The 111,513-nt window shown below is 67.1% G+C and carries 119 protein-coding genes (2 of these 119 only partly in view); 55 read left to right on the top strand and 64 right to left on the bottom strand.

Annotation, left to right across the window (positions count from 1 at the left end; translation table 11 throughout):
- Positions 1–689, top strand: the 3' portion of a protein-coding gene (locus ACYVN4_RS07130; protein WP_460718489.1) for an NADP-dependent oxidoreductase. 223 nt of this gene lie to the left of the window's left edge; 689 of the gene's 912 nt are visible here — the last part of the coding sequence; the start codon falls outside the window, past its left edge; its stop codon occupies positions 687–689.
- Here the strand turns inward: ACYVN4_RS07130 and ACYVN4_RS07135 are convergent.
- Positions 686–1,546, bottom strand: coding sequence for an AraC family transcriptional regulator (locus ACYVN4_RS07135; RefSeq protein ID WP_460718490.1), 861 nt, complete (start codon positions 1,544–1,546; stop codon positions 686–688). The two genes, ACYVN4_RS07130 and ACYVN4_RS07135, sit on opposite strands and share 4 nt — an antisense overlap.
- Before the next feature lie 147 nt (positions 1,547–1,693).
- Between ACYVN4_RS07135 and ACYVN4_RS07140 the strand changes: the two genes are divergently transcribed.
- Entirely contained in the window at positions 1,694–2,731 is a 1,038-nt protein-coding gene (locus ACYVN4_RS07140; protein ID WP_460718491.1) for a saccharopine dehydrogenase family protein, read from the top strand.
- On the opposite strand, the gene ACYVN4_RS07145 is transcribed toward ACYVN4_RS07140, so the two are convergent.
- From ACYVN4_RS07145 to ACYVN4_RS07155, 3 genes are all read right to left on the bottom strand, one after another.
- Positions 2,728–3,393, bottom strand: a complete 666-nt coding sequence (locus tag ACYVN4_RS07145) for a TetR/AcrR family transcriptional regulator (RefSeq protein WP_460718492.1) — start codon at positions 3,391–3,393, stop codon at positions 2,728–2,730. The two genes, ACYVN4_RS07140 and ACYVN4_RS07145, sit on opposite strands and share 4 nt — an antisense overlap.
- Complete coding sequence (locus tag ACYVN4_RS07150) at positions 3,377–4,522, bottom strand: acyl-CoA dehydrogenase family protein (protein ID WP_460718493.1); 1,146 nt, start codon at positions 4,520–4,522, stop codon at positions 3,377–3,379. Before ACYVN4_RS07150 ends, ACYVN4_RS07145 begins: the two co-directional genes overlap by 17 nt.
- A gap of 86 nt (positions 4,523–4,608) precedes the next feature.
- Positions 4,609–5,295, bottom strand: a complete 687-nt coding sequence (locus ACYVN4_RS07155) for a TetR/AcrR family transcriptional regulator (RefSeq protein WP_460718494.1) — start codon at positions 5,293–5,295, stop codon at positions 4,609–4,611.
- 147 nt (positions 5,296–5,442) lie between these two features.
- On the opposite strand from ACYVN4_RS07155, the gene ACYVN4_RS07160 reads away from it, so the two are divergent.
- The 4 genes from ACYVN4_RS07160 (at position 5,443) to ACYVN4_RS07175 (ending at position 9,716) form a co-directional block, all read left to right on the top strand.
- Positions 5,443–5,658 (top strand): hypothetical protein, encoded by a 216-nt coding sequence (locus ACYVN4_RS07160; RefSeq protein WP_460718495.1) that lies wholly within the window; start codon positions 5,443–5,445, stop codon positions 5,656–5,658.
- Positions 5,655–7,187, top strand: coding sequence for a hypothetical protein (locus ACYVN4_RS07165; RefSeq protein ID WP_460718496.1), 1,533 nt, complete (start codon positions 5,655–5,657; stop codon positions 7,185–7,187). Before ACYVN4_RS07160 ends, ACYVN4_RS07165 begins: the two co-directional genes overlap by 4 nt.
- A 115-nt stretch (positions 7,188–7,302) precedes the next feature.
- Positions 7,303–8,763 carry an SDR family NAD(P)-dependent oxidoreductase gene (locus tag ACYVN4_RS07170; RefSeq protein ID WP_460718497.1) on the top strand — a complete coding sequence of 487 codons (1,461 nt, stop codon included), beginning with the start codon at positions 7,303–7,305 and terminating at the stop codon, positions 8,761–8,763.
- 176 nt (positions 8,764–8,939) lie between these two features.
- Positions 8,940–9,716 carry an O-methyltransferase gene (locus tag ACYVN4_RS07175; protein WP_460718498.1) on the top strand — a complete coding sequence of 259 codons (777 nt, stop codon included), beginning with the start codon at positions 8,940–8,942 and terminating at the stop codon, positions 9,714–9,716.
- Between the two features lie 3 nt (positions 9,717–9,719).
- Here the strand turns inward: ACYVN4_RS07175 and ACYVN4_RS07180 are convergent, their stop codons facing one another.
- Together ACYVN4_RS07180 and ACYVN4_RS07185 are read right to left on the bottom strand one after the other, a co-directional pair.
- Positions 9,720–11,003, bottom strand: coding sequence for an RNA polymerase sigma factor (locus ACYVN4_RS07180; RefSeq protein WP_460718499.1), 1,284 nt, complete (start codon positions 11,001–11,003; stop codon positions 9,720–9,722).
- Positions 11,004–11,006: 3 nt separating this feature from the next.
- Positions 11,007–11,426, bottom strand: a complete 420-nt coding sequence (locus ACYVN4_RS07185) for a YciI family protein (RefSeq protein WP_460718500.1) — start codon at positions 11,424–11,426, stop codon at positions 11,007–11,009.
- A gap of 116 nt (positions 11,427–11,542) precedes the next feature.
- On the opposite strand from ACYVN4_RS07185, the gene ACYVN4_RS07190 reads away from it, so the two are divergent.
- Positions 11,543–11,938, top strand: coding sequence for a DUF2784 domain-containing protein (locus ACYVN4_RS07190; protein ID WP_460718501.1), 396 nt, complete (start codon positions 11,543–11,545; stop codon positions 11,936–11,938).
- Here ACYVN4_RS07190 and ACYVN4_RS07195 read toward each other — a convergent pair.
- Genes ACYVN4_RS07195 through ACYVN4_RS07205 form a run of 3 tightly spaced genes read right to left on the bottom strand, consistent with a single transcriptional unit; the run spans position 11,901 to position 13,673 of the window.
- On the bottom strand, positions 11,901–12,653 hold the full coding sequence (locus ACYVN4_RS07195; RefSeq protein WP_460718502.1) for a hypothetical protein: 753 nt from the start codon (positions 12,651–12,653) through the stop codon (positions 11,901–11,903). The genes ACYVN4_RS07190 and ACYVN4_RS07195 overlap by 38 nt on opposite strands.
- Complete coding sequence (locus ACYVN4_RS07200; RefSeq protein ID WP_460718503.1) at positions 12,650–13,477, bottom strand: ABC transporter ATP-binding protein; 828 nt, start codon at positions 13,475–13,477, stop codon at positions 12,650–12,652. The genes ACYVN4_RS07195 and ACYVN4_RS07200 overlap by 4 nt, the downstream gene beginning before the upstream one ends.
- A complete protein-coding gene (locus ACYVN4_RS07205) occupies positions 13,470–13,673 on the bottom strand; it encodes a hypothetical protein (protein ID WP_460718504.1) in 204 nt (67 codons plus the stop codon). Before ACYVN4_RS07205 ends, ACYVN4_RS07200 begins: the two co-directional genes overlap by 8 nt.
- Before the next feature lie 90 nt (positions 13,674–13,763).
- On the opposite strand from ACYVN4_RS07205, the gene ACYVN4_RS07210 reads away from it, so the two are divergent.
- Both ACYVN4_RS07210 and ACYVN4_RS07215 read left to right on the top strand, forming a co-directional pair.
- Positions 13,764–14,324, top strand: coding sequence for a helix-turn-helix domain-containing protein (locus ACYVN4_RS07210; RefSeq protein ID WP_460718505.1), 561 nt, complete (start codon positions 13,764–13,766; stop codon positions 14,322–14,324).
- 34 nt (positions 14,325–14,358) lie between these two features.
- Entirely contained in the window at positions 14,359–15,135 is a 777-nt protein-coding gene (locus tag ACYVN4_RS07215; RefSeq protein ID WP_460718506.1) for an O-methyltransferase, read from the top strand.
- A gap of 13 nt (positions 15,136–15,148) precedes the next feature.
- On the opposite strand, the gene ACYVN4_RS07220 is transcribed toward ACYVN4_RS07215, so the two are convergent.
- Together ACYVN4_RS07220 and ACYVN4_RS07225 are read right to left on the bottom strand one after the other, a co-directional pair.
- On the bottom strand, positions 15,149–16,510 hold the full coding sequence (locus tag ACYVN4_RS07220; protein ID WP_460718507.1) for a cytochrome P450: 1,362 nt from the start codon (positions 16,508–16,510) through the stop codon (positions 15,149–15,151).
- Positions 16,511–16,571: 61 nt separating this feature from the next.
- Entirely contained in the window at positions 16,572–17,342 is a 771-nt protein-coding gene (locus tag ACYVN4_RS07225) for a thioesterase II family protein (protein WP_460718508.1), read from the bottom strand.
- A gap of 65 nt (positions 17,343–17,407) precedes the next feature.
- On the opposite strand from ACYVN4_RS07225, the gene ACYVN4_RS07230 reads away from it, so the two are divergent.
- Both ACYVN4_RS07230 and ACYVN4_RS07235 read left to right on the top strand, forming a co-directional pair.
- Entirely contained in the window at positions 17,408–18,778 is a 1,371-nt protein-coding gene (locus tag ACYVN4_RS07230) for a CoA transferase (RefSeq protein WP_460718509.1), read from the top strand.
- Positions 18,779–18,953: 175 nt separating this feature from the next.
- Entirely contained in the window at positions 18,954–20,510 is a 1,557-nt protein-coding gene (locus tag ACYVN4_RS07235; protein ID WP_460720511.1) for an MFS transporter, read from the top strand.
- 6 nt (positions 20,511–20,516) lie between these two features.
- On the opposite strand, the gene ACYVN4_RS07240 is transcribed toward ACYVN4_RS07235, so the two are convergent.
- Positions 20,517–21,089 (bottom strand): TetR/AcrR family transcriptional regulator, encoded by a 573-nt coding sequence (locus tag ACYVN4_RS07240; RefSeq protein WP_460718510.1) that lies wholly within the window; start codon positions 21,087–21,089, stop codon positions 20,517–20,519.
- Between the two features lie 105 nt (positions 21,090–21,194).
- On the opposite strand from ACYVN4_RS07240, the gene ACYVN4_RS07245 reads away from it, so the two are divergent.
- The 4 genes from ACYVN4_RS07245 to ACYVN4_RS07260 are packed head-to-tail and all read left to right on the top strand — an operon-like array spanning position 21,195 to position 24,765.
- Positions 21,195–22,406, top strand: a complete 1,212-nt coding sequence (locus ACYVN4_RS07245; protein WP_460718511.1) for an FAD-dependent monooxygenase — start codon at positions 21,195–21,197, stop codon at positions 22,404–22,406.
- Between the two features lie 60 nt (positions 22,407–22,466).
- On the top strand, positions 22,467–23,498 hold the full coding sequence (locus tag ACYVN4_RS07250) for a nucleoside hydrolase (protein ID WP_460720513.1): 1,032 nt from the start codon (positions 22,467–22,469) through the stop codon (positions 23,496–23,498).
- Positions 23,495–24,379, top strand: a complete 885-nt coding sequence (locus tag ACYVN4_RS07255) for an amidohydrolase family protein (protein WP_460718512.1) — start codon at positions 23,495–23,497, stop codon at positions 24,377–24,379. Before ACYVN4_RS07250 ends, ACYVN4_RS07255 begins: the two co-directional genes overlap by 4 nt.
- Before the next feature lie 23 nt (positions 24,380–24,402).
- The gene (locus tag ACYVN4_RS07260; RefSeq protein WP_460718513.1) at positions 24,403–24,765 is read left to right on the top strand and encodes a DUF1304 domain-containing protein; all 363 of its coding nucleotides are present in this window, start codon (positions 24,403–24,405) and stop codon (positions 24,763–24,765) included.
- A 4-nt stretch (positions 24,766–24,769) separates the two neighbouring features.
- Here ACYVN4_RS07260 and ACYVN4_RS07265 read toward each other — a convergent pair whose 3' ends face one another.
- Genes ACYVN4_RS07265 through ACYVN4_RS07275 form a run of 3 tightly spaced genes read right to left on the bottom strand, consistent with a single transcriptional unit; the run spans position 24,770 to position 26,643 of the window.
- A complete protein-coding gene (locus ACYVN4_RS07265) occupies positions 24,770–25,756 on the bottom strand; it encodes a zinc-binding dehydrogenase (RefSeq protein ID WP_460718514.1) in 987 nt (328 codons plus the stop codon).
- Positions 25,757–25,768: 12 nt separating this feature from the next.
- Positions 25,769–26,191 (bottom strand): organic hydroperoxide resistance protein, encoded by a 423-nt coding sequence (locus ACYVN4_RS07270; RefSeq protein WP_460718515.1) that lies wholly within the window; start codon positions 26,189–26,191, stop codon positions 25,769–25,771.
- On the bottom strand, positions 26,188–26,643 hold the full coding sequence (locus tag ACYVN4_RS07275; protein WP_460718516.1) for a MarR family winged helix-turn-helix transcriptional regulator: 456 nt from the start codon (positions 26,641–26,643) through the stop codon (positions 26,188–26,190). The genes ACYVN4_RS07270 and ACYVN4_RS07275 overlap by 4 nt, the downstream gene beginning before the upstream one ends.
- Positions 26,644–26,833: 190 nt before the next feature.
- Here ACYVN4_RS07275 and ACYVN4_RS07280 point away from each other — a divergent pair, with 190 nt between their 5' ends.
- The 4 genes from ACYVN4_RS07280 to ACYVN4_RS07295 all read left to right on the top strand — a co-directional run bounded on the left by ACYVN4_RS07280 (position 26,834) and on the right by ACYVN4_RS07295 (position 33,843).
- Positions 26,834–28,018, top strand: a complete 1,185-nt coding sequence (locus ACYVN4_RS07280) for an acyl-CoA dehydrogenase family protein (RefSeq protein ID WP_460718517.1) — start codon at positions 26,834–26,836, stop codon at positions 28,016–28,018.
- Positions 28,019–28,133: 115 nt separating this feature from the next.
- Positions 28,134–32,135, top strand: a complete 4,002-nt coding sequence (locus ACYVN4_RS07285; protein WP_460718519.1) for an amino acid adenylation domain-containing protein — start codon at positions 28,134–28,136, stop codon at positions 32,133–32,135.
- On the top strand, positions 32,132–32,830 hold the full coding sequence (locus tag ACYVN4_RS07290) for a DUF6875 domain-containing protein (protein ID WP_460718521.1): 699 nt from the start codon (positions 32,132–32,134) through the stop codon (positions 32,828–32,830). The genes ACYVN4_RS07285 and ACYVN4_RS07290 overlap by 4 nt, the downstream gene beginning before the upstream one ends.
- A gap of 92 nt (positions 32,831–32,922) precedes the next feature.
- The gene (locus tag ACYVN4_RS07295) at positions 32,923–33,843 is read left to right on the top strand and encodes an alpha/beta hydrolase (RefSeq protein WP_460718523.1); all 921 of its coding nucleotides are present in this window, start codon (positions 32,923–32,925) and stop codon (positions 33,841–33,843) included.
- 4 nt (positions 33,844–33,847) lie between these two features.
- Here the strand turns inward: ACYVN4_RS07295 and ACYVN4_RS07300 are convergent, their stop codons facing one another.
- A complete protein-coding gene (locus tag ACYVN4_RS07300) occupies positions 33,848–34,453 on the bottom strand; it encodes a hypothetical protein (RefSeq protein ID WP_460718525.1) in 606 nt (201 codons plus the stop codon).
- Between the two features lie 63 nt (positions 34,454–34,516).
- Positions 34,517–34,957: a PaaI family thioesterase gene (locus ACYVN4_RS07305; protein ID WP_460718527.1), complete on the bottom strand. Its 441-nt coding sequence runs from the start codon at positions 34,955–34,957 to the stop codon at positions 34,517–34,519.
- Positions 34,958–35,021: 64 nt separating this feature from the next.
- On the opposite strand from ACYVN4_RS07305, the gene ACYVN4_RS07310 reads away from it, so the two are divergent.
- A complete protein-coding gene (locus tag ACYVN4_RS07310; protein WP_460718528.1) occupies positions 35,022–35,420 on the top strand; it encodes a hypothetical protein in 399 nt (132 codons plus the stop codon).
- A 4-nt stretch (positions 35,421–35,424) separates the two neighbouring features.
- Positions 35,425–36,582: a protein kinase family protein gene (locus ACYVN4_RS07315; RefSeq protein ID WP_460718530.1), complete on the top strand. Its 1,158-nt coding sequence runs from the start codon at positions 35,425–35,427 to the stop codon at positions 36,580–36,582.
- Here ACYVN4_RS07315 and ACYVN4_RS07320 read toward each other — a convergent pair.
- Complete coding sequence (locus tag ACYVN4_RS07320) at positions 36,530–37,132, bottom strand: hypothetical protein (RefSeq protein ID WP_460718532.1); 603 nt, start codon at positions 37,130–37,132, stop codon at positions 36,530–36,532. The genes ACYVN4_RS07315 and ACYVN4_RS07320 overlap by 53 nt on opposite strands.
- A 135-nt stretch (positions 37,133–37,267) precedes the next feature.
- Between ACYVN4_RS07320 and ACYVN4_RS07325 the strand changes: the two genes are divergently transcribed.
- Positions 37,268–37,717, top strand: a complete 450-nt coding sequence (locus ACYVN4_RS07325) for a hypothetical protein (RefSeq protein ID WP_460718533.1) — start codon at positions 37,268–37,270, stop codon at positions 37,715–37,717.
- On the opposite strand, the gene ACYVN4_RS07330 is transcribed toward ACYVN4_RS07325, so the two are convergent.
- The 4 genes from ACYVN4_RS07330 to ACYVN4_RS07345 are packed head-to-tail and all read right to left on the bottom strand — an operon-like array spanning position 37,704 to position 43,391.
- On the bottom strand, positions 37,704–38,204 hold the full coding sequence (locus tag ACYVN4_RS07330; protein WP_460718535.1) for a GNAT family N-acetyltransferase: 501 nt from the start codon (positions 38,202–38,204) through the stop codon (positions 37,704–37,706). The two genes, ACYVN4_RS07325 and ACYVN4_RS07330, sit on opposite strands and share 14 nt — an antisense overlap.
- Before the next feature lie 5 nt (positions 38,205–38,209).
- Positions 38,210–39,316, bottom strand: coding sequence for a methylmalonyl Co-A mutase-associated GTPase MeaB (gene meaB / locus ACYVN4_RS07335; RefSeq protein WP_460718537.1), 1,107 nt, complete (start codon positions 39,314–39,316; stop codon positions 38,210–38,212).
- Positions 39,313–41,571, bottom strand: coding sequence for a methylmalonyl-CoA mutase (gene scpA / locus ACYVN4_RS07340; protein WP_460718540.1), 2,259 nt, complete (start codon positions 41,569–41,571; stop codon positions 39,313–39,315). The genes meaB and scpA overlap by 4 nt, the downstream gene beginning before the upstream one ends.
- Positions 41,572–41,573: 2 nt before the next feature.
- On the bottom strand, positions 41,574–43,391 hold the full coding sequence (locus ACYVN4_RS07345; protein ID WP_460718542.1) for a methylmalonyl-CoA mutase family protein: 1,818 nt from the start codon (positions 43,389–43,391) through the stop codon (positions 41,574–41,576).
- Positions 43,392–43,560: 169 nt separating this feature from the next.
- Between ACYVN4_RS07345 and ACYVN4_RS07350 the strand changes: the two genes are divergently transcribed.
- The 4 genes from ACYVN4_RS07350 to ACYVN4_RS07365 all read left to right on the top strand — a co-directional run bounded on the left by ACYVN4_RS07350 (position 43,561) and on the right by ACYVN4_RS07365 (position 47,153).
- Positions 43,561–44,277, top strand: coding sequence for a TVP38/TMEM64 family protein (locus tag ACYVN4_RS07350; RefSeq protein WP_460718544.1), 717 nt, complete (start codon positions 43,561–43,563; stop codon positions 44,275–44,277).
- A gap of 157 nt (positions 44,278–44,434) precedes the next feature.
- On the top strand, positions 44,435–45,304 hold the full coding sequence (locus ACYVN4_RS07355) for an ABC transporter permease (protein ID WP_460718546.1): 870 nt from the start codon (positions 44,435–44,437) through the stop codon (positions 45,302–45,304).
- On the top strand, positions 45,301–46,359 hold the full coding sequence (locus ACYVN4_RS07360; protein ID WP_460718548.1) for a taurine ABC transporter substrate-binding protein: 1,059 nt from the start codon (positions 45,301–45,303) through the stop codon (positions 46,357–46,359). Before ACYVN4_RS07355 ends, ACYVN4_RS07360 begins: the two co-directional genes overlap by 4 nt.
- Positions 46,356–47,153 carry an ABC transporter ATP-binding protein gene (locus tag ACYVN4_RS07365; protein ID WP_460718550.1) on the top strand — a complete coding sequence of 266 codons (798 nt, stop codon included), beginning with the start codon at positions 46,356–46,358 and terminating at the stop codon, positions 47,151–47,153. The genes ACYVN4_RS07360 and ACYVN4_RS07365 overlap by 4 nt, the downstream gene beginning before the upstream one ends.
- 79 nt (positions 47,154–47,232) lie before the next feature.
- Here ACYVN4_RS07365 and ACYVN4_RS07370 read toward each other — a convergent pair whose 3' ends face one another.
- Positions 47,233–47,568 (bottom strand): transglycosylase family protein, encoded by a 336-nt coding sequence (locus ACYVN4_RS07370; RefSeq protein ID WP_460718552.1) that lies wholly within the window; start codon positions 47,566–47,568, stop codon positions 47,233–47,235.
- A gap of 462 nt (positions 47,569–48,030) precedes the next feature.
- On the opposite strand from ACYVN4_RS07370, the gene ACYVN4_RS07375 reads away from it, so the two are divergent.
- The 6 genes from ACYVN4_RS07375 to ACYVN4_RS07400 all read left to right on the top strand — a co-directional run bounded on the left by ACYVN4_RS07375 (position 48,031) and on the right by ACYVN4_RS07400 (position 54,115).
- Positions 48,031–48,777: an IclR family transcriptional regulator gene (locus ACYVN4_RS07375; protein ID WP_460718554.1), complete on the top strand. Its 747-nt coding sequence runs from the start codon at positions 48,031–48,033 to the stop codon at positions 48,775–48,777.
- A 152-nt stretch (positions 48,778–48,929) separates the two neighbouring features.
- On the top strand, positions 48,930–50,009 hold the full coding sequence (locus ACYVN4_RS07380; RefSeq protein WP_460718556.1) for an ABC transporter substrate-binding protein: 1,080 nt from the start codon (positions 48,930–48,932) through the stop codon (positions 50,007–50,009).
- A complete protein-coding gene (locus tag ACYVN4_RS07385; protein WP_460718558.1) occupies positions 50,006–50,842 on the top strand; it encodes an ABC transporter ATP-binding protein in 837 nt (278 codons plus the stop codon). The genes ACYVN4_RS07380 and ACYVN4_RS07385 overlap by 4 nt, the downstream gene beginning before the upstream one ends.
- Positions 50,835–51,791: an ABC transporter permease gene (locus ACYVN4_RS07390; RefSeq protein ID WP_460718560.1), complete on the top strand. Its 957-nt coding sequence runs from the start codon at positions 50,835–50,837 to the stop codon at positions 51,789–51,791. Before ACYVN4_RS07385 ends, ACYVN4_RS07390 begins: the two co-directional genes overlap by 8 nt.
- 22 nt (positions 51,792–51,813) lie before the next feature.
- On the top strand, positions 51,814–53,160 hold the full coding sequence (locus ACYVN4_RS07395) for an LLM class flavin-dependent oxidoreductase (RefSeq protein WP_460718562.1): 1,347 nt from the start codon (positions 51,814–51,816) through the stop codon (positions 53,158–53,160).
- A gap of 19 nt (positions 53,161–53,179) precedes the next feature.
- Complete coding sequence (locus ACYVN4_RS07400; RefSeq protein ID WP_460718564.1) at positions 53,180–54,115, top strand: TauD/TfdA dioxygenase family protein; 936 nt, start codon at positions 53,180–53,182, stop codon at positions 54,113–54,115.
- Positions 54,116–54,208: 93 nt separating this feature from the next.
- On the opposite strand, the gene ACYVN4_RS07405 is transcribed toward ACYVN4_RS07400, so the two are convergent.
- Together ACYVN4_RS07405 and ACYVN4_RS07410 are read right to left on the bottom strand one after the other, a co-directional pair.
- Positions 54,209–55,447, bottom strand: a complete 1,239-nt coding sequence (locus tag ACYVN4_RS07405; protein ID WP_460718566.1) for an SPFH domain-containing protein — start codon at positions 55,445–55,447, stop codon at positions 54,209–54,211.
- Positions 55,447–55,878 (bottom strand): NfeD family protein, encoded by a 432-nt coding sequence (locus ACYVN4_RS07410; RefSeq protein WP_460718568.1) that lies wholly within the window; start codon positions 55,876–55,878, stop codon positions 55,447–55,449. The genes ACYVN4_RS07405 and ACYVN4_RS07410 overlap by 1 nt, the downstream gene beginning before the upstream one ends.
- Positions 55,879–56,032: 154 nt before the next feature.
- Here ACYVN4_RS07410 and ACYVN4_RS07415 point away from each other — a divergent pair, with 154 nt between their 5' ends.
- The 3 genes from ACYVN4_RS07415 to ACYVN4_RS07425 are packed head-to-tail and all read left to right on the top strand — an operon-like array spanning position 56,033 to position 58,140.
- Positions 56,033–56,857 carry a DUF3097 domain-containing protein gene (locus tag ACYVN4_RS07415; protein ID WP_460718570.1) on the top strand — a complete coding sequence of 275 codons (825 nt, stop codon included), beginning with the start codon at positions 56,033–56,035 and terminating at the stop codon, positions 56,855–56,857.
- Between the two features lie 22 nt (positions 56,858–56,879).
- Entirely contained in the window at positions 56,880–57,689 is an 810-nt protein-coding gene (locus tag ACYVN4_RS07420) for a hypothetical protein (RefSeq protein ID WP_460718572.1), read from the top strand.
- Between the two features lie 58 nt (positions 57,690–57,747).
- A complete protein-coding gene (locus ACYVN4_RS07425) occupies positions 57,748–58,140 on the top strand; it encodes a VOC family protein (RefSeq protein ID WP_460718574.1) in 393 nt (130 codons plus the stop codon).
- A gap of 1 nt (position 58,141) precedes the next feature.
- Here the strand turns inward: ACYVN4_RS07425 and ACYVN4_RS07430 are convergent, their stop codons facing one another.
- Both ACYVN4_RS07430 and ACYVN4_RS07435 read right to left on the bottom strand, forming a co-directional pair.
- Positions 58,142–58,852, bottom strand: coding sequence for a helix-turn-helix transcriptional regulator (locus ACYVN4_RS07430; protein ID WP_460718576.1), 711 nt, complete (start codon positions 58,850–58,852; stop codon positions 58,142–58,144).
- 102 nt (positions 58,853–58,954) lie between these two features.
- Complete coding sequence (locus tag ACYVN4_RS07435) at positions 58,955–59,470, bottom strand: pyridoxamine 5'-phosphate oxidase family protein (protein WP_460718578.1); 516 nt, start codon at positions 59,468–59,470, stop codon at positions 58,955–58,957.
- Between the two features lie 73 nt (positions 59,471–59,543).
- Here ACYVN4_RS07435 and ACYVN4_RS07440 point away from each other — a divergent pair, with 73 nt between their 5' ends.
- Entirely contained in the window at positions 59,544–60,287 is a 744-nt protein-coding gene (locus ACYVN4_RS07440; RefSeq protein ID WP_460718580.1) for a S1 family peptidase, read from the top strand.
- A gap of 4 nt (positions 60,288–60,291) precedes the next feature.
- On the opposite strand, the gene ACYVN4_RS07445 is transcribed toward ACYVN4_RS07440, so the two are convergent.
- Both ACYVN4_RS07445 and ACYVN4_RS07450 read right to left on the bottom strand, forming a co-directional pair.
- Complete coding sequence (locus ACYVN4_RS07445) at positions 60,292–61,806, bottom strand: FAD-binding oxidoreductase (protein WP_460718582.1); 1,515 nt, start codon at positions 61,804–61,806, stop codon at positions 60,292–60,294.
- A 104-nt stretch (positions 61,807–61,910) separates the two neighbouring features.
- Positions 61,911–62,507 (bottom strand): TetR/AcrR family transcriptional regulator, encoded by a 597-nt coding sequence (locus ACYVN4_RS07450; RefSeq protein WP_460718583.1) that lies wholly within the window; start codon positions 62,505–62,507, stop codon positions 61,911–61,913.
- A 74-nt stretch (positions 62,508–62,581) separates the two neighbouring features.
- Here ACYVN4_RS07450 and ACYVN4_RS07455 point away from each other — a divergent pair, with 74 nt between their 5' ends.
- On the top strand, positions 62,582–63,724 hold the full coding sequence (locus tag ACYVN4_RS07455) for an acyl-CoA dehydrogenase family protein (RefSeq protein WP_460718585.1): 1,143 nt from the start codon (positions 62,582–62,584) through the stop codon (positions 63,722–63,724).
- A gap of 29 nt (positions 63,725–63,753) precedes the next feature.
- Here the strand turns inward: ACYVN4_RS07455 and ACYVN4_RS07460 are convergent, their stop codons facing one another.
- Positions 63,754–65,754 (bottom strand): hypothetical protein, encoded by a 2,001-nt coding sequence (locus tag ACYVN4_RS07460; protein ID WP_460718587.1) that lies wholly within the window; start codon positions 65,752–65,754, stop codon positions 63,754–63,756.
- A 23-nt stretch (positions 65,755–65,777) separates the two neighbouring features.
- The gene (locus ACYVN4_RS07465; protein ID WP_460718589.1) at positions 65,778–66,653 is read right to left on the bottom strand and encodes a 5'-methylthioadenosine/S-adenosylhomocysteine nucleosidase family protein; all 876 of its coding nucleotides are present in this window, start codon (positions 66,651–66,653) and stop codon (positions 65,778–65,780) included.
- 120 nt (positions 66,654–66,773) lie between these two features.
- Between ACYVN4_RS07465 and ACYVN4_RS07470 the strand changes: the two genes are divergently transcribed.
- A complete protein-coding gene (locus tag ACYVN4_RS07470; protein WP_460718591.1) occupies positions 66,774–67,490 on the top strand; it encodes an NUDIX hydrolase in 717 nt (238 codons plus the stop codon).
- A gap of 13 nt (positions 67,491–67,503) precedes the next feature.
- Here ACYVN4_RS07470 and ACYVN4_RS07475 read toward each other — a convergent pair whose 3' ends face one another.
- Complete coding sequence (locus ACYVN4_RS07475) at positions 67,504–67,830, bottom strand: hypothetical protein (protein WP_460718593.1); 327 nt, start codon at positions 67,828–67,830, stop codon at positions 67,504–67,506.
- A gap of 236 nt (positions 67,831–68,066) precedes the next feature.
- Between ACYVN4_RS07475 and ACYVN4_RS07480 the strand changes: the two genes are divergently transcribed.
- On the top strand, positions 68,067–68,261 hold the full coding sequence (locus tag ACYVN4_RS07480; RefSeq protein ID WP_460718595.1) for a hypothetical protein: 195 nt from the start codon (positions 68,067–68,069) through the stop codon (positions 68,259–68,261).
- Here ACYVN4_RS07480 and ACYVN4_RS07485 read toward each other — a convergent pair.
- The 5 genes from ACYVN4_RS07485 to msrB form a co-directional block, all read right to left on the bottom strand.
- Positions 68,250–68,876, bottom strand: a complete 627-nt coding sequence (locus ACYVN4_RS07485; protein WP_460718597.1) for a class I SAM-dependent methyltransferase — start codon at positions 68,874–68,876, stop codon at positions 68,250–68,252. The genes ACYVN4_RS07480 and ACYVN4_RS07485 overlap by 12 nt on opposite strands.
- 10 nt (positions 68,877–68,886) lie before the next feature.
- Entirely contained in the window at positions 68,887–69,423 is a 537-nt protein-coding gene (locus tag ACYVN4_RS07490) for a nitroreductase/quinone reductase family protein (RefSeq protein WP_460718599.1), read from the bottom strand.
- Positions 69,424–69,452: 29 nt separating this feature from the next.
- Entirely contained in the window at positions 69,453–70,679 is a 1,227-nt protein-coding gene (locus tag ACYVN4_RS07495) for an FAD-dependent oxidoreductase (protein WP_460718601.1), read from the bottom strand.
- A gap of 160 nt (positions 70,680–70,839) precedes the next feature.
- Complete coding sequence (gene msrA / locus ACYVN4_RS07500) at positions 70,840–71,349, bottom strand: peptide-methionine (S)-S-oxide reductase MsrA (RefSeq protein WP_460718603.1); 510 nt, start codon at positions 71,347–71,349, stop codon at positions 70,840–70,842.
- Entirely contained in the window at positions 71,346–71,801 is a 456-nt protein-coding gene (msrB, locus tag ACYVN4_RS07505; protein ID WP_460718605.1) for a peptide-methionine (R)-S-oxide reductase MsrB, read from the bottom strand. The genes msrA and msrB overlap by 4 nt, the downstream gene beginning before the upstream one ends.
- Before the next feature lie 112 nt (positions 71,802–71,913).
- Between msrB and ACYVN4_RS07510 the strand changes: the two genes are divergently transcribed.
- Positions 71,914–72,606: a hypothetical protein gene (locus ACYVN4_RS07510; protein ID WP_460718607.1), complete on the top strand. Its 693-nt coding sequence runs from the start codon at positions 71,914–71,916 to the stop codon at positions 72,604–72,606.
- 21 nt (positions 72,607–72,627) lie between these two features.
- On the opposite strand, the gene ACYVN4_RS07515 is transcribed toward ACYVN4_RS07510, so the two are convergent.
- The 9 genes from ACYVN4_RS07515 to ACYVN4_RS07555 all read right to left on the bottom strand — a co-directional run bounded on the left by ACYVN4_RS07515 (position 72,628) and on the right by ACYVN4_RS07555 (position 80,411).
- Entirely contained in the window at positions 72,628–73,245 is a 618-nt protein-coding gene (locus tag ACYVN4_RS07515) for a VirB8/TrbF family protein (protein WP_460718609.1), read from the bottom strand.
- Positions 73,246–73,304: 59 nt separating this feature from the next.
- On the bottom strand, positions 73,305–73,538 hold the full coding sequence (locus tag ACYVN4_RS07520; protein WP_460718611.1) for a hypothetical protein: 234 nt from the start codon (positions 73,536–73,538) through the stop codon (positions 73,305–73,307).
- A 10-nt stretch (positions 73,539–73,548) separates the two neighbouring features.
- Positions 73,549–74,637, bottom strand: coding sequence for a ferrochelatase (locus ACYVN4_RS07525; RefSeq protein WP_460718613.1), 1,089 nt, complete (start codon positions 74,635–74,637; stop codon positions 73,549–73,551).
- Positions 74,638–74,667: 30 nt separating this feature from the next.
- Positions 74,668–75,507 carry an NADH-dependent enoyl-ACP reductase InhA gene (gene inhA, locus ACYVN4_RS07530; protein WP_157387901.1) on the bottom strand — a complete coding sequence of 280 codons (840 nt, stop codon included), beginning with the start codon at positions 75,505–75,507 and terminating at the stop codon, positions 74,668–74,670.
- 96 nt (positions 75,508–75,603) lie between these two features.
- A complete protein-coding gene (gene fabG1 / locus ACYVN4_RS07535) occupies positions 75,604–76,323 on the bottom strand; it encodes a 3-oxoacyl-ACP reductase FabG1 (RefSeq protein WP_460718615.1) in 720 nt (239 codons plus the stop codon).
- Between the two features lie 49 nt (positions 76,324–76,372).
- The gene (locus ACYVN4_RS07540; protein ID WP_460720515.1) at positions 76,373–77,377 is read right to left on the bottom strand and encodes a VWA domain-containing protein; all 1,005 of its coding nucleotides are present in this window, start codon (positions 77,375–77,377) and stop codon (positions 76,373–76,375) included.
- A 17-nt stretch (positions 77,378–77,394) separates the two neighbouring features.
- Positions 77,395–78,369, bottom strand: a complete 975-nt coding sequence (locus tag ACYVN4_RS07545; RefSeq protein ID WP_460718617.1) for a DUF58 domain-containing protein — start codon at positions 78,367–78,369, stop codon at positions 77,395–77,397.
- Positions 78,370–78,395: 26 nt separating this feature from the next.
- Positions 78,396–79,622 (bottom strand): AAA family ATPase, encoded by a 1,227-nt coding sequence (locus ACYVN4_RS07550; protein ID WP_460718619.1) that lies wholly within the window; start codon positions 79,620–79,622, stop codon positions 78,396–78,398.
- 117 nt (positions 79,623–79,739) lie between these two features.
- Positions 79,740–80,411, bottom strand: coding sequence for an NAD(P)H-binding protein (locus ACYVN4_RS07555; RefSeq protein ID WP_460718621.1), 672 nt, complete (start codon positions 80,409–80,411; stop codon positions 79,740–79,742).
- Between the two features lie 239 nt (positions 80,412–80,650).
- On the opposite strand from ACYVN4_RS07555, the gene ACYVN4_RS07560 reads away from it, so the two are divergent.
- The 4 genes from ACYVN4_RS07560 (at position 80,651) to ACYVN4_RS07575 (ending at position 83,966) form a co-directional block, all read left to right on the top strand.
- Positions 80,651–81,067: an NUDIX hydrolase gene (locus ACYVN4_RS07560; RefSeq protein ID WP_460718623.1), complete on the top strand. Its 417-nt coding sequence runs from the start codon at positions 80,651–80,653 to the stop codon at positions 81,065–81,067.
- A 32-nt stretch (positions 81,068–81,099) separates the two neighbouring features.
- Entirely contained in the window at positions 81,100–82,443 is a 1,344-nt protein-coding gene (locus tag ACYVN4_RS07565) for an FAD-binding oxidoreductase (protein WP_460718625.1), read from the top strand.
- Between the two features lie 65 nt (positions 82,444–82,508).
- Positions 82,509–83,426 carry a helix-turn-helix domain-containing protein gene (locus ACYVN4_RS07570; RefSeq protein ID WP_460718627.1) on the top strand — a complete coding sequence of 306 codons (918 nt, stop codon included), beginning with the start codon at positions 82,509–82,511 and terminating at the stop codon, positions 83,424–83,426.
- A gap of 3 nt (positions 83,427–83,429) precedes the next feature.
- A complete protein-coding gene (locus ACYVN4_RS07575) occupies positions 83,430–83,966 on the top strand; it encodes a dihydrofolate reductase family protein (protein WP_460718629.1) in 537 nt (178 codons plus the stop codon).
- 12 nt (positions 83,967–83,978) lie between these two features.
- Here the strand turns inward: ACYVN4_RS07575 and ACYVN4_RS07580 are convergent, their stop codons facing one another.
- Complete coding sequence (locus tag ACYVN4_RS07580) at positions 83,979–84,596, bottom strand: LysR substrate-binding domain-containing protein (RefSeq protein WP_460718631.1); 618 nt, start codon at positions 84,594–84,596, stop codon at positions 83,979–83,981.
- A gap of 18 nt (positions 84,597–84,614) precedes the next feature.
- On the opposite strand from ACYVN4_RS07580, the gene mqo reads away from it, so the two are divergent.
- Complete coding sequence (mqo, locus tag ACYVN4_RS07585) at positions 84,615–85,970, top strand: malate dehydrogenase (quinone) (protein WP_460718633.1); 1,356 nt, start codon at positions 84,615–84,617, stop codon at positions 85,968–85,970.
- Between the two features lie 16 nt (positions 85,971–85,986).
- Here the strand turns inward: mqo and ACYVN4_RS07590 are convergent, their stop codons facing one another.
- On the bottom strand, positions 85,987–86,856 hold the full coding sequence (locus ACYVN4_RS07590) for an alpha/beta hydrolase (RefSeq protein ID WP_460718635.1): 870 nt from the start codon (positions 86,854–86,856) through the stop codon (positions 85,987–85,989).
- A gap of 108 nt (positions 86,857–86,964) precedes the next feature.
- Between ACYVN4_RS07590 and ACYVN4_RS07595 the strand changes: the two genes are divergently transcribed.
- On the top strand, positions 86,965–87,294 hold the full coding sequence (locus ACYVN4_RS07595; protein ID WP_460718637.1) for a winged helix-turn-helix transcriptional regulator: 330 nt from the start codon (positions 86,965–86,967) through the stop codon (positions 87,292–87,294).
- Between the two features lie 38 nt (positions 87,295–87,332).
- Here ACYVN4_RS07595 and ACYVN4_RS07600 read toward each other — a convergent pair whose 3' ends face one another.
- Complete coding sequence (locus tag ACYVN4_RS07600) at positions 87,333–90,584, bottom strand: arabinosyltransferase domain-containing protein (RefSeq protein ID WP_460718639.1); 3,252 nt, start codon at positions 90,582–90,584, stop codon at positions 87,333–87,335.
- 39 nt (positions 90,585–90,623) lie between these two features.
- On the opposite strand from ACYVN4_RS07600, the gene ACYVN4_RS07605 reads away from it, so the two are divergent.
- A complete protein-coding gene (locus ACYVN4_RS07605; RefSeq protein ID WP_460718641.1) occupies positions 90,624–91,193 on the top strand; it encodes a TetR/AcrR family transcriptional regulator in 570 nt (189 codons plus the stop codon).
- A 10-nt stretch (positions 91,194–91,203) separates the two neighbouring features.
- Here ACYVN4_RS07605 and ACYVN4_RS07610 read toward each other — a convergent pair whose 3' ends face one another.
- From ACYVN4_RS07610 to ACYVN4_RS07620, 3 genes are read right to left on the bottom strand one after another with little or no spacing between them, the layout of a single operon-like run.
- Positions 91,204–91,896: an SDR family NAD(P)-dependent oxidoreductase gene (locus tag ACYVN4_RS07610; protein WP_460718643.1), complete on the bottom strand. Its 693-nt coding sequence runs from the start codon at positions 91,894–91,896 to the stop codon at positions 91,204–91,206.
- 25 nt (positions 91,897–91,921) lie between these two features.
- Positions 91,922–92,338: a nuclear transport factor 2 family protein gene (locus ACYVN4_RS07615; protein WP_460718645.1), complete on the bottom strand. Its 417-nt coding sequence runs from the start codon at positions 92,336–92,338 to the stop codon at positions 91,922–91,924.
- Positions 92,339–92,366: 28 nt separating this feature from the next.
- Positions 92,367–93,047 (bottom strand): SDR family NAD(P)-dependent oxidoreductase, encoded by a 681-nt coding sequence (locus ACYVN4_RS07620; protein WP_460718647.1) that lies wholly within the window; start codon positions 93,045–93,047, stop codon positions 92,367–92,369.
- Positions 93,048–93,203: 156 nt separating this feature from the next.
- Here ACYVN4_RS07620 and ACYVN4_RS07625 point away from each other — a divergent pair, with 156 nt between their 5' ends.
- Complete coding sequence (locus tag ACYVN4_RS07625) at positions 93,204–93,671, top strand: MarR family winged helix-turn-helix transcriptional regulator (protein WP_460718649.1); 468 nt, start codon at positions 93,204–93,206, stop codon at positions 93,669–93,671.
- A gap of 8 nt (positions 93,672–93,679) precedes the next feature.
- Here the strand turns inward: ACYVN4_RS07625 and ACYVN4_RS07630 are convergent, their stop codons facing one another.
- Together ACYVN4_RS07630 and ACYVN4_RS07635 are read right to left on the bottom strand one after the other, a co-directional pair.
- Positions 93,680–94,621 (bottom strand): MBL fold metallo-hydrolase, encoded by a 942-nt coding sequence (locus ACYVN4_RS07630; protein ID WP_460718651.1) that lies wholly within the window; start codon positions 94,619–94,621, stop codon positions 93,680–93,682.
- Between the two features lie 11 nt (positions 94,622–94,632).
- Positions 94,633–95,598 (bottom strand): MBL fold metallo-hydrolase, encoded by a 966-nt coding sequence (locus ACYVN4_RS07635; RefSeq protein WP_460718653.1) that lies wholly within the window; start codon positions 95,596–95,598, stop codon positions 94,633–94,635.
- A 194-nt stretch (positions 95,599–95,792) separates the two neighbouring features.
- Here ACYVN4_RS07635 and ACYVN4_RS07640 point away from each other — a divergent pair, with 194 nt between their 5' ends.
- The gene (locus ACYVN4_RS07640; protein WP_460718655.1) at positions 95,793–96,278 is read left to right on the top strand and encodes a diadenosine tetraphosphate hydrolase; all 486 of its coding nucleotides are present in this window, start codon (positions 95,793–95,795) and stop codon (positions 96,276–96,278) included.
- Here ACYVN4_RS07640 and ACYVN4_RS07645 read toward each other — a convergent pair.
- The 6 genes from ACYVN4_RS07645 to ACYVN4_RS07670 form a co-directional block, all read right to left on the bottom strand.
- Entirely contained in the window at positions 96,260–96,880 is a 621-nt protein-coding gene (locus ACYVN4_RS07645) for a hypothetical protein (protein WP_460718657.1), read from the bottom strand. The genes ACYVN4_RS07640 and ACYVN4_RS07645 overlap by 19 nt on opposite strands.
- A gap of 48 nt (positions 96,881–96,928) precedes the next feature.
- Positions 96,929–98,116 (bottom strand): alginate lyase family protein, encoded by a 1,188-nt coding sequence (locus ACYVN4_RS07650; RefSeq protein ID WP_460718658.1) that lies wholly within the window; start codon positions 98,114–98,116, stop codon positions 96,929–96,931.
- A 117-nt stretch (positions 98,117–98,233) separates the two neighbouring features.
- Positions 98,234–98,710, bottom strand: coding sequence for a hypothetical protein (locus ACYVN4_RS07655; protein ID WP_460718660.1), 477 nt, complete (start codon positions 98,708–98,710; stop codon positions 98,234–98,236).
- 32 nt (positions 98,711–98,742) lie between these two features.
- On the bottom strand, positions 98,743–100,239 hold the full coding sequence (locus ACYVN4_RS07660) for an FAD-dependent oxidoreductase (RefSeq protein ID WP_460718662.1): 1,497 nt from the start codon (positions 100,237–100,239) through the stop codon (positions 98,743–98,745).
- A 318-nt stretch (positions 100,240–100,557) separates the two neighbouring features.
- The gene (locus tag ACYVN4_RS07665; protein WP_460718664.1) at positions 100,558–101,973 is read right to left on the bottom strand and encodes an NlpC/P60 family protein; all 1,416 of its coding nucleotides are present in this window, start codon (positions 101,971–101,973) and stop codon (positions 100,558–100,560) included.
- 261 nt (positions 101,974–102,234) lie between these two features.
- Complete coding sequence (locus tag ACYVN4_RS07670) at positions 102,235–102,783, bottom strand: Rv1476 family membrane protein (RefSeq protein ID WP_460718666.1); 549 nt, start codon at positions 102,781–102,783, stop codon at positions 102,235–102,237.
- A gap of 182 nt (positions 102,784–102,965) precedes the next feature.
- Between ACYVN4_RS07670 and ACYVN4_RS07675 the strand changes: the two genes are divergently transcribed.
- Together ACYVN4_RS07675 and ACYVN4_RS07680 are read left to right on the top strand one after the other, a co-directional pair.
- A complete protein-coding gene (locus ACYVN4_RS07675; RefSeq protein WP_460718668.1) occupies positions 102,966–105,758 on the top strand; it encodes an aconitate hydratase in 2,793 nt (930 codons plus the stop codon).
- Between the two features lie 187 nt (positions 105,759–105,945).
- Positions 105,946–106,512, top strand: coding sequence for a TetR/AcrR family transcriptional regulator (locus ACYVN4_RS07680; protein ID WP_379362785.1), 567 nt, complete (start codon positions 105,946–105,948; stop codon positions 106,510–106,512).
- Here the strand turns inward: ACYVN4_RS07680 and ACYVN4_RS07685 are convergent, their stop codons facing one another.
- From ACYVN4_RS07685 to ACYVN4_RS07695, 3 genes are all read right to left on the bottom strand, one after another.
- Positions 106,513–107,337, bottom strand: coding sequence for a hypothetical protein (locus ACYVN4_RS07685; RefSeq protein WP_460718671.1), 825 nt, complete (start codon positions 107,335–107,337; stop codon positions 106,513–106,515).
- A gap of 117 nt (positions 107,338–107,454) precedes the next feature.
- Positions 107,455–108,060, bottom strand: a complete 606-nt coding sequence (locus tag ACYVN4_RS07690) for a DUF4291 domain-containing protein (RefSeq protein WP_460718673.1) — start codon at positions 108,058–108,060, stop codon at positions 107,455–107,457.
- 291 nt (positions 108,061–108,351) lie between these two features.
- The gene (locus ACYVN4_RS07695) at positions 108,352–108,657 is read right to left on the bottom strand and encodes a hypothetical protein (RefSeq protein ID WP_460718675.1); all 306 of its coding nucleotides are present in this window, start codon (positions 108,655–108,657) and stop codon (positions 108,352–108,354) included.
- An 86-nt stretch (positions 108,658–108,743) separates the two neighbouring features.
- Here ACYVN4_RS07695 and ACYVN4_RS07700 point away from each other — a divergent pair, with 86 nt between their 5' ends.
- Positions 108,744–109,322 carry a TetR family transcriptional regulator gene (locus ACYVN4_RS07700; protein WP_460718677.1) on the top strand — a complete coding sequence of 193 codons (579 nt, stop codon included), beginning with the start codon at positions 108,744–108,746 and terminating at the stop codon, positions 109,320–109,322.
- A 17-nt stretch (positions 109,323–109,339) separates the two neighbouring features.
- On the opposite strand, the gene ACYVN4_RS07705 is transcribed toward ACYVN4_RS07700, so the two are convergent.
- Positions 109,340–109,846, bottom strand: coding sequence for a MarR family winged helix-turn-helix transcriptional regulator (locus ACYVN4_RS07705; RefSeq protein WP_460718679.1), 507 nt, complete (start codon positions 109,844–109,846; stop codon positions 109,340–109,342).
- A 71-nt stretch (positions 109,847–109,917) separates the two neighbouring features.
- Between ACYVN4_RS07705 and ACYVN4_RS07710 the strand changes: the two genes are divergently transcribed.
- From ACYVN4_RS07710 to ACYVN4_RS07720, 3 genes are all read left to right on the top strand, one after another.
- On the top strand, positions 109,918–110,430 hold the full coding sequence (locus tag ACYVN4_RS07710) for a cupin domain-containing protein (RefSeq protein ID WP_460718681.1): 513 nt from the start codon (positions 109,918–109,920) through the stop codon (positions 110,428–110,430).
- Between the two features lie 69 nt (positions 110,431–110,499).
- Positions 110,500–111,078: a hypothetical protein gene (locus tag ACYVN4_RS07715; protein WP_460718683.1), complete on the top strand. Its 579-nt coding sequence runs from the start codon at positions 110,500–110,502 to the stop codon at positions 111,076–111,078.
- Between the two features lie 44 nt (positions 111,079–111,122).
- Positions 111,123–111,513, top strand: partial view of a multicopper oxidase family protein gene (locus ACYVN4_RS07720; RefSeq protein ID WP_460718685.1) — the start only. It continues 1,163 nt past the right edge of the window; 391 of the gene's 1,554 nt are visible here — the first part of the coding sequence; the start codon lies at positions 111,123–111,125; its stop codon lies off the right edge, out of view.

The following is a 111,513-nucleotide window of genomic DNA, read 5'->3' on the forward strand; positions in this document are numbered from 1 at the left end:
GCTCCCATGTCAGCCGCGCGGAGATCGGGCAGGCGGTGGTGGGGTTGTTGCCGTGGCTGTCCACCTTCGACGGCAGTTACGCCGACTATGTGGTCGTCGATGCCGAACTGGTGGCCGTCGCGCCGACGGGTGTGGAGTTGAGTGCGGCGGCGACGTTGCCGCTCAACGCGATCACCGCCGATCTGGCGGTGGCGGCCGCGCCCGGGCAGCGGGTGCTGGTCACGGGCGCGGCCGGTGGGGTCGGCGGGTACGCGGTGCAGTTGGCGGCCGCCCGGGGCGCGACGGTGATCGCGGTGGCAGGGGCCGATGACGAGCAGTTGGTGCGGTCGCTGGGTGCCAGCGAGTTCGCCGCGCGGGGTGAGGATCTGGTGGCCCGGCTGGGCGCGGGCAGTGTCGATGCGGTCATCGACGCGGCACTGCTCGGAGCGACGATCCTGCCGCTGGTGCGCGACGGCGGTGCGTTCGTCGCCCTACTGCCCCCGGTCGCGCCGCCCGCCGAGCGCGGAATCACCGTCAGCACCGTGCAGCAGTCCCCCGACGGCCGCCGGCTGGCCGAACTGGTGGATATGGTCGAGGCGGGCACGCTGAGTCTGCGCGTGGCTCAAACCTATTCCCTCGATCAGGCCGCCGATGCGCATGCCCGTTTCGAGAAGGGCGGGCTGCGCGGCCGCTTGGTGCTGCTGCCCTAGGCAGCCTCGCCACGATGGCGGAACTGTCCGGGTGCCACCCCGAATTCGCGTTTGAACGCCTTGGCGAACGCGAATTCGGAGGTGTACCCGGATTTTTCGGCGACCACCCGCAACAGCACATCGGATTCGCGGAGCAGTCGGGCGGCGCTGGTCATGCGCCACCAGGTCAGGTAGTTGAGCGGGCCGGTGCCCACGGTGGCGGTGAAGCGTTGCGCGAACACCGAGCGGGACAATCCCGCCCGGGCGGCAAGGGTTTGCACGGTCCACGCGGTGGCTGGTTCGGCGTGCATGGCCTGCAAGGCGGCATGTACTGCCGGATCGTTGAGTGCTGCAACCCATCCGCGGTCGCTGGGATGCGCCTCGTACCAGGCGCGCACCATGAACAGCAGCAGCACTTCCAGCAGCGGCGCGATCGCCCCGGAACCGTCGCGGGTGTCGAGTTCGTGGCCGAGCAGATCGATCGCGGCGCGCAGCGGACTGTGCTGGCCGACGCGGGCGGGCAAATGGATGACATCGGGCAACTCGGCCAGCGCGGGGTGCGGGCGCGAGTCGTCGAGTTGGTAGGCGCCACACAGCAACACGGTCTCGGTCCCGGATTCACCGCCGCTCGCCCCGCCCGGACCGTCGGCGATGGCGTGTCCGCGGCTGCGCGGCATGAACGCCACGTCACCGACCTGCAGATGGACGGGGTCACCGCCGTCGGGCAGCAGCCAGCACGACCCCTGCAGCACCACATGGAATCCCGCGCTGTTGCCCGCCGCCGGGAAGTAGGTCTGCCAGGGCGCGTGCTTGATCGTGCGGTTGGAATGCGGTGTACCCAGCCGCATCGCGGCGACGGCGTCGCTGAGAATGTCCACGTTGTCACCGTACCGGCGCCGCGACCATGTCCGGACGATCGGATATCAGGACCGGAGTAACGAGCATGGATCGTCCGGACGCCCGCTCATAGCGTGGTCTGCGAGCCGATTCCCGGCTCGACAGTCCGACTCGATGGAGTTGTCCCCATGCGTATTGCCGTCCACGGTGCGAGTGGTTTCACCGGTTCGCTCATCGTCGCCGAACTGCTCCGCCGCGAGCTGACCCCGGTGCTCGTCGGCCGTGACCCGCAGCGGTTGCGGCGCATCGCCGAGCAGTCCGGAATTCCCGACGCCGAGATCCGGGTGGCTGCACTCGATGACATCGATGCACTCGCTGCCGCGTTCGCCGACTGCGACGCGATCATCAATGCCGCCGGACCGTTCACCCTGTGGGGTGAGCCGGTGGTGCAGGCCGCGATCGCCGCGCGCCGCCCCTACATCGACACCACCGGCGAACCGTCCTACCTGCAGAAGATCTTGGAAACCTACGACGAGCCCGCGAAACAGGCTGGGATCGCGGTCGTTCCGGCCGTCACCGACGACGGCGTGCCCGGTGATCTGATCGCCGCGCTCACCGCCGCCCGCCTGGATGCTCCGATCGCGCAGATCCGGCTGGCCGATCTGCGCCGCCCCGGCGCGGCTTCGCGCGGCACGGCCCGCTCGATGGCCGCGATCGTGGTCCTCGACCAGATCGAATACCGCGACCGCGCCTGGCAACCGGTCACTGCGTCCGCCACCACGCTGACCGAACCGGGAGAGACCGAACCGGTCGCGGTGACCGCCCTGACGCTGCCCGGCGTCTACACCATCCCCCGCCACCTCGACACCCCGCACGTGCAGGGGTTGATCCGCACCGAGATGGGTGAGATCTTCGCCGGCCTCAGTGGTGAAGTGGCCGAAACGATCCCGGAGATCCCGGACCCGGACGTGCTGGCGACCTCGCGCTGGTTGGTGCTGGCCGAGGCCACCGCGGTCGACGGCCGGCGTGCCCGCGGTTGGGTCACCGGCCTCGACCCCTACGGTGCGACCGCCGTCATTGCCGTGGAGGCGGCGCGGCGGCTGGCCGCCGATGGTGCGCCCGCCGGAACGCTGGCTCCGGCACAGGCTTTCGAGGCGGCGAGCTTCCTCGACCAGCTCACCGTCTCCGGGATCAAGTGGCAGGTCGAGGAGCTCGACGGCAGCTAGTTGCCCGCGTCGACCTTCGGGAAGGTGTCCACGACCAGGGTGAGCAGGGCGTCCGCGAGCAGGTGGTGCACCTGTTCGCGGGTCAGGCTGCCGCGCACGATCCACTCGCGCCCGGCGGCCTTGACCAGTCCGCCGTAACAGCGCACCAGCGCCCGCAATTCGCCCGAGTGCAGTGAATCCGACAGGCCCATCATCGCGACCATGCGATCAGCCGCGGCGTAATCGGCCTCATCGAGGATGCGTTGCACCTCCGGGTCGTCGCCAACGCCTTCGTGACCGGTGACCTTGACCCAAGTGCTGCCGTGCTCGCTGATGGTGTCCAGCAGCCACGCCACACTCGCGTCGACCCGGTCACGGGTGGATCCGGCGGGCACAGCCATCTTCTCCGGGCGCGGCAGTGTCACCATGCGGCGCACCACCGCCAGATACAGATCGCGCTTGTTGCCGAAGTAGTGGTTGATCAGCCCGCGGGCCACGCCGGCGCGCTGCGCGAGCTCCGCGGTGGAGACAGCGGCGTAGGGACGTTCGCCGAACATGTCGATGGCGCAGGACAGGATCTGCGCGCGGCGTTCGTCGGGTTCGAGCCGACGGCGACGCGACGGTGCGTCCGAGGCGTCCTCGGACGCGGTCGGCTCGATGTCGGTGTCAGAGTGAGCGGGCAATGAGATCCTTCATCACCTCGTTGGCTCCCGCGAGGATTCGCAGGACCCGAGCGCCGGTGTACAGCTGGGAAATCGGGTATTCGGTCATGTATCCGTAGCCGCCGAAGAACTGCAGGCAGCGATCCACCACATTACCGAGTTGATCGGTCAACCAGTATTTCGACATGGCCGCGGTGGGAATGTCGAGCTCACCGCGCAGATGCTTGCTGATGCAGTCATCCAGGAACACGCGCCCGACCTTGGCGATCGTCGCGCACTCCGCCAGTTCGAACCGCGTGTTCTGCATGGCGAACAACGGCTTGCCGAAAGCCTCACGGCCCTTGGTGTAGTCGATGGTCAGCTCGACGGCCTTCTCGGTCATCGCGACCGCGAGAATCGCGGTGACCAGGCGTTCCTGGGCGAGCATCTGCATCATCTGATAGAAGCCCTGACCCTCCGCGCCACCGAGGAGGTTCGAGGCGGGCACGCGCAGGCCGTCGAAGAACAGCTCGGCGGTGTCCTGACCCTTGCCACCGATCTTGGACAGGATGCGGCCGCGGGTGAAGCCCGGCGTGTCATCGCCGACCTCGGCGAAGATCAGCGAGACACCGGAGGCGCCCTGGGTGGGGTCGGTCTTGGCGGCGATGATGATGCCGTCGCACAGCCAGCCGTTGGAGATGAAGATCTTCGAGCCGGTGATGACGTACTCGTCGCCCTCGCGCACCGCGCGGGTCTTGATGTTCTGCAGATCCGAGCCGGTGCCCGGTTCGGTCATGCCGATCGACAGCACCATCTCACCGCTGGCCGCTTTCGGCAGCACGCGCGCCTTGAGCTCTTCGGAGCCGAAATGGTGAATGTAGGGCGCGATGATCGAGGAGTGCACCGACATCCCCAGCGCACCGTCGCCGCAGTGGGTCTGGGCTTCGATGATGGCCGCCTCGTGCGCGAAAGTGCCACCGCCACCACCGTATTCGGTGGGGATGGACGCGCACAGCAGGCCGAGTTCGCCGGCGCGGTTGTAGAGCGCACGGTCGGGATGGCCCTGGGCGATGAACTTCTCCTCGTGCGGGATCACCTCCTTCTCGAAGAAGGTGGTGGCCAGTCCTCGTACCGCCTCGACCTCGTCGTCGCTCCATGCGGGGCGTGCCATGGTGTGATCCTTCGCTTGCCTTCAGGGTGCGCGTCAGCGCCTCGCCCCTCAGCGTGCACGGCTATTGGCGTGGTGTCAACAAAGCGTCAACGGTCGGTGGAACGCGACTGATTCACCTCGGCGAAAGTGGTGAAGATCGGCGTGTCCGCCTCCGCGGCAATGCCCTGACGGCGCAGAAAGCCATCGATCAGACCCCACGCCAGCTCGGTGGCCTGCGTGACGAACTCTTCGGTCTGCTCACTCGTCGGGGTGGCCGAATCCCCCAGCCACAGATCCGTCATCGACACCACCGCCCCCACCAGCGCCCGCGACAGATAATCCAGGCCCGCCGTTTCCAGCGGCACCGCCTCGGCGACCGAGCGCGCCAGCTTCTCCAAGCGCCGCGCCGCATCCCGGCCCAGATCGAACTGCAGCACACCCGATTCCGACTGCTGCAGCAGCGGAGCCTGCCCGAGATACCGGAAGACGTTGGGGTGCTCCAGGATTCCGTTGGCATACTCGGAAAACACCCGCCGCAACGCCGGACGCGGCGGCTGCAGCATCAACGTCATATCCGCGCCCGCCGCCGAAAACGCCCGCCGCGACATGCGCGCCGCGATCTCGGTGAACAGATCACCCTTGTCCGCGAACTGCCGATACAACCGCGGCTTGGTGATCTGCGCCTCGCGCGCAATGTCATCCATGCTCGGACGCGGACCGGCCCGATCGATCACCCGGATCGCCGCGTCCACGATGTCCTCCCGGGTCACCGTTCCGGCGCTGCTACGAACCACGGCCGAAGCATACACGTACCGCCAGTACGCCCGATCCCCGGTGATACACCCCACAACACCGCCCACCAGCCTGATCTTGCATACCAGCCAACCGTACTGCCAGTATCGATCACCGTACCGGCAGTACGCACAACCGGAAAGCAGCCGATGTCAGACGCAGCACGCACACTCAGCGACACCCTGCGGGCACCCCTGCCCGACGCCTTCGACCAGCTCACCGACACCGACCTGGCCGACCTCGACCGCCACCTGCAGGCCGCCATCACCCGCCGCCGCGACAACCTCGACACCGCCATCGGCAACTCCCTCGACATCGTTCCGCGCCTCATGCGCCCGGCCGTCAAGAAAGCACTGGGACTATGAGCGAACACCTCGCCGCCGTCGCCGAGACCACCAAACTCGCACGCGTACTGGGCATCACCGACCCCACCGAACTCGACTACCTCGTCGACCTGCCACCCGCCGCCATCCGCGCCTACCGCGAACGCGTCACCGACCTGCTCTTCGACCGCGACACCAAACGCATGAAGGGCATCGCACAGGCCAGCAAGATCGTGCCCGTCGCCATCAGCTCCAAAATGGCCGAACGCGCCTTCGGACCCGTCCTGTGCGCCGCCGTCGCCAGCGCCGTCGAACCCACCCGCGCCGTCGACATCGCCAAAAACCTCTCACCGACATTCCTCGCCGAATGCGCCGTGCAACTCGACCCGCGCCGCACCGCCGCCATCATCGCCGCCGTACCCCCGAAAATGGTCACCGACGTTGCACGCGAACTACTTTCACGCGGCGACCACATCACCATGGGCCGCTTCGTGCACGTCGTCCCCGAACCCGCCCTGCGCGCCGCCGCACCCGTCATGAGCGACCCCGACCTGCTACGCATCGGCTTCCTGCTCGAAGACAAAACCGCCATCGACAACGTCCTGCACATCGTCGCCGACCGCGTCGCCGGCGTCATCCGAGCCGCCCACGAACAAAACATGTGGGCCGAAGGCATCGACCTGCTCGACTCCATCGCACCCCACAACCGCGCCTGGATCGGCGACATCACCGCCGGACTCGGCGACGCCGTCCTCGACTCCCTCATCACCGCCGTCGCCGAACTCGACGCCTGGGCCACCCTGCTGCCCATCACCAGCGCCATGAGCCCCGACAGCCTGCGCCTGTTCGCCCAACGCCCCACCGTCCACGACGAGACGACACTCGCCGCCATCATGGACGCCGCCCTCGACGGCGGCCAATGGGTCAACCTGCTGCCCTTGGCTTCCCACCTCCCCGCGGCCCAGCTCACCTTCATCGCCGCCCGCGTCGGCGACCAGGACGACGACCGGCTCACCGACCTCATCCGCGCAGCCCACACCGCGCAACTCTGGGCCGCCATGATCCCCGTCGCCCTCGCCCTCACCGACGACAACCGCCGCCGCTTCGCCGGACTCCCGGTCATGACCGACACCGACGTCCTCACCGCCGTCATCCAAGCCACCGCCGACCACGACCTCTGGTCCCAAGCCCTCCCGCTCGTCGACGCCCTCCCCGACACCACCAAACCCCTGCTCGCCTCCCTCCTCGGCGACCTCACCCGCGAGCAACTCCACACCGCCGTCCTCACCGCCTCCCGCAGCGAGAACATCCACACCCTCGTCGCCATCGCCCTCGCCCAGGACCCCGCCGGCCGCGCCCGCGTCCTGGAAATCCTCGACACCATGGACGACCTCGAAGAATTCCTCTCCGCCCTCACCCCCGACACCCCGGACGCGGTGTGGCAGGCCCTCATTCAGGTCCGCGACGAGATCCCCGCACACCTGCTCACCCTCCTCGCCGAACGCGCGCGCGAACTCGGCCGCGACACCGACGCCGCCGACCTCGAGCCTGTGACCGCGGCAACTCGATAGCAGGTCCACAGTCGACGAAGCGCTCAGGGACTTCACCCCTGAAATCCCTGAGCGCGGCGGAATGGGAGAATGGCTCGGTCATTTGCCCCCGCACGAAGGATCGACACTCTCTCTGATGGCCGACCAGACGACCACGGCACTACCGACCGACGCACCGGCCATCGACCCCGACGAGCTGGCCACGTGCCTGCGCGTACTCGAAATCGCGGGGCAGCTGGACAAGGAGCACCCGGATTCGGTTGCCGTGCAGCGGGCCGTGGGGCACATGTTCAAGAAGTTCAAGCAGAACAAGCGGATCGCCGCCCGGGACGCGGTCGCGACGGCCGACAAGGAAGTGGTCGCCGCCACCGCTACCGGCTCGCCCAACCGGATCGACGACGAGACCGCCGGGATTCTGATCAGCTCGCCCACCAGTGGCGCCAGCGCTGGAACGCTGCTGAAGGCGCGGCCTTGCTACATATGCAAACAGCGCTATACACGCGTGGATGCCTTCTACCACCAACTCTGCCCCGAATGCGCGGCCAAGAGCCATGCCAAGCGAGACGCCGGCACAGATCTCAACGGACGCCGCGCACTGCTCACCGGCGGCCGCGCCAAGATCGGCATGTACATCGCGCTGCGGCTGCTGCGTGACGGCGCGCACCTCACCATCACCACCCGCTTCCCCAACGACGCCATCCGCCGCTTCACCGCCCAACCCGACAGCGCCGACTGGCTGCACCGGCTGCGCGTCGTCGGCATCGACCTGCGCGACCCCGCCCAGGTGGTCGCACTCGCCGATGATGTTGCGGCACAAGGCCCGCTCGACATCCTGATCAACAATGCCGCGCAGACCGTGCGACGCAGCGTCGGCGCCTACAGCGCCCTCGTCGAAGCCGAGAACGGGCCGCTGCCCGCGGGCGAACTGCCCGACGTGATCACCTTCGGCAAGACCATGCAGGCCCACCCGACCGCGCTGACCGCCTCACTCACCCCGGGCCTCACCGCCGCCGACATCACCGACCTGGCCCTGGTCGCCGGATCGGCCACCCCCGAACGCATTTCGCAGGGCGTCGCCATCGACGCGGGCGGCCTGGTCCCCGACCTCGCCCACACCAACAGCTGGGTGCAGGCCGTCGGCGAAGTCGACGCCACCGAACTCCTCGAAGTGCAGCTGTGCAACTCGGTCGCGCCGTTCATCCTCATCTCGCGCCTGCGCCCGGCCATGGCGGCCGCGACCGCCGACCGCAAGTACGTCGTCAACGTCTCCGCCATGGAGGGCGTCTTCGCCCGCGGCTACAAGGGCCCCGGCCATCCGCACACCAATATGGCCAAGGCCGCGCTGAACATGTTGACCCGCACCAGCGCTCGCGAAATGTTCGAGACCGACCGCATCCTCATGACCGCCGTCGACACCGGCTGGATCACCGACGAGCGCCCGCACTACACCAAGATCCGACTGGCCGAGGAAGGCTTCCACGCCCCCTTGGACCTCGTCGACGGTGCGGCCCGAGTGTACGACCCGATCGTGCGCGGCGAGGCCGGCGAGGATCTGTTCGGCTGCTTCCTCAAGGACTACGAACCCTCCAACTGGTAACCACCCCCGGACGAACCAGGCCCCTCTCCTCTAGGCAGCTTTTGAGGCGAGGGGCGCTGAAGGTGACTTTGCCCGAAAAAGGTGATTCATGTTTAGATGCGCATATTTCCGTAACGATATGTTTGTTTCTCCGGTTACCACTGCTTCCGCCACTGAGCAGGGCCATAATCGAGCCCATGGCTGGTAGGTCCATCGTCGGGACGCTGCGGGATCGGATGCCGTTCCTGCGATGGTCGGTGCTCCGATTCATGCTGGGCGGGCCCACTTTCGTGCGAACCGGGCAGGTGGGCGACGGCAGAGAGCGTGCGGCCAGGGATTATGTGCTGGCCCACTCCCCCACCGGCGATCCGGACGCCGTGCTGGCGGCATTCGACGACTTCGCCCGCAATCACAGCCTGCTGGTGAACATCGGGGACGAGAAGGGCTTGATTCTCGATGCGGCACTGCGCAAGTACGCGCCGCGGCAACTGCTCGAGCTCGGCGGTTACTGCGGCTACAGCGCGATCCGCACTGCACGACTGATCGGCGAGGACGCCCGCCTGGTGTCGGTCGAGATGAGTGCCGACAATGCCGAGATCGCCCGGACATTGATTGAGCATGCCGGGCTGGCCGAGCGGGTGAGCGTGGTCGTCGGCACCATCGGGGACGGCGGACAGACCGTCAAGACCTTGGCCGCCGAGCACAGATTCGGTCCCGGCACACTCGATTTCATCTTCATCGATCACGAGAAGAGCGCCTACCTGCCGGATCTGAGGACCATTCTGGACGCGGGCTGGCTGCATCAGGGCAGCGTCGTGGTCGCCGACAATGTCGCCATCCCCGGTGCACCGGATTATCGCCGCTACATGCAGGAGTCCGAGGGCACCCGCTGGCGCACCACCGAGCATCACACCCACACCGAATATCAGTCGCTGCTCAAGGATCTAGTGTTGGAATCGGAATACCTGGGCTGACCGTCAGCGAGCGAGATCCGCGCGCTTGCCTTCCAGCACACCACGTTCGCGCACGTTGCCACACAGTGCGATGGCCTGGTCGAATTCGGCGCCCGCCTCCTCGGTGCGTCCCAGGCGCGCGAGCAGTTCAGCGCGGACGCTCGGCAGTAGATGCGAATTCGGCATGGCCGCAGCACCCTTCAGCTCATCGACGAGGGCGAGCCCGGCCGCCGGGCCTTGGGCCATCGACACCGCCACGGCGCGATTGAGCTCGACGACCGGTGACGGCGAGAGCCGCCCGAGCGCTTCATAGAGCACCACGATCCGATCCCAGTCGGTGGTGTCGACGGAGGCCGCGACCGCATGACACTCCGCGATCGCCGCTTGCAATCCGTACGCCCCGAGCCCTCGCCCGACCCGCGCCGCCGTGTCCAGTGCGGCTCTGCCGCGGCGAATTGCCGCGCGGTCCCAGCGCATTCGGTTCTGGTGTTCGAGCAGGACCGGCTGCCCGTTGGCGTCCGTGCGGGCGGGAAAGCGGGCCGAGGTCAGTTCGAGCAGGGCCAGCAGACCGTGCACCTCGGGCTCGTCCGGCACCAGACGAGCAAGTACCCGTGCGAGTCGCTGGGCCTCGGCGGCGAGGTCGAGGCGGATCAAGTGCTGCCCCGAAGACGCCGACGAGCCTTCGGTGAAGATGACGTAGATGACGTTGAGCACCGCGCTCAGCCGTGCGCCGCGCTCGTCGACCGGTGGTATCGCGAACGGAACCTGCGCGGCCGCAAGGGTCTTCTTGGCGCGAGTAATCCGCGCCTGCACGGTGGCGGTCGGTTCCAGGAATGCCTTGGCGATCTCGTCGCTGGTCAGACCGCCGACTACGCGCAATGTCAACGCCACCTGCGCCGACCGCGACAGCACGGGATGGCAGGCCACGAACATGAGCGCGAGCACATCGTCGTCGATCTGATCCGGATCCCAGAGTGGTTCCGTACCTGCGGCTTCCGTCGGCGGCGCACCCGTGGCCGCCGTGCCCTCCCCCAGTCCGTGGGCGAGGGCACGGTAGCGGTCGTCCCGGACGGCCCGGCGGCGGAAGGCGTCGATGGCCCGCCGCCGCCCGACCGTGAGCAGCCACCCCGCCGGATTGTGTGGCACGCCTTCGCGCGGCCAGGCCACCAGCGCCTCGGCCAGGGCCTCCTGCGCCAGGTCCTCGGCCAGTCCGAAGTCGCCGGTGTACCGCGCCAACGCGCCGACGATGCGCGCGGATTCGATGCGCCACACCGCGGCCACGGCGTCACGTCCGGTGGGGTCGGCCATGGCTCAGAGCTGTCCGGTGGCCTCGCGCCAAGCGCGTTCCTTCTGAATCCACTCGTTGTCCTGCGGGAATTCGTCGATGGTGGTGACGCGCCGGATCTCGGTCTTGAAGCCCGGCCCGAACGACGGTGCGCGCCTGGCCCATTCGACGGCCTCCTCCTTGGAGGCGACATTCAGGATGTAGAAGCCGCCGAAGAGCTCCTTGGTCTCGCCATAGGGTCCGTCGGTGACCAGCGGCGGTTCGGCCGTGAAGTCGATGACCACACCGTCTTCCGCACTGTCGAGCCCCTCGGCCGCGAGCAGCACGCCCGCGCGGATCAACTCGTCGTTGTAGCGGCCCACCGATTCGAGCACCTTCTCGAAATCCGCCTCGGCCATGGACGCATTGCCTTCGTCGCTGGCGCGCCAGATCAGCATGTACTTCATGGGGGTCCTCCTGTTCACGGGTCGCGGTCCGACCCTTTCACATCAAGGTCGAACGGCCCGAACACAGATCGACACGGCCGCCGAAAAAGTTTGAAACAGCGGCCTATCCTGGGCTCATGGGCTTCCGGCTGCTGGCCGACGCGACCGCGATCGTGCATTTCGTGTTCGTGGCCTACGTCGTGGTCGGCGGTTTCGTCGCCTGGCGCTGGCCCCGCACCATCTGGTTGCACCTGGCCGCGTTCGGGTGGGGTTTCAGCACGGTGTTGTTCAAGTTCGAGTGCCCGCTGACGGATCTGGAGAACTGGGCCCGGCACCGCGCGGGCCAGGCGGGCCTGCCGTCTAGCGGGTTCATAGATCACTACATAACAGGGGTGCTCTACCCCCGCAGCGCGCTGGAGGAAGTGCGGGTGCTGGTGGTGATCTGTGTGGTCGTGTCCTGGGTGGGGCTGTATCTCATCACGAAGCGTCGCGCGGCTACGCGGCTGCTCGAATCGCCCGAATCGGCGAGGTGAGGGCCACGGCCAACGCCAGACCGATCGCCACCAGCAGGGGCAGAAGAGATTTCGCCGCGTCCGCCACCGGGAATCCAGCTGCCGCAATGGTGGGTTGCAGTGCGGTGGTCGGCAGGTACGGCTGCACCGCGGGCACGGTCGAGAGCAGCAGGCAGCATACGTAGATCCCGGCGGTGATCGCGGCCGCGATGCCCGCCGCACCGATCCGGGCCGCCAGCGCCGCCGCGAAGACCGCGAACAGCACCACCGCGACGGCTTGCACGGCAAGCGAACCCAGCGCCGGAGCGAGCGGATACGAGCCGAACAGCGCCCAGCACTCGTACAGCGCGACCACGGCACCGATCACCGCCGCTGCCGCGATCACGCTCGCGGCGACCAGGATTCGCGGCAGGTAGAGCCGCATCGGCGAGACCTCCCGGCTGAGGTAGTAGATCCCGATCGGCTCGGTGCCGCGCACCGCGCACGCCTGCGCGGCCAGGATCATGGCGACGGCAGCGACCAGCAGTCCGGTGTTCTTCACGTACTGCTGCAGCCCGTCTCGCCAGTCGGGGACCCGCAGCAGCTTGATATCGGCCGACTGCCCGATCAAGTCCGGCAGATACTTCGCACCGAGCAGCGAGACGAACCCGAACAGCACGAAGGCCGCCACCAGCGCGATCAGCCGCCGAGTGCGCAGCCACCGATACCACTCGACACGAAACACCATGTGGTTCACGGCCGCTCCCCTATCGCTGCGAAGAACGCGTCCGTGAGCGTGGGCCGCGTGATCCGGATGTCCTCGATGTCGCCGCTGTGCGCGGATGCCTCGGCCAGCGCCGAGCCCCACCCCGGCGGTTCGGCTTCGATGACCCGGCCCCCGGCCAGGGCGATCCGCAGCGCACGCTCGGTGGTGTGCTCGGCCAGGAAACCGGTTGTTGCCCCGGCGAACACGGCGCGCCCGCGATGCAGGACCAGCAGCCGATCGGCGAGGTCCTCGACATCGGCGAGCAGGTGACTCGAGAACACGACCGTCATCCGCTCCCCCAGCTCCCGGATGAGTGCGAGCACGGCGGCCCGCCCTTCGGGGTCCAGGGCGCTGGTGGGTTCGTCCAGGATCAGCACCTCCGGCTCGCGGACCAGGGCCGCCGCGATCCCCAAGCGCTGCAACATGCCTCGGGAGAAGCCGCCCGCCCGGCGGTGCGCATGCCGTTCCAGATCGACCGCGGCCAGCGCGGCATCGACCGACCAGTTGCCGGGGCCGCGGGCCGGGCCGATCGCCCGGGACTGCTCGAGTACCTCCCGCGCGGAGAGCCACGGCTCGAAACCCGGTGTGTCCGGGCAATATCCGATCGCCGCCAGCCCGATCGGCACCCGGACCTCGCCCGCGCCGACGGCCTGCAATCCCAGGACTGTCCGAATGAGCGTGGTCTTGCCCGCCCCGTTGAGCCCGATCAATCCGATCACGCCGCGGCCGTCGACGGTCCAGTCGACCCCGTCCAACGCCAGGAAATCACCGAACCGCACCGAAACGCCGGTGACCAGCAGGGACGGCTCACTCACGGACGACGCCGGTGTCGCGGCCGATCACCAGGTAGATGATCCCGCCCAGCGGAATGCTGATCAGGCACAGGATCGCCCACGCCCACTTCGGTAGGTACTTCACCCGCGTTCGGGACAGGTCGTACCAGCAGAACCCGACGAACCCGACTGCCACCACGACCAGCGGCACCAGCGCGGCGACCGGAATGTTCGACACCTGCGTTCCTCTCCGACGAACGACCCAGCGATTGTTATCACTATTGTGAACATTACCAAGGATGAAAGTAAAGATGCTACGGTCGACACCGTGGATTCCGTCGAACTGCTGCTGCACCCGGTCCGATTGCGGATCGTGCAGGCCTTCCTCGGCGATCGGACCCTGACCACGAACGAACTCAGGACCGAGCTCGGCGATGTCCCTCCGGGCAGCCTCTACCGCCATGTCGCCCGGCTCGTCGACGCCCAGGTGCTCGAGGTGGTCACCGAGCGCCGCGTGCGCGGCACCGTCGAACGCACCTACCGGCTGCGCCCCGCCGCCACCTACGTGGACCCCGACGCGCTCGCCCAGGCAAGCACCGAGGAGCAGCATCGCGCCTTCATGGCCTTCGTCGCCGGACTCGTGGGCGACTTCGACCGCTACCTCGGCCGCGACGACATCGACTACGTCCGTGACGGTGTCGGCTACCGCATGTTCGGGCTCTGGCTCAGCGATGCCGAATTCGCCGAATTCGCCGCCGATCTGGGCCGGGTGGTGGCCGCCCGGATGGCGAACGCGCCCGCGCCGGACCGCACCCGGCGACTGTTGCGCACCGTCGTGCTACCGGACGAACCGGCTCCCGGAAGCGGAACCTGTTCCAGTTCGGCATAATCGCGTAGCTGTCTACGTGAGCAAAGGGGTATTCATGGCTGGCACATCGATCGGGGCGGTCCTGCGCAAGCGGGTGGTGTATCCGGTCCGCACCGCCATCAGCACCGTGCGGGGGCTCGGAAACTTCACGCGCACCGGTCAATTCGGTGACGGCCGGGAGGCCGCGGTGCGCGATCACGTGGTCGCCACCGCCGCAGCGGGCAATCCGGAGAGCGTGCTGAAGGCGATCGACACGTTCGCCCGCACCCGCAGCAATCTGGTGAACGTGGGCGACGAGAAGGGGCTGCTGCTGGATGCCGCGGTCCGGCGCGCGAATCCGACGCTACTGCTGGAGCTGGGCACCTACATCGGCTACAGCGCGGTCCGCACCGCGCACACCATGCCGGAGGGCGCGCGGCTGATCTCGGTCGAGTTCAGCGCCGCCAATGCCGAAGTCGCGCGCGACATCATTGCGCACGCCGGGCTGGCGGATCGGGTGACGGTGGTCGTCGGCACCATCGGCGACGGTGGCGAGACCGTGCAGCGGCTCGGCGAGGAGCACGGAATCACCGAGGGTTCGGTCGATTTCGTGTTCGTCGACCACGACAAGTCGGCGTATCTGGCCGACCTGAAGACGATCCTCGAGGCGGGCTGGCTGCACCCGGGCACGCTCGTGGTCGCCGACAATATGCGCATCCCGGGCGCGCCGGACTATCTGCAATACATGCGCGAGGCCGAGGGCACGACCTGGCGTACCGTCGAGCACGACACCCACATCGAGTACCAGTCCCTGCTCAAGGACCGGGTACTCGAATCGGAATACCTGGGCTGAGAACCCAATCGGGTCAGCGACGCCGCAGCGTGACGGGCAGATCGTCCTTGGGCAGCGGCGTCGCACTCATATCGAGGGGCATGACGTAGTCCTGCGGGACCTCCCACTCGTAGCCGCGCAGCAACTGGTGCACGATCGTCTTGATCTCGAGTCCCGCGAAGTGCTGGCCGATGCACTTGTGCGCGCCCGCCCCGAACGGGGCCCAGCTCACCCGATGTGCCTTGTGCTCGGCACGTTCGTCGGAGAACCGCTCCGGATCGAATTCCTCGGGGTGCGACCACATGTCAGGGCGGCGGTGGTTGACGCTGATCGGCACGACCACGAACGAACCTTTGGGCACGAAGTACCCGCACACCTCGGTGTCCTCCTGCACCGCGCGCGGGAAGATCTGCACCGGCGTACACAGCCGGGTGGTCTCCTTGATGATCCAGTCGAGTTCGGTCAGCTCGGCCAGCTCGTCGTAGCCGAGTTCGAACGGCATTTCCAGCGAGCGCTCCCTGGCGCGCTTCTGCCACTCCGGGTACTTGGCCAGGTTGTAGACGACACCGGAGAGCGTGGTCGTGGTGGTGTCGTGTGCGGCGGCCAGCAGGAAGATCATGTGGTTGACGATGTCCTCGTCGGTGAACCGATCCCCATCCTCGCCGGCGGCCTGGCACAGCATGGAAAGCAGGTCGGTGCCCGGCTTTTCGCGCGCGGCCACGATGCGCTCGGCCAGGAACGCCGCCATGGTCTTGCGGGCACGCATGCCCCGCCACCAGCGATTGCCGGGGACGGCCACACGCACCATCGCGCCACCGGCCTGCAGGATGTCCATGGTCGCCCCGCAGATGCGCTCGGCCTCCGCGCGCGGCAGTCGCGCGCCCATGAACACCTCCAGCACGATGTCGAGCGTCAGGCGTTGCAGGTGCTGATGCATGAGCACCGGATTGCCCTCTGCCACACTGCCTTCGGGCAGGGTCCGCAGATGCCGGTCGGCGATCTCGTGCATACCCTTCAGATACGACACCAGCGCCGCGCGCCCGAACGCCTGCTGCATGATCGAGCGGTGGCTGCGATGCTCCTCGAAATCCAGCCGCACCAGGCCACGATCGAAGAACGGCCCCTGCAACGGCGTCCAGGCCGGACCGTTGGCGAAGACCCGCTCCTTGTTCATCAGGATGCGCGCCGCCGCGTCGGGTCCGCCCGCGATGATCCACTTGTCGCCGAACATGTTCAGCACGTACAGCGGCCCGTAGGTGGCCTCGTCCGCGAGCGCGGCCCCGGTCGGATCGCGCCGCTGGCGCAGCAGCTGGCTGATCCAGTTCGTCGCGGGCCCGCTGATCCGCTTCAGCTCACTGCCGGGCGGCGGTGCGGCGACGAATTGTGTTCTGGGCATCGAAGACCCCTCCTGCAACTAGAACGCGTTGCAGGAAGCTACCCGTCCGCGGGTGCGCGTCTCAACTCGAGCGCAGGGTGCGCGTGATCAAATCCGCTAGGGCGGGCTGGTTTTCGGGCAGGTCCAGATAGAAGTGGCCGCCCGCGAAGGTGGCCTGATCGAACCCGCCGGTGGTGTAGTCGCGCCACTGGGCCGCCTGCTCGGCGGTGGTGGTCGGATCGGCGGAGCTGACCAGCGCGGTGATCGGGGTGCTCAGCGGTGTACCCGGCTGGTGCCGATAGGTTTCCACGGCCCGGTAGTCGTTGCGCACGGCGGGCAGCACCAGTTCGGCCAGGCCCGGCTCCTCGCGCAGGATGCGCACCGACGCGGGATCATTCGACAGCCGTTCCAGGTCGGCGATGAGGTCGGTGTCGGGACCGGCATGCAGTCGCGCGGTCTCCGCGAAAGCCGGTGCGGGACGGCCGGACACGAACAGGTGCGCGACCTCGCGGCCACCGGCCTCCACCCGCCGGGCCGCCTCGTAGGCGACCGTCGCGCCCATGCTGTGCCCGAAGATGGCCAGCCGCACGCTCTTCGGCCAGGTCAGCAGGTCGGCGGCGGCCCGCTCGGCCAGTTCGGTGAGCACCGGCACCGGCGCATCGGCCAGCCGGTCCTGGCGACCCGGGTACTGGACGCCGAATACCGCGGTGCCCGAGCCGAATCGCTGGGCCAAGGCACGGTAGGCGGTCACCGAGCCGCCGCCGGGCGGGAAACACACCAGCACGGTGGCGGGGGCGGGATCGGGTCGCAGAGCGCGCAACCAGGGCGTCGCGGTCAGTTCGGTGACGGTCATTCGATCGAGTATGCCGTGAGAATTGCCACGGAGGTCGCGCGCGGTGGCAGCGATACAGTCGGATGATGGCTACCCCCGACGACCTGGTCCGCGCCTATCAGACCGGGATCGGCATCGACGGCACACCGCCGCCATCCCCCGAGCCGGGCGCGAATCTGGCTGCGACACTGCCCGTCTGGGCGCTGGCCGGAGGCGCGGTGACCGCGTTTGCCATGGCCGCGGACCGCTGGCGGGTCAACTGCGACCTGGAGCCGCTCGGCGGGACCGTCGATCCCGTGCGGGTGACCGCGGCCTTCTCCAGCGAGCGACTGTTCCTGCTCGACGGTGCACGGCCGCAAGGCTTCGCAGAATTGTCGGGATTCTTCAGGGCTGCGGACGCATGGGTGCGTACGCACGCCAACTACCCGCACCATCGGGCCCGGCTGCTCACCGCGGTCGACTTGCCCGCCGACGCGAGCCGTGACGACTTCACGCGCCGCGTCGCCACTCTCACCGCCACGGACATCGAAACCGGCGCGCACACGCACGGGGCCATCGCCGTGCGGGTGCGCGACGAAACGGAATGGGCCGACAGCCCGCAGGGCAAGGCAGCGGCGGCAGGCCCGCTGGTCGACCTGGAGACGCGTACCGATCGGGCCACGGTCGAATCACCCACTGCCGCAACGCGGCTGCAGCCGCTGCGGGGACTCCGGGTGCTGGATCTGACGCGGGTGATCGCCGGGCCGGTGGCGACCCGGGCATTGGCCCTGCTCGGAGCCGATGTGCTGCGGATAGACCCGCCGCAGCTGCCCGAAATCGAGTGGCAGTTCCTGGACACCTGTCAGGGGAAGCGGTCCACTGTAGTCGATTTGCGTACCGGTCTTCCCGTTTTTCGCGAATTGATCAGCAATGCAGACATAATCATCTCCGGTTACCGACCGGGCAGATTGGAACACCTCGGAGTGCGCCCCGCACAATTGCGGCCGGGAATTGTGCAGGGCCGAGTTTCGGCATGGGGCGAAACCGGACCATGGGGTCATCGGCGCGGTTTCGACAGCATCGTGCAGGCCGCATCGGGAATTTCGCTCATCGAAGGCACACCCGATAATTCACACGGTGAACCACTCGTGGGCGCGCTGCCCGCCCAGGCCCTCGACCATGCCAGCGGCTACCTGCTCGCCGCCGGGGTGCTGGACGCACTGTGCGCCCGGCATACCGACGGTCACGGCCGCGATGTCCGAGTCGCCCTCGCCCGCAAGGCATCCTGGCTGATCACGGCGCCGGGGCGGACACCGGTTCACGCCGCACCCGCTGCGGTCGATCCGGATGCCGCCCGCATTCACGGCGCGGTGACGTCCGCGGCACCGGCCCTGACCGCGTACGCGGACTACCCGTGGCCCGCGCCGGAGTACGGTTCGGCGGCCCCCAACTGGGCAGTCCTACCGGTCGGTTCGTAGCGTTTGCGTTTGTATACAACGCGCTGCACGTACACCCGCAAGTGCATCCGCAAATAAAGCGAATTCGCCTTGCAATTCACGTCTTTCGACACACCGAGCTTGACCCCCGCGTGACGTTAATAAATGAGACCCTGAAACCGACATCAATATTGTCGACCCGTGTGTCGGCATGCGTATGGAGGACGTCACCGTGGACACACCCGCCCCCTTGCTCACCGCCGCCGATGGCATGACCTCGGTCGGGAGAAGGGAATGGGCCGGATTGGCAGTGCTGGCCCTGGCATGTCTCGTGTACTCGATGGACCTCACCGTGCTGCATCTGGCGGTACCGCAGATCAGTGAGATCCTGCGCCCCACCAGTTCCCAATTGCTCTGGATCATCGACGTTTACGGCTTTCTGGTGGCCGGGCTGCTGCTCACCATGGGCACCATCGGCGACCGCATCGGCCGGCGCCGACTACTCATCATCGGCGCGGCCGCCTTCGCCGCCGTGTCGATCATCGCCGCCTTCGCGCCCTCGGCCCCGGTCCTGATCGGCTGTCGCGCGCTGCTCGGCGTGGCCGGGGCCACCCTCGCCCCGTCCACACTCTCGTTGATTTTCACCATGTTTCGCGATGCCGCCCAACGCTCGGTCGCCGTGGGGGTGTGGGTGGGCGCCTACTCGGTCGGCGGTTCCATCGGACCGCTGGCGGGCGGGATCATGCTCGAACACTTCTGGTGGGGTTCGGTTTTCCTGCTCGCGGTACCGGTCATGGTGCTGTTGATCGTGCTCGCACCCCGAGTGCTGCCCGAGTATCGCGATCCCGACGCCGGTCGCCTCGACCTGATCAGCGCGGCGCTGTGCACCTCCGCGATGCTGCTGGTGGTATTCGGGATGAAGAAGGCGGCCCAGGACGGTCCCGGCCCGGCAGCACTGGGCGCGCTCGCCGTCGGCTTCGGAATAGGCGCGATCTTCGTGCGCCGCCAGCTCAACGTCCCCGAACCGATGCTGGATCTGCGGCTGTTCCGGCTGGGCAGCTTCCGCACCGCGCTCACCATCAATATGGTCTCGATCTTCGTGACCTTCGGCTACGCGCTGTTCGTCGGCCAGTATTTCCAACTGGTGCTGGGCATGTCGCCGCTGCGGGCGGGACTGGCGACCATCCCGGCCGGGCTCGGCTTCATGATCGGCTCACAGCTGGGGCCGCGCATCATGCGGGTGATGCGGCCCGCCTACATGATCGGGATCGGGATGGCGATGGCGGCGGCTGGGCTGCTGCTGCTCACCCGGATCACCGCGACCGGCGGGGTGGAGTTGACCATCGCGGCCTCGCTGCTGGTGTCCTTCGGTCTGGCACCGGTTTTCGGGATCACCACCGAGCTCATCGTGGGCACCGCGCCGCCCGAGCAGGCGGGCGCGGCGTCCGGGCTCTCGGAGACCGGGGCGGAATTCGGGGGCGCGCTCGGGATTTCCATTCTGGGCAGCATCAGCATCGCCATCTACCGCAGTCAGCTCGACGCCAACCTGCCCTACGGGCTGCCCGACGACGACGCCCGTGCCGCGCGCGACACGCTCGGAGCGGCAATGGAAGTCGCGACCGGTCTGCCCGGCAAGGTGGGCGGCGCGGTCGCCGACGCCGCCAAACACGCGTTCCTGGCGGGCATGCATCTCACCGCCGCGATTGCCGCGGGGGCCGCGCTGCTACTGGCGGTCATCGCCATGACGCGGCTGCGGCACGTGCCGCCCGGTTAAGCCGCTTCAGCTGCCGCGCAAGGCCTGGACGGCGGTCACGAACGAATCCCCGTCCAGCAGTTCGGCGGTGGGCGCGATCATCTTCTGCACGGCAAGGCCCTGGAACAGCAGGAATATCAACTGCCCGACCGCGGCCGCCTGCTGTTCGGACAGTTCCGGATGCACGCTGCGAAGGATTTCCGCGAGATCACTATTGGCCACCGCGCTCGCCTGCGCCATGAAGACCTGCTGTTCGGGGTCGCGGGCGATCTGAATGCCGTTCTCGGTGCTGAGCATCAGCCCGTCCCGATTGCGCTCGACGACCTCGACGAAGCCGTTCCAGGTCGCGGCCAAGGACTCCCACAGGGTGTGGCCCTCCCCCGCGTTCTTGATCACCGCGTCCATGTCGTCACCGATGCGGGTGCCGAAGCCCATGGTGATGGCCTCGGTGACCAGTTGATCCTTCGAGCCGAAGTGATAGCCGATGGCCGCCAGGCTCACCCCGGCCGCTTTCGCGATGTCGCGGGCGGTCACCTTGGCCAGGCCCCGCTCCAGAACGGCCTGGCGGGCGCCTTCCAGGAGGTCTTCTCGATTTCCCATGACCCCACCCTACCAGCGTCTTAGACATTTGTTCTAGACAGTCGTGTCAAAGTCTGTTAGACATATGTCTTAGACAGACGTACACCACCTCTTCGGGAGCTTGCAATGACCACCACCAACACCCCTCGCATCCTGGTCCTCGGCGGCGGCATCGCCGGTAACACCGTTGCGCTGCAACTGCTTCGGGCCGGGATCACCACCACCGTCGTCGAGCGGGCCACCGCTCCCCGGCCGGGCGGGCAGGCCGTCGATCTGCGCACCGCCAGCCGCGAGGTCGCCGAGCGCATGGGCCTGATGCCGGGCATCCGCAAGCTGCAGGTCCACGAGCACGGCTGGGCCTACGTCGACGAGAGCGGCAAGACCTACGCCCGCATCGACGTCGCCATGTTCGACGGCGAGGGCCCCGCCGCCGAGATCGAGATCTCCCGCGGCGACCTCAACCAGGTACTGCTGGACCAGATTGCCGAGATCGACGGACCACTGGACTACCGCTACGGCGACTGGGTCGAGCACATCGCCCAGGACGCCGACGGGGTCGACGTCACCTTCGCCTCCGGCGGCACCGAACGCTTCGAACTCGTCATCGCCGCCGACGGCGTGCACTCCGCGGCCCGCCGCATGGTCTTCGGACCCGAGGAGCAGTTCGCCACCCACCTCGGCGGCTACATGGCCTTCTTCACCATGCCGACCCCCGACGACGCGGAAGAGGGCTGGCTGACCGGGTGCTCGATTCCCAGCGCCTCCTTCGCGATTCGCCCCGACCGCGATCCGGCGACCGCCAAGGGGATCATCACCCTGCGCCAGGACTACGACCCGACGCTGCGCCGGGATCCGGTGGCGCAGCAGGCGCGGATTCGCGAAATGATCGGCGGCGCGGGCTGGAAGGCCTCGACCATCCTCGAGGCCATGACCACCACGCCCGACTTCTACTTCGATCAGCTGGCCCGCATCGATGTGCCGGAACTGTCCTCCGGCCGGGTCACCTTGCTGGGCGATGCCGGGTATTGCGGGTCGCCGTTGACCGGGATGGGCACCGCCATGGCCATCGTGGGCGCGTACATCCTCGCGGGTGAGATCGCTTCCACCCCGGGCGATCTGGGCCGCGCCCAGGCCCGCTACCAGGAGCTGGTGACCCCGTTCCTGGACAAGGCCAAGGAGCTGCCGGGCGGTGGCATCAAGATGATGCTGCCCACCACCCGGTTCGGTGCGGCTGCGGCCCGGATGAACTGGCGTCTGATGACCTCCAAGGTCATGCTGCCGCTCACCAAGAAGCTCTTCGCCCCGGCCACCGCCGACTACGTGCTGCCCAACTACTGACCGTCCGAGGCCGCCCGCATCGTGCCCGCTACCCTCGAACCCGTGCGGCAGAAGATCCTGATGGACAACGACACCGGCATCGATGACTCCCTCGGCCTGCTCTACCTGCTCTCCTCCCCCGAGGCCGAGATCGTCGGAATCGCCTCCAGCGCGGGCAATGTGCCCGCGCCGCAGGTGGCGGCCAACAACCTCGCGCTGCTCGACCTGGTCCGGGCCCCGGACCTGGAGGTGGCCCTGGGCGCGCTGACCCCGCTGGCGGTGCCGCTACGGACCACCGAGGACACGCACGGACCCCAGGGCGTGGGCTACGCCGAGCTGCCGCCGACCACCCGGACCCTGTCCGACCGGTCGGCGGCACAGCTGTGGGTGGACCTCGCGCGCGAGCATCCCGGCGAGATCGTGGGCCTGTGCACCGGCCCGCTCACCAATCTCGCGCTGGCGCTGCGGATGGAACCGCAACTGCCGCAACTGCTCCGGCGACTGGTCATCATGGGCGGCGCGTTCAATCATCCCGGCAACACCACCCCCACCAACGAGTGGAATGTGCACGTGGACCCGGAGGCGGCCAAGGAGGTCTTCGACGCCTTCTCCGCCGCGCCCGCCGACCGTCGGCCCATCGTGTGCGCGCTCGACATCACCGAGACCATCGAGATGAAGCCGAAACACCTGGCGCTGCTGGCCGAACGGGCCGGGAGCACCCCGGTGGAAATGGTCAGCGAGACCGATCCGCCCGAATTGCGTTCGGCGGCGAGCAATCCGCTGGTGCGGTATCTGACCGACGCGGTGCGGTTCTACTTCGACTTCCACAAGCTCTACGACCAGGGCTATCTGGCTCACATGCACGATCCGTTCGCGGCGGCGGTCGCGCTGGATCCGAGCCTGGCGATCACCAAGCCCGCGACCGTCGATGTGGAGCTGGCCGGGACGATCACCCGGGCCACCACCGTGGCCGACTGGGCGGGCATGTGGGGGCGGGAACCCAATGCGGACATCGTCGTTGCCACCGATCCGGAACTGTTCTTCGAGCGGCTCATCGGCCGGGTCGGCGAGTACGCGCGGACGGTGTTCGCGGAGGGAGACGCGCAGCTGTGACGGGCGAGCAGGACATCGATGAAGTGAGCGGTTTCCGAGCCCGGCTCGGTCTGCCCGCGATCATCGACGTCCACACGCATTTCATGCCCGAGCAGGTGCTGCGCAAGGTGTGGGGATATTTCGACACGGCCGGACCGCTGATCGGCCATCGCGAGTGGCCGATCACCTACCGCGACGAGGAACAGGTCCGGTTGAAGACGCTGCGCGGCTTCGGCGTTCGTGCCTTCACCTCGATGGTGTACCCGCACAAGCCGGACATGGCGGCCTGGCTCAACGACTGGTCGGCCGATTTCGCCGCACGCACGCCGGACTGCCTGCACACGTCGACCTTCTACCCGGAACCCTCCGCGCCCGACTATGTGCGCTCAGCGCTCGAGGGCGGGACGCGGATCTTCAAGCTGCACATCCAGGTCGGCAACTATCATCCCGCCGATCCCCGGCTCGACGAGGTGTGGGGCATGGTGCAGGACGCCGGTGTCCCGGTGGTCATGCATTGCGGATCCGGGCCCGCCGCCGGGGAATTCACCGGTCCCGGGCCCATGACGACACTGCTGCAACGCTTTCCGCGACTACGCCCGATCATCGCGCACATGGGCGCGCCCGAGTACAGCGAGTTCCTCGATCTGGCCGAGTCCTACGACGGCGTCCTTCTCGACACCACCATGAATTTCACCGATTTCTTCGACGCCGGTGTCTTCCCGGCCGCCGAACTGCCCCGCGTGCGCGATCTCGGTGACCGCATCCTGTTCGGCAGCGACTTCCCGAACATTCCGTACCCGTACGGACACGCGTTGTTCGCGCTGGAACGCCTCGACCTCGGCGATGATTGGCTGCGCGCGGTCTGTCACGATAACGCGGCCCGCGTCTTCGATATCGGCTAGCGCCTCACGAAAGGTGGTCGGTCATGCGGTTGGTCGCGGAGATCCTGGTCGGATTGCTCGCCGCGTTGCACGTCTACATCATGGTCATGGAGATGTTCCTGTGGACCACGCCGCGCGTGCGCGCGAACTTCGGGTCCACGGCGGAGTTCGCCGAGGCGACCAAGGTGCTGGCCGCGAATCAGGGCCTCTACAACGGCTTCCTGGCGGCGGGCCTGATCTGGGGTCTGATCGCGTCCGATCCGGTCGGGCAGGCCGCGAAGATCTTCTTCGCGGCCTGCGTGGTGGTGGCCGGGCTCTACGGCGCGGCCACCGCCAGTCGGCGGATCCTGTTCGCCCAGGCGCTGCCGGGTGCGATCACCCTGGCAGCGGTGTTGATCGCCGGGTAGGGACCTACTTGGCCGCGGTGCTGAGGGCGATTTTGGCGTTGCGGCCCGGACGTTCGCTGGCGGCCGCGGCCTCGGCCGCACCCTCCAGCGGATAGGTGTCCTCGACGGCCAGGTCCAGCACGCCCTGGGCGGCCAGGGTGACCAGCTCGGTGATGAGACGGCGGCGTTCGTCGCCGCCGATCTCCTCGGCGCGCTTGGAACCCCAGAAGCCCTTCACCACGGCCTGTTTGAAGATCAGCGGCCCGGGATTGAGCACCATCGGCTGACCCGACAGCGCACCGAAGGTGATGAGCTCGCCGCGCGGCGCCAGCACCGACAGCAGATCGTCGGCGGCCTTGCCGCTCACCTGGTCGACGGCCCGCACGATGGGCTCACCGCCGGTGACCTCGGCGACCTGCTTGCGCCAGCCGTCGGACTCGGTGTCGAGGATCGGCTCGAAACCCAGCTCCCGCAACGACTTCGCGGCGGCCTCACTGCGCACGAGATTGAGCACGTGCACGCCGCGCGAGCGGGCCAGCAGGTTCAGCAGCCGCCCGACCGCTCCGTTGGCGGCGTTGATCGTGATCCATTGCCCGGCTTCGACATTCAGGTCCTCGAGCAGCATCAGAGCGCTCAAGGGCATGGCCAGCAGCTGGCTGGCGGTCGCGTCGGACACCGCGTCCGGGACCGGGACCACACCGGCCGCCTTGGCGACGAAGTATTCCGCCCACGCCCCCTGCACGCCCGAAACCGTCACGCGCTGACCGATTTCCAGGCCGGTGACGTCGGGGCCGAGGGCGTCGATGCGGCCGACGGCCTCGGTGCCGGGGATGGCGGGCAGTTCCGGCCGGTAGCCGTAGACGCCGCGAATGATGGCCAGGTCGTGATTGTGGATCGGGGCCAGGGTGGTGGCGACACGCACCTCACCCGGACCGGGTTCGGGTGTCGGCCGCTCCCCCGCGGTCAGCACGTCCTTGGGCTCGCCGAACTGTTCGATGACTACTGCACGCATGATCGCTCCTCCTCAGTCTTCGACGACGATGACGTCGACGGGGATATTGCCGCGCGTGGCATTGGAATACGGGCACACCTGGTGCGCCTTCTCGGCCAGCTCCTTGGCCTCGTCCAGCGGCAGGTGCGGCAGCGAGATCTCCAGGGTCACGGTCAGGCCGAAGCCGCCCGCCTCGTTCGGGCCGATGCCGACCTTCGCGCCGACGGCCGAATCGTCCACATTCTGCTTGGTCATGCGGGCCACGGTGCGCAGCGCCGAGTGGAAGCAGGCGGCGTAACCGGCGGCGAAGAGCTGCTCGGGATTGGTGCCGACGCCGTTGCCGCCCATCGCCTTCGGGATGGACAGGTCGAATTCGACCTTGCCGTCGTCGGTGCGGACGTGCCCGTTGCGGCCGTCACCGGTCGCCAGGGCTTCGGCGGTGTAGAGCACGCTCATGCGGGGATCTCCTTCGATCGGGTGTGGGTGGTGAGCGCCGCGGTCAGGCGGCGCAGGGTTTCGCGGAGTTCGGCCAGTTCGGCCAGGGACATGCCGGTGATCTCGGCGGACTGCTCCGGGATATGGCATGCGGCGGAGCGCAATTCGCGTCCGCGGTCGGTCAGCGTGATCTCCACGCGCCGCTCGTCGGACACCGATCGGCGGCGTTGCACGAAGCCCGCCGATTCGAGGCGTTTGAGCAGGGGCGAGAGGGTGCCCGAGTCCAGTTCGAGGGCCGAGCACAGATCGCCCACGGTGCGCCCGTCGCGCTGCCAGAGCGCCAGCAGGACGAGGTACTGCGGATAGGTGATGCCGAGCGCGTCGAGTTGCGGCCGGTACATGGCCGTCATCGCCCGCGACGCCGCGTACAGCGCGAAGCACAGTTGATTGTCGAGCGAGTGCTCATCGGTCACGTTAAACAACGTAGCCCCAAATTAAATTGTGCACAATCTTTCTTGCCGTCTGCTGGGTCACAGTCGGTCGCCGCCAGAACAAGACCCGGTGCCGATCAGCGGGAATTTCGCCCGCGAGCAGCCGGATCGGCGATAACTTCCACTAGAACGCGTTCTACTAGTGGGGCACGTCGAGGTAGTGGGAGTTGGGATGACGCACGAGGTAGTGACCCGGGTCGAGGAGCTGTCGGGGCAGTTGGCCGCGACCGCCGACGAGACCGAGCGACTGGGGAAGCTCTCCGACGAGAGTGTGAAGCTGATCCGCCAGGCCGGGGTGATGCGGCTGCTGCAGCCGACCGATTTCGGTGGGTACGCCGCGCATCCGCGCGACTTCGCCGAGGCGGTCATGGCCGTGGCCAAGCACTGCGGGTCGACCGGCTGGGTGTGCGGGGTCGGCGGGGTGCATCCGTGGGAGATGGCCCTGATGGACCGGCGATTGCAGGCCGAGGTGTGGGGCGAGAACCCGGACACCTGGATCGCGTCTCCCTATGCGGCACAGGGTGTGGCGACGCCGGTCGAGGGCGGGTACACGCTGCGCGGCCGGTGGCAGTTCTCCTCGGGCACCGATCACTGCGACTGGATCTTCCTGGGCGCGTTGGTCGGCGACGCCGACGGCAAGCCGGTGATGCCGCCGAACGTCATGCACGTGGTGTTGCCGCGCCGCGACTACACGATCGTGGACGACTCCTGGGATGTGATCGGGCTGCAGGGCACCGGCAGCAAGGACATCATCGTCGACGGGGCGTTCATCCCGAGCTACCGGACCATCGGCATGGATGCCGTGGCCGCCGGTGAGGTCGCTGCCGAGCGGGCGGGCCGCACCGAGACCGTGTACAAGCTGCCGTTCTGGGCCATGTTCCCGCTGGGCATCACCTCGGCGGTGGTCGGCATCGCGGAGGGCGCGCTCGCGGCGCACCTGGATTATCAGCGCGACCGAGTGACCGCCATGGGCACCCGGATCAAGGACGATCCGTACGTGCTCTCGGCGATCTCGGAGGCGGCCGCCGATATCGCGGCCTCGCGCACCCAGCTGCTCGACGGGGTCAGCCGCCTCTACGACAAGGCCGATGCCGGGCAGGAGATCACCTTCGAGGACCGATCCCTGGTGCGGCGCAATCAAGTTCGTTGCGCGTGGCGGGCGGTGTCGGCAGTCGACGAGATCTTCGCGCGCTCGGGCGGCAATGCGGTGCGGCGGCAGAATGTCATGCAGCGGTTCTGGCGTGACGCCCATGTCGGCTTGCAGCACGCCATCCACACGCCCGGATCGCTGTACCACTCGACCGCGTTGACCATCATGGGCGTCGAGCCCGAGGGGCCGCTGCGCGCCATGATCTGACCGACTACCGTTTCCGCGCCTCGCGGCCCGGCTTGCGGGCCTGCCCGGTGGGTGATGCCGTAGGTTTGCCACCGAACGGTTCCTGACGGGCGATTCGGGCGGCGAGGAGGCGCGGTTGACGCGGGCCGGAAGCGGGGGCGGTACGGCACTCTGCACCGACCTGCCCTTGTCCGCGGCCCAATTGCGGTGGTGGGTGGCGCAACAGCTGTTTCCGGGGGTGCCCAATACGGTGGCGCTGTACCTGGAGCTGACCGGGTCGCTGGAACGGGAGTTGCTGCAGGAGTGCGGGGCCCGGGCGGCTCGGGAGCTGGAATCGCCGTTGCTGCGGTTTCGGCTGGTCGAAGGGTATCCGCGCCAGTACACCGATGCCGAGGCGTTTCCAGCCGCGCCATTCGTGGATCTGAGCGGTGAGCCGGATCCGATGGCGAGTGCGCTGGCGTTGATGGACCGTGACCGGTGTACGCCACTGGATCTGCTCGGGGACGCGCTGACCGTCGCCACCGTGTATCGGATCGCTCCGCAACGGCATCTGTTGTACCTGCGCAGCCATCACATCGTGCTGGATGGGTTGGGCGCGGCCGCGCTGCTGCGGCGGACCACCGAGTTGTACAGTGCCACACTCGATTCGGACTCCTCGGTAAGTGCCGAGGTCGATTTCCTGACCGTCGCCGACCTGCTCGAGGACGAGCAGCGCTATCTGACCTCGTCGCGCGCCGACGCCGATCGCGACTACTGGGCACGGGAACTCGCGGGGATGGGTGAGCCGGCGCGCCTGGCGGGGTCGCCGGCCATCCCGGCGCCGCATCCGCATCGGATCACCACCGAGGTACCCGAATCCGTCGCAGACCGGCTGCGAAGTGTCCGGCAGGACGCCGGAATCGCGTTTCCCGAGCTCACCATTGCGGCGTTCGCCTGCTATCTAGCGGGTCTGACCGGGTCCGATGAGATTGTCCTGTCGCTGCCCGTGCCCGCGCGGCCGACAGCGGCGCTGCGCCGCTCGGCGGGGACGGTGTCGAACGTGGTGCCGTTGCGGCTGACCGGAATTCGCGCCGCGACGGGGACTCAGGTCGTCGAGCAGGTGCGCGCCAAGGTGGTGGGCGCGCTGCGGCATCAGCGCTACCGCTACGAGGACATGCTGCGCGACAGCGGCGAAAACCACATGGTGCGCGGCAGTTTCGGTCCGGTGGTGAACATGCTGCGGTTCGTCGAACAGCCGCGGGTCGGACCGCTGAGCGCGGAGGTGCGGCTGCTGTCGCTGGGGCCGGTGGAGGATCTACTCGTCAACGCATATCAGTTGGGGCCGGACGAGCGCACCATCACCGTTGACATGCAAGCGAATCCAGCGCTGTACAGCCCCGAGACCCTGGCCTGGCATCACGCACGATTCCTCGATTACTTCGAGCGGTTCCTCGTCGATCCTTCGCTGCCGGTCCCCGTTGTCGAGGTTGCCGCTCACTGCACAACGCCCACCACCGTGCCCGGCGATCCGACCACCTCAGCGGACAGCCCCGCCCCGCAACAGGGCTCGGTGCACGCGGCCTCCACTGTGCACGCCGAGGCTGCGCCCGCCACGTCCACGAACAGTTCACGGCTGCTACCCGATCTGCTCCGTGGCGCGCTCGCTCGCGCCGAAGCAGCTGTCGCCCTCCAGGACGGCACCCGCCGCTGGACCTACCGCGAGCTCGACGAGCTGTCCTCACGATGGGCCCGGGTGTTGATCGAATCCGGGGCCGGGCCGGGGTCGTTCGTGCTGGTGGCGGTGCCGCGTTCGGCCGAATCGGTGCTGGCGGTGTGGGCCGTCGCCAAGTCGGGGGCCGCGTTCGTTCCGGTCGATCCCACCGATCCGATCCGGCGGCTGCGGACCGTCGCGGCGGATTCGGGTGCGCGCGTGGGGATTACGGTGTCGGCGGTGCACGCCGACCTGCCGGAGGAGCCGATCTGGCTGGAGCTGGACGACCCTGGGTTGGGCGCGCAGGTCCTTCAGCGATCCGGCACGGTGGTGCGCGACTGCGACCGGATCCGTCCGCTGCATGCCGAGCATCCGGCGTACCTGATCTACACCTCGGGCACTACGGGGGTCCCGAAGGGCGTAGTGGTCTCCCATCGCGGGCTGGGGACGCTGGCTGACTACCTCGTCGAACACTATGACGTCCAGGCGGATTCGCGGGTGCTACACGCACATGCACCATCGTTCGACGCGCACCTGCTCGAACTGCTGGCCGCGTTCGCGGCGGGCGCGCTCCTGGTGGTCGAGCCGCCGGGAGTGGTCGCCGGGACCGAGCTGACGCGGCTGCTGACTTCGGCCCGAATCACCCATTTCCTCACGACCCCCGCAGTATTGGCGACGCTGACGCCCGCCGATGTCCCCGGACTGCGGGTTGCGGTGGTAGGTGGCGAGGCGTGCCCCGCCGATCTGGTGCGGCGATGGGCGCCGGCCCTGAGACTGTTCAACGGGTACGGGCCGACCGAAACCACCATCATGGCAACACAATCGAGGGCGTTGACCGTGGCGGGACCGGTGACGATCGGTCCCGCATTGCCGGGGGTGCGGGCGCTAGTCCTCGACGGCCGGTTGCGGCCGGTGCCGCCGGGCAGCCCCGGCGAGCTGTATCTGGGCGGTCCCGGTGTCGCGCGGGGCTATCTGCACCGGGCGGGCGCGACAGCCGAACGGTTCCTCGCCGATCCGTTCCGGCCGGGCGAAAGGCTCTATCGCACCGGCGATCTCGTTCGTGCGCAGATCGACGGCAGCCTCGATTTTCTGGGCCGCGCCGACGATCAGCTGACGGTGCGCGGACGACGAGTCGAGGCGGGTGAGGTCGCGGCCGCCCTGCTGACGCTGCCGGAGATCGCGCAGGCCGTCGTCACCGCCGAGAATGCACCCACCGGCGTGCGACTGATCGGGTATGTCGTCGCCGCGCCCGGGGTCCGGCTCGACCCGACCGGACTGGTGCGTCGACTCCGGACGCTCCTGCCCGCACCGCTGGTGCCCGCGCAGCTGGTCGAGCTGGAACGCCTGCCGATCACCGCGCACGGCAAGGTCGATCGAGCGGCCCTGCCACCTCCCCCTGTCGTGCAGCATCCGTACCGTGCGCCCGAGACCGAGTTCCAGCGCCTGGTCGCGGAGAAGTTCGCCGCCGTGGGCGCCGAGCGGATCGGACTCGACGACGACTTCTTCGAGCTGGGCGGCAATTCCCTGTTGGGGGTGGCGGTGTCGGCCGAATTGTCCGCGGCCACCGGGCTGCCGGTGACGGTCCGCTGGCTCTATACCGCGCCGACCGTCGCCGAGCTCGCGGAGCGATTGGCTACCCACGATGGCGGCACCACCACCGAGGACGCGCTCGGCACGGTCCTCACGTTGCGCCGCAACGGTTCTCGCACTCCCCTGTTCTGCGTGCATTCGGCGGTTCCGCTGGCCTGGTGTTATGCGGGTCTGGCGCGTCAGGTCCACGACCGTCCGGTGCTCGGCTTGCAGGCGCTGACCTCGAGCGGCGATCCCCGATCGTTCGCCAGCATCGAGGAACTCGCGAGCGGGTATGTCGAAGAGATCCTGCGTGTGCAACCGGACGGGCCTTATCACCTGCTCGGCTGGTCGCTGGGCGGGCAGATCGCGCATGCCGTCGCGGTGCGGTTGCGGCGGGCGGGCGCGGAAGTCGCAACCCTGGCCATGCTGGACAGTCTCGTGTTTCCCGAGGACATGCCGCCGCCGCCCACGCCGCGCATGCGGGATCTGCTCACGCATCTGCTCGGCGACGAGCCCGTGGACGCGGATGCGCTACCGGAAGTTACCGCCGACCAGGCCGCGGCCGAATTGGCCTCGGCGGCGGCCTCTTTCGGGAGCGGGCTGACGGCGGCGCAGCTGTCGCGGTTGCATCGCGGGTATGTCGACGGGGTGCTGCTGTCGGCGCGGTATCGGCCGGACGTCTTCGATGGGGATCTGCTTTATTTCTCTGCCACACAGGGGATGACCGGATCGCTCGACGCGAGTTTGTGGCGGCCCTACGTCACGGGCAGCTTGGTGGAGCATCCCGTCGCGGCGACGCACGCCCAGCTCACCAATGCCGATGTTGTCGCGGTCATCGGGCCGTTGCTCGCGGCGCATCTCGAGGGCTGCGGATGAGGAGCGGTCCGCGGACCGGCGTGCGCTGGTTCAACGTCTATGACGAGGCGGCGGACTGGGACTGTGCAGGACCCGCCGCCGGAACCCTCACGCGGTGGGTGAGCGAGCACCTCATGCGACCGCATCCGGCGCTGGGGCGGCCCGGGCCGGTGTGCCCGTTCGTGCGGCAGAGTGTCACCCGGCGGCTGTTCTGGGCGGGGCTCGCCGAGGGCGGTGACGGGTTGACCGGTGAACGGATGCATCGGATCGTGGACGATGCCTTCGAGCTGTATCAGGCACTGCGGCAGGATGATCCGGCCGAGACCCGCGGGTTGACGCTGGTGACGGTGTTTCCGGGGCTCACCCGGTTCGAGCTGGTGGATGCCGTGCACGCGGAGCGAAAGACCGAGGTCGTGGACCGAGGCATGATGCTCGGTCAGTTCTATCCCGGTTGCAGCGTTCCGGGGCTGTGGGACCGCGACTTCCATCCGCTGGATGCACCGCTGCCGATGCTGGTGCTGCGCTCGATGATGAGCACCGACTTCCCCTTTCTGGCCGCCCGCTCGGACTGGCTCTACGCCTATCTGTCCCGGGTCGCGCCGGATCTGCCGCGCACCCTGCGTCGGTCGATAGCTGAGCGGCTGCGGGTTACCGAATCCGAGGCCGGTGAGATCACCGCGCTGCGCGCACATTCCGCCGACGAACACGCGCGGTGATCACCAGAATTCGATGTCGACGGCCCGATAATCCAATGATGCACAGGCTGTCGCGCTTCCTCGTTGCTCTGATTGCCACATTTGCTGCGCTGGTGCCCATCACGGCGTCCGCGGACCCCGGCGGTGCCGCGATCGTCGACGTCAAGCCGCTGGGCGGTCGGCAATTCGAGGTGACGGTTTATTCCGCGGCGATGAACCGGACCATCCCCGTCTGGGTTTCGCACCCCGACTTCTCCGCACCGGCGCTGTATCTGCTCAACGCGGTCGACGGCGGCGAATCCGGTGGCCCCTGGTACAACCGCACGGACACCGCCCAGTTCTTCGCCGACAAGCCGGTGAACGTGATCACCCCGATCGGCGGGCGCGCCAGCTTCTACACCGACTGGATGTCGGACGACCCGACCCTGGGCCGAAACAAATGGTCCACCTTCCTGATTCACGAATTGCCCGCCCTCTTGGAGCCGCGCTTCCAGATGACCGGCCGCAACGCGGTCGCGGGCGCCTCCATGTCGGCCGTCTCCGCCCTCGACCTCGCCATCGAAGCCCCCGGCATGTACCAGGCCGTCGGCTCCTACAGCGGCTGCCCCCGCACCACCGACGCCGTCGCCCGCACCTACGTCCGCTCCGAACTCGGCATCTTCGGCGCGAACGCCGCCAACATGTGGGGTGGCGACGACAACCCGGCCTGGGACGCCCACGACCCGGTCCTCAACGCCGACCGCCTACGCGGCATAGCCCTCTACATCTCCGCCGGCAACGGCGCCCCCGGCATCCACGAATCCCTCACCGACCCCAGCATCGCCGGAAATGTCGGCGCCCTGACCGACCGCATGGCAGTCGGCGGCGTCATGGAATCGGTAGTCCGCAACTGCACGGATTCCCTTGTCGGCCGCCTGGCTTCCCTCGGCATCCCCGCACAAATCGCCTACCGCAACGGAACTCACGCCTGGCCCTACTGGCAAGACGACGTCCACGATTCCTGGCCCCTCTTCGCCTCCGCCCTCGGCGTCTGACGGTCTAAGAACCCCCGCCGCAATCGTCGCACGACGGCGGTGCATCCGGTCCCTGGGTCCAGAGGACCATGTCGTCGGTGAAGTTGTCGAGCTGGTCGGTTCTGCCGATAGCGGCCCCCATGGGCTGGCTGTGCTGATACGGCTCCAGGTACATGGGGATGTTCGGGCTGTCTATGAAGCAGCGACCCGTCACGCAATGGCCGGACAGGAGCGCGGTGCCGGAACCGCCGCCGACGACGAACACGGTCTGTGGCCCACCGCTCGGAACGGGCTTGGCGTACAAGGGGGTTGCGTAGGCTCCGCCGAGAAACTCCAGGCTGTGTCCGAGACCGCTCACCAACTGAACGAAGTAGTAGTCGTCGCCGCCGAGGGACACGGGAACATGGTTCCACCGCTGGGCGGCCACGATATAGCCGTCCGTGCCGTAACTGCACGGCTGCAACTGGACGCTGAGGTTCTCACCACGGTCGGTAAGACACTGGTTGTAGAAGACGTTGTGCAGGTACTGCCCCGATGGGCTCGGTTTGGCGGCGGCCGGACCGGCGACGAGACCCAACACCGTGCACAGCACGGGGAGCAGCGCCGCTGCCGAAATCGATCGATGTGTCATCGCATCAGGCTGTCCCGACGCTCTTTCAATCGAATTACAACCGCCACCCGCCCCAGGGGTCGCTCAAGCGCTCGGCAACGCCATCAATGTGGCTTGCATGAGCGCAATCGGCCCACCACCATTGGTATCCGAGGTGACCTCCGCGGTACAGACGGTGAGCGTGCGACCGGATCGCACGACGGTCGCCGTGGCCAGAAACCGTTGCCCCACAGCCGGACTCATGAGATTGACCTTGAACTCCACGGTGAGGATGTCCCGGTCGACCGGCTGCAATGACATGGCGGCATACCCACAGGCCGAATCCGCGAGCGTCGTGATGGCCCCGGCGTGCACGAACCCGTTCTGCTGGCACAAATCCTCACGAAACGGCATCTCCAACACCACCCGCCCCGCCGCCAGGCTCCCGATCTCGATTCCAAGCGTGGTCAGCAGGGTCTGCCGCCCGATACTTTCCCGGAGCCGCGCTTCCTGCGAGGTGCTCAAAGTGCCTGCGATATCGGCCATTTCCGGATCCTAGACGACACTCGACGGACCGAACCCCCGCACCGACCATGGTCTAATCGTGGGCATGGAGAAGTTCGACGCCTGGCTCGACCAGATTCATGCCTGGGACGACGAATTCGCCTACCGCACCATCTATTCCGTGTATTCGGCCGCCGAGAGCGGCCACGACTACGCCGACTCGAGCGGGCGGCGACGGGCGGACGGGACCTACGAGATCTATGCGGGCCAGCAAACGATCGTCCTGGCCGACGATGCCGAGCGTGAGGCGCTGGCTGCGCACATCGTGCGGCGCTACTGCGGAGACCACTATCCGGACATGCGCGCATGGGAAGCGCAAGAGCACGCCTGGTACATCGAGGACCGCCACCCTGGAAACAATAAGGTTTGGGCGGGCCCCACTTGGCGCGTCCGCCCAAAGGCATGGTTCGGCAGGATCACCCGATCGACCCGCCGCGAACGGTAGCCCGGTGACATCGCGCCCAGCGCGCCTCCACGATCACAGCGCGGTCTCCACGGCCCTGGCGTTGTACAGCGATCATGCGTTGCGCGAGTCGGTGGATGCGGCCACACCGCTCGGTGCGGGGATCGGTGGGAAGTCGGGGCTGCTGGAAGTGGCCGGCAGGCCGGTCTTCGTGAAACGGGTGCCCCTCACCGATGTGGAACGGCGGCCGGAACATGTCCGGTCCACGGCGAATCTGTTCGATTTGCCGATGTTTCAGCATTACGGCGTCGGACTCATTGGCGCGACAGGCTTCGGGGCTTGGCGGGAGCTCGCCGTGCACACCATGACGACGAATTGGGTGATCGCCGGCGAATACGAGGGTTTCCCGCTGATGTATCACTGGCGGGTGCTACCGGACTCGGCGCTGCTACCGACCGAACTCGTCGATATCGACCGCGTTGTCGCCTATTGGGAGGACCGGCCCGAGGTACGCGATCGAATCGAGGCTGTGCGGGACGCTTCGGCGAGCATCACGCTGTTTCTGGAGTACATCCCGCAGACCCTGCACGAGTGGTTGAACACCCAGATCGAGGTGGGCGGTGCGGTCGCCGAACTTGCGTGCGCCCTGGTCGAGCGGGAATTGGCCGCCGGCACCGCGTTCATGAACGGCCGCGGGCTGCTGCACATCGATGCACACTTCTGGAACATTCTCACCGACGGCCGGCGCCTCTACTTCGCCGATTACGGCCTTGCACTCTCCTCCAGATTCGACCTCTCGCCCCGGGAGGCGGCGTTCTTCGCCCGGAACCAGAGCTACGACTGCGCCTTCACCGCAACCTATCTGGTGAACTGGCTGCTCACTGCCCTGTACAAGGTGGAGGGGCGGGAGAATCGTGCCGCGCTGGTGCACGCCATCGCCGAAGGCAAGCCCCCGGAGGGCATCCCGGACGGAGTCGCCGCACTCCTCACCCGGCACGCACCTGTCGCCTCAAAAATGTCCACGTTCATGCTCACGTTCCAGCAGAAGAGCCGCAGCACCCCGTACCCCGATGAGAAGATCCGCCGCTTGCTGGCCCACCAGGCTTCGATGCTCGCTCAGCAGACGTCACACAGCACGGAAGCCGGGTGGCCTACCACCCAGTCCCTGAGCCAGCAGCGGCTTCCCGCGCACGAAGGGCCCTGACGGAAAGCTTTTGTCTGCCGAGAAGTCTCGTTTGCTCGAGCTTCAGACCGGCGAAGCGGTCACGGGTGTACGCACGCAACTCGTGTGCCGGGAATTTGATGATCGAGACGTAGTCACCGAGGTCGCCCACTGACCAGCGGGCGAGCGTGACCTCGTAACCCGATACGTGAGCGCACAACTCGAGCAAGACGGCCGGCATCTCGGACTCGATGAGTAGATCCGCTTTGGTGACGACGATATCGCGCATCGCCCTGATGTTCGGGATGAAGACCGTCGTCGCCCAGGATCGCCACTCGGCGAGGTCCTGGGCGGACGGCACCGGGACATCGCAGATCGGACAACGCCCATCGGCCAGCGCGAAGTCCGTGTGAAACGCATCGAACGTGCGCTGATTTGCCTCCATCAGCGCAAGCAACGGACCGTAGAACTCACTCAGTTGCTGGTTGACTCGCACCAGCCGAGCCTGACGCTGGCCCAGGCGAAGACCGTTCAGATATGTGGCCATATAGCCGACGAATGCCAATCCGACGGTCATCCCCACTGTGACCATAGAAACGATGATAGAGGGCTCGGCGCGCGCGACCGCACGCAAGAAGAGCGAAACTGAATCCCTTGCCGCAGTGGTCGAGCGGAATCTGCGGAGGTGGGGTGGGGTGAGCCCTGGGGTGTGTATCGGCGGGGTGCCGTGGCATCCACACTCGGATCAACGAGGTTCGAGCATCTGATGCGGGAGGGCATGATGACGGTGTGGACGCTGGTGGTCGGCTTGGGGGTCGTGCCGTTCCTGCTCGTCGCCGGTGTCTGGGCGGAGCGGGTGAGGAGTGGAGAGTATCGGCGGTTGTGGCGGCCGTTCGAGCGGGCGCTTGCGACGGGGCATGCACCAGTAGAGATTGATTCGGTGGAGTGGGCGGAGTTCGTGGCGGAGCGCCGACGCGGGCATCAGCGGGCGATCGCGATCGAGCTTGGGGCGCTCGCGATTTACGCCGCGGTCGCGGTGCGGAGCGATGAGCTAGTCGACCCGTTCCGGTTGGCGACGATGGCGCTCATCGCATTGTGCGCGGCGCAGATGGCGGTGCGGCTGCGGAGGATCGAGCGCTTGGCTGCCGATTCGGCGGTTGCTCCTACGGCCAGGTGACTTCCAGGTCGAGCAGGTCGAAGCCCGCCGGGAAGTGGGCGATTCGGGGTTTGCCCAGGTGGCCACCGTGGCGTTGATAGAAGGCTATCGCGGGTGTGTTCGCTCGCAGCACTTCCAGGTATACGGCGCGACCCGGGTATTCGGCTGCGGCCCAATCGAAGCCGTGGCGCAGGAGCAAGGTGCCGACGCCGCCGCCTTTCAGGGTTGGCTGGACGTGCAGGTTGTCGATGAGGATGCGGCCGTCGGGCTGGGGTGCCAGGTAGATGAATCCGGCCAGGTCGCTGGAGGATTCAGCGATGAACAGATCGCCCTCGGTGGGATCGCCGGTGAGGCGGTTGAGCCAGAGGGTCTGGTGGTCGCCTCCGAGCGGGCCGTTCAAATAGGCCGTGGGCATGATGCCCGCGTAGGCGGTGCGCCAGCTGGCGGTGTGCAGCGTGGCGACCGCTTTCGCGTCGGCGGCGGTGCCGGGGCGGATCCGGATGTCCATGGCGTTCAGCCTTGTTCGTCGAAGGCCCGGAGGATTTCTTCGGCGGCGAGGGCGGGGGTCAGGGAACCGTCTCGGATTTGTTTTTCGACCTCGGTGCGGAGGGACTTGACCGCGGGGTTTTCGGTGAGGCGGCGGAGCAGGTTGTCGTGGACCATGGTCCAGGTCCAGTCGACTTGCTGGCGGCGGCGCTTTTCGGCGAATTCGCCTGCCTCGGTGAGGATGCGGCGGTGGGTGAGGACCGTGTCCCAGAAGCTGTCCAAGCCGACGCCGTTGAGGCCGGACATGGTGAGGACCGGTGGCCGCCACAGGGATTCGCGCGGGTGGATGAGGCGCATCGCGCCCTGCAGTTCCCGAGCGGCGGCCTTGGCTTCCAGTTCATGGCGGCCGTCGGCTTTGTTGACGGCCACCAGATCGGCGAGTTCGAGGACGCCTTTCTTGATGCCCTGCAACTGATCACCGGTGCGCGCCAGAGTGAGGAAGCAGAACACGTCGACCATATTGGCGACGGTGACCTCGGATTGGCCGACGCCGACGGTCTCCACCAGGATGACGTCGTAGCCTGCCGCCTCCAGCAGCACGATGGTTTCGCGGGTTGCCTTCGCCACGCCGCCGAGGGTCCCCGCGGTGGGTGAGGGGCGAATGAACGCGTCCTTCTCCACCGACAAGCGAGCCATGCGAGTCTTGTCGCCCAAGATGGAACCGCCGGTGCGGGTCGAGGACGGGTCCACGGCCAGCACCGCGACCCGATGCCCCTGCCCGATCAAGTACATGCCCAGCGCGTCGATGAATGTCGACTTGCCGACGCCCGGAACACCGGTGATACCAACCCGATTCGAGACGACCGCGCCCGCCTCGGGGGTCAGGCGCAGCAGCAATTGCTGCGCCAGTTCCCGATGGTCGCTACGGGTGGATTCGACGAGGGTGATGGCGCGGGCCAGTCCAGCCCGCTCCCCCGCCCGCACCTGGGCGGCCAATGCGTCGACGTCGATGACACGGCGGGCCGCCACCGGCGCGGCGGGTGCCGCGCCCGGAGCGGACAGTCCGACGCCGGCGGTGGTGCCGAGCCGAGGGTGCAGCTCGCCACCCTCGGTCGCGCGTGCGGCGTCGCTCATTCCGTTGCGCCGGTGCCGATCTCGTGGCCCAGCTGCACGGCCAGCTTCTGAATGAGATCGATGGCGGCCTCGGCGATGATGGTGCCCGGTCCGAAGATGCCTGCAGCACCGGCCGCGTACAGCTCGTCGTAGTCGCCGGGCGGGATCACACCGCCGACGGTGACCATGATGTCGGGGCGTCCGACATCGGCCAGTGCCTGCCGCAGGGCGGGCACCAGCGTGAGGTGGCCGGCCGCCAGCGAGGACACACCGACGACGTGTACGTCGTTGTCGGCCGCCTGCTGCGCCACCTCTTCGGGGGTCTGGAACAGCGGGCCCACGTCGACGTCCATGCCGAGGTCGGCGAACGCGGTGGCGATCACCTTCTGGCCGCGGTCGTGGCCGTCCTGCCCCATCTTGGCGATCAGGATGCGCGGGCGACGGCCCTCGGCCTCGGCGAACGCCTCGACCAGCTCGATGGCCTTGCTGATATTGGTCACCTTGCCCGCTTCCTCCCGGTAAACGCCGGAGAGCGTACGGATTTCGGCCTGGTGGCGGCCGTACACCTGCTCCAGCGCATCGGAGATCTCACCGACGGTGGCCTTGGCGCGCGCGGCATTGATGGCCAGCGCCATCAGGTTGTTGTCCATGCCGCCTTCGGAAGACGCTGCGGCCCGGGTCAATTCGGCCAGCGCCGCCGCGACCTCGGCCGAATCGCGTTCCGCGCGCAGCTTTTCCAGCTTGGCGTTCTGCTCGGCACGCACCCGCGAGTTCTCGACCTTGAGGACCTCGATCGGGGTGTCTTCCTCGACCTGGTACTTGTTGACGCCGATCACTGGCTGCTGCCCGGTGTCGATGCGCGCCTGGGTGCGCGCGGCGGCTTCCTCGATGCGCAGCTTCGGGATGCCCTCCGAAATCGCCTGCGCCATACCGCCGTGCGCCTCGATCTCGGCGATGTGGGCGCGGGCGCGCTCGGCCAGCTGGTGGGTCAGCCATTCCACGTAGTACGAGCCGCCCCACGGGTCGGCCGGACGGGTGGTGTTGGACTCCTGCTGAATCAGCAGCTGGGTGTTGCGGGCGATGCGCGCGGAGAAGTCGGTCGGCAGCGCCAGCGCCTCGTCGAGCGCGTTGGTGTGCAGCGACTGCGTGTGCCCCTGGGTGGCGGCCATGGCCTCCACACACGTGCGCGCGACATTGTTGAACACGTCCTGCGCGGTCAACGACCAGCCCGAGGTCTGCGAATGGGTGCGCAGCGCAAGGGACTTGGTGTTCTTGGGCTCGAACTTGGCGACCAGCTCGCTCCAGAGCAGCCGTCCCGCACGGAGTTTCGCGACCTCCATGAAGAAGTTCATGCCGATGGCCCAGAAGAACGACAGTCGCGGCGCGAACTTGTCGACCTCCATGCCCGCGTCCAGCCCGGCCTTGATGTACTCCACGCCGTCGGCGAGGGTGTACGCCAACTCCAGGTCGGCGGTGGCTCCGGCTTCCTGGATGTGGTAGCCGGAGATGGAGATCGAGTTGAACTTCGGCATCTTCGCGGAGGTGTAGGCGAAGATGTCGGAGATGATCCGCATCGAGGGCTTGGGCGGGTAGATGTAGGTGTTGCGGACCATGAACTCTTTCAGAATGTCGTTCTGAATGGTTCCGGCCAGCTGCTCGGGCTTGACGCCCTGCTCTTCGGCGGCGACGACATACAAGGCCAGGATCGGCAGCACCGCGCCGTTCATGGTCATCGACACCGAAACCTGGTCCAGCGGAATCTGATCGAACAGTTCCCGCATGTCGAGGATGGAGTCGATGGCGACACCGGCCATACCGACGTCACCGGTCACGCGCGGGTGATCGGAGTCGTAGCCACGGTGGGTGGCGAGGTCGAAGGCGACCGACAGACCCTTCTGACCCGACTGCAGATTGCGACGGTAGAAGGCGTTGGAGTCCGCGGCGGTGGAGAAGCCCGCGTACTGGCGAATCGTCCACGGCTGGTTCACATACATGGTCGGGTACGGACCACGCAGGAACGGCACCACACCCGGCACGCTGTCCAGGGGGTAGCCCTCGGCGACGATGGCGTCCCGATCGGCCTTGGTGAACACCGGCGGCACCTCGATGCCTTCGGGCGTCGACCAGGTGAGCTGTTCGGGCGCATAGTTGTTGGCGCTCGCGGCCTCGGCGACGAACTCCTCGACCTGTGCGGCATTGACCTCGGCGGGCGCGGCGTCGCCCTCGGTCAGCGGCACCTCGGCGAAATTGCCGATGCGATGCTTGATATCGCTCATCTCTACGCTCCCAGCTTTTCGAGCAGGCCGGTCAGAGCCGCCACCGCGTCCATGCGAGCAGTCACGAAGCCATCCGGGCGATCCGCCCCGGAAAGCTCCGCGACCGCCTTCTCCGGTCCGGCCAGCAGCACGGTGGTGACACCGGCCGCCCGCAATTCCGCCACGGCCGCAGCGGCATCCGTGCCGTAGCGGGTGTCGGAACCACACAGCACCGCGATCGACGGACCGGCCTCGGTGACGGCCTCGATGCCGCCGGAGGCCAGCAGGTTGGTGGTGAAGGTGACACGAACATTGTTCTCCGACACCGGCCCCAGCGGAACCAGGCGCACCCGCGGACGGGTACCGTTAGCGGCCACGTAGGCGTCGGAGCGGTTGCGCAGCGCCTCGAAGGCGGAACCGTAGCGTCCGGAACCGTACTGCGTCCGCGCGGCTTCCGACAGCGGCTTCTCGCCGAGGTTCGGGAACTCGTTGACGCCGGTCACGGCCGTCTTGCGGTGTGCCACATCGGAATCGCGCTTGGCCTTGGTCTCCCCGATGCGTTCGGCGAGCAGGCCCGCCTGCAACGCAGCCAGGTAACCACCGGCAGCCTCGATCTCCTGCATGAACTCCCACGCCTTGGCGGCAAGTTCATCGGTGAGCGATTCCACATACCAGGATCCGGCACCCGGGTCCTGCACGTGGCCGAGGCGGGATTCCTCGAGCAGCAGCAGCTGGGTGTTGCGGGCCATGCGCTCCGAGAACGCCTGGGAGACTTCGAGTTCCCCGGCGGGCAGCGCGTCGTCGAACGGCAGCACGGTGACGATGTCCGCACCGCCGACGCCCGCGCCGAACGCGGCGAGGGTAGTGCGCAGCATGTTCACCCACGGGTCCCGCTGGCTCATCATGGCCGCGGAGGTGATCGCCTGCTGCGGCGCGTTGCCGAAGGCCGGAGCACCGCACACCTGCGCCACCCGGGCCCACAGCCGACGGGCCGCACGGAACTTCGCGACCGTCTCGAACTGATCGTCGGTGGCCGCGAAGCGGAAGTCCAACTGGCCCAGTGCATCCGCGATATCGGCACCGGCGTCGGTGAGCGAGCGCAGGTATTCCAGGCCCGCCGCGACCGCCGCACCCAGTTCCTGAGCGTCGGAGGCACCGGAGTTGTGGAAGGCCACGCCGCACACGGTGATCGCACGCACGGTCTCGGTGCGAGCCACGGCCTGCTGTGCGAGCGCGATCGCGCCGTCCAGGTCGATGTCCGAGGAACCCGCGAAGAGGCTCGTCAGCGGGGTGGCACCCAGCGAGACGCGAATGTCCTTGCGGTCCGGGGCCTCATAGGCGTCCAGCACCGAGAACAGTGCGGCGGCAGCCTCATCGGCGGCGGGACCGGCATCGAGGGTCAGAGGCGCGAGCTCGAACAGGAAACCCTGCAGCGCGGTCGCGAGACCCTCGACCGGGACACCGCGCTCGGCGACACCCAGCCACACGGCGCTCACGCCGTTATCCAGCGCGAACATGATGTCCGCATTCACGGCCTTGGCATCAGAGCCACCGAAGCGCTGGCTCACGAACCAGCCGCGGTGCGGGTCGCGGGCGGCGTCGCCGCCGCGCACGTAGGGGAACTGCCCGGGCAAAGGCTGCTCGGGCAGTTCGTCACGTCGCGTATACAGCGGGTTGACCGTCAGACCGTCATAGGTCGTGACCGCGAGCAGCTGCTCCGGCTCGGCCGGCAGTTCGCTCGCATCCACCCTGCGGGCCTTGGCCAGCACCCCGGCGACACCCTTACGCCAGGCGGCAAACTCGGGCACCGTTTCGGCACCCGAGTCGGAAGCAATCGGCATAGCTGCTGTTTCCTTCTTCCACTCCCTGACCGGATGGCCGCTGAACCGGCATCCGCCCAGCTCAACGGCCACTTTGGTTAACGAGCATTCATGGTCTTTCCCCTGATGCTAGCGGTACCCCTGGGATAACGGTCTCCGGAGTCTCACTACCAGCGGGTAACCTGGCGCGGTGCCAACAACCGTGCCCGCGCCGCTCGAGCGAGTATCCGGGATGCTCAACCGCCTCCGCCAACCCCGGAATCTGGCCCTGCTGATCGCTTGCGGAGTGCTGTTCGCACTAGCCGCCTTCGCCCCGCATCCCGGGCCGCAGCAGATCCGGCAGTGGGCGGATTCGGTGGGACCGATGCTGCCGGTGGTCTTCTTCCTCGTGCACACCCTGGTCTGCGTGGTCCCGTTCCCGCGCACCATTTTCACGCTCAGCGCGGGCATGCTGTTCGGCTCGGCGGAGGGCCTGACACTGGCAATCACGGCAACAACACTGAGCGCCCTGCTGGCCCTGTGGCTCGTCCGCGCCATCGGTCACGAACGCGTCCGCCCCCACCTCACCCACCCGACCGTGCAAGCCGTCGACGCCCGCCTGGCCCGCCGCGGCTGGCTGGCCATCGGATCCTTGCGCCTCATCGCGTTCGCCCCGTTCTCCATCGTGAACTACTGCGCCGCACTGTCATCCATTCGGCTGATGCCGTACTTCTGGGCGACGGTGATCGGCATCATCCCCGGCACGGTCGGCACGGTCCTCCTCGGCGACGCCCTCACCAACCGCACCTCCCCCGCCCAATGGATCGTCACCGCAGCATGTCTGGCGCTGGGCGTCATCGGTCTCCTGGTCGACGCCCGCATGGCGGTCGACGCGACCGCGGAGGCTCAGCCGGACCCGGTGGCCTGACAACGCCTTCAGAATCACGGTGATCGTGGCGCTGTTCGAGCGCGCCCGGTAACGACAGGATCTGGCCGGACGGTTGCGGGTTTCCGCGACCGCCAGGTCCATTGTCGAACTGGAAGGTGCTTCGCGTGAGTCCCCACCGCGTGCTCGGAACCGTCACATGATCAGTGTCGGCGCGACGAAAACCGCTGATACTACGGTGAATCAGGCCCGGTTCACCTTGCTCCGGCCGGTTCGCGGGCTGCTCGTGCGAGCGCTGTCGCTGGTCGTGCTGCTGGTGGTCTGGTGGGCGGTCGCCGCCGCGAAACTCGTTGATCCGCAATTCTTGCCGGGGCCGCGGGCGGTCTGGGAGGCGTTCGTGCGAGCCAATAGTTGGCATCCGCTCGCGCCCGGTGTGCCGCGGGAGGTGCCCGGCGAGCAGAACTATTTCCTGTGGGAGCATCTGCTGGCCAGCTTGCAGCGCATCGCCGTCGGCGCGGGGGCCGCGGTGATTCTCGGGCCGATCGTGGGATTCGCGCTCGGCACCTCGAAGACGCTGGCCACCATTGTCGGCCCGTACCTCAACTTCCTGCGCACGCTGCCGCCGTTGGGTTATATCGGTCTGCTCATCGTGTGGTTCGGGATCGGCGACACCTCGAAGATCTGGCTGTTGTTCCTGGCTGCGTTCCCGCCCGTGGTGATCGCCACCATCGCAGGGGTACACGGGGTTTCGGTCGACCGGGTCAATGCGGCGCGGTCGCTGGGGGCGTCGCGGGTTCAGGTCGTGACCCGGGTGCTGTTACCCGCCACGCTGCCGGAGGTGATCGGCGGGATCCGGGTGGCGATCGGGTTCGCCTGGACCACCGTGGTCGCCGCCGAGCTCAACAATGGCATCCCCGGCATCGGCGGCCTCGCATTCCTGGCCGGGCAGCAGCTCAATACGCCGCTGACCATGGCCTGCATTCTCGTCATCGGACTCACCGCGCTCGCTCTGGACGCGGTCATCAGCTGGATCGGCGCGCTGGTCGTGCCGTGGAAAGGCAAAGCGTGAAGCGCACTCTCACCACCCTGGCCCTCGCCGGACTGCTCACCGCCTCGCTGACCGCGTGCGTGCAGTCCGGGCGCACCGACCAGTCGCGGGCCGCCGGCGACAAGCCCGCTTGCCCGGTGGCCGTGGACGAAAGCTTCACCGGCACCGTACGACTCGGCTACCAGGACATTCCCAATGGCGATCTGGTCGTCAAGGACGCCGGGCTGCTGGAGACCTGCCTACCGAAGGCGACTATCACCTGGAGCAAGTTCGCCTCGGGTGCCACCGTGATCCAGGCGTTCGGGTCGAACTCCCTCGACCTGGGTCTGCTCGGCAGCGCGGCCGCCGCCCGCGCGGTGTCCGCGCCGCTGAACATTCCGATGAAGGCGGTGTGGATCCACGACGTGATCGGGGCCGCCGAATCCCTGGTCGTCAAGGATCCCGCGATCACCAGCGTTGCGGGCTTGCGCGGCAAGCGGATCGCGGTGCCCTTCGCCAGCACCTCGCACTACAGCCTGCTCGCGGCACTCACCGCCGCAGGCATCGAACGCGACGTGCACTTGGTGAACCTGCAGCCCGACGCCATCGCCGCGGCCTGGAAGGGCGGCGATATCGACGCGGCCTTCATCTGGGAACCGACCCTCTCGGAGCTGGAGAAGAACGGGCACGTGGTGACCACCGCCGCCGACACCGCCAAGGCGGGCAAACCGACCTACGACCTGGAAGGCGCACGCGCCGACTTCGTTTCGGCCAATCCGCGCTTCCTCGAGGTGTGGACCGCGGCGCAGAACTGGGCCGTCAACCAGATCAACACCGCACCCGACGCCGCGGCCACCCGGATCTCCGCGCAGCTGGGCGTCCCGGTCGCCGACATCCGCAAGCAGCTCGGCGAATACGGCTACCTCGACGCGGCCACCCAAGCCGGACCCGCCTACCTCGGCAAGCAGCTCGGCCAGGATCTGAAGTCCTCCGCCGATTTCCTGTTGAGCCAGGGCGAGATCCAGGGTGTGGCGACCCCGGACGCCTACGCGGGCGCGGTGTACGCCACGGCCGCCACCACCGTGAGCGCGAAGTGACCACCGCGCTCGACCTGCGCGACCGGGTGGTGCTGACGGACGTCTCCAAGACCTACGACACCCCGACGGGCAGCACCGTCGCGCTCTCGCCCACCGACCTGGTCATCGAGCCGGGCGAGTTCGTGAGCATCGTCGGGCCGTCGGGCTGCGGCAAAACCACGCTGCTGCAACTGCTCGGCGGCTTCCTGCCGCCCAGCGCCGGCACCCTGCTGGTCGGGCATGATGCGATCGACGGACCGAGCCCCGAACGCGGCGTGGTCTTCCAGGCCCCCACGCTGTACCCGTGGCTGTCGGTGCGCGGCAATATCGAGTTCGGCCCGAAATGTCGTGGTGTGGACAAGAAGACGCGGCGCGCGGCGGTCGAGCGAATGCTCGAGCTGGTGGGTCTGGCCGACTTCGGCGACAAGCGGCCCTATGAACTCTCCGGCGGCATGCAGCAGCGGGCGCAGATCGCGCGGGTGCTGGTCAACGATCCGCGCATCGTGCTCATGGACGAACCGTTCGGCGCACTCGACCAGCTCACCCGCGAGCGCCTGCAGGTGGAGCTGCTGCGGCTGTGGCGGGAGGCGGGCAAAACCATTGTGTTCGTGACCCATTCGGTGGCAGAAGCGGTATTCCTGTCCACCCGGGTACTGGTCATGAGCGCCCGGCCCGGCCGGATCATCGTGGATCGCCGCATCGAATTACCGGATGATGACGGTGCGAGCGTCCGGGACCTCGCGGTCACCGCCACACCCGAATTCCAGGCCCTCAAAACGGAATTGGCGGCGGCGATCTACGCGGCGCACGGTTAAGTCAGTGAATACAACAATGGCCCTCGCCGCAGATTTGCGGAGAGGGCCATTGTTCAGTTCCGAGTAACGCGAAACCTGATTACAGGTACGCGCCGCACACGGGCCAGGCGCCCGCGCCCTGACCGGCGAGCACGTTCTCCGCGACGCGGATCTGCTCTTCACGGCTGGCGTTGGAGGCATTGCCCGAGCCGCCGTAGGCGTTCCAGGTGCTCTGGGTGAACTGCAGGCCGCCGTAGAAGCCGTTTCCGGTGTTGGCGCCCCAGTTTCCGCTGGCCTCGCAGTTGGCGACGGCGTCCCAGTTGTGCCCGGCGGCCGACGCGGTCGCGGTGGACAGCGCGAACGGAACGGACACGAGCGCGCCGATGGCCGCAGTGGCGGCGAGCATGCGGGTGGTGAGCTTCCGGTTGCGATGCATAAGTTTTTCCCTTGCCTGCGCCCACCGTCCCGCGCTGTAAGCTGCGGTTCCCCGTCCCCAGGGTTATCGGTTGCTCTCGAATCGCGGGACGGGTTCCGGCGTTCGTCGATTCGAGCGGGGGCCCGGAGGTATCCGAGCCGAGAACGACGGTAACGGATCAATCACGGCGAATCACGTATCGATCACGGACAGTTGACAGAACGGTATCCAACGCACTCAATGTGTTTGCGCAGTTGGCATCGGAGTGTCGCGAAATCACATTTCTGGAATTTACGGCCGAATTTGTGACGGAGGTCACGGAGAAATGGTGACCCCGATCGCGTAATACAAAGTCGTTACAAAACGATGGCCACCGAAAATAGCCCTGCGACCGGCTCGGATCGTGCTGCGCGCAACCGTTGCCCCAGGTCAGAGCCCTCGCAATAGTTCCTGCAACACCGTTTCGGGACCGCAGGAGGAACCATGGCCGCCATCGAAGAACCCCGGTCCGGAGCACGCGCGGTCGACCGCGCGGTGCAGGTGCTGAATTGCTTCGAAGGTAACGATCCGGAGCTGTCGGTCAGCGAACTCGCCCAGTTGGCTGGATTGCCCGTCAGCACCACACACCGGCTGGCCCAGGCCCTGGTCCGGGGCGGGCTGCTGGAACAGGACCCGGCGACCGACCGGTACCGCGTCGGTCACGGGCTGGCCACGCTGGCCCGGCCCGCCCTCACCCGGCTGGGCCTGGACTCGGTCGCACCCCATCTGTACGCGCTGGCGGCGGGCATCCGGATCACGGTCAGCGTGAGCGTGGCCGACGACCACGACGCCGTCACGGTGTTCCAGGCACGACCGCCGGTCTATTTCTGCCATCACCAGGTGCCGCGACCCCGGCAATCGCTGCGGACCAGTGCCACCGGGCATGCCCTGCTGGCCTACTCCCCTGCCCGCGCCACCGCCGACGTCGACCTCGACCGCGTCCGCCACATCGGGTTCGCCTCGGAGCTCATCGAGACCGAGGATCCGATCCGGTCGCTCGCGGTGCCGATCGTCGGCCCGCACCGCCAGGTGCAGGGCGCGCTGGCCGTGCAGGCTCGTTCCGCGCGGCTGGATGACGAGCTCATCCGCGCCGTGGTGCCCGCCATGCGCATCGCAGCCGGGCGGATCGCGCCGCTGTTCCAAACCACCGGTGGCCCAGCGCTTTCCGCCGCCGAATTTCGCTCACGCTGATTTCCACATCGTGAAATCGCGATTGCCGCGCCGGTCGCGGCATCGCAGCATATGTGCACTCCACCTCCCGAAAGAGACTCCCATGCAGCTCTGTTGTCGCCCCGATCGCGAATCAGCCCGTACGACAGATCTATTCACCGAAAGAGTCCCCCATGGCATTCCCGCTCCGCCGACCTCGGCTGCGGCGCGCCCTCGCGGCCGCGGTCGCCGTCACCAGCGCGGTGGTCCTGCTCACCGGTTGCGCCAAGACCGACGCCGGTACGACCGCCGACGGTAAGACCGTCATCCGCTATCAGGGCACCACCGGTCAGGTCGAGGCCTTCGAACTCGCCGCCGACCTCGGCTACTTCACCAAGATCGACCTGCACTGGGAAGGCGACACCACCAGCGGCCCCGCCAATATCCAGGCCGCCGCCACGAAACAGGTCGAATTCGGCAGCGCCTTCAACGGCGCGGTCATCAAGCTCGTCGCGGGCGGTGCGCCCGTGACCGCCGTGCTCAGCTCCTACGGCGCGGACGAGCAGAACTTCACCGGCTACTTCGTGCGCGACGACTCCGGCATCAAGTCGGCCCGCGATCTCATCGGCAAGAAGGTCGGCGTCAATACCCTCGGCGCGCACCACGAATTCGTCACGCGGCAGTGGCTGCACGATCAGGGTCTCAGCGACGCCGAGATCAAACAGGTCCAGCTCGTGGTGCTGCCACCGGCCAATACCGAGGACGCGCTGCGCAACGGGCAGATCGACGTCGCGGCGCTCGGTGGCGTCTTCCGCGACACCGCCGTCGGACGCGGCGGCCTGCACACGCTCTACACCGACAAGGACCTGTTCGGGCAATTCGATTACGGCACTTACGTTTTCCGCAACGATTACCTGAAGTCACACCCCGAGGCGGTGGCCGACTTCGTGCAGGGCACCGCCCGCGCCACCCGCTGGCTGCAGGTCACCCCGCGCGATCAGGTGGTCGCCAAGTTCACCGACATCATCAACAAGCGCGGCCGCAACGAGAACACCGCGCTGCTGCAGTACTACCACTCCTACGGCGTCCCCGTCCCGGGCGCGGTGATCGCCGATCGAGAGATTCAGATCTGGATCGATTGGCTGGTGCGCAACGGCGAACTGCCCGCGGGCAAGATCGCGGCCAAGGACCTCTACACCAACAAGGACAACCCCTACGCCAACGGCACCTATCCCGCAGACGGCGGTCCGAGCGGCGAGGTGGTCGCGAAATGAGCGCCACCGCAGTCAAACTCGCACTCGCCGGGGTGGGCAAGGAATTCCCGGTGCGCGGTGAATCGGAGCACCTCACCGCACTGTCCGACATCTCCCTCGAGGTGCGCGACGGGGAATTCCTGGTCCTCGTCGGGCCGAGTGGGTCCGGAAAATCGACGCTGCTGGATCTGCTCGGCGGACTGAGCAAGCCATCGACCGGGCAGATCCTCATCGACGGCGCACCCGTCACCGGTCCGGGGCTCGATCGCGGGATCGTGTTTCAGCAGTATGCATTGCTGCCGTGGCGCACGGCTCGCGCCAATATCGAATTCGGGTTGGAGGCCAAGGGCATTCGCCGTCGCGAACGTCGGCGGATCGCCGAGCACTATCTGGAACTGGTCGGCCTGGCCGGATTCGGGGAGCGCTACCCGCACGAACTGTCCGGCGGCATGAAACAGCGGGTCGCCATCGCCCGCAGCCTGGCCTTCGATCCGGAAGTGCTGCTGATGGACGAGCCGTTCGCCGCGCTCGACGCGCAGACCCGGGAATCGTTGCAGGACGAGCTGTTACGGATCTGGCGGGCCACCGGCAAGACCGTGCTGTTCATCACCCACGGCATCGACGAGGCCGTCTATCTCGGTCAGCGGGTGGCGGTGCTGACCTCGCGGCCCGGCCGGGTCAAGGCCATCGTCGACATCGACCTCGACCGGGACGGCGATCCGGATATCCGCTCCAGCGAACGGTTCCGCGACCTGCGCCACCACGTCTGGTCACTGCTGCACGACGAGGTGGCGCGTGCCCAGGACCTGGAACAGGCCGCGCTCGCCGCCGACAGGAGGACTTCCCATGTCTAGCGCCCTGCGATTGCCGCACCCGGCCCTCGAATTCCCGGACCTCAGCACAGGCAGCGCGGCCTCCGACACGACCGGCACTATCGCCACCGACAGCGGCAGCATCGCTACCGTTGCCGATGCGGCGGCCACCACCAGTTCGGCAGGGCCGCGCCCGAAACGGTCGGCGCTGCAGGCACTGTCACCGGCCGCGATCGGCCGGGTGGCGTGGCGGATCGGCAAGCCGAGCATCGTGATCGCGGCCTTCCTCGGATTGTGGGAGGCAGCGCCACGACTGGGACTGGTGGACGAGATCTTCCTGCCACCGTTCTCGACGGTCGTGCAGGCCGGGATCGAACTCATCCGCAACGGCCAGATGTGGGACAACGTCTCGACCAGCCTGACGCGCTCGCTCATCGGGTTCGCGATCGCGCTGATCCTCGCGATTCCGGTGGGCGTGGCCATCGCCTGGTACCGGCCGGTCGCGGATTTCCTGAGCCCGGTCCTGGAACTGTTCCGCAATACTGCCGCGCTCGCACTGCTGCCGGTGTTCATCCTGATCCTCGGCATCGGCGAGACCTCCAAGATCGCCCTGGTGGTGTACGCCGGGTTCTTCCCGATCCTGCTCAACACCATCAGCGGGGTGCGGACCGTCGACCCGTTGCTGGTGAAATCGGCGGTGTCGCTGGGCTTCTCACCGCTGCGACTGTTTCAGAAGGTGATCCTCCCGGCGGCGGTACCGTCGATCTTCACCGGCATCCGAATGGCCGCGTCCGGCTCGATCCTGGTGCTGATCGCCGCGGAGATGTTCGGGGCGCGCGCCGGACTGGGCTATCTGATCACCGCCGCACAGCAGAACTTCCAGATCCCCGACATGTACGCCGGGATCGTCGCCATCGCCCTGGTCGGGCTCGCCTACAACGGCGTGCTGGTGGCCATCGAGCGGCGGCTGTCGCGCTGGCGCACCAACTGACCTTCCCCAGGAGACCTCACCGATGACCAACGCACGCAAGCCTTTCCACCTCAACGCCTTCCTGATGGGCGTAGGCCACCACGAGGCCGCCTGGCGGCATCCGCGCACCCAGGAGCGCCGGGTCCTCGACGTCGCGCATTTCCAGGAGCTCGGGCAGATCGCCGAGCGCGGCAAGCTCGACTCGGTGTTCTTCGCCGACGGGCTGGCCGTCGGACCGCGTATCAAGCGCAATGCGCTGGCGGTGTTCGAACCCGTCACGCTGCTGGCGGCCATCGCCGCAGTGACCCAGCACGTCGGGCTCATCGCCACCGCGTCCACCAGCTACAACGAACCGTTCAACCTGGCCCGCAAATTTGCCTCGCTCGATCACATCAGCGGCGGCCGGGCGGGCTGGAACATCGTCACCTCCGGCAGTGAGGAGGAGGCGTTCAACTTCGGCTTCGACGCCATCCCCGAGCACGCCCGCCGCTACGAGCGCGCCGACGAATTCGTCGACCTGGCCGTACAGCTGTGGGACAGCTGGGAATCCGACGCGATCGTGCTCGACGCGGAGACCGGCGTCTTCGCCGACCCGGACAAGGTGCACACCATCGACTACCGGACCGAGCGCTTCGGGGTGCGCGGCCCGCTCAACTCGCCGCGCGGCCCACAGGGGCGACCGCTGCTGGTGCAGGCCGGATCCTCGGAGAGCGGAAAGGAATTCGCGGCCAAATACGCCGAGGCCGTGTTCACCGCGCAGCGCACCATCGAGGAGGGCCAGGCGTTCTACCAGGATCTCAAGGAGCGCCTGCCCAAGTACGGGCGCTCGGCCGACGATCTGAAGGTACTGCCCGGGCTCGTGCCGTTCATCGCCGACACCGAGGACGAGGCCCGCGCGCTCGAGCAGGAGTTCACCGACCTCATCTCCCCGGATTACGCACTGCGGCAACTGTCTTCGCTGCTGGGCGTCGACCTCACCGAGCACGCCCTGGACGCGCCGCTGCCACCGTTGCCGCCGGTGACCGCCATCGAGGGTGGCAAGAGCCGCTTCACCCTGGTCAAGGAGCTCGCCGAGAAGGAGGAGCTGACCGTGCGCCAGCTCATCGGCAAGCTCGGCGGCGGCCGCGGGCACCGCACCTTCGCCGGGACGCCCGAGCAGATCGCCGACGAACTGCAGAGCTGGTACGAGGGCGGCGCGGCCGACGGCTTCAACATCATGCCGCCGTATCTGCCCGGCGGACTCGAGGACTTCGTCGACCGGGTGGTGCCGATCCTGCAGCAGCGCGGGCTGTTCCGCACCGACTACACCGCCACCACCCTGCGCGGCCACTACGGGCTCGCGCCCGTGGAGAGCCAGTTCGCCCCCGTTCGTATCCAGGCCAGCGCCTGAGCTCAGAAAGGAAACTGTCATGACCACCACCGAGAACCCCGTCACCACGTTCCGTATCGCACCGGTCGCCGGTCACATCGGGGCCGAAATCAGCGGCATCGATCTGGGCGGCGACTTCACCGACGAGCAGATCGCGGTGCTCACCGCGGCGCTGCACGAATACAAGGTGCTGTTCTTCCGCGACCAGACCATCGGGCACGCCGAGCAGATCACCTTCTCCCGGCGCTTCGGCGCGGTGACGCCCTCGCACCCCTACGACGATGACGCACCCACCGAGTTCCCCGAGATCCTCGCGGTCGACAGTCGGCTGTACGAAAAGCGGTTCGGGCGCAAGAAGTTCAGCTACACCAACCATTGGCACACCGATGTGTCGCCGCTGATCAACCCGCCCGCCGCGTCGCTGCTGCGGGCCGAGATCGCGCCCGAACGCGGTGGCGACACCCAGTGGACCAACCTCGCCGCGGCGTATGCGGGACTGCCGGATTCGCTGAAGTCGTTCCTCGACGGACTGCGGGCCGAACATCGCTTCGGCGGCAAACTGCCCGCCTGGGACGCCGACAGCGACTACGCCAAGCGGGTCGCGGCCGCACCGCTGGTCACCGAACATCCGGTGGTTCGGGTGCATCCGGTGACCGGTGAGCGGGTGTTGTTCGTGAACCCGGGCTTCACCACGCGCATCGTCGGGCTGAGCCCGCGTCAGAGCGATGCCCTGCTGGAGTTGCTCTACGCCGAGCTCTCCGATCCTGCCTACACGGTGCGATTCCGTTGGGAGAAGGGCAGTGTCGCGTTCTGGGACAACCGCGCCACCGCGCATCTGGCCCCCGGCGATCTCAATCACCTGGACGTGACCCGGGTGCTGTATCGCACGACATTGGAAGGCGATGTCCCGGTGGGCATCGACGGCGAGCCGTCGCGCTCCATCGCCGGTGACCACTTCGGCGGCACCCAGAACTAGCAGCGCCGAACAACGCGAGGCCCTCCCGACAATGTCGAGAGGGCCTCGCCCGCTTCGGTATTCGATTCTCAGTGCTGTGCGACTCTCAGCGCATCACTGGTTCCCCAGCGGCCGCGGCGGCGGATTCTGCCAGCGCTGCTCGGGCGGTTCCTGGCGGTACTGCGGCTGGCCGGGCTGCTGCGGGAGACGCTGTTCCAGCGGCGGACGCGCCGGTGTCGGCGGCAGGCCGCTCGTCGGCGGCTCGACCGGAGTCCGGGCATCCGCCTCGGCTGCCCGCACGGCCCGCTGAGTGGCAGGGTCGGTGGCGGTGTCGAACCAGTCGGCCACTTCCTCTGAATCATCTCCTGCCTCCGGCGCGGACCCGTCCTCGGAGGGCTCGTAGCGGAAGACGCCGTCCTCACCCTGCTTGCCGAAGCCGCGCGCGAAACCCTCCAGGGCCTTGCCGAAATCGCTGGGCACCAGCCACACCTTGTTGGCGTCGCCCTTGGCGACCTGCGGCAGCGTCTGCATGTACTGGTAGGCCAGCAGTTCCGGGGTGGGCTTGCCGTTCTTGATGGCGGCGAACACCTTCTCGATCGCCTTCGCCTGACCTTGCGCCTGCAGGTAGGCGGCGGCCCGTTCACCCTGCGCGCGCAGGATGCGGGACTGGCGTTCACCTTCGGCCGACAGGATCTGTGCCTGCTTGCCGCCCTCGGCCGCGAGGATCTGCGCCTGCTTCTGGCCCTCGGCCGTCTTGATCGACGCCTCCCGCTGGCCCTCGGCGGTCAGGATGATGGCGCGCTTCTCACGGTCGGCCTTCATCTGCTTCTCCATCGATTCCTGAATCGACGGCGGCGGATCGATGGCCTTCAACTCGACGCGCGAAACGCGCAGACCCCAGCGGCCGGTGGCCTCGTCGAGGACACCGCGCAGCTGATGGTTGATCTGATCGCGGGAGGTCAGCGTCTCCTCCAGCGTCATGCCGCCGACCACGTTACGCAACGTCGTGATCGTCAACTGTTCCACGGCGGCAATGTAATTGGAGATCTCGTAGACCGCGGCCTGCGGACTGGTGACCTGGAAGTAGACCACCGAGTCGATCTGCACCGTCAGGTTGTCCTGGGTGATCACCGGTTGCGGCGGGAAGGACACCACCCGCTCGCGTAGGTCCACCTTCGCGCGCACCCGGTCCGCGAACGGGACCAGGAACGTCAACTGCCCCGACACCGTGCGCGAATACCGACCCAGTCGTTCGATGACGGCGGCCTCCGCCTGCGGCACCAGGGCCACCGACTTGAACACCACCACGACGACCAAGAGCACGATGACGAGGGCGACTATGAGTACTGCCATCACGGCCCTTTCATGACGACGGCATGGGCGCCGTCGATCTTCATGATGTACACGGTCGAACCGACGGGATAGGAATCCGCCGCGTCATAGGGACGCGCGCTCCACACCTCGCCGCCCAGCTTCACCCGGCCACCGTGCTCGTCGACCGTTTCGAGCACCTTGGCGGTTTTTCCGGGCAGCGCGTCCACACCCGTCGCATGCGGAGGCGGAGTCGCGTAGCGCCGCAACAGGAATGGGCGCACCAGCGCCAGCAGTGCGATCGAGGAACCGCCGAAGACGATGGCGTCCACGAGCACCGACGAACCGGTCAGCCCACTCACGCCCGCGGTGATGAGTGCGGCGACCCCCAGCATGATCAGCACGAGACTGCCCGTGAGCATCTCGGCCGCCGCGAGCAGGATCCCCGCGACCAGCCAAACTATTGCGGCCACGCCACCAACAGTAGTCGTTGTGGCGGGTTGCGGCCGTTGTTCGTGATCACTCTGCTCCCGGCAACCGGACGTTTCGGGTGCTCACCCGGGTGCCACGGGCCGGAATGGGCGCGGCGCGTGGGGCTTTCCCGAGGCCGCCGGTAACCTCGACGCGGTGAGTGGGCACCAAGGGTACGGCGACATCTTCTCCGGACACACACGCAAGCAGAAGCGGGAGGTGCCCCGCGTGGTCGCCGAACGCGACCTGGTCGCCGAGGACGCGGCCACCGGATTCTGCGGCGCCGTAGTGGGTTTCGATCGCAGCTACGACGGCGACTTCGTGAAACTCGAGGACGGGCGCGGGCGGGTGCGGCTGTTCGCGTTGCGGGAGGCCGCGTTTCTGATCGACGGGCAACCGGTAACGCTGGTCAAGCCGACCACCACCGCACCCGTGAAATCCACCCGAACGGCATCCGGCTCCACCCGCGTCGAAGGCCACAAGGCGCGGGTCGCGCGAGCCAGCCGGATCTGGGTCGAAGGCGTGCACGACGCGGCACTCGTCGAACGAGTGTGGGGACACGATTTGCGCGTCGAGGGAGTGGTGGTCGAACAGCTCGAGGGCCTCGATCACGTCGCCACCAAACTCACCGAATTCGAGCCCGGACCGACCCGCCGCGTCGGCGTCCTCGTCGACCATCTCGTCACCGGATCCAAGGAGACCGGCCTCACCCGCGGCCTCGGTGATTATGTTCTCGTCACCGGCCACCCCTACATCGACGTGTGGCAAGCCGTCCGCCCCAAGGCCGTCGGCATCACCGCCTGGCCCGAGGTACCCCGCGGCGAAGACTGGAAAACCGGTATCTGCCAGCGGTTACGCTGGGGCACCCCGCAGGACGGCTGGCGCCGCGTCTACAACGCGGTCAACTCCTACCGCGATCTGGAAACCCCGCTCATCGGCGCCGTCGAACGACTGATCGATTTCGTCACCGAGCAGGAGTAGCCCGCCAGTTATCCTCGAATGCATGAGTAGCCCGAGTGCATCGCTGACGGTTTGGGCCGGATCCTGGCTGGCCGGCCGCAGCGCCCCTGACGACGTGTTGGACGCGTTGCGCGCCTGGGCCGCCCGGCAGACGGTGGCCGCGGGCGATCCGGTCACCGGCGGACACACCGGGCTGCCGTGGGCGGCCGACGACGGGTCGGATTCCGTCGCCGGGGCCGGGATCATGGTGTTGCTCAAACTCATTCGCGAGGCGGTCGGCGCACCCGACGCTCAGGTCCGACTGGTGCTGCCGATTCCCGGGGATGTGCGCGGGATGCCGGTCGGCACCGAATTCGCCGCCGCCGCAACCGAAGCCGGTGAGGGAATTCTGGTTGGCGCTCCCGGTTCCACCGGGACCGGACTGGTTCCCGTCTGGACCGATGACGACGCGCTGCAGTGGCGTGTCTACTCCACGCCGATCCCCCTCGCGGGCGCTCCCGAAATGCCCCTGGGGGAAGCCGAATACACCATGCGCGAGGCGGTCCGCGATGCCGCCGACGCGCTGCAACAGCTGCAGACCACGCGGCTGGGGTCCGGCGGCGTCGGGCCTCGCGAACTGGTCGAGGCCGAACTGGCCGGGCATACCCGGCACCAATACCCCGATTCCATGCCACTACGCGCCCGGCGGATTCTCGATACCGCCGATCAGGTGGCCGCGATACTGACCGTCGCCGAACGAGAACCGGCCTCCGCACCGACCTCCGCGACCGCGGTCGCCGCTCAGGAAGCGCTGCTGCGCCCGCTGTGGAACGCGATCCGGGATGCGCGGCTGGCGGCCATCCACGCCCGCTGACCCGCCGGTGTCCGATTTCTTCAAGACCTGCGGGCCCTGCGGTACCTAGGGTTCTCTTATGACTATTCGACTGAACGTGATCGGCATCGCAGTTTCCGATATGGGCGCCTCCGTGGAGTTCTATCGCCGCCTCGGCGTCGAGTTCGCCGACGGCGTCGAGAACGAGCCGCACGTCGACGCGGATCTCGGCGGCGGCGTGAAATTGATGCTCGACACCGAGGACACGATCCGCTCGTTCCATCCGTCCTGGATTGCCGGAGGCGGCACCGGCCGACTCGGACTCGCCTGCGACTGCGGTACTCCCGCCGGAGTCGACGCGAAATTCGAGGAGCTGGTGGCGGCCGGGTATCAGGCGGAACTCAAACCCTTCGACGCGTTCTGGGGCCAGCGATATGCACAGGTGCTGGATCCGGACGGCAATGGCGTCGACCTGTACGCGGCCTCGGCGTGATTCACATTTTCAGCAGGCCCATCGGGGACATTCCGGTGAGCTCTCGGATATCGCGGGTCAGGTGGGCCTGATCCGCATAACCGGTCAGTGCGGAAACATCCGCGAGGGACGTTCCACGACGGGCCAGCGCCAAGGCGTGCTGCATGCGCAGTATCCGGCCGAGTGTCTTCGGGCCGTAGCCGAAGGCTTGCAGCGATATTCGATGGAGTCGCCTCGGTCCGGTGCCCAATTCGTCGGCCGTATCGGAGACGGACATTCCCGAGCGCAGTGACGTCACGATGAAACGCAGCATCGGGTCCACGGGATCGGATTCGGCGGCCCGCCAGCGTGCGATGGCTTCGAGGCCCGCGGTCGGGTCGGACTCGCGGGCGATCAGTTCGGTCGCGTGGCGGACGTCGGCGGGTGACCAGAGGTCGGCGAGGTCGGCTCGCGCGTCGCGCAACTCGTGCGCGGGCAGGCCGAGCAGGGCCGGAGCGGTACCGGGGAAGAAGCGGATGCCGGTGATGCGGGCGACGAATCCGGAGGGTGGGCGGTAGGCGCGGGTGTCCGGGCCCGCCACCGAGAGTCGTCCGTCCATCCACAGCAGATCCATGCTGCCGTCGGGCAGCACCGGCAGATCCGAATCCGACACTCCCGCACGGGTCCACAGCGTGGCGCCGCCGACGCTCGAGGGTTGTTCCCGATAGCCTCGTGGCGGATGAATATCGACCATCGCTCCCCACTTCACCCCGAAAAGCGCTGAAACACAGCTCTGTTCGGCACCTCATGCGCACACGCACGGTGTGCATGCTTGCACTCAATGCAATGTTGCACGCTATGCCCCCGCGGGCTGTTCTTGATCGGCCACCTCGACGACATGTTCCGGCATACCCGGCTTCCACGCCAGCACGTGCATGCGCCCGTCCACGATCTCCACCGACGACGCCCCGGTCAGATCGGCGGCGTAGAACGGTGCGAACTTGCGGCCGCGTAGATCGAAGCCGCTCTCGGCGAATAGGTCTTCGGCCCAGCGCTGGTGCAGCTCCGGATCCTGCACGTCGTGCACGGTGCCGAACAATTTCACGTCACCGTCGGTCACCTGCCCGTCGACCGTCGCCGTGTGCAGGCAGAAGCGCGGGTCACGGGCTAGGTCGGCGAACTTCGTGGTGCCTTGCATGCCGACCAGCCACAGTTCGCCCTCGAACATCCGGGGTTCGAGGGGACTGATGCGCGGAGAGCCGTCCTTGCGCAGGGTCGCGAGCATGCACAGATTGCCGGTGGCGGTGTGACGGCGCGTGAAGATGCTCGCGATGCGTGGGGCGGCGACGACGAACTCGGTCCAGGACGTCATACCGGCGACCGTACTCCCGGGGACCGACACTCGAGAACGCCGAAAACGGCCGATCTCTGTTTGAATGGCCCGCATGTCGATCTCCCGTCGCATCGCGGTGACGACCGCCGCGCTCCTGGGCTGCGTGCTCCCCGCCGCTCCCGCGCACGCCATCGTCGGCGGCACCGAAACGTCGACCGCGCAGTACCCCTGGCTTGCCGCGGTCGGTACCCCGCTGTTCTTTCCCCGCGCCTCCGGCCAGTTCTGCGGCGGCGAACTGATCGCGCCGGATCAGGTGCTCACCGCCGCGCACTGCGTGGAGCTCGCGCAGCTGCTACCGCAGGCGCTGACGGTCACCTTCGATCGCGACGATCTGACCTCGCACGACGGAACGAGCGTGAGCGTCAGCGCGGTTCGGCTGCACCCGGACTTCCGTACCGACAGCGTCGACGGCGTCGATGTCTATCATCACGATCTGGCCATCCTCACCCTCGCGCATCCGCAGCAGCGGCCGACCGTACCGATCGCGGCACCCTCGGGGAGCGCCGCCAGCGTCCTGGGCTGGGGTGGCACATCCAACGGGGATCTCACCAACACGGTGCTGCGCGGCGCGACCGTGCCGATGGTGCCGGATGCCGACTGCGCCGCCGCGTACCCGGGAGCCTTCGACGCGCAGGAGATGGTGTGCGCCGGGTCGACTCAGGCCGATACCGGCGAATTCGACAGTGGCGGGCCGCTGCTCGTCGACGGGAAGCTGGTCGGCATCACGTCGTGGGCCCGTGGGACCGCCTTGGCCGGGTATCCCGGGGTCTATGCGCGGCTGCCCGCTGCGTTCTGAGCCCTCAGACCTTCGACGCCGACTGGTCGAAGGCGAAGACGCCGTTCGGGTCGTAATGCTTCGCGACGCTGCGTAGTCGGGAGGCGTTGTCGCCATAGTAGGCGGCGGCCCAGTTCGACAGGCCGGGGTCGATGTAGTTGACGAAGGCCGTGTTGCCGGTCAGGTCGCCGAGCTTGTCGCGTACTTCGTTCACCGAATTCCGGGCCTCGGTGGTGGTCGCGCCGACGTAGATCTGCGCGGTCGCCAATGCGCCTCGATACGCGAATGCCGTGTCCTTCGCGCCGATTCGCGAGGGCGCACCGGAAAGGCTGTCCAGCAGGATATCCATTCCATCCCGTCCGGTGAGCAATGCGGTCAATTTGCTCGGATCCGAGAGCGGCTTGGCCAGTACTCGTGAGGATGCCGTGAACGATTCGCGGCCGAGCGCTCCCCCGCCATTCCAGTTCGGGCGGCATTGCTCGACCGAATAGTTCGCGCACCCACCGAAATACATCATGGCCGAGAGATAGTCCTTCGACAGCGAATATCTGTTTGTCGGTTGGGTCTTGGTGGCTGCCACCAGTTTGTCCAGGAGGGCGTTCATCTCCTTCTCCGATCCGACGTAGCAGCCGTTGATCCGGCAGGTCGGCGGGCTGCCCGCGGACATGCCGAGGGTGGACCAGAATTCGTCGGGGGCCGAGGCGGTGAAGGTCTGCCAGGCGCCCAGTACGTCGGTCAGGGATCCGGCCGGGAAGCGGACCTGGAACACAGCCAGTTGCGGTGCCGCGACGGTCTTGAAGGTGAAGGAGGTGACGATGCCGAAGTTGCCGCCACCGCCGCCACGCAATGCCCAGAACAGGTCCGGTTCCGAGGTCGCCGAGGCGGTCCGCACCGTGCCGTCGGCCGTGACCACCTGCGCGGAAACCAGGTTGTCACAGGTCAATCCGTACTTTCCGGCCAGCACGCCAACACCGCCGCCGAGGGTCAGTCCGGCGATGCCGACCGTCGGGCAGGAACCGGCGGGCAGGCAGCGGCCCGCCTTCGCCAGGCCCGAGTAGACGTCCATCAGTCGGGTGCCCGCGCCGATCACCGCGGTCCCGTCGGACTTCACCTCCACACCCGTCATCCCACCCAGATCCAGTACCAGGCCGTTGTCGGGTGTCGAGTATCCGGCGTAGCTGTGCCCACCGCTGCGTGCTGCCACGGGAATGCGCGCACCCGCTGCGGCGGTTACACCCGCCTGCACGTCGGAGGCATTGGCGCACTGCAAGACCGCAGCGGGCTGACGGGTGTCGAAGACCGGGTTGTAGGCCATCTTCGCGGTCGAATATCCCGAGTCGGACGGCATATTCAAAGTCCCCGTGGTGATTTGCCGAAGCTTGTTCCAGTCCACCTGTACCGCAGGCGGTTCCACCGTGGGCTTGCCCGTGGTCGGCTGTGCCGCCGGTGCCTGTGGATCGCAGCCGGTCGTCGCGCCCAACGCGGCCAGGCCGACGCCAACTCCTGCCGCGCGCAGCAGATTTCGACGATTGATCGCCATAGTGGCGCCCCTCCCCAAGGGTGCGCCCGGCAGCCTCCGGTCTGCCGAGCGCACACGAACCATTCAACGGTCGGTTATCGCGACCGGGAACGTTCGCGTTTCGCTCAGGCCAGCATGCCCTCGGCCAGGCTGGCCCAATCAGCCAGAACCTGCTTGCGGCGCAATCGATCCCGGCCGACCATTTCGTCGAGGGTCGCGCCGCGGACCAGGTTGATGGTGAGCCAGAAGGCGGCTTCCAGGCGCTCGGGTGAGGCTTGGATGAAGCGTCCGCACGCGTCGAGCAGTTCGACGGTCAGGTCGTGCTGCACGCGCAACATGTTGCGGCGCAGCTCCTTGTCGTTGGCGATGCCGACATACAACTCGACCGCGGCCTTGCCCAGCTTGCCCGCGAACGGCGCGGTCACCAACTCGACCAGCACCTCCCCGGGTGCCGACTCCCCCGGCAGCGTGCGTGTCCGGCGCTGCAACGCCTCGCGCTGGCGTTGGGTCAGATGCTCGATGGTCTGGGCGATCAGTTCCTGGCGGGTGTGGAAGTGATGCAACTGCGCGCCCCGGGTCACGCCCGCGCGGGCGGTGATATCGGCGATCGAGGCGCTCGCGTAGCCGACCTCGGCCAGGCTGTCGATGGCGGCATCCAGTAGCAGCGCACGCGTGCGCAGGCTCTTCTCCTGATGCTTGTTCGGGGGCAGACCGGATACCACCAGGTCAGTGTAGCCGTTCGGAAATATTACGTGCTACCTTGCACGCAATTGGGTGTCGGTCGTAATGTGTCGGCATGCCCGTCGATCGCCTGCTGCCCACGCCCGAAGCCCGAGACCTGCTCGAGCTCACCCGCGAGATCGCCGACAAGGTGCTCGAGCCGTCGGTGGTCGAGTACGAGAAGCAGGAGCGCTATCCGGCCGAGGCGTTCCGCGCGCTCGGCGCGGCCGGGCTGTTGAGCCTGCCGTACCCGGAGGAATTCGGCGGTGGCGCGCAGCCCTACGAGGTGTACCTGCAGGTGCTCGAGGAGTTGGGCGCGCGGTGGGCGGCGGTCGCGGTGGCGGTGAGCGTGCACAGCCTGTCGTGCCATCCGCTGTTCGCCTACGGCACCGACGAGCAGAAGCAGCAGTGGCTGCCGGAGATGTTGTCCGGCAATCTGATCGGCGCGTACAGCCTCTCGGAGGCGCACGCCGGGTCGGATGCGGCGGCGCTACGTTGCCGGGCCACCGAGACCGCGGACGGATACCGGATCACCGGCACCAAGGCGTGGATCACCAACGGCGGCAAGGCCGATTACTACACGCTGTTCGCCCGCACCGGCGAGGGTTCACGCGGCATCTCCTGCTTCCTGGTGCCCGCCGACGCCGAGGGCCTGTCCTTCGGCAAGCCCGAGGAGAAGATGGGCCTGCGCGCGGTCCCCACCACCACCGCCGCCTACGACGACGTCCTCCTTCCCGCCGAACGCCTCATCGGCGCACCGGGTCAGGGCCTCCCGATCGCCTTCAGCGCCCTCGACTCCGGCCGCCTCGGCATCGCCGCCGTGGCCACCGGCATCGCCCAGCGCGCCCTCGACGACGCCGTCGCCTACGCCAAACAGCGAGAAGCCTTCGGCCGCCCCATCATCGACCACCAGGGCCTCGGCTTCGTCCTGGCCGACATGGCCGCCGCCGTCGACACCGCCCGCGCCACCTACCTCGACGCCGCCCGCCGCCGCGACGCGGGCCTCCCCTACTCCCGCCAAGCCAGCGTCGCCAAACTAACCGCCACCGACGCCGCCATGAAGGTAACCACCGACGCCGTCCAAGTCTTCGGCGGCTACGGCTACACCCAAGACTTCCCCGTAGAGCGCTACATGCGCGAAGCCAAAATCACCCAAATCTTCGAAGGCACCAACCAAATCCAACGCCTCGTCATAGCCCGAAGCCTCGCGAACGGCTGATCCTCCGAGACCTGCAACTCTCGTCTCGGTCAGCGAGCTTTCGCATGGGTCGCGCGGTCGGCACGACGCCGAGGTGGCGAGTCGGTGCACCAGTTGCGGGCCCACCGCTGCTTGCGTTCGCGATCACGGGTGATCCAGTCGCGTCCCTCGGTAGCCACCGCCTCGAGAATGAGCAGTGCTGTCTCGAATCCCGAGGTTTGTGGGGCAGACAGGAAGTGGCCGTTCGGAGTGAAGCTATTGGCGGACGTACGCAAGTATTCTTCGACTTCGGCGATGCAGGTGCCGTTGAGGAGGGTGAGTTGGAAGACACGGCCCTTGACTGGGTCGGGGTGGGGCTGGCCGTCGCTGTAGAAAGCCTGTACGCGGCGCTCGGTGACCGAGGCTGAAGCGACAGCGTCGTAACTGCACATGCGGCGTTGTTCGTTGTGCAGTTCACCGGTGGCAAAGTTCAGATAGGTTCGGGTGGTTCGCATTCCGAAGCGGGTCAGCAGCAGCACCGACACCATGTATGCCGCATAACGTGGTGGGCCACCTTCGACTCTGCCACTGCGTGCGAACGGCGCGCGTTCCGTGAGGACAACGTAGGTAACCAAATCGCTCTCACTCAGGTTGGCACGACTGAGCGCCTCGTCCTTGAGGTAGGTCTTGTCCAACGCCAGCCAGCGGGCCATCTGCTGATCGGTCGGCCGATCATCGAGGATACGAGACCAACGGTCGAACTGGACTTGTTCCTCTAAGAACAGCACCTGCGCGTCGTGATCGAGCAATTTCCGCGCGCGTGGCAGGGAGGCAATGCGACCCACGCCGTATATCGCTGACCAGCCAACCCCTGTGAGCAATGCAGCGGTGGCGTGGCCGGAGATCAGCACCATGATCAGCACGCTCACCCAGGTCAGCGCACCGATGCCGCGCAGGTTCTCCGCCCGCCGCGCGGGCGACGTCTGCGGAAGGGGATAGTAGTGCAGTCGACCGAATCGTGTTGCATGCCAATCGATCAGCCATTTCAATCGGCCCGGGGCGGTGACGTCGCTGCCATATTGTTCGCCAAGACGAGTTTTGAGGTGGTGACGGTAGGAGGCCGTAAGATCCCAAAGACCGCTGCTATCACCCCGCTGAAAGCACCTATCGACCATGGTGTCCAACGGTGTCGGCTGTTGATCCGGTGGAGTTGGTCGGCGCGACTGCGTGGCCCGGGAATGCTGGGTGTGGGTCTGCCACACCGTCATACAACACAGCGCCAGCCCGGAACCGATGACGATCAGCGCAGCCGCTCCCATAGTGGTGATGGTGAGTCCGTTCCGGAGCATGAACACAACAGCCATCACCAGCGCCACCAACCCGACAAACGCGGCTGGCCAGTCTGCAGCGGTCATACCCAGCGGTGGCGACCACGGCATCGGGGCTAGCGGGTCGGCTTCGAAGAACATCCACGCACGGTCGACTCGCCGGTTTTCCGCCCTCGCCTGGGCAACCTGCTGTTTGCGTTCACCATGGAGCCGCTCTTGCACGGTTCCACTGAGGATGAGTGCCAGGTGCTGGTCGATCTCGTCTTGACGGTCGCTGTCCAACTTGGCGAACATGGCCATCGCGATGGTCAACTCCTCAGCGGCCACACCGCGAACGAACCCGACATGCGCGTATCGCAACAGCTTGTCGACCACATCTAGCGCGGCGCGCCAGCCGTCCTTGGCACAGTCGTTGACAATGGCCATCGTGGTGCGGATGCGCTCCGACAGCTCTGCGGTGATCTCGGTGAACGACCGCTCGCTCAGTACTGCCAGCACATACAGATAGCAGCGTTCGCTGGTGTGGTGGCCGTTATCGAGCAGCTCGCGCAGGATCTCTTCAGCCTGGCGCGGGTTGCCACCGTCGAGGTGGGCCCGGGCAACCGCCTGCCGCCGCTCGGGCGAGTCGCCAGAGGTGGTGTTGTAAATCGTCGTGCCGTGTAGGACCGAATCATTGAACTGCGCGCCGACCTGCTGACCGACATCCGCCTCGTCGGCGGCGCTCATATGGTTGGTGAACGACATCCCCGACGAGCTGGGGCCCATACTCATGGTTGACCCCAATTGAACTGCACGCCAACCTGTTCGCCGACATGAGCGTTATCGCGTGCAACGAGCTTACTGGTGATCGTCGGCAGCGTTGGACCCGATGATCCGGGATTATCAGAGGCAGAACACGATTCGGGCTCCAGCGACACCGCCAGCGCAATGGCGAACGCGGCGGCGTTGGCGACCGCGCGCACCTGACCCCCGGCGCGGTCGGAGCTGGTCTTCTGCCCGTCGGCGTGATCGCTGATCCCCCGTATGACGACCGCTGGCACCTGGTCGCCCAACGCGGCGGCATGCGCGAAACCCGAACCTTCCATCTCCACAGCGACGGCGTCGTTATAGAAAGTGTGCAGGCGCTGCGCCAAATCCGAGCGGGTCGAGTCCAGCAGCACATCGCCCACCGCGATCGCCCCGAAATGCACGTCCGGTGGCGTGGCACCGGCGCAGTCGGGTAGGAATTCACGCCATCGGTGGCCCCGGCAGAGTCGGTGAGCAACCTGGTCGACGCGGTGGGAAAGTTCCCACGAACGGGGTCGCACCAGGAACCGGTCGTCCTCGCTGCGTCCTCCCTGATATGAGTAGACCTTCGTCGCCACCACAACGTCGCCGATAGCCAGCTTTTGCCGCAGTCCCCCGGCAACTCCGACGAACATCATTGCCGTCGGCGAGAATTCGGCGCGAGCACGTTCGGTCAGCGCCGCCGCGGTGGTGGTGCCCGCGCCGGTGATCCCTACCGCGACGCGATGGCCGGGATGCCCGGCAATCGTGCCTATGTCGAACAAGGTGCCCTTGTCATGTTCATGCACCTCGAGATCGACCAGATGCTCGAGTACGGCGTTCTGCTCCACATCCAGAGCAGTCAGAATCACGATCATTGTTTCTCCCCAACGTGATCGGAACGGAGCGTCACGCGAAGGCTCCGAATAGTGACGCTAACCACCGGACGGCCTTTACGTCAAGGTGACGTAAAATCGGAAGAGGAGAGGAGACACACCATGGCCGAACGCCATTGGCCCAGCACCGAAGTCGCTATCGCCGTCGATCTGGCGGTGCTGACCGTTCGCGAGAACGATCTTCAGATCTTGCTGGTAGAACGCGGCACCGACCCCTGGCAGGGGCATCTGGCCCTGCCAGGGGGATTCCTGGACGACAGCCGCGAGGACCTGCGCGCCGCCGCTGAACGCGAACTCACCGAGGAGACCGGCCTGGACCTGAGCCACGCGCACCTCGAGCAACTACACACCTACGGCACACCTGACCGCGACCCCCGACGTCGCGTGGTCACCGTCTGCTATCTGGCCTTCGTGCCTGACCTCCCGACACCGGCCGCTGGCGGCGATGCCCGGGCCACAGCTTGGACACCGATCGCCGCGGTGCTCGACTCCAGCGTCGAGTTGGCTTTCGACCATGCCCGCATCGTCGCCGATGCGGTCGAACGTGCAAGGAGCAAACTGGAATACACGACTCTCGCGATCCGGTTCTGCCCGCCGGAATTCACCATCACCCAGCTACGCCGAATTTACGAGATCGTCTGGGGACAGGCACTCGACCAACGAAATTTCCACCGCAAGATCACCGGTGCGGAGGGAGTGCTGATCCCCACCGGCGGCCAAGCCGTGCACTCCGGTGGCCGACCCGCCGCGCTTTATCGCGGCGGACCCGCCACCGTCGTGTACCCGGCCATCCTCCGTCCGGCCGTCCTACCCAACTAGTGCTGGTACTGATTCACAGGCTGCCGAAGGGGTTCCACTGTTGGGGTTGGGGGGCGGGGGTGTCGTCGCGGTCGTGGTGCCAGCGCCAGTCGTTGTCGCGCCATTCCCAGTGGCCGCGGTTCTGGTCGCAGTCGCTCCAGCGTTGTTGGCCGCGGTCCTGTTGCCAGCTGTATTGGCCGGAGTGGTCGCAGTCCTGGCGCCAGTTGTTGTCGTTGTCCACCAGGGTCAGCGGGGCGGCGATGGCGGGTGCCGCGAAGCCGACGGGTAGGAGGACCAGCGAGCCCAGGACGAAGGCCCGAGCCAATCGGTGGCGTACGGGCGTCTGCTCGGAAAGGTTCATGGCCATACCTCATTTCGGCACGGCCACAAGAGCGTCAGGAAGGGGCACCCTCGACCGACGTGACATCCACGTTTGCGCTCTACCGGCGGATTCGTGACCGTGGCACGGGATCCGGTACCAGCTGCCGACAGGTGCCCGGAAGATCGATGCTCGGTCTTCGTCCAGCTTAAACCCGCTGGACCGCGCAGGGAACACCCCGAACTCCTATGCTGGGAACACGCTACCGAGGAGTTGTCATGGGGCGAATCGTTTCCGCCGTAGTCGGCGTGCTGCTGTGTCTGGTCGGGGTGATCTGGATCGCGCAGGGCGCCGGTTCCCTGCACGGATCCCCGATGACCGGGCACTCCCAATGGAGTTATCTGGGCGGTGTTCTCGTCGTGGTGGGTGCTGCCGTGTTGCTGTGGACCGGCTACCGGTCGCTACGCCGCTGAGCGACGCGCGGCCACGAACAGATCGTGTTCCGTGGTCGCCGACGGATGGTCGGGCAGAAACTCGACCACCCGCTCCCGAACGATCGCCAACCCCGCATCGGCCAGCAACTTCCGATACTCCGCCACCGGATAACTGCTGACCGTCACGGCTTTCCCCATGAACTCGATGTCGAGACCCTCGATATCGGCGGGCACGGTGGCGAACAGGAAGACCCCACCCGGCCTCAGCCAGTCCGCGAATTTCCGCAAGGCGTCATCGATTTCCGCGCGCGTGAGCTGCAGCAGCGGAAAGAACGCCACGACCGCGTCCCAGGACTCGGACGGATACGACAGTGCCCTGAGATCGGCGACCTCGAACCGAGCCCCCGGCACCTGCGCCCGAGCGATCTCGATCATCCCCGGCGACACATCGCATCCCGTCACCTCATGCCCCGCCGCCACCAGCATCTCGGCCGTCGGCCGCCCGGTCCCACACCCGACATCGACCACCTCCGCCCCGTCCGGCAATTGCGTGAGAAGCCATTCGATCTCCTCACGCTGCGCGGTCAGCCCCGCAAACGCCGACTCATAGTCCTTGCCGAGCCCATCGAACACTTCCGCCGCCGAAAGTCCCATGGCCCCAACGTTAACGGGTCAGGCGGATGAGGGGGATGGTTCGGCCGGAGCGGGCTGCTTCCTCGCGGTAGCGGCGGTAGGCCGGGAAGACGTGGTCGGCGAGGGGCCAGAGCCGTTGGCGCTCGGACTCGTCGGTGATGACCGTTGCTCGCATCGGTGTTCCGCCGAAAACGACGTCGGGGTTGGCGAGAAGGTTGTGGTACCAGGCGGGGTTGGTGGGGCTGCCGGCGTGGGAGGCCGCGATGATGGCGTCGGTGCCGTCGGTGAAGTAGATGACGGCGTTGCGGCGGTGGGCGCCGGTTCGGGCGCCCTTGGTTTCGAGGACCGCGGTCGGGAAGACTGCGGTCGTCGCGATGCGGCCTCGGGTGAGCCGCAGCAGGATCGGATCGAGCTTCCAGGCGATGTGGCGGGAGACGAATCTCGATAGGCGGGCGGTGGCGAGGGCGGCGTAGGCGCGGATGAACCAGTGGGGTCGACCGGTCGCGTCGAAGGGCTTGGCCCGCAATGTCATCGGTGTCTGCCGCTTGCCGGTATGCGCTGCGTTCATGTCGTCCCCCGGTCCGTAGCGAATAACTACTACGATGAATAGTAGGCGACCGGCTGGTCCCAGTCGATGGTGAAGCGGTGGACGGGGCCGAACATCTTCTCCGGCTTGAGGAAGGTGCGGGTGGCGAGGGGCATGACGAGGCCGAAGAGGGCCTTGGCCACGGGGCCCGAGGTTTTGCCGTTGTTGGTTTTGGCGGCGTTGTCGGAGATGTCCTCGACGCGAGGACGGCGCAGGTGCTCGTAGGTCGCGAAAGCGGCTGTGGGGTCGGCGATGTCGCGCAGGCAGCGGGCCAGTTCGACGGCCGATTCGATGGCCAGCGACGCGCCCTGACCGGAGCTGGAGGACGGCGTGTGCACCGCGTCACCCAGCAGGACCACGCGGCCACGGAACCAGGTGGGGACGTGGGGCATTCGTTCCATAGGGCCGGTGATGATCATCTGGTCGACGCTGGTTTCGGTGAAGAGTTGCTCGCCGGGGGTGTCGCCGACGTGGGCGGCACGCAGCTTCGCCAGCCACTGTTCGGCCGGGATCGCCTTCGCCTCGGCGAGGGTCATGGGTTCGGCTTGCGGGTAGTTGCTGAAGAAGACGGATTTGCCGTCGGGCTGACGCCAGTAGCCGTAGAAGGCGCGCTTGCCGAAGGCGAAGTGCATGGCCTCGATCTCGCCCGCGCCACCACCGGAAAGCGTTCCCTCCGGCGTGAATTCGCCGAAGCCGAAGCTCATCAGACCGGTGTATTCGGGGCCGGGCGCGTCGGGGTCGATGAGGGTCCGCACGGTGGAGTGGATGCCGTCCGCGCCGACCAGGATGTCACCGGTCGCGGTGGTGCCGTCGTCGAAGTGCGCGATCACGCCGGTCTCGGACTGTTCGAGGTCGACAAGCCGCTTGCCATAACGGAATTCGATGCCGTTGGCGACGGCATGCTCGTGCAGCACCCGGAAGAGGTCGGCGCGCAGCATGGTGCAGCTCGGCGGCAGACCCGGCAGGGTGTCGACGCGCATGAGCTGACGGCCCGCGCCGGTTTCCATGATCATGCTGTGCAGCGGGGTGCCCGCCGCCATCACCAGCTTGTCCGCGCCGATAATGCCCAGTGCCGCAAGCCCGTTGGGCGCGACGGTGAGCATGGCCCCGGCATCCGTGGCCGCGTTCTCATACGCCTCGAACACTGTCGCTTCGATGCCCGCCCTCTGAAGTGCCAGCGCCGCAACCGGTCCCGCGATACCGCCACCGATGATCAACGCCGTTTTGATGCCGCTCACAACTACTACCCTCCGAAGATTTCGTTCGACCGCCTTCGCGATCACGAGAGTAATAGTAGCCATATAACTAGTTTCTACGCAACTAGTTTCTGACTTACCAACGAGAACGGCGGGCCCCACCGGGACGAACCCGGTGAGACCCGCCGTCAGAGCGGTATCGCTACGCTGTCGCGCGCTTGGGCAGCTTCCAGCCCGGCCGCGGGAAGTGGCAGGTGTACCCGTCCGGATAGCGCAGCAGGTAATCCTGATGCTCCGGCTCGGCCTCCCAGAACGTGACCGCCGGCGTCACCTCGGTGACTACCTTGCCCGGCCACAGCTTCGAGGCGTCCACATCGGCGATGGTGTCCTCGGCGACCCGCTTCTGCTCGTCATCGAGGTAGAAGATGGCCGACCGGTAACTCGTCCCGATGTCATTGCCCTGCCGATCCTTGGTGCTCGGATCGTGAATCTGGAAGAAGAACTCCAGCAGCGCACGGTAATCCGTCTTCTCGGGGTCGTAGACGATCTCCACGGCCTCCGCATGCCCCGGATGATTGCGGTAGTTCGGGTTGTCGTTGCGACCGCCGGTGTAGCCCACCCGCGTCGACACGACACCCGGCTGCCGCCGGATCAGATCCTCCATGCCCCAGAAACATCCGCCGGCCAAGATCGCGGTCCGTGTGTCGGTCACGCTTCCTCCTTCGTGAACAGAGACTTGTACTGTCCGTAACCCTGCGCCTCGAGGTCATCGAGGCGAATGAACCGCAGCGCCGCGGAATTGATGCAGTAACGCAGCCCGCCAGCATCCCGCGGACCGTCGGTGAACACGTGCCCGAGATGGCTGTCACCGAAGCTGGACCGCACCTCGGTGCGCGTCATGAAGTGACTGCGATCCTTCTTCTCGACCACATTGTCCGCGTCGATCGGCTTGGTGAAACTCGGCCAGCCCGATCCGCTCTCGAACTTGTCGGTCGAGGCGAACAACGGCTCGCCGGATACCACATCCACGTAGATCCCGGGCTCGTGGTTGTCCCAGTACTCCCCCGTGAACGCGCGCTCGGTCCCGTTCTCCTGGGTGACGTGGTACTGCTCAGGCGACAGTGCGGCCACGGCCGCCGGATTGCGGTTGTACTCCCGTGTCACTTGACCTCCTTGTATCGGCCTCAGCTACAACCCACCCTGCCCGTTGGAAAGTCCGGGCTCAACCCCGCGTCATACTTCTGTCACCAATCGACCGGAAGGCATACTCACTCGCGTGAGCACGGCCGAGAACAACAGCACCGACAACCCGGTCCCCGCATGGGCGCGACGCACTGCCGGGGAAGCCCGCTGGGCAGCCACCGCGGCGATCATCGGAATATTGGTGGTCCAGTACTTCCTGCCCGAGCAGTTCACGGCGGGGCCACGCTGGCTGGTCCCGGCGATCGGGCTGGTCTTGCTGATCGTGCTGGTGATCGGCAGCCCCGTGCGCCTCGACCGCGAGGAGATGCGGCTGCGGCGCTTCAGCCTGCTGCTGATGGCGCTACTCGGATTCTCCATGCTGTGGTCGGTGGGCCAGCTGGTCCGCGGCCTGATCAACGGATCGGTCAGCAACAATGCCGCGGGCCTGCTGACCTCGGGCGGCGCGATCTGGCTGACGAACGTCCTCGTCTTCGCCCTCTGGTACTGGGAATTCGACCGCGGCGGCCCCGCCGCGCGCGCCCACGCCCGCAAGCCCTATCCCGACTTCCTCTGGGTCCAAATGCAGAACCCGGACCTCACCGACCCCGAATGGGAACCCCAGTTCCCCGACTACCTCTACCTATCCTTCACCAACGCAACAGCATTCAGCCCGACCGACGTCATGCCGATGTCCCGCTGGGCGAAAACGCTGATGATGGCCCAATCCGCAGTCTCCCTGCTCACCGTCAGCCTCGTCATCGCCCGCGCGGTCAACGTCCTGAAGTAGACGCCGACCGGACCGGCCTCGTCACGCGATCGGGTCCATCGCGCTGACCAGCCAGCGCCCATCACCTTGTTCGCCGACCGTCACGAGCATCGGGATGACCGCCGTGTTCGTGTTCGGTTTCTGGTCATTCGACGATTCCTGTTTGAGGGCCACCACGACCGTCCCGGCATGGTCTCGCATCGTGGCCGCGCCACAATGGATCTCGGCCACCTTACTGACAGAGTGATTCGCCTTCATGATGTCGCGCAGGTCGTTGCCGGTGGCGGCGAAGGTCTGATGGAACTCGCCGGTCGACGCGTTCAGCACTCCGGTGACGTACTGGTCGATCGTGGCCGGGTTGTAAGTGCTGACCAGCGTCACGAAGTCACAGGCCGCCTGCTGTGCCGCCATCCGCCGGGCCTCGGCCGACCCGCCCGCGGTCGAAACCTGTTGGCGCAGTTGATCCGAGGTGGCCCGCTCGTCGGTGAGACTCTTGCGCTCTCCCGCGTAGAGGACGAATCCGGTGGCGGTCCCGGCGACGCCGAGTGCCGCCACCACGCCCGTGATCACCCACGGAACGATCGAGCGCGAGGAGGAATCCGCGCGTGGCGGTTGGTGGTGCGGCAACGGGCTCGGCGACGCGTCGTTGGGTGTCTGCACCCGGCGATGCTATCCCCGGTTTCAGACCGATCGGGTTGCGGCATGCCGGTAAGTACAGGTCAGCGGTTGAAGAACATGTCGGCGATGACCATGATCACGGCGACGACGACGAAGATCGAGGCGAAGCCGATGGATTGACCGATGGTGCCGACGATGCCGGCGGTGAGGAAGAGGGTCAGTACGGGGGCCCAGACGAACATGTCCGGCGGGCCGAAAGTGCGCTTGCGGGCGGCGCTGCCGCTCGAGGCGGGCTGGCGGCGTTGCTGGGTGGTTCCGCGTCCGGGTGTAGTCACCTGGGCGAGACTACAATTCGCCGGACGTTGGCGCGACCGCGGGGCGGCGTGGCGGCAACGCGCAGCAGCCGACCACGCACGGGGCACCGTTGAGGGTGCAACCCAGGCCGGTCATTTCGCTCAGGCGGGCGGGGGTTGCGGCGGTGCGGTGTTCGTCCACCAGGTCAGCGACCAGCTGCGCGAAGCGCGGGTCCGGGCCGGGAGTGGCGGCGCGCGCGAAGGCCATACCGAGTTCGGCGGCACGGTCTTTCGCCTCGTTGTCGAGGTCCCAGATCACCTCGAGGTGGTCGGAGACGAAGCCGACCGGGCACACCACGACCGCGTCCACGCCACGCTCGGCGAGGGCGTCGATATGGTCGACGATGTCGGGGTCCAGCCACGGGATCTGCGGCGGCCCGGAACGCGACTGCCACACCAGGTCGTAGTCGTCGAATCCGGTTGCGGCGGCGCACAACCGGGCCGCCTCGGCGACCTGCCGGCTGTAGAGGTTGGTTTCGCTGGGCGGGCCGGACGCGGCGTCGGCGGAATTCGGCACCGAATGCGCGGTGAACACCAATCGCGCGCGATCGCGTTTGTCCGCGGGCAATTCCGCGACGGCCGCGCGGATCGAATCCGCGAAGGCCGCGATGAACAGTGGATGGTCGAAATACTGGCGTAGCTTCACCAGATCGGGCGCATCCTCGACCACGGTCCGGGCGCGTGCGATGTCCTCGTGGTACTGCAGGCAGCCCGAATACCCGCCCCACGCCGAAGTGGGAAACACCAGCGCGGAACGGATTCCGTCGGCGCGCATGCGCTCCACGGTCTCCTCGACCATCGGATGCCAGTTGCGATTGCCGAAATACACCGGCAGATCGATACCGCGCGACGCGAATTCGGCCTCGATCGCCTTGATGATGTCGAGGTTGAGCGCATTGATCGGCGAGACCCCGCCGAAGTGCAGATAATGCTGTGCGACTTCGGCGAGACGCTCCGGCGGGATACCCCGGCCGCGAGTGACGTTCTCCAGGAACGGCATCACGTCCTCGGGGCGCTCGGGACCGCCGAAGGACAGCAGTAGCAGGGCGTCCACTTCATGAGCCGTGGGCTCCGCAGCCACTGCTCTCCTCCTTACTCCGAAATTACCGAATCAGTTCGCGCCGAAGCCGTCGGCCGGGAACCAGGTGTTGTGCGAGGCGCCGCCGTCGACGTAGATGATCGACCCGGTGGTGCCCGGCAGCCAATCCGACAGCAGGGTGACCACGGACTTGGCGACCACCGTCGGGTCGTCGACGTCCCAGCCGATCGGGGACGCGCCGTCCCAGTAGGTGTTGAGCATGTTGAGCTGCTTGGCGTCATCGGTGGCGGTGCCCGCGATGGCCTTGGCGGCGAGGGTCTTGATCGGGCCCGCGGCGATCAGGTTGGAGCGAACGCGCTTGGCCTCGCCCACCTCTCGCGCCACGTACCGGTTCACCGACTCGAGCGCGGCCTTGGCCACACCCATCCAGTTGTAGTACGGCATCGCGGTGCGCGGATCGAAGTCCATGCCCACGATCGAGCCGCCCTCGTTCATGACCGGCAGTACGGCGCGGGCCAGCGAGGCGTAGGACCACGCGGAGATCTCGAACGCCTTGGCGGCGTCGGCACCGGGACCGTCCAGGAACGGCAGGGCCTCGGGGCCCATCAGGGTGCGCGGCGCGAACGCGATGGAATGCAGCACGCCGTCGATGCCCTCGGGGGCGAGTTCGCGGACCTTGTCGGCCAGCTCGGCGAGGTTCTCCTCATTGGTCACGTCCAGGCCGATGGCCGGGGGGACCTCCTGCGGGAGGCGCTTGGCGATGCGGTCGATGAGCCGCAAGCGCTCCGGAATACCGGTGATGATCACCTTGGCGCCCTGCTCCTGCGCGACCGCGGCCGCGTGGAAGGCGATGGACGAATCGGTGATGATTCCGGTGATGAGGACGGTTTTGCCGTCGAGCAATCCAGCCATGGGGTGGTCGGTTCTCCTCGTTCTAAGAATGCTGGGGGCTGAGGGTTTCTGGGTCGAGCCTGAGCGAGAAGCTCAGTGACACACGGAGCGAAACGCTCAGTGGCCCATGCCCATACCGCCGTCGACGGGGATGATCGCGCCGGAGATGTAGGAGGCGTCGTCGGAGACCAGGAAGCTGATCGCCGCCGCGACATCCTCGGCCTCGCCGATGCGACCGGCCGGAATGAACTCGAGGACGTTCTTGCGCATCTCCTCGGTCATGTCCTCACGGGTCATGTCCGTGTCGATCAGGCCGGGCGCCACCACGTTCGCGGTGATATTGCGCTTGCCGACCTCACGGGTGATGGCGCGCGCCATACCGATCAGACCCGACTTCGACGCCGCGTAGCTGACCTGCGCGGGCGAACCCATCTGGCCGACGACCGAGCCGAGGAAGACGATGCGGCCGAAGCGGTTCTTGAGCATATTGCGGTTGGCGCGCTGGGCAACTCGCCACGCACCGGTCAGGTTGGCATCGATGACCTTGGAGAACGAATCCTCGGTCATGCGCATCAGCAGCGTGTTGTCCACGATGCCCGCGTTGGCGACAACGACCTCGACCGGACCCTGGTGCGCCTCCACCTCGGTGAACGCGCGATCGACCGACTCGCTATCGGTCACATCGCATTTCACGCCGAAAAGACCCTCCGGCGCACCGGACCCGCGGTGGGTGACGGCCACCTTGTGACCGTCGGCGAGCAGGCGCTGGGCGACCGCGAGGCCGATCCCGCGGTTACCTCCGGTCACCAGTACCGACCGGGATGTGATGTTCGACATAGACGCAAACCTATCTGTTCGTGTTCGGGACTCGGCGCGCGGTACCGATTTACGGCAGACGCTGACGATAGAGCAGCGCGGTGATGATGCCACCGGCGGTCACCAGCAAACCGAGCAACAGCCATGGGCGGCTCGCGTCGCCCATCGTCATCTCGTAGCCGATCTGCTCATCGAGCGTGTCGTACACGGCGCGAAGTTCTTCCAACGTGGAGGCGGTATAGAAGTCACCGCCGGAGAGTTTCGCGATCTCACGCAGCGCGTCGTCGTCCACCGGGACGCGGACCCGCTGCGAGCCCTTGCCGTCCTGATCCGGGATCTCGACGGTGCCCCAGGTGGTACCGAACGAAATCGTCGACACCGGAACACCTTTCTCCTTCGCCAGACGCGCGGCGGTGAAGCCGTGGCGAGGATTCTCGGTGTCCTTGTCGTCCGGGACGGTCTGCTTACCGTCCGACATCATGACGATGCGGGCCGGCGGCGGCTTGTCCGCACCACCGAGCACCGACGCCAAGGTGTCGATGGATTGCAGGGCGGTCAGAATGCCCTCACCCGTCGCGGTGCGCTCGGCCAGCTTCATATTGTCGATGGCCGCCTTCACCGCCTCCCGGTTGGTGGTCGGCGACACCTGCACCGACGCGGTGCCCGCGAAGGTGACCAGACCCAGGTTGATGCCCGGGGTCAGACCGTCGGCGAATTCCTTGGCGGCCTTCTTGGCCACCTGGATTCGGCTCGGCGGCACGTCGGTCGCCTCCATGGACAGCGACACGTCGATGACCAGGATGACCGTGGCCCGGTTGCGCGGCACCTTCTTGGCGGCGGTCGGACCGGCCGCGGCGAAGGTCAGGAAGATCAGGCCGACCAGGGTCAGCGCGACCGGGATGTGCCGCCACGGCTTGGGTTGCGCCGGTGCGACCTTCTCCAGCAGCTCCATATTCGTGAAGCGCAGCATGTGCTTTCGCCGCCGCTGCTGGATGAGGACGTAGAGGATCGCGATCGCGGCCAGCACGGCCAGGAAGGCCAGCCAGTACTGGGCCGTGAAATGCGAAAGGCTCAAAGTGACGTTGCCAATGCTCACTGTCGCGGCACCCGCCCGGCGTTCTGGGCGCCGAAGGTGTGGCGCCGGGTCGACACGAATCTGACCACGTCCGCAATCCAGTCGCGGTCGGTGCGCAGGGTCATCACGGGCGCGCCGCAACTGCGCAGCGCCCCCTCGACCTGCTCCCGGTGCGCCTGTGCGGCGCGCGCGAAATCGGCACGGAGCGTGTGGGTCACGGTGAATTCACGGGTCCGGCCGGACTCCGGATCGTGCAGGACCACGTCCCCCACGTCCGGCAGCTCCAGATCCCGCGGATCCAGGACTTCGACACCCAGCAGATCGTGGCGGCCGGAAATGGCGCGCAGCGACCGCTGCCAGTCGATGTCCCCGAGGAAGTCCGAGATCACCACGGCCAGCCCGCGTTTGCGCTGCGGTCGGCGCAGGGCCTCGATGGCGACCTGCAGGTCGCCGCGCACGCCGTCGGGGGCGTGCGGGGTGGTCGCGATGGTGCGCAGCATGGACTGCGCGTGCACGCGGCCGCTGCGGGCCGGAATGCGGGTCAGCCGTTGGCCATTGGTGATCACCGCACCGATGCGATTGCCGCCGCCGCTGGTCAGATGCGTGATCGCGGCCGCCGCGGCGACCACGAGATCCCGCTTCTCACACAGCGCGGTACCGAAATCCAACGAGGCCGACAGGTCGATCACCAGCCAGGTCTCGAGCTCCCGGTCGGCGATCATCTGCCGCACGTGCGGATGGGTGGTGCGGGCGGTGACCGACCAATCCATCTGCCGCACATCGTCGCCCGGCTGATACATGCGGGCGTCGCCGGGATCGGAGCCGGGACCCGGGATCAGGCCCAGGTGGTCACCGTGCAGCACGCCGTCGAGGCGGCGGCGCACGGTGAGTTCGAGCGTCTTCAGCGCCGCCGTCAACCGCGGGTCGGTCAACTGCCCCTGCCGGAACGAGGGCGGGGCGTGCGTGGAGCCGCTGGGGGGTGAGATCGTCACGGGCGCAATCGATTCCGAGACCGGCCTCACTTACCCTGCGGCTGACCGGGAACGCCGGCCACCTGGCCGTTGGGCGGCTGCGGAATGCCCTGCTGCGGCGGCTGCGGGATACCACCCACCGGGGCCATGGACTGACCGCCGTGCGGGCCCATCGCCGGCGGCGCGGCCGGTGCGGGCATCGGGGCGGCGGGCGCGGCACCGGCGGGCACATTGGCCTGCGCGGCGACCTGCGGCAGGCCGACGGTCTGCAGCACGCGCTTGATCACATCGTCGGGGCTGACCTCGTCGGCGAGTGCGTCGTAGGACAGCACCAGGCGGTGGCGCAGCACATCCGGGATCACCTCGACCACGTCCTGCGGCACCACATAGTCGCGGCCGCGGATCAGCGCGACCGCGCGAGCGGCGGCGATGATGCCCAGCGAGGCACGCGGCGAGGCACCGTAGGAGATCCACCCGGCCACATCGTGCATGCCGAACTCGGCGGGCTTACGGGTCGCGGCGATCACCCGGACCACGTAGTCGACGAGCGCGTGGTGCACGAAGGTATTGGCGGCCACGGCCTGCAGCCGCACCAGCTCCTCCGGATCGAGCACCCGCTTGGCGGCCGGCGGGGTGACACCCATCCGGTAGATGATCTCGCGCTCCTCCTCGACGGAGGGGTAGTCCACCACGACCTTGAACAGGAAGCGGTCGCGCTGCGCCTCGGGCAGCGGGTACACACCCTCCGATTCGATCGGGTTCTGAGTCGCCATGACCAGGAACGGGTTCGGCATCGGGTAGGTCTTGCCACCGATGGATACGTGCCGTTCGGCCATCACCTCGAGCAACGCGGACTGCACCTTCGCGGGTGCACGGTTGATCTCGTCGGCAAGCACGAAGTTCGCGACCACCGGGCCCAACTCGGTATCGAATTCCTCGCGGCCCTGCCGGTAGATGCGGGTACCGACGAGGTCGGTGGGCACCAGGTCCGGCGTGAACTGGACGCGGGAGAAGCTACCGCCCACCACCGTCGCGAACGTTTCCACCGCCAGGGTCTTCGCGATACCCGGCACACCTTCCAGCAGGACGTGTCCCTTGGCGAGTACTCCGACCAACAGCCGCTCGACCAGGCGATCCTGACCGACGATCACCCGTTTGACTTCGTAGATCGCCTTTTCCAGGGTCTGGACATCGCGCTCGAGGGTGTTCGATGGCGAGGGCACATCCTTCACCGTGCTTACCCCGCTCACACCGTCAGTCGAAGTCACCAACATCCCCGCTTTCGCCTCGGTCCTTGTGCGTTCCGCCCCAACTATTCCAGGTATCTCGCGCAATTGCCGCACCCGGTTGCGATCCGCGCGCGAATTTCGGCCGTGAAATGTGGCTTTCGGCTATTCCCTGGCCGTGGTAGAGCGTTCCAGCACGAGTTCGACGGCGTCGGCGACCGGGGTGTGACCGGCGGTGAGTTCGACGATGACGCGGTTGAGGGCGGGTCGGTGCAGGGCGACATCGATGAAGGCCGCGACGTCCGCGCGTGGGATGTCCCCGTATTCGATCGCGAGTCCGGCTGCGACCAGACCCTTTCCGGGTTCGTCGCGCAGTGTTCCGGGGCGCACGATCAGCCAGTCCAGACCGGTCGCGACGAGATAGGCGTCGGCGGTCTTCTTCACGCGCATGTAGTGCTCGAAACCCGGGCTGGTGTCGCGGTCACGACCCGCCTCGGGGAACACGGAAACCAGAATGAATCGGGCAATACCGGCAAAGCGGGCGGCATCGACGCACTTTTCCAGTCCCCTGCCATCGATCAGCGTCGTCTGGTCGATTCCGGTGCCGTGCGCGCCCGCCGAGAACACCACCGCGTCGTGGCCGTGAAATTTCGCGGCCAGCGCATCCACCGAATCCGCGATCAGGTCCCCCGACACCGGTGTCGCCCCGCTCGCGGCGATGACATCGGCCTGCGCCGGATTGCGATGCATCCCGCTGACCTCGTCGCCCCGGGCGGTCAACAGCCCCGACAGCGGCCGCCCGATCCCCCCGGCCGCACCGATCTGGAACACCTTCACGAGCGACTCCTCTCGTAGACTGGCACCGCGTCAAGCTTCGCACCCGTCACTCCCAGAAAGTTTCCGGGTTGGGGATCGGATCGGCGAATATGCTTCTAATCTTGCGAATGTCTCTGCCGCCGACCGTTTCTCCGCCGGTAGCGTTGTCGGTATCGGTCGACGGTGTCCGGTGATACGGGATGTGGTGTGCAGTGTGGGATTTCGAGGTTTCGCCCAGGCAATCGGTCGGCGAGACGGTGATGGAAGAACTTCAGCGGCGAGCGACCACCGACGAGGTGGCGCTGCGTGTCGGTGTCGTGGTCGAGAACAATGACGCGGTGCTGATGCTCGAGCACGAGGAACACCGCGAGGGGCGCAGTCCGCTGCACCTACCCGGCACGGTCGTGCGGGCCGGAGAATCGCTGGCCAGCGCGGTGGTCCGCGCGGTCCGCGAGGAGACCGGGCTGGCGGTGGTCGACATCGTGCGGCACCTGGGCAGCTTCGAATACCTCTCCGCGGCCGGGAAACCGGTCCGCCGAGAGCATTTCGCCGCCGAGGTGGCGAGCGCGGGACCGGTGCGGGTGACCAACTACGCCGACTACCGCTGGGTGCCGCTGACGGGCGAGCTGCCCGTCACCCAGTCGGTCCGCCGTATCCTCGAGGCTTACCAGGAGTAGTGCCGGTCTCGACCGGGAACGCGGAGGACGACATGCTCGAGATCGATACTCGCCCAGTGGTCCTCGATCAGTTCACGGTCGATGAAACCGGACGGCCCGGACAGCGGCCGCGGGGTGTGGTGTACCCGGTCGATGCCGATGAAGTGGTGACCGTGGTGCAGTGGGCGCGCGAGCATGCGACGCCGCTCATCGCGCGCGGGGCGGGCACCAGTCTGGAGGGGCATCTGCTGGCTCGCGGGGACGAGTTGGTCGTGGATCTCTCGCAGGCCGACAAGATTCTCGCCATCTCGCCGGAGGACTTCACCGCCACCGTGCAGCCCGGGGTCACGCGGACCCGGTTGAACGCCGCGGCGGCCGAGTACGGGCTGCAGTTCACGGTGGATCCCGGAGCGGACGCCTCCCTGGGCGGGATGGCGGCCACCAATGCCAGTGGCACCACCACGGTGCGCTACGGCGGGATGCGGGCCAATGTGCTCGCGCTGCAAGCGGTGCTGGCCGATGGCACGGTGACCCGGTTCGGGCGCGCGGTGCGCAAGTCCTCTAGCGGGTACGACCTCAAGGATCTGCTGATCGGGTCGGCGGGCACGCTCGGGATCATCACCGAACTGACCGTACGGTTGCATCCGATTCCGGAATGGATTCACTCGCTGCGCATTTCGTTCCCCACGGTGACCGACGCAGTTGATACGGCCGTCGACATGCTGGGGTTGGCGCTGCCGGTGAGCCGCCTGGAGTTGGTGGACGCGCCGAGCATGGCGGCCATCAACGCCTTCCGCGGTACCGCCTACGCCGAGTCGCCCGCGCTGTTCGTGGATATCGAATCGAGTTCGGCGGCCGCCGTCACCGCCAACGAGAGCGAGATTCAGCGGATCGCGCACGGGCACAGTGCGATCGAGGTGTCGACGGCACGGACGCACGGGGATCGGCATGCGCTGTGGGAGGACCGGCACAATCTGTACTTCGCGGTCAAGGCGAGCAATCCCGGCTGCCGGTTCCTGATCACCGATACCGCGGTGCCGTACTCGCGCATCGCCGGGGCGGTCGACACCGCGACTCGGCTCGGCACCGAACTGGGCTTGAACATCACCGTGGCCGGGCACATCGGCGATGGCAACGTGCACACCATCGTGCCCTACACCGATGCCGAATACGCTGCCGCGCAGGTGTTCTCGGACCTGGTAGTGCGACACGCACTGGAGGTGGGCGGCACCGCCACCGGCGAACACGGCATCGGCTTGACCAAGAAGAAGTATCTGCGCGAGGAACACGGGTCCGGCGTGGATGTCATGATCGCGGTCAAACGCGCCCTCGACCCGCTGGGCCTGTTCAACCCCGGCAAGGTTCTCGACGTCACCGAGGACGCCACCCGTTCCTGACGCGCTCGGACATTGCGCAAGAACGGTCAAGCAGTTCGGGTCCGGGGCGTAGCAGACTCGTCAGCGTGACGACCGGACGTGACCGCCTGCGCGATTTCCTCGATGCCGTCCTCGACGAGGACAACGCCACCCTCGACGCGATGGCGCAGGGCGTGCACTCCTCCCCGTTCCACTTCGCCCGGCAGTTCTCCCGCGGCACCGGGGAGTCACCGGTCGCCATGCGGCGGCGGGTGCTGCTGGAACGGGCGGCGTGGCAGGTGAGCCGCGGGACACCCGTCACCGAGGCGGCGTTCGCGGCCGGGTACGACTCGCTCGAAGGGTTCACCCGCGCCTTCGGACGGGCCTACGGGCATCCGCCCAGCCGCACCCCCGCCGACACACGCTCGACGTGGCTACCGGCGGCAAACGGCATCCACTTCCACCCGCCGATGGCGTTGTGGGTGCAGAGCGAACCGAAGGACAGGCACGACATGGACCCGACATCCCTACTGCTGCACCACGATCTGGAAGACACGCGTGAGCTGCTGAGGTTCGCGGCCGAGATCGACGAGGACCGCTATCGACTGCCGCGCGAATCGCACACGGTTTTGGCGTGGGACGGGCCGGACGACTCCATCGCGGCGGCGCTGCATCACGTGGTGTGGTCCAAGGAGATCTGGCTGGCCTGCATCGGCGGCAACGACACACCCGCGCCACACGGCGACGATCCGGCCACGCTGCTGCGGCAGCTCGACGAGCTGACCCCGCGCTGGCTGGGCGCCATCCGGGAGATCGACCGGCGCGGCGGATGGGGCGACACGCTCATCGACGCCCTGTGCGAGCCGCCCGAGAGCTTCGTGCTCGGCAGCGTGATCGCCCACGTACTCACCTTCTCGGCGCACCGGCGACAGCTGGCGCGAGGCTGGCTGCGCACCGAATTATCCGACCGCACAACGGAAATCGACAGCGGAGATCCCATTCTGTGGCTCCGCAAGAGAGGCTGACCCATGACCCGCACCGTGTACTACACCGGCTCTTCCCTCGACGGGTTCATCGCCACCACCGATCATTCGCTGGACTGGCTGGTGACCCGCGACAACGATGCCGACGGGCCGATGGGCTACAACCCGTTCATCGCGACCATCGGCGCGCTCGCCATGGGCGCGAGCACCTACCAGTGGCTGCTCGACAACGCCCCCGAAGACCCGTGGCCCTACAGCCTTCCCGCCTGGGTGTTCACGCACCGCGTCTTCCCCGCCCGCACCGACGGCGCGGATATCCGCTTCATCCAGGACCCGGTGGAGGTCGTGCACAAGCAGATGACGGAAGCGGCCGCGGACAAGGACATCTGGATCGTCGGCGGCGGTGACCTGGCCGGACAGTTCGCCGATCAAGGACTGCTGGACGAGGTGGTGGTGTCCATTGCACCGGTCACCCTCGGCTCGGGTGCGCCGCTACTCCCCCGGCGACTGGAACTGAAGCTCACCGAACTCGCGCCCAACGGTGAATTCGCCGCCGCCCGTTACGAAGTCGTCCGCGGCTAGCCTGCCGAACAGTCACCGGTCGTGCTGACCGGCCCGGTCCAGATACGACATGGCATGGGCCGCAATGTGATCGCGTAACCGCTGCACCGCCGGGGTCGGGCGATGGTTGCCCGCGACCAGGCCGATGCTGCGGTCACGGTCGCCGGTCAGGGCGACCCGGGTCAAGCCCGGATACGGCAGTTCGGGCGCCGGCAGGACCGCAATGCCGAGATTCTGGGCGACCAGGGCACGCAGGGTGTCGAATTCGGTGATCTCGACGCCGACGTGCGGGGTGAATCCGGCTGCGGCGCACCAGGAGTCGAAGACTCTGCGCAGGTGGTAGGTGGGCGGATTGGCGATGAAGGCTTCGTCGGCCAGTTCTGCCAGCTCGATCTCGGCCCGCCCGGCGAGACGGTGGCGTGCGGAGACGTACACGTCGATGCGTTGGAACCCCAGGATGATGGTCGGCAGATCGTCGGGGGCCGGGATGGTGACGGCGAGATCGAGGCGGCCGTCGCGCACCATGTCGACCAGCGCGGTGCCGTGCGCCTGCACCAGGTGCAGCCGGATTCCGGGTGCGCCCGCGTGGAAGTCGGCCAGCAGCGACGGGATGCTGACCGGACCCAGGGTGAACGGGAATCCGAAGCGCACCAGGCCACTGTCGGGATCATGTCCGCCACGCTGGGTGCGATGATCGCTGCGCTGCAACCGGATTGGTCGATGGCGCTGCTGGAGCGACTCGACCGGGTCGCCGCCGAGAGTTCCGCGCCGTGGCACAACGCGGGGACCGGGCATTCGGGGTATTGCGAGCTCAACTACATGCCGGATGCGGGCGAGCCGGGGAAGGCTGCCGAGATCGCCGCGATGTTCGCGTTGTCGCGGCAGTTCTGGGCCGGGCTCACCGAGCGCGGTGCGCTGACCGATACGGCCTTCGCGACGCCGACGCCGCACATGGATGTGGTGTTCGGCGAGCAGGATGTCGCCTACCTGCGGCAGCGGTTCGAGACCTTGCGCCGGTTGCCCGCGTTCGCGGCGATGGAGTACAGCGAGGATCGGGCGGTCATCGCGGGCTGGGCTCCCTTGCTCATGGACGGGCGCGACTCCGCCGAGCCCGTGGCGGCGACCCGGTACGAGGCGGGCACCGATGTCGACTTCGGTGCGCTCACAGAGTCCTTGGTGGATGCGATGACCGTGAGCGGCGCGCAGGTGCGCACGGGCCACGAGGTGACGCGGCTGCGGCGCGGCGACGACGGGATCTGGACGGTCTCCGGGCGTGATCGAAACACCGGGCAGCGCTTCGTTATTCGCGCGCGGTTCGTTTTCGTCGGGGCGGGCGGGTACGCGTTGCGGCTGCTACAGCGGGCGGGGATCCCTGAGGTGCGCGGCTACGGGGTGCTGCCGGTGGGCGCGCAGTTCCTGCGCACCGACAATCCGGAGGTGGTGGCGCGGCACGATGTGAAGGTCTACAGCCAGGCCCCGGTCGGCGCTCCGCCGATGTCGGTGCCGCACTTGGACAAGCGCGTCGTCGACGGGCAGGAATCGGTGCTGTTCGGCCCCTACGCCACGTTCAGTACCCGGCTGCTCAAGCACGGGCGGCTCACCGACCTGTTCACCACGCTGCGGTGGACGAATATTCTGGTTCTGGTGGCGGCGGGTCTGCAGAATCTGGCGCTGGTGCGCTACCTAATCGGTGAACTGCTCGCCACTCGGCGACGCAAATTCGCTCAGCTGCAACGCTTCTACCCCGACGCCGACCCAGCCGACTGGTACCTGGTGCCCGCCGGGCAGCGTGCTCAACTCGTCAAACCCGACCCCGACCACATCGGTGTGCTGACCATGGGCACCGAGCTCGTCACCGGCGCCGACGGCACCATCGCTGGCTTGCTCGGTGCCTCCCCCGGCGCGTCCACGGCACCCGCCATCATGGCCGAACTGTTGGATCGCTGCTTCCCGCAACAGATTTCGGAGTGGGAGCCGACGCTACGGCGGCTGATGCCGGACTTCCCCGCGGTACTCGCGGGATAGTCCGGCTGTGTCCGGCTCAGAGCACGCTGCGGAACAGTGCCGCGGCTGCGTCGGCGGCGGGTTCGATCAGGCGGGGATCGTCGTAGAAGTCGATCTGCCCGACCGAGTCCAGCCACAGCTCCGACTTCGGGGAGCCCACCGCGGCATAGAACTTGCGGGCCCACGGCGGCACCAGGGCGTGCTCGGAGTGCACGAGCAGGAACGGGATGCTCAGGCGCGCGGCCGCGGACTGAGCATCGAAACCGGCCGTGTGCTCGAAGGATTCGACGGCGAATCCGTTCGTGTAGTTGGGCACCGCGCCCCGCGAGGTGCCGTAGTACTCGAACGCCTCGGTCAACGGCATGGCCACATCACCGTTGTCGGCGGCCACCGCCGGGATGGTTTCCACCTCCCCGGTGGCCAGGCGGCGTTCGCGGGCCAGGCGTCCCCGCTCGATCGCCGCCGGATCCGCCGGGGAGGTAGCCGCATCCGGATAGACCCCGGCAACACCGGCAAAGGCTCGAATGCGTGGATCGTCGGCAACCGCACGGGCCATGTACCCACCGCCCGCGCACACACCGACCGCGAACACCGGCTTCCCGGCCAGCCGCGCATCGGCCTGCAACGCCGTGACAGCCGCACTGATGTCGGCGGCCTTCCCCAGCGGATTCTCCAACTGCCGTGGCACCCCCTCGCTTTCACCGAAGGTCCGGTGATCGAAGGCCAGCGCCGCGAACCCCCGCCGCGCCAACGCCTCCGCATACACCCCCGCCGCCTGCTCCTTGACCGAGGTCAAGGGCCCGGTCGTCACCACCGCACCCAGCGGTTCACCCTCCGGCAGATACAGATTGCCCACCAGCCGGTCCCCCGCACTGGTGAAACTGAACGGCACTGCGCTGACTGTCATCTCGTTCTCTCGTCTCGCTATCGTCCGATTACGGTGAACATGACGGTAGGCGCGCACCGCCGCCACCGACAGAAGGCACTTCGCGGTGCCCTTCCGAACGGAGGCGAGATGTCCCTGGTCATCCCGGACGTCCTCGAGGAATCCTGCGCGACCCGCCAAGCCCTGGAACGCCTGGCCGCCAAGTGGCGCATCCTCCTCATCTACGCCCTCCTCGACGGCCCCCAACGCCCCGCCCGCCTACGCCACCGCCTCCCCGGCATCACCCAAAAGGTCCTCACAGAAACCTTGCGCGGCATGGAATCCGACGGCCTCCTCGAACGCCACGTCTACAAACAAACCGCCCCCCAACACGTCGAATACTCCCTCACCGAACTCGGCAAGTCCCTGGAGACCCCACTGGCAGCCATCTGCGCCTGGGCCATCGACCATCCGCGCTGACCTCGACTCACGACGGATAGTGAGCCAAGGCGTTCTTCCTAACGGATCGGCAAGTTGAGTGGGCCCGGAGACCACAGGCCGGAGCGCTGGACGGTAGTGGTGTCGATCTGCGCCGGAGTGGCGGAGCCGACGTAGGGCGTGAGTGCGAGCAGGTCACCCCAATTGCGTTTCCAGTCGTCGCGGAGGTACGTCGGGATCGCCTGTGTGGCGGTCAGGAGGTCGGTGTAGCCCAGCGGGCCACCCGAGGTGTGGCTCTCCCAGTTCGTGGTCATGATGGTGGCCGAGAACTCCGGGGTGATGCGGTATTTCGGAAGGTCGGCGACACCGTTGCGGTGCGGCATGGGCTGCTGGCACGGGAACTGCAGGCCGACGAGCCAGTCCATCAGGACCGGGGTGGAGTGGCCCACGAAGGCGTCGAGGGTGTGCAGGCGCGGGACGCGGGGCGGGGTGAGGGCCACCCATTGCTGGGGGTCGGTGCTGTCGACCGAGGCGACGATGCGGACGACATTCGCTTGGGCCGGAAGCCGATTCAGGGGAATGCGGAGGTTGCGCCACGAGGGCTGCAGGACGCTCACATCGTCGGGGGTGATGCGGCCCAGCGGGGTGATGGCGTCGGCGTCGGTGACACCGTATTCGAGTTGCACGGATTGGCCCGCCACGGGCAGGTTGTCCAGGTCGGTGGAGGCGATGCGGCCCGCGGCGGCGACGGAAATGATCTCGCTGCGACCCACTCCGGTCGACGCAGCGGGCAGGCGGTACCAGGCGGAGATCAATGTCTTGGCGGCACCGGGACTTCCGTAGCTGCCCAGTATCGGCGTGGTGGCTGGGTCCAGGCCGAACGGCAGCGGGATGGTGCTGCCGTTGATGCCGGTGCGGGGGCCTGCGCCGGGACCGCTCACACTGTCGGTAGCGGACTTCGTCGTCGTGCCGGAGCTGCCCAGCGACTGGCCGACCGATGCGGCCGCGGCATCGGAGGAGTCGGGGACCAGGTCGTTGAGGTTGACGCCGTCGGCTGTGAAGCCGTCGCTGGATCCGGCTCCCAACGAGGTGGACGTGTCACCCGAAACCGGCTGCAGGATACCGGTGTTCGGATCCGGCTCGACCAGGACATCGTCGGCCAGTCCGCACGGCTTTCCGACCAGAGACGAGAAGTTCGACTTCGCGATCGAATAGGCCGGGTATCGGTCGACGGCGGCCTTCACGAACGAGGCCACCTCGACGACCACGACCAGCGCCACGGCGAGCGTGAAAATCGGGATCCGCCTGCGCGGTGCGTGCTCGGTACGGCGGAACGGTGCGCGCACATGCCACCAGCCCGCGACCACGACGGCCAGCAGCGAGAGCGCGAGAAACACGGTGCCGATGGAGATTCCGTGGATCGAAATCGGCTTGTCCCACCACGGGATCCCGTAGCTCGCCACATACCACCAGCTGTTGGAGCTGGCGAACGACATCGCCAGTAGGGCGAGCACGGCGGCGGCCACCAGGGCGCGGTTGCGCGCCGACCGGATGACGCGCGGGCCGACCGCGACGCCCGCGACCACGGCGACGGCTCCGGCGAGTCCCGCGAAGACACCCAGGTGATGGGTGAACTTGGTGGGCGAGAACGTCATCAGTGGAATCGCGGCCATCGTGGTGCCCACGATCCGCCGGGTCGGGCCCGCCGCGAGCCCCGGAATCCGGCCGCCGTGGCGCAGCAGTGCCAGTACCGCCACGCTCAGTGCCAGCAACAGGGCGAGCATCGCGAATCGGCGGGCCAGCGACCCGTCGGGGATCGGCTGGAAAAGGTTCTCGTACACGAGATACTCGTCGTACCACGGCATTTTCGGGCCGACCGCCTGGTGGGCCGCGAGCATCGGCGCGACCGAGGAGATCGGCTGGCCGACGAATACGACGGTCAGGATCACCGCGCCCGTCGCCAACGCGGGCGCGATCACTGCGAAATAGCCGGTGCTGCGGGCACGCTCGACGACGATCTGCGCCAGGGGGCGGGCCCCGGCCAACAGGGCGGCGATGCAGATCAGACCCGACGGGTTGGTGACGACCGCCAGCGCGGCCGGGAGCAAGGCGAGCACAGCGGGTGTCAATCGGCGGGTCGCCAGGGCGCGTTCCATCGACACCCAGGTCAGCAGAACCCCCAGGGCAACAGCCGGTTCCGGGCGCAGACCGTTGTCGTAGGGCAGCCAGAACGCCAGGAACAGCAGCCCGCCCGCCCAGATCGCGGCCCGCTCGGTCCGCGCGGCAATGCCCAGCCGGGGCATCACCTCACGGCTGATCAGCAGCCAGCACACGATCGCGATCAGCAGACCCGGCAGTCGCACCGCGATGCTCGCGGGCCAGAGCTGAGCCATGGCGCCGAACAGGTAGTCGTAAGGAATGCCGATCGGCGTCTCGGGTACACCGAAGTAGGCGAAGTAGTTGGCCAGATAGCCTGCGTGACCGGCGGTTCGGGCCATGCCGAGGATATAGCCGTCATCGGCGGTGCCCGCGCCGATGAAGTACCAGAGCACGAGGATGCCGATGATCACGCCGTCGACCGGGCGGGGCCGCCACCAGCGCCGGGGCAGGACTCGTCGATTGCGGCGGCCGTCGAGACCGTCGAGGCGGTGCAACGCCCACAGGGCCAGCGCCGTCGCCACCAACGCTCCGAGGATTGCCGCGAGCTTCCAGAGCGTCGGCGAGGTCGTGAACCGTGAATCGATCAGCACATCGGCACGCATGCCCGAACTGGCCGGATCCGTGAGATCGGTGAAGAGCCCGACCACCTGGGGACGGAAATCCCCTGGCACCGTGACCGGTTCGCCGATTCCGCCAGCCACAACGGTGTGGTCCACGTCGGACACGATCGACACCACACATCCCGGCGGCAGATCGGCGACCGGAGTGTCCAGCAGGGTTCGGTCCCGCAGCACCACCTGCAGTCGGCTCCCGCTCTGTTGCGGTGCGACAAGAACATTCAAGCCGTAGTGCCACGCCTGTCCGGAGCCCGGTGGCACCGTCGACACCACGTTCCCGCCGTGTGCACCGAGTCCGGTCGTTGCGGCACAAGGGATGTCGACGGTCACGCTCACCGGCGAATACGACACCAGCGGTAAGGTCACGCTGCTCGCGTTCGCCTGCGGCCATTGCACCGACGCCTGTTGCTGATTCACCGGCAGGATCGGCACCAGCACCGCGAGGAACGCACCGATCAGCCCGGCCACCACCGCGATTCGACGCCACCACCGGGCACCGTCGACCGCGGGGTCCTGCGAGACACGAACGGGGACACGCTCCAGGCTACGAGTCACCGTGCAAGATCTAGTTGAAACACTTGTTACAGTCAAGGGGTGACAGTCCGGGCCGACTCCGCCAAGCGCGAGGCGCTGCTGGATCAGGCCTGCGAAATCCTCTCCCGCAGTGGCGTTGTCGATACCTCACTGCGCTCCCTCGCCACCCGGATGGGTACCAGCGGCCGCATGCTCATCTACTACTTCGGCTCGAAGGAACAACTGATCCTCGATGTCCTGACCCACATGCAACGCCGCTTCGCCCCCGACCCCGAGATCTCGTCCTCGCTCGCCGATCTGCGCGCCTACCTCCTCGCCGACTGGTCAGCGATCACCCGCGGCGAACGCCGGATCGGCGTCCGAATCCTGCTGCAGGTCTTCGGTGCTTCCTGCGCCCAGGACAGCCCCTACGCCGCCTACACCAGCGAGACCCTCGCCACCCTGATCCGCAATTTCGAAGCCCGCCTGCTGGCCGTGGGCATGCCCCCCGCCACCGCCGCTACCCGAGCGGCCCTCGGCCTCAGCGCCCTGCAAGGCTTCCTGATCCGCTACTTCACAGCCGAAGACCCCACTCGCATCGACGACGAATTCATCCGCCTCATCGACGACGTCCTGTTGGCTCCGTTCTAGGACAACCCCGTTAGTGGAGGACCAAACCGCCATCGGCTATGAGGGTTTGGCCGGTGAGGGCGGCGGCTTCGTCGCGGGCGAGCATGGCCACTACGGCTGCGGTGTCGTCGGGGGTCAGCGGTCTGGGGAGGGGTTGATGGGCGGCTACGTCGGCGAATTCGGTGGCGGGGACGACCGTGGTGGCGGGCGTTCGGGTGAGGCCCGGGGCGACGGCCATCGCTGCGATGCCGTCGGGGCCGAGGCCCACCGCCATGGTTCGCATCATGCCGATCAGGGCGCCTTTGGAGGCCACGTACGCGATTTGGTGGCCGCCGGCGGGGCGCCAGAAAGTGTTGGAGACGACGAAGATGAGGCGGCCGAAGCCGCGCTCGCGCATGCCGGGCACGAAGGCCTGGGTCAGCAGTAGCGCGGATTCGACATTGACGGCCTGGACTTGATGCCAGGTGTCGAGGTCGAATTCGTCGATGGGCGTGAACGCGACCATGGCGGCGGCGTGGACGAGGACATCGACGCGGCCGTAGTCGGCCAGGACTTCTCGCGCCGCGTGCCGTACCGCCTCGGCGTCGGCGAGGTCGACCTTGACGTCACCCTCGAGCCCGAGCACGACGACGGTGTGATCGGCGGCGAGGCGTTCGACGATCGCTCCGCCGATCGCCCCTGCTCCCCCGGTGACGACCGCGACCCGGCTACTGCTGACTGACATTTCGTGCTCCTGCGATCCGTCGGATCTAGCCGAAGGCGACGCCCTCGAGGGCCTGACCGAAGGCGAGCGGGTTCCAGTACTCGCGGTAGTTGGTGATGCTGCCGTCGCGAACGGTGACGACGGTGGCGTAGGCCATGTCGTACTTGTTGCCGTTGGGGATGACCTGGCCCCGGACGCTCCACTCGGCGATGACGGTGTCGGGCCGGTCGGTCGTATAGACGGTGACCGAGTCGATCTCGTGGATGTCGATGATCTGCGGGTAGTACCGCAGGTATTCGAAGATCGCCTCACGGCCGTCGAGTCGTGACGGCAGCGTGTCGGGCGAGAAGGGGAACTCGACCACGACGTCCTCGGCGCACAGGTCCGCCCAGGCCCGCATGTCCTTGGCGAGGAAGGCGTCGAGGCTGCGCTGGAAGACGGCCGCGGGGGTGTTGTCGCTCATCGCGTATTCCGTTCGGGTTGCGGGGTTTTCAGAAGCCGTAGGCGGGCAGGATGGCGCCGGAGACCGGGGCGCCCACGTCCGTCACCAGGTTCACCAGCTGGTCGGCGATCTGCTCGGGCTTCGTCGCGTGATCGAGCATCTCCGCGGGCAGGAAGGTCCGGTTCACGGCGTTGTCGATGAGTTGCGGCGCAACGGCGTTCACGCGGATCCCGGAGGCCCGCAGCTCGTGGTTCAACACCACGACGAGGTGGTTGAGCGCGGCCTTGCTGAGGCTGTAGGCCGCGATACCCGCCTCGGCATCGGTGCCGAACCGTGACGAGACGAACGCGATCGACCCGCCACCCCCCGACTGCATGTGCGGCACGACCGCCTGCGTCAACCACAGTGCGGGACCGACGTTCACCTCCATCTGATGACGGAAGTCGTCGGGCGTGGTGGACAGCGCGTCGCCCGTGCCGTACGTGCCGATCGTGTTGACCAGCACCGAAGGCGCACCGACCGCCGCCACCGTATCCGCCACGATCCGTTGCGCCCCTTCGGGATCCGTCGCGTCCCCGACGATCCGCGTCACCCCGGCCGGAAGCTGTTCCAGCCCTTCGGGCTTCCGATCGGCTCCGGCCACGGTGTAGCCCAGGGCCACCAGCATCTCCGCCACGGAACGGCCCAGCGGCCCCCCGCCGACTACCAATGCCACGTGCTGCTCGGTCATCACATGCTCCTTGTCGCCGGGCGGACACCTCCCGTGTCCGCTGCCTGATTCGAGGCTAGAACACGTTGCTTGCCCAAGCAAGTACTTTTCGATAGTCTTCCGGCATGCCCCGCCCTCACGGCCATCGCCGAATCACCCGACCGTTAGACTTCGCCCGTGCCGCAGCCTGAACCACTGAACCCCGACGAGGACCTGGTCTGGCGCAACCTGATGCGGGTGTGCAGCATCCTCCCCCGCGAGCTGCACGCCGACATGAGCCGCGCGGCAGGTCTGCTCGTCAACGAGTACATGACCCTGATGGCCTTGTCCGAAGCGCCCGACCGGCGACTACGCATGGCCGCGCTGTCCCGCGAGGCAGGGGTCTCCCCCAGCCGCATGACACGGGTGATCGACGGATTGCAAGCGCGCGGACTGGTTTCGAAGGAGACCAGCAGCGCCGACGCGCGCGGCAACGAGGCCGTCCTGACCGATGCGGGATTCACCAAGGTGCGCGAGGCCTGGCCGACTCACCTGCGCAGTGTTCGCGCCCGCGCGTTCGACCGCATCGACCCCCGCGATCTCGAGGCCATGGGACGCGGACTCAGCGCTATCGCCGAAGGACTCGCCGGTAGCGCTGATCTCTGAGTGCCGCGTCAGGGATGAACGTCCATGCGGTAGCCGAGGTCCAGGCGCATGGATTCGAGAATGGCCATCGTATTACTGAAGGTGAAGACGTCGGCCGCCCCGAGGGTGTCCACGTACTTCTCGGCGACCCGGGTGGCGGCCACCTCGGATACGGCGTACAGCCATTCCTTCACGCCCGCCCAGACATTCTCGCCGTATTTCGCGAAGAAGGGCGTCGGATCCATCTCCGCCAGTGAGTTTTTCGCCTCGTCGACGATGTCGGCGATATAGCGGTGGTGGATGCCGAGGTCCTCCCGGGTCCCCAACCTGCCGAGGTGACCGGTGATCATCGTCTTCCACTCGTATCCGAATGCGAGGTCCGGCGCGGCGATATAGCCCGGAATATCCTCGCTGATATTGATGCCGTAGAACGGCACCCACCCGGGCATGTTGATGTCGACGAGCATCAAGGCGTCATGGTCCGGGAAGTGGATGAACGAGTTGTCCGGCGTGTGATTGCCGCCGTGCCAGGACAATTCGAAGCGCTCTCCCCCGATTTCCAGCATCCGGCGATCCTGGAAGGTCTCCTCGGGCGGGGGCTTCTTCGGATCGTTGTCACGCAGGAGCAGACGGCGCGTCTCTTCGTGCCCGATCCGGGTGATGTCGTTGCCGAAGATCGAGGATCCGCCCGCGTGATCGGAATGATGATGGGTGTACACGAGATGGGTGATCTCGCGCGGGGTTCCGATAGCGCTGGTGACCTCGTCGACCGCCCGTCGGATGTTGTGCCCGAGCGACGGCGGCGCGTCGAAGAGCACGACCCCGTCGCGAGTCGCCAGGAACGCGGACTGATAGTCGCCGTCGGTGATCCAGTACAGATTCCGCTCGATCAAGCCGACGTGGTAACCCTGTTCATTGACCGCCGGTCCGAACGCGGAGCGCGGGACGGCGGCATAGTCGGGAAGCTTCATGTGCGCGCCTTTCAGGGGTGGATCTGGGAACCGACGCCCTTGTCCAGGCGCAGCGACTGCATGATCATGAATGTGGTTGTGTAGGTGAGCGGTTCGATATCCGCCGCGGCGAGCACGCCGGTGTACTTCGACACCACGGACTCGCTCGCCGTGCGCGTCACCTCTTCCAGATAGCCGTTCACCCAACCCCAATGGTTCGGCGGATACTTCGCCAGATACGGCGTCGGATCGACGGATTCCAGCGCCTGGTAGGAGGCGGCGACGATATCGGCGATATAGGCCTGGTGGAGTTCGACATCCGCCCGGGTGCCGAGGCGACCCAGATGCCCGCCGATCAGCTTGGTCCACGAGTATTCGAGCGCCTGGCCGGGTGCATCGATGTACCCCGGCATGTCCTCGCTCAGGTTCGAGTTGAAGATCGGCACCCAGCCCGGGTTGATCACGTCGACGAGCATCAACGCGTCGTGATCCGGGAAATGGATGAAGATGTTGTCGGGCGTGTGGTTCGGGCCGCGGAAGGCGAGCTCGACGCGCTCCCCGCCGACCTCGAGGGTGTAGGCGTCGCTGAAGGTGACCTCGGGCGCGGGCCGGGTCGGATCGTCGTCCCTGAGCAGTCGGCGGCGGGTCTCCTCGTGGCCGATCAGGATCGCGTCCGGAAACAGGCTCGCGGCACCCGCATGGTCGGCGTGGTGATGCGAATAAACAAGGTGCGTAACCCGATTCGTGGTGCCCTCCCGCGCCGTGACCTCGTCGATCGCACGCCGCAGGTTATGCCCGATCGTCGGCGGCGCATCGAACACGACAACCCCGTCGGCCGTGGCCAGGAACGCCGACAGATACACACTGTCGGTGACCCAGAACAGGTTTCGCGCCACCCGCTCGACGTAATACCCCTGCTCGTTCACCGCGGGCCCGAGCGCAGACTCCGGAAGGGGTGCGTAATCCGGCAACCGAAGCGATTCGACGTGCTGGGACATGATGTCCTCCTTCACAACCGGCGCGATCAGCCCTCGCGCCAACCCCCTCCGACGCTAAACCCCTTTCCTTGCTTGCGCAAGCATTCATCGCGAGTCGGCCGCGTACCCCAGTGCGCAACAAGATCGACCGGTCACGGGTGGGCGGATGGTTCCATGCCGGCAGGCGAGCCCTGCCGCCGCGCTAGATTCCAGTGATGACCGATGATTTTCGGGCCGATCGCATCGGCAGCGCCCACCGCGGCGAGAACCCCACGGTCCTTCGCCGACTGGAATCCGGGTTCGCGATGATCGGTGAGACCCAATTCCTCCCCGGGTACTCGCTGCTGCTCACCGACGATCCGGCCGTGCACCGCCTCTCGGACCTGCCCCGAGGCAAACGCATCGCGTTCCTCACCGAAATGGACGCGCTGGCCGAGGCGGTCGAACGAGCGTGCCGCGCAACCGATTCCGCGTTCCGCCGCGTGAACCTGGAGATCCTAGGCAACTACGAGCCGTACCTGCACGCACACATCTGGCCCCGATTCGATTGGGAGCCCGCCGAATTCGTCCAGGGCCCGGTCTGGCTCTACCCCCGCGACAACTGGACCGACCCCCGACACACCCTGGGACCCCACCACGACACCCTCCGCCGCTTGATCACCGAGGAACTGGACCGCGCGATTCAGGCATCGAATCCTTGATGCGGATAACCGATTTCGGCCAAGTCTTGCTGCAGGGCGTCGAGGTCGATCTCAGGATTCAGCACGGCTGCCACCTCCGGTGTCAGCGGCCGCTGCGCGTACATGTGCTGAACGGCAGGCAGGCTCACCTCGGTCTCGTAATAATCCCGAGCCCATTCCAGGTAGCTTTCCGGCGTGCCCTCGACCAGCAAGTCGAACAACCCATTCCCGCCACTCTCAGCGGCCGACACACCCCAAACAGAGTCGAGCGGTTCACGCCAGAAACACACGGTCGCAAGGGGTGAACCATCGTGATCGGCGAACGCGGGCTCTCGAACCTGGGTAGCGAACACCCCCGGCACGGCATCCAATACCTGTGGTGCATTGGGCACTTCGTGGTCGAATCCCCGACCATAGACGCCCAGACCGGAGAACACGATGAACCAGTCGTTCCCGGACCCATCCCGCATCGACGCCATCTCCTCCCCCACACCCCACCTGGTGTTGAACGAGTAATAGCGAGAATCCCACTCCGGACTGAGCACCGCCTCGAGCATCGCCATCCCCCGGCAGCGCTGCCGAAGAGTCTCGATATCAGGCAGTCGCCGCAGCAATTCGTCCATAGCCGCCATCCAACACACTCCCACCGACAACCCCGGCGTGGCGGTACCTCAGACGGGGGTGTCGGCGTGGGTGAGGGTTTCCCAGAGGGTGAACATGTCGGCGCCGGCTGGGCGTTGTTGGAGGGTTAGGCGGGCGGTTTCGGGGAGGTCCATGCCCAGGCGGGTGTGGAGGGCGTTGTAGGCGACTTCGGTGACCGGGCCGAGGGAGCGGTCCAGGTGGCCGTTGCAGAGCCAGTCCGGGAGGGGTTCGCCCAGTTGGTATTTGGAGTGTAGTTCGAGGGCGGCTCGGAGGCGGTCGGCGATTTGGGGGTAGAGGTCGCGTTGTTGGATGCGGGTGGTTTCGGCGATGTGGGCGATGGCGGAGAGGCCGTAGCCGGTGTGGGCGAAGTCGCGGCAGGTTTCCTGGGTGAGGCCGTCGACGAGTGCTGTTTGGCCCCACCAGAATTTGGTGAGATCGGCGGGGGTGTGGGCGGTGGATCTGGGTTGCGGGCCGTCCGCGGTGAGGTAGATGTAGGCCGGAACTCGGTCGAGGTACATGGCTATCGCTTTGTCGTAGCTGTCGCGATCCTCGAGGAAGACCGCGATGCCGAGGGTCGCCTCGATCTGCGTGAGCTCCCAGTTCCCGTTCGAGCGCGATCCGATGATCACCTGCGGCAGATAGACAGTGCGCAGGAGATCCCCGAACCTGTCCGCCTGCGCCCAGTCACCGTAGGCGTACTTCACGATCTCGGCCGCCCGCGTCCACACCGACGCCGCCCACCCACTCTGCAACGTCGCATTGGACCCGGTGTGATCGGTCAACACAGCCGACCAGGCGTCCATGATCTCCACCGCTTTCCGCGCATACCGTGCGTCACCGGTCACGTACCAAACCAATGAATCGGTATACGCCGCGTCGGCGTCCCGCCGCTCATCACTGCACCCGTTGTTGGGCTCATCCCGCGGCCCGCAATCCACCACCGCCCGCGGCTTGACCACATGGTTCAGCGAGGCGAACTCATTGGCCAGCATGGCATCGTAAGCCGACTTCCACGGCTGCATCCCGGTAGCCACCCGAACCTTCATGAGATCCAACTGCGCTCGAGACACCAAAACACCCGGATGCACGAACAACTCGGGCGCAGCCGCCGCCCGAGGAGCCCGGAAACTATTCTGCGGCACCATAACCCAGCCCATCAGGCCACACACCCCGAGCACCGCCAGCATCGGCAACACGAATCGGGGATAGTACGCCATGACGAATCGCCTCACACCCGCAATCCTCATCGACGAACCCGATCCCGAGAAGCCCGAATTTCCTTGGGTTCGTCTTCAGCCGCGGTCGGCTGATCACGACGTGAATGGACCTGATCGTCAGCGGTGGTAGAGCACGATTGTGCCGGGGCGGTCCGGGAGGGCGGCGAGAGTTGGAACGTTGGTCGCCTCGATGTATTTGATCTGGCCGTTCGCGATCACGAAGCGCTCGGTGACGTCGTCGGTGGCAATGCGGGTACCGAGGATGCCGCCGTCGACGTTGTAGTGCGCGATGACGCCGTCGTCGGTGTCGGCGAAGGTGAGGTTGTAGATCCGCAGCACGGTCTGGGATTGGGTGCCGGTGTCCATATAGTTGGCCAGGTCGGGGCCGGAAAGTCCGGTCACGATGCCGTTTTCGACGCGGGTGCAATCCGGCGCGAAAGGCACGGTGTCGTCATCGCGACCAGGCAATGCCCGCAGGTAGGTCAAGGCGATGTCGCGTGCCGACGCCGCCGTCATATCCGGTGCGGCCGAGGCGATTCCAGTGGCGAACAATGCGGCGATGGCGGCCAGAGGAACCGAGGCAACAGCTTTCACCCGATGATCGTAAGGGTTGAAACGCGAGTGAGTCACCGATTCCCCATATCGTTGGCGATAATGGCGACGATATTGCGTTCGGCCAGCGCGGTCACCGTGACGAACGGATTCACGGTGGTCGAGCCGGGAATGAGTGAGCTGTCAATGACATACAGGCCCGGGTACGGGGTCAAACGCCCGTAATTGTCGGTCGACTCGTTCAGCACGCAGCCCCCCAACGGATGGTACGCGAATTCGTCGCCCCAGATTTTGCCGCCACCGAACAGGTCGGTGCGGTAGGTGGTGCCCGCGCTGGCATTGATCCGGTCGAGGATGCGCTTGGCCGCGTCGATGCTCGGCTGATTCCACGCGGTTTGCCAATCCAGGTCCACCCCGCCGGTGGCCGCGTTGAAGCTGAAGGTTCCGCGATTCGGGTTCTTGGTGATGGCCAGGTGCAAATTCGCGAAGGTTTCGATGCCGATGGGGAACGAGGTGATTTCGGCGAACGCGGGGCCCGCGGTGTCGTCCCAGTTGTCGATGCCGAGAGCGGTGATGGTGGACTGGTTGGCCCCGGTCGGATCGGTGAGTTGATTCTGCCTGGCGGCCATCACATTACCGTTGTTGCCCCAACCCGACCCCACCGAGTCCGGGAGGTCCGGCAACGCCCCGGTCGCCTTCTGCGTGACCAAGAGTTTGCTCGTACCGACACTGCCCGCGGCGAAGAAAACACGCTGTGCGACCACGTTTTTGGTGGCGATGACGTGGCCGTCGGTGCCGATCTGATCCATCCGAACGCTATAGCCGCCGGGCGCCGGGGCCACCCTGGTGACAGTGTGCAGGGGAACAACGGTCACCCGACCGGTCGCGGCAGCCTCGGCGAGGTAGGTCTTATCCAAACTCTGCTTGCCGAAGTTATTGCCGTACAACGATTCCCGGTTCAGTGCCGACAGCGGTACCGTGCCGGCCTGTTCCTGCTTCATATAGTCGAAGTCATACACGTTGGGCACGAACGTGGTCGAAAAACCCGCGCGCGCAGCCAGTTCCCGCCCGACCCGCGCGTACTGATAACACTGCGCGGTCTCGAACCATTCTTCGTCGATATGGTTCACCCGCAACATGGAGTTGGCGCGCGGATAGTACGTTCCATACATTTCGTCGGGGTTGACCGAGGGCAGGATATCGGGGAAGAACTCGCGTCGCGGTGTCACCGCCATTCCACCATTGACCAGCGAACCCCCACCCACGCCACGGCCCTGATACACCCGGATACCCCCGAAATGTTCAGCGGCGAGCACCCCGGTGTACCGCTCGACCGGCATATCGATGGGGATGCCGAGCAGGTGATCGGTCGGCTGATCGGTCATGGTCGACAACCACGACGACCGACCATCAGGGGGCAGGGTTCCAGAGAAGATCTTGCCGTCGGACCCTGGCGTATTCCAGGCCATACCCTGCTCGACGATCGTGACGGTGTGCCCAGCCTGCGCGAGCCGCAACGCCGCGACCGCACCCCCATACCCGGCCCCGATCACCAGAATCGGCACTGCCACACCGTCTTCCAGCTGCCCGATCGGCAACGCCGCCCGCGCCCGCGGCGCATCACCCAGCCGTACGACCCCACCAAGCCCCGCCAATAAACCAGCACCGACCAGAAACCCCCGACGCCCGATACCCTGACCCGAAGCTCCGGTAACCGCTGGTACACGCATTGCAAACCCTCTTAACACTGGACGAACCAGCGCAGTCTATGTGGACAAATGACCATTGGCGGCCTTTGGCCAAAACTGAGGTTCCCCAGCGACGTCGATCAGCTGCGCATCGTCCCAATCACACTGGTAGACAAGGCTCTTCTGCTACTTGCAGAGCGCTCAGGAGATGATGCGGATGGCGTAGGGCATGATGCCGTCTTCTCGGACGGTCGAGACGCGGACTACGTCGCCGGATTGGGGGGCTTCGATCATTTTGTCGTTGCCGAGGTAGAGGGCTACGTGTTGGCTGCCGCCGGGACCCCAGAAGAGCATGTCGCCGCGGGCTCGGTCGGAGACGGGGACTCGGGTGCCCATGGTGTATTGGTAGCCGGAGTAGTGCGGGAGGGACACGCCGACGCCGGCGAAGGCGTAGATCATCAGGCCGGAGCAGTCGAAGCCGGTCTTGTTGTAGTCGCCGTAGCGGTCGGCGGTGCCGCCGTCGCGGATGCCGAGGGTGGGGCCGTCCTCGTCGCCACCGCCCCAGGCGTATTCGACGCCGAGCTGGGCCATGGCGCGGTCGACGACGGTTTCGACGAGTTGGGAGCTGGAACCGTTGGGGCGCACGGGCTGGATGGATCGGCGCGGTGGCGGGGTGGTGTCCTGCACGACGTGCGGGCGATGGCCCTGGCCGACTTGCGCTGCGCGGTCGGCGGAGTCGCGATCGGCGGCCACGCGGGCGGCGGCGGCAACCGCGGCGGCGCGGGCGGCGGCCTCCTCGGACTTGCGGCGCTGATCCCAGGCCAGGTAAGCGTCACGCTGCCCCTGCAGTCCGGCCACGTTCGCACGGGCCGCGTCCAGCCGTTGCTGGGCCGAATCACGCTGGGAGACAAGGCCGTTGCGGAGCACGTTCTGCTGGTCGAGTTCGGCCTGGGCGGCGGTGACCGCGTTCTGGGCCTGGACCTTCTTGGCGTCGGCGTCGGCCGCGGCGGCATCGGCGGCCTGGCGGGCCTGCTTGGCGGTGGAGGTCTTGTTGGCCTGGTCGATCTGGGCGTGCCGCAGGCCGTCGACCACCTGCTGCTGGTTCTTGGACGCGATGGTCAGCACCTGGGCGCGATTGAGCGCGATCTCCGGGGTGGGCGCGGCCATATAGTTGATCAGCGAGGTGGAACCGGGCCGCATGTAGACCTGAGCCACATACTTGTCGAAGTCGCGGTGCGCCCCATCGACTTTCGTGCCCGCGTCGGTGAGGTCCGCCTGGCACTGGGTGACCGCGCGGGCCGCGGCGTCGGCGGCATCGCGGGCGACCTGCAGATCGACCAGCGCCTTGTTGACGGCTTCGCGGCGGGTGGCGACCGCGTCGTCGAGCTGCTGCAACTGCTGTTCGGCGGAGGCCACCTGATTGATCAGCGCACCCACCTCGCCGACGCCGGCATCGACCTGGGCGCCTGCCGAGTTGAGGTCACTGTCGCTGGGGTTCGGGGGTGGCGGGGGCACGGCGTGCCCGCTGGCAATCCCCATTGCCAGCACAATCAGCGCTACGAGCAACTCCGTAGCGACCCGCAGCCAGTGCCTGCGTGGCTTCGCCGATCGTCGCATCGCACCTCCCTGGAGTCCCATCCGGCACACCATCCCCAACCGTGCCATCGCGAAACCGTACGGCACGTCGAGGACGAGATCGTTCAGCCACGCCACAATCACACCGATGTAATTAGTGATTAGCTATGTATTCGCTGGTAGAGCGCGAAACACCCTGCGACACATTGCGCGACACGCTGAGCGGAAATGACCCGAGACAACAAAAAGGGCCCGGGGAGTACCCCGGACCCTCGACGGAGACACTGTCTCCGAGCTACCCGCTCACGCCACCGGAGTCAGCGGATCCGAGCCCGCCTCCGACTGCGCCCGCCGCAGCTTCACCACATACAACCCGCCGATCGACGCGATCAGCACACCCAGCGCGATCAACGTGATCACTGTCCACGACACCGTCTCCGGCTGCTCGAGCCGATCCACGAACACCCGCGCCGCCTCGGTGGTGTGGTCGGGCCCGCGGTACTTGGCCTTGTCCTCGGCCCACTCCAGATGCCCACGCGTGAACTGATCGCTGTAGGTGCCGACCCAGTCGTCGCTGAACACCACCACGGTCCCGTGCTCGACCTTGCCGACCTCGTTGGCCAGATCCCGCAGGTTCGCCTCGATGCCCGGATTGCCCTGCACCACAATGATGTCCAGCGGAATGCCCTGCTCACGCGCCTGAGCGGCGATGGCGGCCAACGCCTCGTGGTCACGCCCGGTGGGGGCGGAGACGTGATCATCGGCGAGATCGGCGATGATGGACTTCAGGTCGGTGTTGGGCGGTAGTTCCGCCCGCAAGGGCGTGAAAACCGAGTTGTGCGAGACGGTCACGAACGCAGAGTACGGGACGACTTGTCGTATCACCTCACCACGCCTCGCGATTCACGCCCCCGATGTGCTCACAGGACAAGCGTACTGTTAATGTCGGAAAACGGACGGGGCCGAGCGCCCCGACGAGTCACCGGCACAGCCCCGCCGGTGGCCCTCCCATTCACAGACGAGTGGAGCTGAACGTGACGAGTATCGATACCTTCGGCGCCAAAGGCACCCTCGAGGTCGGAAGCAACTCGTATGAGATCTTCCGCCTCGCGGCCGTGCCCGGCACCGAGAAGCTGCCCTACGCCCTGAAGGTCCTCGCGGAGAACCTGCTTCGCACCGAGGACGGCGCGAACATCACCGCGGACCACGTCCGTGCCATCGCCAACTGGGATCCGTCCGCCGAGCCGGACACCGAGATCCAGTTCACCCCCGCCCGCGTGATCATGCAGGACTTCACCGGCGTGCCCTGCATCGTCGACCTGGCCACCATGCGTGAGGCCGTCACCGCCCTCGGCGGCGACCCGAGCAAGGTCAACCCGCTCTCCCCCGCCGACATGGTCATCGACCACTCGGTCATCCTCGACGTGTTCGGCACCGCCGACGCCCTCGAGCGCAACGTCGACCTGGAGTACCAGCGCAACGGCGAGCGTTACCAGTTCCTGCGCTGGGGCCAGGGCGCGTTCGACGACTTCAAGGTCGTCCCGCCGGGCGTCGGCATCGTGCACCAGGTCAACATCGAGTACCTGGCCCCGACCGTCATGGTCCGCAACGGCCAGGCCTACCCCGACACCTGCGTCGGCACCGACTCGCACACCACCATGGTCAACGGCCTGGGTGTGCTGGGCTGGGGTGTCGGCGGCATCGAGGCCGAGGCCGCCATGCTGGGCCAGCCGGTCTCCATGCTGATCCCGCGCGTCGTCGGCTTCAAGCTGACCGGTGAGATCAAGCCGGGCGTGACCGCCACCGACGTCGTGCTCACCGTCACCGACATGCTGCGCAAGCACGGTGTGGTCGGCAAGTTCGTCGAGTTCTACGGCGCCGGTGTGGCCGAGGTTCCGCTCGCCAACCGCGCCACCCTGGGCAACATGTCCCCCGAATTCGGTTCCACCGCGGCGATCTTCCCGATCGACGAGGAGACCATCAACTACCTGCGCCTGACCGGCCGCAGCGACGAGCAGCTCGCGCTCGTCGAGGCGTACGCCAAGGAGCAGGGCCTGTGGCACAACGCGGACAACGAGCCCGCGTACTCGGAGTACCTGGAGCTGGACCTGGGCACCGTGGTGCCGTCCATCGCCGGCCCGAAGCGCCCGCAGGACCGGATTCTGCTGTCGGACAGCAAGAACGCGTTCCGCAAGGACATCCGCACCTACACCAACGATCCGGTCCCGCACACCGCGCTGGACGAGGCGATCGAGGAGTCCTTCCCGGCCAGCGATCCGGTCGCGTCGGGCACCGCCAACGACGACAGCCGGGTTCCCAACGCCGCCAACGGCAATGCCGGTCGTCCGTCGAAGCCGATCAAGGTTTCGGATCCGGAGCGCGGTGACTTCGTGCTGGATCACGGCGCCGTCGTGGTCGCGGGCATCACCTCCTGCACCAACACCTCGAACCCGTCGGTCATGATCGGCGCGGCCCTGCTGGCCCGCAACGCCGTCGAGAAGGGCCTCGCGTCCAAGCCGTGGGTCAAGACCAACATGGCCCCGGGCTCGCAGGTCGTCGCCGACTACTACGAGAAGGCCGGCCTGTGGCCGTACCTGGAGAAGCTGGGCTTCTACGTCGGTGGCTTCGGCTGCACCACCTGCATCGGCAACACCGGTCCGCTGCCGGAGCAGATCTCGGCCGCGATCAACGACAACGACCTCTCGGTCACCGCGGTGCTCTCGGGCAACCGTAACTTCGAAGGCCGTATCTCCCCCGACGTCAAGATGAACTACCTGGCCTCGCCGCCGCTGGTCATCGCGTACGCGCTCGCGGGCACCATGGACTTCGACTTCGAGGTCGACGCCCTGGGTCAGGACACCAACGGCAACGATGTCTTCCTGAAGGACATCTGGCCGTCGGCGCAGGAGATCGACGACACCATCAAGTCGGCGATCAGCCGGGACATGTTCACCAAGTCCTACGCCACCGTGTTCGACGGTGACTCGCGCTGGCAGGGTCTCAACACCCCCGAGGGCGACACCTTCGCGTGGGACGAGAAGTCCACCTACGTCCGCAAGGCCCCGTACTTCGACGGCATGTCGATGGATCCGGCTCCGGTGCAGGACATCACGGGCGCGCGCGTGCTGGCGCTGCTGGGCGATTCGGTCACCACCGACCACATCTCCCCGGCCGGTCCGATCAAGCCGGGCACCCCGGCCGCGCAGTACCTGGACGCCAACGGTGTCGAGCGCAAGGACTACAACTCGCTGGGTTCGCGTCGTGGTAACCACGAGGTGATGATCCGCGGCACCTTCGCCAACATCCGTCTGCGCAACCAGCTGCTGGACGACGTCTCGGGCGGTTACACCCGTGACTTCACCCAGCCGGGTGGCCCGCAGGCCTTCATCTACGACGCCTCGCAGAACTACATCGCCGCGGGCATCCCGCTGGTGGTGCTGGGCGGCAAGGAGTACGGCTCGGGTTCCTCGCGTGACTGGGCCGCCAAGGGCACCAGCCTGCTGGGCGTCAAGGCCGTCATCGTCGAGTCCTTCGAGCGCATCCACCGCTCGAACCTGATCGGCATGGGCGTTGTGCCGCTGCAGTTCCCGGTCGGCCAGTCGGCCGCATCGCTGGGCCTGGACGGCACCGAGACCTTCGACATCGAGGGCATCACCAAGCTGAACGAGGGTGTGACTCCGAAGACCATGAAGGTCACCGCCACCAAGGAGAACGGCGAAAAGGTCGTCTTCGACGCGGTCGTTCGCATCGACACCCCCGGTGAGGCGGACTACTACCGCAACGGCGGCATCCTGCAGTTCGTGCTGCGCAACATGATTCGCGGCTAACCACCGCGATTCGCCTCGGTCTTCGAAGGGCTGTTTCGAAGCCGAGTCGTGGTGGCGGGCACCGGTTCCCCGGTGCTCGCCACGCGACCCGCAGTGCGGGTCGCTTCGCTCGTCGCTCGTGCGGGTTCTCCGATTTGGTCGCAAGATCGATAAGGAGAACCCGCACAACACGTTTCGGAGGAGTCCAGTGCCCAAGGTCAGTGACGACCACCTCGCCGCCCGGCGCAGCCAGATTCTCGACGGAGCGCGTAGCTGCTTCGCGGAGTTCGGCTACGAGGGCGCGACCGTGCGTCGCCTCGAAGAAGCCACCGGCCTGTCACGGGGCGCGATCTTCCACCACTTCCGCGACAAGGACGCGTTATTCCTGGCCTTGGCCCAGGAGGACGCGGGCCGCATGGCCGAAGTCGCCGCCACCCAGGGCCTCATCCAGGTCATGCGTGACATGCTCGCCCGCCCCGAAGATTTCGACTGGCTCGGCACCCGCCTCGAAATCGCCCGCCGGCTGCGCAACGACCCCGAGTTCCGCGCCAACTGGGAAGAACGCTCCACCGAACTCACCGCGGCCACCGTGGCCCGCCTCGAACGCCGCAAGGCCGCAGGCGCCCTGCGCGACGACGTCCCGACCGAGGTCATCCTCGGCTACCTCGACCTCATCCTCGACGGCCTCATCGCCCGCATCGCCTCCGGCCATGCCAACGACAACCTCGAAGCGGTCCTCGACCTCGTCGAAGCCTCGGTGCGCCGCAAGCAGTAGCTAGCCGGTGATCCGGGAAATGCTTTCGGCGGTACCCAATTCGTCCCGGGCCTCGGGGTGCTCGGCGTAGAACTGCAGCGCCGACAGGGTGCGCATACCGCCGATGTCGAGAGCGAAGGCCGCGATGCGCAGCACCGCGATACCGTCGGTCGGATCCGGCTGGGGGTAGCCGTCGAGTGTGCGGCCCAGGCGACTCGATTCCGACCGGCACACGTCCGGTCCGTCGGTGAACGCCACCATGATCGACGGCCTGTTCGCCCCGGGGCGCGCGGCGGCGACGGTGGGCCCGACGGCACTGATCCGGGTCCACGGGATGAACATTTCGAATGCCATTGTGCGATAGCGCAATCCGGAGGGAGTCAGGGTGATCCGGACCGTCCGGAACCCGCCCCGCAGGAATTCCACGCCGACCCAGACCGGGTATACGGCGAATATCAGTGCGATGACGCCGAACCCGCGCGGATGAAACAGGCCACCATCCGACCAGGGCAGCCGATCCTGCAGTTTGAGAATCCCCCACCAGCCGAGCGCGATGGGTATGGCGGGGATCGCCACGAAGAGCAGACCGCCGAGCCGCCCGGCGCGCAGCACCGTGCGCGGCCCGTCGGGTCCGGTCGAATCGATCGCCACCCCGCCCGCGAACCCGTGCCTGCGGTAGAAGAATGACGTCAGCACACCGTAGACGAGCAGTCCCGCGCTCACCGCGAACGCCGCCGTCAATCCGGCCTTCACCCATTCACGGGCGACCGTGGACGCGACCGCGACGAACCCGGTGAAGATCGCGAAGGCGCCCACGAGCGCCGTACCGATAACCAGCTTTCCCATCGGCCGTTTCCATGCCTCGGGTAGCCGATCCTCCGATCGCAGAATCGCCGTCATGAATCGCCTTCCACCCCTGGTCGATGAGCAGTCCACACCGTACCCGTCCCGAAGACTCGGGCCTTACCCTCGGGCGCCGTCGGCTCCGATGGCCCGCGCGAGATCATCACCGAGCGGGTAGATCCTTTCCGGGGGCAGCAAGGCGCGTGCGCGGTCGACGCGGCCACTGCGCAGGTGCTCGGAGATGGTGCGCACCAACGGAGTCAGGTCACGGATCTCGACCGTCCAGTCCTGGACGTAGTGGTCGATGATGTGGCGGGACAGCCCGACCTGGATGCTGCGGTGGTCGAGTTTCGCTCCGCGCACCGAGTACTCCGGATCCCACTGCACATGGACGACGGCGTGCCGGAAAAGGCTGCGCCACTCCTCGTTTCCGGCGTAGACACGTCGCTCGGGACTGGTCAGAACCGCCTGGCCCAGCGCCTCCTCCCATCCCGCACGGGTGATGCGGATTGCCAGGATGCGCTCCTGTCCGGCCTTGCGCCCCCAGTTGCTGCGCTGCATCAGCCAGCGAAACGACGGCTTGATCCACGTCATCCGCCCGGTCGAGAACGGCGGCACGAACCGTTGCGCTGCCACCGCGGGGTCGGCGATGCCCGCCGAGTACGCCTGGTAGACCACGATGCTGTCGCGGTCGTAATCAGCCCTGATCTCGAATGTCCCGGTCACGCGCCAGCACGCTATTCGCACCGTGTCCCTGTCCACCAACCATTTTCGGTTCCCGCCTCGATCTCGTCGAAGCGCCGACCCGGTCGACCTACGATGACGAGATGAGCGCTCCCTCGCCCGGTCCGGCTTGGTGGCAGGCGACCGATGGTCGCAGCAGGGGTGGGAGATGGTCAACTTCACGACTCAATCGCATCTCACGACCGGCGGCACGCACACCGCATGGAGCGTCCTGTGCGTTCTCAAACGGCCGCTGCCGTCATAGTGCGGAGCATTCAAGGACGGCCCCTGGCGCTACGGATTAGGTAGGCGCAGTGTGTCATTCAGGCGAAATGCGCCGCGCCGACCGTGGAACGCGGTCATCACAAGTGCCCCTGCGCCGAGGGCGACGGCGCCGGGCCAAGCGTGATCGGGGAGGTTCGCGGCGGTGGCGAGGAGGGCGGCGAGGATGAGGCCGAGCCAGCCTGCGAGGGCGTTGCGGAGGGGTGAGTTGCCCAGGACATTCGGGAACTCCTCTCCCAGTAGGCCTTTGATGAAGTGTGGGAGGGCGTTGGTGCCCATGATGCCTGCGAGAGTGGCGAATACGACCGTGGACCACATGGGGAGCCTCTTCAGTTTCAGTCAACAGCGGTAGACCGAAACTACGCCCATCGGTCGATCCCGGTCAACATCCGTAGACTGAATCGATGCATCCCGCGACCACTCGCGCCCAGCAGCGACGCAATACCGAGACTCGGATCCTGAGCGCGGCGGCCCGGCTGTTCGCTGAATCCGGATACGACCGCACCACGATTCGCGCGGTGGCGACTGCCGCACACACCGATCCCGGGCTGGTGATGCGCTATTTCGGATCCAAGGAAGAGTTGTTCGCGCGGACCGCAGCCGTCGGGGCCGGGGAGCCGATCTCGGGTACGCCCACGCAGGCCGCCGAGCTGTTGCTGGCGACGCTCGGGGCCAAGCTCCAGGAAGAGCCGGTGAATGCGCTCGCCGCCATTCGGTCGATGTTGACGCATGCCGACGCCGCCGAGGCAGTCCGGGCCGCCATGGCCGAGCAGCAGCGACAGGCCGCCGCGCATCTCGCGGACGACGATGCCGGGCTGCGGGCCGGATTGCTCGGTGCGGTCACCCTCGGGGTGGTGATCGGCCGCCATCTGCTGCAGCTGGATGGATTGAAAGATGCTCCGCCGGAACGGATCACCGCGCTGCTGCGGTCCGCCTTCCATGAGATCGCACACGGGCGGCCCGAACCCGATCCCGCGGACTGACAACCCGCGGCTATCGATCACGCGCCGGGTTCGAGGTCGGCCAGTAGTAGGCGGGCAATGCGGTCGAGGTTGGCGCGGTCGGCTTCGGAGAGGGCCGACAGGATGCGGGTTTCGTTCTGGAAGTGCTCGGTGACGACGATGTCGATGAGCTCCAGGCCACGGTCGGTGAGGGCCACCTTGATGGCGCGGCGGTCACCCGCGTCGGCGATGCGGCGGACGAGGCCCGCCTTCTCCAGACGGTCCAGGCGGCCGGTCATGCCCGCGCGCGACATCATCAGGGTGTCGGCGAGGTGGGAGGGGTTGAGCTCATAGGGCTCGCCGGACCGGCGTAGCGCCGCAATCACATCGAACTCGCCGCTCTGCAATCCGTGTGCGGTGAAGACGGATTCGATCTGCGCGGTCGCCACCACCAGGAGTCGGCCGAGGCGGCCGAGGATGGCCATGGCCGTGCCGTCGAGGTCCGGCCGTTCGCGCTGCCACTGCCGCTGGATGACGTCCACCGGATCAATCTTCTTGTCAGGCATGGACAACACTCTATTCGATGCCATATAGTTCGGTAGCGAATTATCAACGACCTAATAGTTCGGAGCTAGTCATGAACGCCGCTTCCCTCCCCACCACCACCCGTCCGGCCGCCATCCGCCAGGCCCAGGACGCCGAGATCCTCGGCAACGAGAATGCTTCGGTGCGCCTGCTCATCGACTCGAACGAGGCGGGCGGGTCGGTCAGCACGGTCGAGGTCACCATGTCCCGCGGCGCGGACGGCGCGGTGCCGCACTACCACACGCTGTCCGATGAGCTGTTCTATGTCGCCGACGGCGAACTGCAGGTGCTGGCCGGGGACAAGATCGTCACCGTCGGCGCGGGCGGCACCATCGTGGTGCCGAAGTTCATGCCGCACGCCTTCGGCGCGTCCCCCGACAGCTCGGCCCGCATCCTCATCGCCCTCATGCCCGGGGTGGAGCGGCACGGGTACTTCCGGTTCCTGGAGCGGCTGGCCACCGGCGCGGTCACGCCCGCCGAGTTCGAGGCGGTGCAGGAGGACTACGACAACTACTTCACCGACGTGCCGCTGTGGCGGAACGAGCGCGAAGCCAACCGCGCCTGAGCGCCGCGTCGATCACGCACTCGGGGGACGATCATGAAAACCACACCGGCACCGGCGAATCCGCGAGAGTTGAGTAGACGCACTGGCAGGCCACGGGCGGCGCTGCGCACAGCCGCCACGCTGGCCGTCGCCGACGGCTTGCTCCAGGCACTGTTGGCGGGACGATTCCTAGCCGGGAACTTCGACGCGCTCGGAATGCATGGCGCCAACACCAGCGTGCTTGCGGCACTGACGATCACACTGCTCGGCATCGTGATCGCCTGGTGCCGCACCGAGCGCGGTCCGTGGTGGCCCGCCGTCGCAGCGCTCGCGCTCGTCGGGGCGGAAGGTGTACAAGTGTGGTTCGCGCAGCTCAACCTCCTCGAACTGCACGTGCCATTCGGCGTCGGCATCATCGCGACGCTGGGGTTGCTCACCGCTTGGGCCTGGCAGACGACAGGCGAAGCGGACGAACTACCGAATTCGGGCACGGTCATATCCGCCCGAAGCACCACACCGTCCGCCCCCGGCACGGCCTCGCCCGCCCAAGCCACGGCTCCCACCACCCACGGCACAGCCTCGCAGGTCCAAGACGCGGCGCCGTTGCACCCGGGCGCGGCCCCGTCTGTTCCAGGAGTGGCTTGGGCTGCCAGGGGCGTCGTCCGGTGAGCCCCTTCCGGTTTCGCACACGGCCCGCAAATTCGAGCTCGCTGGTGGATGTCGCCCGGCCGGGCATCGCCACGTCGCGCCGCCAGTTACTGCGCGCGGCTGGAATCGCGGCAGGTGCCGTCGCGGCGACAGGCGCGGGGATCTCGTGGCAGTTGTCCGGCACTCGCACTCTCGGCGCGACGCTGCGCAGTGCCGCGCGGCTGCCGGAGCCGTTCACCGTGCCCGGTGTCGTTCCGTCGGTGCTGGCCCCGGAACGAGTCGATGCCGCGGGCGACCACTACCGGATCGTGCAGCGACGGGCGGTGCGGGAGATCCTGCCGGGGTATCGCACCGAAATCTGGGGCTACCAAGGCGAATTCCCGGGTCCGACGATCCGGGCCAGGCGTGGTCGTCCGGCCATCGTGGTGCATCGCAACGAACTCGATGTGCCGACCG

Source organism: Nocardia heshunensis, from assembly GCF_054782115.1.

Coding starts and splice junctions, on each gene's coding strand:
- ACYVN4_RS07595 (WP_460718637.1), top strand. CDS start 86,965: ATGTCCCTGGTCATCCCGGACGTCCTCGAGGAATCCTGCGCGACCCGC.
- ACYVN4_RS07565 (WP_460718625.1), top strand. CDS start 81,100: ATGCTCGAGATCGATACTCGCCCAGTGGTCCTCGATCAGTTCACGGTC.
- ACYVN4_RS07465 (WP_460718589.1), bottom strand. CDS start 66,653: ATGATCGTGATTCTGACTGCTCTGGATGTGGAGCAGAACGCCGTACTC.
- ACYVN4_RS07405 (WP_460718566.1), bottom strand. CDS start 55,447: ATGGCAGTACTCATAGTCGCCCTCGTCATCGTGCTCTTGGTCGTCGTG.
- ACYVN4_RS07550 (WP_460718619.1), bottom strand. CDS start 79,622: ATGTTGGTGACTTCGACTGACGGTGTGAGCGGGGTAAGCACGGTGAAG.
- ACYVN4_RS07590 (WP_460718635.1), bottom strand. CDS start 86,856: ATGACAGTCAGCGCAGTGCCGTTCAGTTTCACCAGTGCGGGGGACCGG.
- ACYVN4_RS07265 (WP_460718514.1), bottom strand. CDS start 25,756: ATGCGTGCAGTAGTCATCGAACAGTTCGGCGAGCCCAAGGACGTGCTG.
- ACYVN4_RS07560 (WP_460718623.1), top strand. CDS start 80,651: ATGGAAGAACTTCAGCGGCGAGCGACCACCGACGAGGTGGCGCTGCGT.
- ACYVN4_RS07665 (WP_460718664.1), bottom strand. CDS start 101,973: ATGCGACGATCGGCGAAGCCACGCAGGCACTGGCTGCGGGTCGCTACG.
- ACYVN4_RS07240 (WP_460718510.1), bottom strand. CDS start 21,089: ATGGGAAATCGAGAAGACCTCCTGGAAGGCGCCCGCCAGGCCGTTCTG.
- ACYVN4_RS07445 (WP_460718582.1), bottom strand. CDS start 61,806: ATGGCGATCAATCGTCGAAATCTGCTGCGCGCGGCAGGAGTTGGCGTC.
- ACYVN4_RS07300 (WP_460718525.1), bottom strand. CDS start 34,453: ATGACACATCGATCGATTTCGGCAGCGGCGCTGCTCCCCGTGCTGTGC.
- ACYVN4_RS07160 (WP_460718495.1), top strand. CDS start 5,443: ATGTCAGACGCAGCACGCACACTCAGCGACACCCTGCGGGCACCCCTG.
- ACYVN4_RS07190 (WP_460718501.1), top strand. CDS start 11,543: ATGGGCTTCCGGCTGCTGGCCGACGCGACCGCGATCGTGCATTTCGTG.
- ACYVN4_RS07180 (WP_460718499.1), bottom strand. CDS start 11,003: ATGGCCGACCCCACCGGACGTGACGCCGTGGCCGCGGTGTGGCGCATC.
- ACYVN4_RS07385 (WP_460718558.1), top strand. CDS start 50,006: ATGAGCGCCACCGCAGTCAAACTCGCACTCGCCGGGGTGGGCAAGGAA.
- ACYVN4_RS07420 (WP_460718572.1), top strand. CDS start 56,880: ATGAGTAGCCCGAGTGCATCGCTGACGGTTTGGGCCGGATCCTGGCTG.
- ACYVN4_RS07435 (WP_460718578.1), bottom strand. CDS start 59,470: ATGACGTCCTGGACCGAGTTCGTCGTCGCCGCCCCACGCATCGCGAGC.
- ACYVN4_RS07230 (WP_460718509.1), top strand. CDS start 17,408: ATGGCTACCCCCGACGACCTGGTCCGCGCCTATCAGACCGGGATCGGC.
- scpA (WP_460718540.1), bottom strand. CDS start 41,571: ATGAGCGATATCAAGCATCGCATCGGCAATTTCGCCGAGGTGCCGCTG.
- ACYVN4_RS07480 (WP_460718595.1), top strand. CDS start 68,067: ATGGGGCGAATCGTTTCCGCCGTAGTCGGCGTGCTGCTGTGTCTGGTC.
- ACYVN4_RS07470 (WP_460718591.1), top strand. CDS start 66,774: ATGGCCGAACGCCATTGGCCCAGCACCGAAGTCGCTATCGCCGTCGAT.
- ACYVN4_RS07620 (WP_460718647.1), bottom strand. CDS start 93,047: ATGACCGAGCAGCACGTGGCATTGGTAGTCGGCGGGGGGCCGCTGGGC.
- ACYVN4_RS07490 (WP_460718599.1), bottom strand. CDS start 69,423: ATGAACGCAGCGCATACCGGCAAGCGGCAGACACCGATGACATTGCGG.
- ACYVN4_RS07685 (WP_460718671.1), bottom strand. CDS start 107,337: ATGGGAAAGCTGGTTATCGGTACGGCGCTCGTGGGCGCCTTCGCGATC.
- ACYVN4_RS07235 (WP_460720511.1), top strand. CDS start 18,954: ATGGAGGACGTCACCGTGGACACACCCGCCCCCTTGCTCACCGCCGCC.
- ACYVN4_RS07635 (WP_460718653.1), bottom strand. CDS start 95,598: ATGTCCCAGCACGTCGAATCGCTTCGGTTGCCGGATTACGCACCCCTT.
- ACYVN4_RS07170 (WP_460718497.1), top strand. CDS start 7,303: ATGGCCGACCAGACGACCACGGCACTACCGACCGACGCACCGGCCATC.
- ACYVN4_RS07280 (WP_460718517.1), top strand. CDS start 26,834: ATGACGCACGAGGTAGTGACCCGGGTCGAGGAGCTGTCGGGGCAGTTG.
- ACYVN4_RS07485 (WP_460718597.1), bottom strand. CDS start 68,876: ATGGGACTTTCGGCGGCGGAAGTGTTCGATGGGCTCGGCAAGGACTAT.
- ACYVN4_RS07705 (WP_460718679.1), bottom strand. CDS start 109,846: ATGCCTGACAAGAAGATTGATCCGGTGGACGTCATCCAGCGGCAGTGG.
- ACYVN4_RS07225 (WP_460718508.1), bottom strand. CDS start 17,342: ATGACCGTCACCGAACTGACCGCGACGCCCTGGTTGCGCGCTCTGCGA.
- ACYVN4_RS07380 (WP_460718556.1), top strand. CDS start 48,930: ATGGCATTCCCGCTCCGCCGACCTCGGCTGCGGCGCGCCCTCGCGGCC.
- fabG1 (WP_460718615.1), bottom strand. CDS start 76,323: ATGTCGAACATCACATCCCGGTCGGTACTGGTGACCGGAGGTAACCGC.
- ACYVN4_RS07150 (WP_460718493.1), bottom strand. CDS start 4,522: ATGGCACGCCCCGCATGGAGCGACGACGAGGTCGAGGCGGTACGAGGA.
- ACYVN4_RS07400 (WP_460718564.1), top strand. CDS start 53,180: ATGACCACCACCGAGAACCCCGTCACCACGTTCCGTATCGCACCGGTC.
- ACYVN4_RS07220 (WP_460718507.1), bottom strand. CDS start 16,510: ATGCCCAGAACACAATTCGTCGCCGCACCGCCGCCCGGCAGTGAGCTG.
- ACYVN4_RS07260 (WP_460718513.1), top strand. CDS start 24,403: ATGCGGTTGGTCGCGGAGATCCTGGTCGGATTGCTCGCCGCGTTGCAC.
- ACYVN4_RS07345 (WP_460718542.1), bottom strand. CDS start 43,391: ATGCCGATTGCTTCCGACTCGGGTGCCGAAACGGTGCCCGAGTTTGCC.
- ACYVN4_RS07390 (WP_460718560.1), top strand. CDS start 50,835: ATGTCTAGCGCCCTGCGATTGCCGCACCCGGCCCTCGAATTCCCGGAC.
- ACYVN4_RS07710 (WP_460718681.1), top strand. CDS start 109,918: ATGAACGCCGCTTCCCTCCCCACCACCACCCGTCCGGCCGCCATCCGC.
- ACYVN4_RS07330 (WP_460718535.1), bottom strand. CDS start 38,204: ATGGACATCCGGATCCGCCCCGGCACCGCCGCCGACGCGAAAGCGGTC.
- ACYVN4_RS07460 (WP_460718587.1), bottom strand. CDS start 65,754: ATGTCGTTCACCAACCATATGAGCGCCGCCGACGAGGCGGATGTCGGT.
- ACYVN4_RS07245 (WP_460718511.1), top strand. CDS start 21,195: ATGACCACCACCAACACCCCTCGCATCCTGGTCCTCGGCGGCGGCATC.
- ACYVN4_RS07475 (WP_460718593.1), bottom strand. CDS start 67,830: ATGAACCTTTCCGAGCAGACGCCCGTACGCCACCGATTGGCTCGGGCC.
- ACYVN4_RS07270 (WP_460718515.1), bottom strand. CDS start 26,191: ATGAGCGTGCTCTACACCGCCGAAGCCCTGGCGACCGGTGACGGCCGC.
- ACYVN4_RS07250 (WP_460720513.1), top strand. CDS start 22,467: ATGGACAACGACACCGGCATCGATGACTCCCTCGGCCTGCTCTACCTG.
- ACYVN4_RS07185 (WP_460718500.1), bottom strand. CDS start 11,426: ATGAAGTACATGCTGATCTGGCGCGCCAGCGACGAAGGCAATGCGTCC.
- ACYVN4_RS07575 (WP_460718629.1), top strand. CDS start 83,430: ATGACCCGCACCGTGTACTACACCGGCTCTTCCCTCGACGGGTTCATC.
- ACYVN4_RS07140 (WP_460718491.1), top strand. CDS start 1,694: ATGCGTATTGCCGTCCACGGTGCGAGTGGTTTCACCGGTTCGCTCATC.
- ACYVN4_RS07165 (WP_460718496.1), top strand. CDS start 5,655: ATGAGCGAACACCTCGCCGCCGTCGCCGAGACCACCAAACTCGCACGC.
- ACYVN4_RS07430 (WP_460718576.1), bottom strand. CDS start 58,852: ATGGTCGATATTCATCCGCCACGAGGCTATCGGGAACAACCCTCGAGC.
- ACYVN4_RS07395 (WP_460718562.1), top strand. CDS start 51,814: ATGACCAACGCACGCAAGCCTTTCCACCTCAACGCCTTCCTGATGGGC.
- ACYVN4_RS07370 (WP_460718552.1), bottom strand. CDS start 47,568: ATGCATCGCAACCGGAAGCTCACCACCCGCATGCTCGCCGCCACTGCG.
- ACYVN4_RS07215 (WP_460718506.1), top strand. CDS start 14,359: ATGGCTGGCACATCGATCGGGGCGGTCCTGCGCAAGCGGGTGGTGTAT.
- ACYVN4_RS07640 (WP_460718655.1), top strand. CDS start 95,793: ATGACCGATGATTTTCGGGCCGATCGCATCGGCAGCGCCCACCGCGGC.
- ACYVN4_RS07630 (WP_460718651.1), bottom strand. CDS start 94,621: ATGAAGCTTCCCGACTATGCCGCCGTCCCGCGCTCCGCGTTCGGACCG.
- meaB (WP_460718537.1), bottom strand. CDS start 39,316: ATGAGCGACGCCGCACGCGCGACCGAGGGTGGCGAGCTGCACCCTCGG.
- ACYVN4_RS07650 (WP_460718658.1), bottom strand. CDS start 98,116: ATGGCGTACTATCCCCGATTCGTGTTGCCGATGCTGGCGGTGCTCGGG.
- ACYVN4_RS07700 (WP_460718677.1), top strand. CDS start 108,744: ATGCATCCCGCGACCACTCGCGCCCAGCAGCGACGCAATACCGAGACT.
- inhA (WP_157387901.1), bottom strand. CDS start 75,507: ATGGCTGGATTGCTCGACGGCAAAACCGTCCTCATCACCGGAATCATC.
- ACYVN4_RS07355 (WP_460718546.1), top strand. CDS start 44,435: ATGATCAGTGTCGGCGCGACGAAAACCGCTGATACTACGGTGAATCAG.
- ACYVN4_RS07425 (WP_460718574.1), top strand. CDS start 57,748: ATGACTATTCGACTGAACGTGATCGGCATCGCAGTTTCCGATATGGGC.
- ACYVN4_RS07615 (WP_460718645.1), bottom strand. CDS start 92,338: ATGAGCGACAACACCCCCGCGGCCGTCTTCCAGCGCAGCCTCGACGCC.
- ACYVN4_RS07695 (WP_460718675.1), bottom strand. CDS start 108,657: ATGTGGTCCACGGTCGTATTCGCCACTCTCGCAGGCATCATGGGCACC.
- ACYVN4_RS07375 (WP_460718554.1), top strand. CDS start 48,031: ATGGCCGCCATCGAAGAACCCCGGTCCGGAGCACGCGCGGTCGACCGC.
- ACYVN4_RS07305 (WP_460718527.1), bottom strand. CDS start 34,957: ATGGCCGATATCGCAGGCACTTTGAGCACCTCGCAGGAAGCGCGGCTC.
- ACYVN4_RS07320 (WP_460718532.1), bottom strand. CDS start 37,132: ATGGTCACAGTGGGGATGACCGTCGGATTGGCATTCGTCGGCTATATG.
- ACYVN4_RS07175 (WP_460718498.1), top strand. CDS start 8,940: ATGGCTGGTAGGTCCATCGTCGGGACGCTGCGGGATCGGATGCCGTTC.
- ACYVN4_RS07440 (WP_460718580.1), top strand. CDS start 59,544: ATGTCGATCTCCCGTCGCATCGCGGTGACGACCGCCGCGCTCCTGGGC.
- ACYVN4_RS07610 (WP_460718643.1), bottom strand. CDS start 91,896: ATGTCAGTCAGCAGTAGCCGGGTCGCGGTCGTCACCGGGGGAGCAGGG.
- ACYVN4_RS07455 (WP_460718585.1), top strand. CDS start 62,582: ATGCCCGTCGATCGCCTGCTGCCCACGCCCGAAGCCCGAGACCTGCTC.
- ACYVN4_RS07290 (WP_460718521.1), top strand. CDS start 32,132: ATGAGGAGCGGTCCGCGGACCGGCGTGCGCTGGTTCAACGTCTATGAC.
- mqo (WP_460718633.1), top strand. CDS start 84,615: ATGTCCGCCACGCTGGGTGCGATGATCGCTGCGCTGCAACCGGATTGG.
- ACYVN4_RS07310 (WP_460718528.1), top strand. CDS start 35,022: ATGGAGAAGTTCGACGCCTGGCTCGACCAGATTCATGCCTGGGACGAC.
- ACYVN4_RS07645 (WP_460718657.1), bottom strand. CDS start 96,880: ATGGACGAATTGCTGCGGCGACTGCCTGATATCGAGACTCTTCGGCAG.